General features: G+C 45.1%; 97 protein-coding genes and 1 riboswitch. Of the genes, 36 read left to right on the forward strand and 61 right to left on the reverse strand.

Annotated features, from left to right (window positions below; all coding sequences use genetic code 11):
* Window positions 1-10: 10 nt before the first annotated feature.
* Both A8O14_RS10900 and A8O14_RS10905 read right to left on the reverse strand, forming a co-directional pair.
* Window positions 11-349, reverse strand: a complete 339-nt coding sequence (locus A8O14_RS10900) for a P-II family nitrogen regulator (protein WP_011903792.1) — start codon at window positions 347-349, stop codon at window positions 11-13.
* 24 nt (window positions 350-373) lie between these two features.
* Window positions 374-1,285, reverse strand: a complete 912-nt coding sequence (locus tag A8O14_RS10905; protein ID WP_068949534.1) for a TorF family putative porin — start codon at window positions 1,283-1,285, stop codon at window positions 374-376.
* Window positions 1,286-1,547: 262 nt separating this feature from the next.
* Between A8O14_RS10905 and A8O14_RS10910 the strand changes: the two genes are divergently transcribed.
* Entirely contained in the window at window positions 1,548-1,805 is a 258-nt protein-coding gene (locus A8O14_RS10910; protein WP_068949829.1) for an accessory factor UbiK family protein, read from the forward strand.
* Window positions 1,806-1,834: 29 nt separating this feature from the next.
* On the opposite strand, the gene A8O14_RS10915 is transcribed toward A8O14_RS10910, so the two are convergent.
* From A8O14_RS10915 to A8O14_RS10945, 7 genes are read right to left on the reverse strand one after another with little or no spacing between them, the layout of a single operon-like run.
* Complete coding sequence (locus A8O14_RS10915) at window positions 1,835-2,416, reverse strand: hypothetical protein (RefSeq protein WP_068949535.1); 582 nt, start codon at window positions 2,414-2,416, stop codon at window positions 1,835-1,837.
* Window positions 2,409-3,419 carry a lipoyl synthase gene (gene lipA / locus A8O14_RS10920; RefSeq protein WP_068949536.1) on the reverse strand — a complete coding sequence of 337 codons (1,011 nt, stop codon included), beginning with the start codon at window positions 3,417-3,419 and terminating at the stop codon, window positions 2,409-2,411. Before lipA ends, A8O14_RS10915 begins: the two co-directional genes overlap by 8 nt.
* A complete protein-coding gene (lipB, locus tag A8O14_RS10925) occupies window positions 3,416-4,060 on the reverse strand; it encodes a lipoyl(octanoyl) transferase LipB (protein WP_068949537.1) in 645 nt (214 codons plus the stop codon). Before lipB ends, lipA begins: the two co-directional genes overlap by 4 nt.
* Before the next feature lie 9 nt (window positions 4,061-4,069).
* Window positions 4,070-4,336, reverse strand: a complete 267-nt coding sequence (locus A8O14_RS10930) for a YbeD family protein (protein WP_068949538.1) — start codon at window positions 4,334-4,336, stop codon at window positions 4,070-4,072.
* A 28-nt stretch (window positions 4,337-4,364) separates the two neighbouring features.
* Window positions 4,365-5,081: an alpha/beta hydrolase gene (locus A8O14_RS10935; RefSeq protein WP_068949539.1), complete on the reverse strand. Its 717-nt coding sequence runs from the start codon at window positions 5,079-5,081 to the stop codon at window positions 4,365-4,367.
* A gap of 29 nt (window positions 5,082-5,110) precedes the next feature.
* A complete protein-coding gene (locus tag A8O14_RS10940; protein WP_068949540.1) occupies window positions 5,111-5,419 on the reverse strand; it encodes a (2Fe-2S) ferredoxin domain-containing protein in 309 nt (102 codons plus the stop codon).
* Window positions 5,420-5,435: 16 nt separating this feature from the next.
* Window positions 5,436-6,530 carry a VanZ family protein gene (locus A8O14_RS10945; protein ID WP_068949541.1) on the reverse strand — a complete coding sequence of 365 codons (1,095 nt, stop codon included), beginning with the start codon at window positions 6,528-6,530 and terminating at the stop codon, window positions 5,436-5,438.
* Between the two features lie 37 nt (window positions 6,531-6,567).
* Here A8O14_RS10945 and A8O14_RS10950 point away from each other — a divergent pair, with 37 nt between their 5' ends.
* A complete protein-coding gene (locus A8O14_RS10950; RefSeq protein WP_068949542.1) occupies window positions 6,568-7,365 on the forward strand; it encodes a biotin--[acetyl-CoA-carboxylase] ligase in 798 nt (265 codons plus the stop codon).
* Window positions 7,362-8,174, forward strand: coding sequence for a type III pantothenate kinase (locus A8O14_RS10955; RefSeq protein ID WP_068949543.1), 813 nt, complete (start codon window positions 7,362-7,364; stop codon window positions 8,172-8,174). Before A8O14_RS10950 ends, A8O14_RS10955 begins: the two co-directional genes overlap by 4 nt.
* A 4-nt stretch (window positions 8,175-8,178) precedes the next feature.
* On the opposite strand, the gene rfaE2 is transcribed toward A8O14_RS10955, so the two are convergent.
* Window positions 8,179-8,667: a D-glycero-beta-D-manno-heptose 1-phosphate adenylyltransferase gene (gene rfaE2 / locus A8O14_RS10960; protein ID WP_068949544.1), complete on the reverse strand. Its 489-nt coding sequence runs from the start codon at window positions 8,665-8,667 to the stop codon at window positions 8,179-8,181.
* 94 nt (window positions 8,668-8,761) lie between these two features.
* On the opposite strand from rfaE2, the gene A8O14_RS10965 reads away from it, so the two are divergent.
* The 5 genes from A8O14_RS10965 to A8O14_RS10985 are packed head-to-tail and all read left to right on the forward strand — an operon-like array spanning window position 8,762 to window position 13,576.
* A complete protein-coding gene (locus A8O14_RS10965) occupies window positions 8,762-9,343 on the forward strand; it encodes a glutathione peroxidase (RefSeq protein ID WP_068949545.1) in 582 nt (193 codons plus the stop codon).
* Entirely contained in the window at window positions 9,340-10,728 is a 1,389-nt protein-coding gene (locus A8O14_RS10970) for an NAD(P)/FAD-dependent oxidoreductase (RefSeq protein ID WP_068949546.1), read from the forward strand. Before A8O14_RS10965 ends, A8O14_RS10970 begins: the two co-directional genes overlap by 4 nt.
* Window positions 10,729-11,514: a DUF1365 domain-containing protein gene (locus tag A8O14_RS10975; RefSeq protein ID WP_068949547.1), complete on the forward strand. Its 786-nt coding sequence runs from the start codon at window positions 10,729-10,731 to the stop codon at window positions 11,512-11,514.
* Window positions 11,511-12,803: an SAM-dependent methyltransferase gene (locus A8O14_RS10980; protein WP_068949548.1), complete on the forward strand. Its 1,293-nt coding sequence runs from the start codon at window positions 11,511-11,513 to the stop codon at window positions 12,801-12,803. Before A8O14_RS10975 ends, A8O14_RS10980 begins: the two co-directional genes overlap by 4 nt.
* Window positions 12,800-13,576: an SDR family NAD(P)-dependent oxidoreductase gene (locus A8O14_RS10985; protein ID WP_068949549.1), complete on the forward strand. Its 777-nt coding sequence runs from the start codon at window positions 12,800-12,802 to the stop codon at window positions 13,574-13,576. The genes A8O14_RS10980 and A8O14_RS10985 overlap by 4 nt, the downstream gene beginning before the upstream one ends.
* Before the next feature lie 27 nt (window positions 13,577-13,603).
* On the opposite strand, the gene A8O14_RS10990 is transcribed toward A8O14_RS10985, so the two are convergent.
* Genes A8O14_RS10990 through argS form a run of 3 tightly spaced genes read right to left on the reverse strand, consistent with a single transcriptional unit; the run spans window position 13,604 to window position 16,637 of the window.
* Complete coding sequence (locus tag A8O14_RS10990) at window positions 13,604-14,248, reverse strand: thiol:disulfide interchange protein DsbA/DsbL (RefSeq protein ID WP_068949550.1); 645 nt, start codon at window positions 14,246-14,248, stop codon at window positions 13,604-13,606.
* 11 nt (window positions 14,249-14,259) lie between these two features.
* A complete protein-coding gene (locus A8O14_RS10995; protein WP_099092319.1) occupies window positions 14,260-14,874 on the reverse strand; it encodes an SPOR domain-containing protein in 615 nt (204 codons plus the stop codon).
* Window positions 14,875-14,909: 35 nt separating this feature from the next.
* On the reverse strand, window positions 14,910-16,637 hold the full coding sequence (gene argS / locus A8O14_RS11000) for an arginine--tRNA ligase (protein ID WP_068949551.1): 1,728 nt from the start codon (window positions 16,635-16,637) through the stop codon (window positions 14,910-14,912).
* Between the two features lie 35 nt (window positions 16,638-16,672).
* Between argS and A8O14_RS11005 the strand changes: the two genes are divergently transcribed.
* Entirely contained in the window at window positions 16,673-16,990 is a 318-nt protein-coding gene (locus A8O14_RS11005; protein ID WP_068949552.1) for a DUF1840 domain-containing protein, read from the forward strand.
* On the opposite strand, the gene metH is transcribed toward A8O14_RS11005, so the two are convergent.
* A complete protein-coding gene (metH, locus tag A8O14_RS11010; RefSeq protein WP_068949553.1) occupies window positions 16,987-19,737 on the reverse strand; it encodes a methionine synthase in 2,751 nt (916 codons plus the stop codon). The genes A8O14_RS11005 and metH overlap by 4 nt on opposite strands.
* Window positions 19,734-20,798, reverse strand: coding sequence for a homocysteine S-methyltransferase family protein (locus A8O14_RS11015; protein ID WP_068949554.1), 1,065 nt, complete (start codon window positions 20,796-20,798; stop codon window positions 19,734-19,736). Before A8O14_RS11015 ends, metH begins: the two co-directional genes overlap by 4 nt.
* Window positions 20,799-20,872: 74 nt before the next feature.
* On the opposite strand from A8O14_RS11015, the gene A8O14_RS11020 reads away from it, so the two are divergent.
* A complete protein-coding gene (locus A8O14_RS11020) occupies window positions 20,873-21,328 on the forward strand; it encodes a PhaM family polyhydroxyalkanoate granule multifunctional regulatory protein (protein WP_068949555.1) in 456 nt (151 codons plus the stop codon).
* Here A8O14_RS11020 and A8O14_RS11025 read toward each other — a convergent pair.
* On the reverse strand, window positions 21,240-22,325 hold the full coding sequence (locus A8O14_RS11025) for an MBL fold metallo-hydrolase (RefSeq protein WP_068949556.1): 1,086 nt from the start codon (window positions 22,323-22,325) through the stop codon (window positions 21,240-21,242). The two genes, A8O14_RS11020 and A8O14_RS11025, sit on opposite strands and share 89 nt — an antisense overlap.
* A 50-nt stretch (window positions 22,326-22,375) precedes the next feature.
* On the opposite strand from A8O14_RS11025, the gene A8O14_RS11570 reads away from it, so the two are divergent.
* Window positions 22,376-22,543 carry a DUF1289 domain-containing protein gene (locus A8O14_RS11570; protein ID WP_228385138.1) on the forward strand — a complete coding sequence of 56 codons (168 nt, stop codon included), beginning with the start codon at window positions 22,376-22,378 and terminating at the stop codon, window positions 22,541-22,543.
* 19 nt (window positions 22,544-22,562) lie between these two features.
* Here the strand turns inward: A8O14_RS11570 and acuI are convergent, their stop codons facing one another.
* A complete protein-coding gene (acuI, locus tag A8O14_RS11030) occupies window positions 22,563-23,546 on the reverse strand; it encodes an acrylyl-CoA reductase (NADPH) (RefSeq protein WP_068949557.1) in 984 nt (327 codons plus the stop codon).
* Window positions 23,547-23,633: 87 nt separating this feature from the next.
* On the opposite strand from acuI, the gene A8O14_RS11035 reads away from it, so the two are divergent.
* Genes A8O14_RS11035 through A8O14_RS11045 form a run of 3 tightly spaced genes read left to right on the forward strand, consistent with a single transcriptional unit; the run spans window position 23,634 to window position 25,132 of the window.
* Entirely contained in the window at window positions 23,634-23,930 is a 297-nt protein-coding gene (locus tag A8O14_RS11035) for a hypothetical protein (RefSeq protein ID WP_068949558.1), read from the forward strand.
* A gap of 7 nt (window positions 23,931-23,937) precedes the next feature.
* The gene (locus tag A8O14_RS11040; protein WP_068949559.1) at window positions 23,938-24,438 is read left to right on the forward strand and encodes a flavin reductase family protein; all 501 of its coding nucleotides are present in this window, start codon (window positions 23,938-23,940) and stop codon (window positions 24,436-24,438) included.
* 28 nt (window positions 24,439-24,466) lie between these two features.
* Entirely contained in the window at window positions 24,467-25,132 is a 666-nt protein-coding gene (locus A8O14_RS11045; RefSeq protein ID WP_082913177.1) for a glutathione S-transferase family protein, read from the forward strand.
* A 25-nt stretch (window positions 25,133-25,157) separates the two neighbouring features.
* Here A8O14_RS11045 and A8O14_RS11050 read toward each other — a convergent pair whose 3' ends face one another.
* The 8 genes from A8O14_RS11050 to A8O14_RS11085 form a co-directional block, all read right to left on the reverse strand.
* On the reverse strand, window positions 25,158-28,193 hold the full coding sequence (locus A8O14_RS11050) for an efflux RND transporter permease subunit (RefSeq protein WP_068949560.1): 3,036 nt from the start codon (window positions 28,191-28,193) through the stop codon (window positions 25,158-25,160).
* Between the two features lie 7 nt (window positions 28,194-28,200).
* The gene (locus A8O14_RS11055; protein WP_068949832.1) at window positions 28,201-29,340 is read right to left on the reverse strand and encodes an efflux RND transporter periplasmic adaptor subunit; all 1,140 of its coding nucleotides are present in this window, start codon (window positions 29,338-29,340) and stop codon (window positions 28,201-28,203) included.
* 169 nt (window positions 29,341-29,509) lie between these two features.
* The gene (locus tag A8O14_RS11060; protein WP_068949561.1) at window positions 29,510-31,051 is read right to left on the reverse strand and encodes an efflux transporter outer membrane subunit; all 1,542 of its coding nucleotides are present in this window, start codon (window positions 31,049-31,051) and stop codon (window positions 29,510-29,512) included.
* Window positions 31,052-31,178: 127 nt separating this feature from the next.
* Window positions 31,179-33,011 carry a glutamine--fructose-6-phosphate transaminase (isomerizing) gene (gene glmS / locus A8O14_RS11065; RefSeq protein ID WP_068949562.1) on the reverse strand — a complete coding sequence of 611 codons (1,833 nt, stop codon included), beginning with the start codon at window positions 33,009-33,011 and terminating at the stop codon, window positions 31,179-31,181.
* Window positions 33,011-34,498, reverse strand: a complete 1,488-nt coding sequence (gene glmU / locus A8O14_RS11070) for a bifunctional UDP-N-acetylglucosamine diphosphorylase/glucosamine-1-phosphate N-acetyltransferase GlmU (protein WP_068949563.1) — start codon at window positions 34,496-34,498, stop codon at window positions 33,011-33,013. The genes glmS and glmU overlap by 1 nt, the downstream gene beginning before the upstream one ends.
* A complete protein-coding gene (ttcA, locus tag A8O14_RS11075; protein WP_068949564.1) occupies window positions 34,495-35,403 on the reverse strand; it encodes a tRNA 2-thiocytidine(32) synthetase TtcA in 909 nt (302 codons plus the stop codon). Before ttcA ends, glmU begins: the two co-directional genes overlap by 4 nt.
* Before the next feature lie 24 nt (window positions 35,404-35,427).
* Window positions 35,428-35,823 (reverse strand): dihydroneopterin aldolase, encoded by a 396-nt coding sequence (locus tag A8O14_RS11080; protein ID WP_068949565.1) that lies wholly within the window; start codon window positions 35,821-35,823, stop codon window positions 35,428-35,430.
* A 14-nt stretch (window positions 35,824-35,837) separates the two neighbouring features.
* Window positions 35,838-36,647, reverse strand: coding sequence for an SDR family oxidoreductase (locus A8O14_RS11085; RefSeq protein ID WP_068949566.1), 810 nt, complete (start codon window positions 36,645-36,647; stop codon window positions 35,838-35,840).
* 25 nt (window positions 36,648-36,672) lie between these two features.
* Between A8O14_RS11085 and A8O14_RS11090 the strand changes: the two genes are divergently transcribed.
* Window positions 36,673-37,860, forward strand: coding sequence for a class I SAM-dependent methyltransferase (locus A8O14_RS11090; protein WP_068949567.1), 1,188 nt, complete (start codon window positions 36,673-36,675; stop codon window positions 37,858-37,860).
* A gap of 3 nt (window positions 37,861-37,863) precedes the next feature.
* Here the strand turns inward: A8O14_RS11090 and A8O14_RS11095 are convergent, their stop codons facing one another.
* Genes A8O14_RS11095 through A8O14_RS11105 form a run of 3 tightly spaced genes read right to left on the reverse strand, consistent with a single transcriptional unit; the run spans window position 37,864 to window position 41,881 of the window.
* The gene (locus A8O14_RS11095) at window positions 37,864-38,991 is read right to left on the reverse strand and encodes a polynucleotide adenylyltransferase (protein ID WP_068949568.1); all 1,128 of its coding nucleotides are present in this window, start codon (window positions 38,989-38,991) and stop codon (window positions 37,864-37,866) included.
* Complete coding sequence (locus tag A8O14_RS11100; protein ID WP_068949569.1) at window positions 38,991-39,899, reverse strand: complex I NDUFA9 subunit family protein; 909 nt, start codon at window positions 39,897-39,899, stop codon at window positions 38,991-38,993. The genes A8O14_RS11095 and A8O14_RS11100 overlap by 1 nt, the downstream gene beginning before the upstream one ends.
* Before the next feature lie 23 nt (window positions 39,900-39,922).
* Entirely contained in the window at window positions 39,923-41,881 is a 1,959-nt protein-coding gene (locus A8O14_RS11105) for a lytic transglycosylase domain-containing protein (RefSeq protein ID WP_068949570.1), read from the reverse strand.
* Between the two features lie 78 nt (window positions 41,882-41,959).
* On the opposite strand from A8O14_RS11105, the gene A8O14_RS11110 reads away from it, so the two are divergent.
* Window positions 41,960-42,586 carry a 5-formyltetrahydrofolate cyclo-ligase gene (locus A8O14_RS11110; protein ID WP_068949571.1) on the forward strand — a complete coding sequence of 209 codons (627 nt, stop codon included), beginning with the start codon at window positions 41,960-41,962 and terminating at the stop codon, window positions 42,584-42,586.
* Here A8O14_RS11110 and metF read toward each other — a convergent pair.
* The 3 genes from metF to metK all read right to left on the reverse strand — a co-directional run bounded on the left by metF (window position 42,575) and on the right by metK (window position 46,291).
* Entirely contained in the window at window positions 42,575-43,405 is an 831-nt protein-coding gene (metF, locus tag A8O14_RS11115) for a methylenetetrahydrofolate reductase [NAD(P)H] (protein ID WP_068949572.1), read from the reverse strand. The two genes, A8O14_RS11110 and metF, sit on opposite strands and share 12 nt — an antisense overlap.
* Before the next feature lie 30 nt (window positions 43,406-43,435).
* Entirely contained in the window at window positions 43,436-44,881 is a 1,446-nt protein-coding gene (ahcY, locus tag A8O14_RS11120; RefSeq protein WP_068949573.1) for an adenosylhomocysteinase, read from the reverse strand.
* Window positions 44,882-44,942: 61 nt separating this feature from the next.
* Window positions 44,943-45,048, reverse strand: a riboswitch (S-adenosyl-L-homocysteine riboswitch).
* Window positions 45,049-45,124: 76 nt separating this feature from the next.
* Window positions 45,125-46,291, reverse strand: coding sequence for a methionine adenosyltransferase (gene metK, locus A8O14_RS11125; protein WP_068949574.1), 1,167 nt, complete (start codon window positions 46,289-46,291; stop codon window positions 45,125-45,127).
* A 202-nt stretch (window positions 46,292-46,493) separates the two neighbouring features.
* Between metK and A8O14_RS11130 the strand changes: the two genes are divergently transcribed.
* From A8O14_RS11130 to dapF, 3 genes are read left to right on the forward strand one after another with little or no spacing between them, the layout of a single operon-like run.
* Window positions 46,494-47,357: a lysophospholipid acyltransferase family protein gene (locus A8O14_RS11130; RefSeq protein ID WP_228385077.1), complete on the forward strand. Its 864-nt coding sequence runs from the start codon at window positions 46,494-46,496 to the stop codon at window positions 47,355-47,357.
* A 19-nt stretch (window positions 47,358-47,376) separates the two neighbouring features.
* Complete coding sequence (locus A8O14_RS11135) at window positions 47,377-48,276, forward strand: LpxL/LpxP family acyltransferase (protein ID WP_068949575.1); 900 nt, start codon at window positions 47,377-47,379, stop codon at window positions 48,274-48,276.
* Between the two features lie 9 nt (window positions 48,277-48,285).
* The gene (gene dapF / locus A8O14_RS11140; RefSeq protein ID WP_255531427.1) at window positions 48,286-49,188 is read left to right on the forward strand and encodes a diaminopimelate epimerase; all 903 of its coding nucleotides are present in this window, start codon (window positions 48,286-48,288) and stop codon (window positions 49,186-49,188) included.
* A gap of 18 nt (window positions 49,189-49,206) precedes the next feature.
* Here the strand turns inward: dapF and pyrE are convergent, their stop codons facing one another.
* The gene (pyrE, locus tag A8O14_RS11145; RefSeq protein WP_068949576.1) at window positions 49,207-49,875 is read right to left on the reverse strand and encodes an orotate phosphoribosyltransferase; all 669 of its coding nucleotides are present in this window, start codon (window positions 49,873-49,875) and stop codon (window positions 49,207-49,209) included.
* Between the two features lie 8 nt (window positions 49,876-49,883).
* On the opposite strand from pyrE, the gene A8O14_RS11150 reads away from it, so the two are divergent.
* Complete coding sequence (locus A8O14_RS11150) at window positions 49,884-50,666, forward strand: exodeoxyribonuclease III (RefSeq protein ID WP_068949577.1); 783 nt, start codon at window positions 49,884-49,886, stop codon at window positions 50,664-50,666.
* A gap of 15 nt (window positions 50,667-50,681) precedes the next feature.
* On the opposite strand, the gene A8O14_RS11155 is transcribed toward A8O14_RS11150, so the two are convergent.
* From A8O14_RS11155 to gatC, 12 genes are all read right to left on the reverse strand, one after another.
* Complete coding sequence (locus A8O14_RS11155; protein ID WP_228385078.1) at window positions 50,682-52,001, reverse strand: AmpG family muropeptide MFS transporter; 1,320 nt, start codon at window positions 51,999-52,001, stop codon at window positions 50,682-50,684.
* 15 nt (window positions 52,002-52,016) lie between these two features.
* Window positions 52,017-52,607, reverse strand: coding sequence for a methionine biosynthesis protein MetW (gene metW / locus A8O14_RS11160; protein ID WP_068949579.1), 591 nt, complete (start codon window positions 52,605-52,607; stop codon window positions 52,017-52,019).
* A complete protein-coding gene (gene metX / locus A8O14_RS11165; protein ID WP_068949580.1) occupies window positions 52,604-53,743 on the reverse strand; it encodes a homoserine O-succinyltransferase MetX in 1,140 nt (379 codons plus the stop codon). Before metX ends, metW begins: the two co-directional genes overlap by 4 nt.
* The gene (gene slmA / locus A8O14_RS11170; protein ID WP_068949835.1) at window positions 53,740-54,390 is read right to left on the reverse strand and encodes a nucleoid occlusion factor SlmA; all 651 of its coding nucleotides are present in this window, start codon (window positions 54,388-54,390) and stop codon (window positions 53,740-53,742) included. Before slmA ends, metX begins: the two co-directional genes overlap by 4 nt.
* A 10-nt stretch (window positions 54,391-54,400) precedes the next feature.
* Window positions 54,401-55,303 carry an acetylglutamate kinase gene (gene argB, locus A8O14_RS11175; protein WP_068949581.1) on the reverse strand — a complete coding sequence of 301 codons (903 nt, stop codon included), beginning with the start codon at window positions 55,301-55,303 and terminating at the stop codon, window positions 54,401-54,403.
* A 12-nt stretch (window positions 55,304-55,315) separates the two neighbouring features.
* On the reverse strand, window positions 55,316-55,693 hold the full coding sequence (gene dksA / locus A8O14_RS11180; RefSeq protein WP_071466393.1) for an RNA polymerase-binding protein DksA: 378 nt from the start codon (window positions 55,691-55,693) through the stop codon (window positions 55,316-55,318).
* Between the two features lie 232 nt (window positions 55,694-55,925).
* Complete coding sequence (locus A8O14_RS11185; RefSeq protein ID WP_068949583.1) at window positions 55,926-57,008, reverse strand: CobW family GTP-binding protein; 1,083 nt, start codon at window positions 57,006-57,008, stop codon at window positions 55,926-55,928.
* A gap of 69 nt (window positions 57,009-57,077) precedes the next feature.
* Window positions 57,078-58,079, reverse strand: a complete 1,002-nt coding sequence (locus A8O14_RS11190) for a tyrosine recombinase XerC (RefSeq protein ID WP_068949584.1) — start codon at window positions 58,077-58,079, stop codon at window positions 57,078-57,080.
* Window positions 58,060-58,734, reverse strand: coding sequence for a DUF484 family protein (locus A8O14_RS11195; protein ID WP_068949585.1), 675 nt, complete (start codon window positions 58,732-58,734; stop codon window positions 58,060-58,062). The genes A8O14_RS11190 and A8O14_RS11195 overlap by 20 nt, the downstream gene beginning before the upstream one ends.
* 11 nt (window positions 58,735-58,745) lie before the next feature.
* Complete coding sequence (gene gatB, locus A8O14_RS11200) at window positions 58,746-60,215, reverse strand: Asp-tRNA(Asn)/Glu-tRNA(Gln) amidotransferase subunit GatB (RefSeq protein WP_068949836.1); 1,470 nt, start codon at window positions 60,213-60,215, stop codon at window positions 58,746-58,748.
* Window positions 60,215-61,732, reverse strand: coding sequence for an Asp-tRNA(Asn)/Glu-tRNA(Gln) amidotransferase subunit GatA (gene gatA / locus A8O14_RS11205; RefSeq protein WP_068949586.1), 1,518 nt, complete (start codon window positions 61,730-61,732; stop codon window positions 60,215-60,217). Before gatA ends, gatB begins: the two co-directional genes overlap by 1 nt.
* Entirely contained in the window at window positions 61,729-62,022 is a 294-nt protein-coding gene (gene gatC / locus A8O14_RS11210) for an Asp-tRNA(Asn)/Glu-tRNA(Gln) amidotransferase subunit GatC (RefSeq protein WP_068949587.1), read from the reverse strand. The genes gatA and gatC overlap by 4 nt, the downstream gene beginning before the upstream one ends.
* Before the next feature lie 61 nt (window positions 62,023-62,083).
* Between gatC and A8O14_RS11215 the strand changes: the two genes are divergently transcribed.
* Genes A8O14_RS11215 through rodA form a run of 5 tightly spaced genes read left to right on the forward strand, consistent with a single transcriptional unit; the run spans window position 62,084 to window position 67,660 of the window.
* Window positions 62,084-63,127, forward strand: coding sequence for a rod shape-determining protein (locus A8O14_RS11215; protein WP_068319852.1), 1,044 nt, complete (start codon window positions 62,084-62,086; stop codon window positions 63,125-63,127).
* A gap of 24 nt (window positions 63,128-63,151) precedes the next feature.
* A complete protein-coding gene (mreC, locus tag A8O14_RS11220) occupies window positions 63,152-64,090 on the forward strand; it encodes a rod shape-determining protein MreC (RefSeq protein WP_071608687.1) in 939 nt (312 codons plus the stop codon).
* Window positions 64,087-64,611 carry a rod shape-determining protein MreD gene (gene mreD, locus A8O14_RS11225; protein WP_068949588.1) on the forward strand — a complete coding sequence of 175 codons (525 nt, stop codon included), beginning with the start codon at window positions 64,087-64,089 and terminating at the stop codon, window positions 64,609-64,611. Before mreC ends, mreD begins: the two co-directional genes overlap by 4 nt.
* Before the next feature lie 8 nt (window positions 64,612-64,619).
* Complete coding sequence (mrdA, locus tag A8O14_RS11230; RefSeq protein WP_068949589.1) at window positions 64,620-66,527, forward strand: penicillin-binding protein 2; 1,908 nt, start codon at window positions 64,620-64,622, stop codon at window positions 66,525-66,527.
* Window positions 66,509-67,660, forward strand: coding sequence for a rod shape-determining protein RodA (rodA, locus tag A8O14_RS11235; protein WP_068949590.1), 1,152 nt, complete (start codon window positions 66,509-66,511; stop codon window positions 67,658-67,660). The genes mrdA and rodA overlap by 19 nt, the downstream gene beginning before the upstream one ends.
* Window positions 67,661-67,746: 86 nt before the next feature.
* Here the strand turns inward: rodA and A8O14_RS11240 are convergent, their stop codons facing one another.
* Window positions 67,747-68,067, reverse strand: a complete 321-nt coding sequence (locus tag A8O14_RS11240) for an HU family DNA-binding protein (RefSeq protein ID WP_011903860.1) — start codon at window positions 68,065-68,067, stop codon at window positions 67,747-67,749.
* A 76-nt stretch (window positions 68,068-68,143) separates the two neighbouring features.
* On the reverse strand, window positions 68,144-68,509 hold the full coding sequence (locus tag A8O14_RS11245; protein ID WP_068949591.1) for a hypothetical protein: 366 nt from the start codon (window positions 68,507-68,509) through the stop codon (window positions 68,144-68,146).
* Window positions 68,510-68,660: 151 nt separating this feature from the next.
* Here A8O14_RS11245 and A8O14_RS11250 point away from each other — a divergent pair, with 151 nt between their 5' ends.
* On the forward strand, window positions 68,661-69,563 hold the full coding sequence (locus tag A8O14_RS11250; protein WP_068949592.1) for an aspartyl/asparaginyl beta-hydroxylase domain-containing protein: 903 nt from the start codon (window positions 68,661-68,663) through the stop codon (window positions 69,561-69,563).
* Between the two features lie 13 nt (window positions 69,564-69,576).
* On the opposite strand, the gene A8O14_RS11255 is transcribed toward A8O14_RS11250, so the two are convergent.
* Window positions 69,577-69,873 (reverse strand): DUF167 domain-containing protein, encoded by a 297-nt coding sequence (locus A8O14_RS11255; protein ID WP_068949593.1) that lies wholly within the window; start codon window positions 69,871-69,873, stop codon window positions 69,577-69,579.
* A gap of 22 nt (window positions 69,874-69,895) precedes the next feature.
* Here A8O14_RS11255 and can point away from each other — a divergent pair, with 22 nt between their 5' ends.
* The 4 genes from can to A8O14_RS11275 are packed head-to-tail and all read left to right on the forward strand — an operon-like array spanning window position 69,896 to window position 73,668.
* Window positions 69,896-70,561: a carbonate dehydratase gene (gene can / locus A8O14_RS11260; protein WP_068949594.1), complete on the forward strand. Its 666-nt coding sequence runs from the start codon at window positions 69,896-69,898 to the stop codon at window positions 70,559-70,561.
* A gap of 7 nt (window positions 70,562-70,568) precedes the next feature.
* Entirely contained in the window at window positions 70,569-71,468 is a 900-nt protein-coding gene (locus A8O14_RS11265) for an LpxL/LpxP family acyltransferase (protein WP_068949595.1), read from the forward strand.
* Window positions 71,469-71,493: 25 nt separating this feature from the next.
* Entirely contained in the window at window positions 71,494-72,246 is a 753-nt protein-coding gene (locus tag A8O14_RS11270; RefSeq protein WP_068949596.1) for a metallophosphoesterase family protein, read from the forward strand.
* Window positions 72,247-72,249: 3 nt separating this feature from the next.
* A complete protein-coding gene (locus tag A8O14_RS11275) occupies window positions 72,250-73,668 on the forward strand; it encodes a serine/threonine protein kinase (RefSeq protein WP_068949597.1) in 1,419 nt (472 codons plus the stop codon).
* Between the two features lie 3 nt (window positions 73,669-73,671).
* Here the strand turns inward: A8O14_RS11275 and A8O14_RS11280 are convergent, their stop codons facing one another.
* Both A8O14_RS11280 and A8O14_RS11285 read right to left on the reverse strand, forming a co-directional pair.
* Window positions 73,672-74,295 (reverse strand): carboxymuconolactone decarboxylase family protein, encoded by a 624-nt coding sequence (locus A8O14_RS11280; RefSeq protein ID WP_216217829.1) that lies wholly within the window; start codon window positions 74,293-74,295, stop codon window positions 73,672-73,674.
* A gap of 20 nt (window positions 74,296-74,315) precedes the next feature.
* Window positions 74,316-75,644, reverse strand: a complete 1,329-nt coding sequence (locus tag A8O14_RS11285) for a dicarboxylate/amino acid:cation symporter (protein ID WP_068949598.1) — start codon at window positions 75,642-75,644, stop codon at window positions 74,316-74,318.
* Between the two features lie 100 nt (window positions 75,645-75,744).
* Between A8O14_RS11285 and A8O14_RS11290 the strand changes: the two genes are divergently transcribed.
* Both A8O14_RS11290 and A8O14_RS11295 read left to right on the forward strand, forming a co-directional pair.
* Window positions 75,745-76,482, forward strand: coding sequence for a pseudouridine synthase (locus A8O14_RS11290; RefSeq protein WP_068949839.1), 738 nt, complete (start codon window positions 75,745-75,747; stop codon window positions 76,480-76,482).
* Window positions 76,483-76,598: 116 nt separating this feature from the next.
* The gene (locus A8O14_RS11295) at window positions 76,599-78,167 is read left to right on the forward strand and encodes a peptide chain release factor 3 (RefSeq protein ID WP_267127949.1); all 1,569 of its coding nucleotides are present in this window, start codon (window positions 76,599-76,601) and stop codon (window positions 78,165-78,167) included.
* 7 nt (window positions 78,168-78,174) lie between these two features.
* Here A8O14_RS11295 and A8O14_RS11300 read toward each other — a convergent pair whose 3' ends face one another.
* From A8O14_RS11300 to A8O14_RS11315, 3 genes are all read right to left on the reverse strand, one after another.
* A complete protein-coding gene (locus A8O14_RS11300) occupies window positions 78,175-78,411 on the reverse strand; it encodes a hypothetical protein (protein WP_068949600.1) in 237 nt (78 codons plus the stop codon).
* Entirely contained in the window at window positions 78,408-78,641 is a 234-nt protein-coding gene (locus tag A8O14_RS11305) for a DUF2798 domain-containing protein (RefSeq protein WP_068949601.1), read from the reverse strand. Before A8O14_RS11305 ends, A8O14_RS11300 begins: the two co-directional genes overlap by 4 nt.
* Window positions 78,642-78,990: 349 nt before the next feature.
* Window positions 78,991-79,842 carry a DMT family transporter gene (locus tag A8O14_RS11315; protein WP_082913179.1) on the reverse strand — a complete coding sequence of 284 codons (852 nt, stop codon included), beginning with the start codon at window positions 79,840-79,842 and terminating at the stop codon, window positions 78,991-78,993.
* Window positions 79,843-79,933: 91 nt separating this feature from the next.
* Between A8O14_RS11315 and A8O14_RS11320 the strand changes: the two genes are divergently transcribed.
* Genes A8O14_RS11320 through A8O14_RS11335 form a run of 4 tightly spaced genes read left to right on the forward strand, consistent with a single transcriptional unit; the run spans window position 79,934 to window position 82,325 of the window.
* Complete coding sequence (locus A8O14_RS11320; RefSeq protein WP_228385079.1) at window positions 79,934-80,446, forward strand: MOSC domain-containing protein; 513 nt, start codon at window positions 79,934-79,936, stop codon at window positions 80,444-80,446.
* Entirely contained in the window at window positions 80,439-80,834 is a 396-nt protein-coding gene (locus tag A8O14_RS11325) for a GNAT family N-acetyltransferase (RefSeq protein WP_068949604.1), read from the forward strand. The genes A8O14_RS11320 and A8O14_RS11325 overlap by 8 nt, the downstream gene beginning before the upstream one ends.
* Window positions 80,835-80,864: 30 nt before the next feature.
* On the forward strand, window positions 80,865-81,509 hold the full coding sequence (locus A8O14_RS11330; protein ID WP_068949605.1) for a histidine phosphatase family protein: 645 nt from the start codon (window positions 80,865-80,867) through the stop codon (window positions 81,507-81,509).
* Window positions 81,510-81,542: 33 nt separating this feature from the next.
* Window positions 81,543-82,325: a MipA/OmpV family protein gene (locus A8O14_RS11335; protein WP_068949606.1), complete on the forward strand. Its 783-nt coding sequence runs from the start codon at window positions 81,543-81,545 to the stop codon at window positions 82,323-82,325.
* Window positions 82,326-82,350: 25 nt separating this feature from the next.
* Here the strand turns inward: A8O14_RS11335 and A8O14_RS11340 are convergent, their stop codons facing one another.
* The 9 genes from A8O14_RS11340 to A8O14_RS11380 all read right to left on the reverse strand — a co-directional run bounded on the left by A8O14_RS11340 (window position 82,351) and on the right by A8O14_RS11380 (window position 89,705).
* Complete coding sequence (locus A8O14_RS11340; RefSeq protein ID WP_068949607.1) at window positions 82,351-83,148, reverse strand: substrate-binding domain-containing protein; 798 nt, start codon at window positions 83,146-83,148, stop codon at window positions 82,351-82,353.
* A 31-nt stretch (window positions 83,149-83,179) separates the two neighbouring features.
* On the reverse strand, window positions 83,180-83,863 hold the full coding sequence (locus A8O14_RS11345; RefSeq protein WP_068949608.1) for a haloacid dehalogenase type II: 684 nt from the start codon (window positions 83,861-83,863) through the stop codon (window positions 83,180-83,182).
* A gap of 283 nt (window positions 83,864-84,146) precedes the next feature.
* Window positions 84,147-85,103, reverse strand: coding sequence for a sodium-dependent bicarbonate transport family permease (locus tag A8O14_RS11350; RefSeq protein ID WP_068949609.1), 957 nt, complete (start codon window positions 85,101-85,103; stop codon window positions 84,147-84,149).
* 78 nt (window positions 85,104-85,181) lie between these two features.
* A complete protein-coding gene (locus A8O14_RS11725) occupies window positions 85,182-85,517 on the reverse strand; it encodes a hypothetical protein (RefSeq protein ID WP_145915355.1) in 336 nt (111 codons plus the stop codon).
* Window positions 85,518-85,732: 215 nt separating this feature from the next.
* Window positions 85,733-86,131, reverse strand: a complete 399-nt coding sequence (locus A8O14_RS11360; protein ID WP_068949611.1) for an MAPEG family protein — start codon at window positions 86,129-86,131, stop codon at window positions 85,733-85,735.
* Window positions 86,132-86,162: 31 nt separating this feature from the next.
* Window positions 86,163-86,855 carry a DUF2461 domain-containing protein gene (locus A8O14_RS11365; protein ID WP_068949612.1) on the reverse strand — a complete coding sequence of 231 codons (693 nt, stop codon included), beginning with the start codon at window positions 86,853-86,855 and terminating at the stop codon, window positions 86,163-86,165.
* Window positions 86,839-87,228, reverse strand: a complete 390-nt coding sequence (locus A8O14_RS11370; RefSeq protein WP_068949613.1) for a tautomerase family protein — start codon at window positions 87,226-87,228, stop codon at window positions 86,839-86,841. Before A8O14_RS11370 ends, A8O14_RS11365 begins: the two co-directional genes overlap by 17 nt.
* A gap of 122 nt (window positions 87,229-87,350) precedes the next feature.
* Window positions 87,351-87,905 (reverse strand): peroxiredoxin, encoded by a 555-nt coding sequence (locus A8O14_RS11375; RefSeq protein ID WP_068949614.1) that lies wholly within the window; start codon window positions 87,903-87,905, stop codon window positions 87,351-87,353.
* A gap of 120 nt (window positions 87,906-88,025) precedes the next feature.
* The gene (locus tag A8O14_RS11380; protein ID WP_068949615.1) at window positions 88,026-89,705 is read right to left on the reverse strand and encodes an alkaline phosphatase family protein; all 1,680 of its coding nucleotides are present in this window, start codon (window positions 89,703-89,705) and stop codon (window positions 88,026-88,028) included.
* Between the last annotated feature and the right edge of the window lie 60 nt (window positions 89,706-89,765).

The raw sequence follows: 89,765 nt of genomic DNA on the forward strand, positions 1-89,765 counted from the left end.
GAACCTCTCTTTAAAGTGCTGACGCGCCGGTTTCACCGGTACGAATACGAATGACGTGCTCAACTGGAGAGACAAAAATCTTGCCATCGCCAATCTTGCCAGTACGTGCAGATTTTTCAATTGCTTCAATCGCACGCTCCAAGATGCCATCTTCAACAGCAGCTTCAATTTTTACCTTGGGTAAAAAGTCGACAACATACTCAGCGCCACGATACAGCTCAGTGTGACCCTTTTGACGACCAAAGCCTTTAACTTCAGTGACGGTGATGCCCGAAACTCCCACTTCCGAGAGGGCTTCGCGCACTTCGTCAAGCTTGAAAGGCTTGATGATTGCGGTAATTAATTTCATGTGTTTCTCCGTTCAGGGTGGAAATTAGAAAGTTTTTGTTAGGGAAATTAAACCGGTGGATTTACCTAGGTTCTTACCAGTTGGGCTAGAGTATGAATAACCGCCTTTTGCAGTAGCGGCATTAGTGCCAATATATGCAATAGCAGCCGATAAACCGCCTCCAAAGTCTTTCGTTAACCCTAATTTCCAATCAGTATAAGAATATAGGGAGCTATTTGATGTGCCATTACCATACGCATTTAATGCATATGAAGTGGCATTATTCACTGTATTTCCAGCAACATATTGGTAGCCAACGTGACCATTTAATGCCAAGCCCCAAACGCCTGTGTCATAGTTCATCGTCAAATCTGGATAGTAAGATCCGGTTGAATTTACTGTTCCGAACAAAGTGGATACAGAGTAAGAAACCTTAGCAAAACCTGTTAATGGACCAAATGTGAAGTTTTGGGCAACATAGAGTTCACTAGTATTTGGATTGGCAGTTGCACCATTGGTGTTCGGAATGCCAGTGGTTGGATAGTAGTACTGCAAGAATCCAATATCAGATGCAAAGCCTTCACCAATTAGCTCTTTCTTGAAACCTGCATAAAAGTCCATTTCAATTGGAGCGGATACTGCGGCACCAGCACTACCTTTGCCACCAACTGAACCATTTTGTCCATAGGCATCACTAATCCAGCTAATCGAGCTATTCCAGTTACCAATGTAGAAACCACTTTCATGAGCGTAGTCAAAACCACCTTGAATCGCTGGCTTAAAGTTTGATTGGCTAATACCACGATAGCGATAGTCATTTACAACTGTTACGTTTGCTGTAATTGGGCTAACTTCTACTTCAGCAGCTGGCTCATCAGCCGCAAATGTTGCCGTAGATAGGCCACTCAACAATGCGACTGCTGCTGCAGAGATTGCCTTCTTGTGTAAAGTTTTCATCTAATGCTCCTTACTGGTTGTAATAAAAAATGGGTTGAATGCTTATTGCATGGGGTGATCATGCGGGTTGGCGCAAATTCAGATCTACACTCATTCCCTTTATTAATGCCACTGCACAATTTTGGTGCTTTTTATTGCACCAACTTTGGGAATTAATTGAGTTTTAGGCTATTTTTGACCCTTTTCACCCTTTTGGACGGCTCAACATAAAATATCAATCTGTGTGTTTTATACAACTAACAACCCAACTAAAAAGCCCATCATGCAAAAACCTGGCGAAATCCTTGAACAAATCCAACGCATTGCTAGCGATATGCAAAATAAAGTGGGTGATGCCATCCGTAATTCACCGGCACAAGAAATTGAAAAGAATGTGCGCGCCATGATGAATCAAGGTTTTCAGAAAATGGATCTCGTTACTCGTGAAGAATTCGAGCTGCAAACTAAAGTACTTGCAAAGACTAGAGAAAAACTTGAGGCCCTCGAAGCAAAAGTTACTGCCCTAGAAAAATCTCAGTAATTTTTTAACTAGACTAGAGTTCTTCGACCCTACTCTGGATGAAACTCATTAAAAAAGCTTTCATACTCCTCTTTAAAAAAGAGTGTTTTCAAATCACCTGTTTCTGCATTTGCATGCAAAACAGAAACTTGATAAACCCAACTACTACTGTCACTAGGGCGCACAATCCATCGAACTCGCATGGACTGCTGAGTCTTTCCATTTGAACTAAATGCAATGAAATAGTCTTTGACTGGTATACGGCGAGATTCGCTAGATTGATAAGCACTCTCTTCAACAAGAACCTTACCGCCAGATGCCTTAGCTCGATCAAATAAATTGCTTTGTAATTGCTCAATCATTTTTTGAGTCATATCAGCTTGATTAGCAGGCAACCGAATTGAGCTAATTGAGTAAATATCGTCATCAATCTTTACTGCCTCAAGCGTTTGTTTTAATTCTTGATCCTGATATGGAATCCGTCGGTCAAGCTTATCGGGTTTACCTGGAAAAAGGGCGCTATATTTCTGCTCGGGAGATTGGACTGTGCGCCAATTTAGTTTGGGGCTGCATGCAAGTAGGGAAAAAATGACAGCTAAGGATATACAAACTCTTAAAGCACTTTTAAACAATGCCCGCTCCATGCGCTTGTTGGTCAGCGTGATAACTTGAGCGCACCATCGCCCCTACTGCTGCATGTGAGAAGCCCATTTCATAAGCGCGTTCTTCAAACATTCTGAACACATCGGGATGGACATAACGTTGAACAGGCAAGTGATGTCCAGACGGTGCAAGGTACTGACCAATAGTAAGCATGTCAATATTGTGCTCACGCATGTCTTTCATAACCTCAAGAATCTCTTCATCAGTTTCTCCCAAACCTACCATCAAACCGCTCTTAGTTGGGATATGAGGAAAGCGCTCTTTAAAATCTTTTAATAACTTTAAAGAATGAAGATAGTCTGCGCCTGGTCGCGCTTGTTTATATAAACGAGGTACAGTTTCTAGATTGTGGTTCATTACATCCGGTAACCCATTGGGCGAGTGCTCTGCAAATATATCGAGAGCCTTATCTAAGCGCCCACGAAAGTCTGGCACCAATACCTCGATGCGAGTGCTTGGAGAAAGCTTGCGTGATTGCGAAATACAATCCACATAATGCATGGCACCACCATCGCGCAAATCATCACGATCAACACTAGTAATCACAACATAATTTAATTTGAGAGCGGCAATTGTGCGAGCCAAATTAGCTGGCTCTTTCACATCCAATGGGTCTGGTCTACCGTGACCTACATCGCAAAACGGGCAACGACGGGTGCACTTATCACCCATGATCATGAAAGTCGCAGTGCCTTTGCCAAAACATTCACCAATATTGGGGCAGCTTGCTTCTTCGCAAACAGTAACTAGTTCGTTTTCACGCAGAATCTTTTTGATTTCAGCAAAACGTGAATTACCCGATGCTGCCTTTACCCGAATCCAATCTGGTTTTTTGAGCACCGCTTCAAGGGGCACAATTTTGATCGGAATACGCGCAGTCTTCTCACTCGATTTTTGCTTACGTGATGCGTCGTAATTAAGGTCTTGGCGCGCCTCAATAGCTGGGTTGTTGTCAGGCTTGTTCGTTGTCATGATGGCATCAGTTGCTTTTGTAAGTGCTGCAAAAGCCTTTGGCTAATAGTGTCTATATTGTCCTTGATCCCAAGGGTTTGCATATCAACCGTCTTTAAACCCTCATAACCGCAAGGGTGGATACGCCCAAATGCCTCTAAATCGGTAGCCACATTCAAGGCCAAGCCATGGTATGAACAGCTTTTAGAGACTTTTAGACCAAGAGCAGCCACTTTTGCCCCAAACCACTCAGGGGGGATGCTTGCTTGCTCAGACACATAAATACCCGGAGCACCAGGCTTTCTTTCGGCCTGTATTCCAAAATCTGCCAAGGTATCGATTAAAGCCTGCTCAATGCGTGACACCAATTCCTTTACAAAGATTCCAAGGCGCTTCAAATCCAGCAATAAATAAACAACGATCTGACCCGGTCCGTGATAAGTAATTTCACCGCCGCGATCAACCTGCACCATTGGAATTTGATTGCTCGGAGAATGTAAATTACCAGCATCACCAGCTAAACCTAAAGTAAAAACAGGTGGGTGCTCTAAGACCCATATCTCATCTGGAGTAACACTGTTACGCTCTTTTGTGAACGCACGCATTGCCTCATACGTTAAAGCGTAATCTGCCAAACCCAGATGTTTTACTAAAGCCGCCATGAGCTCTCTTTAGAGAACAATACTAACTAGTGGGTGCGTCGAGAGGGTTCGATAGAGCTCGTCGAGCTGTTCACGACTCGTTGCCGTGATGGGCAAAGTAATTCCAAGATAGTTACCGTCCTTGGATAGTCTTTGCTCTACTTTGCTTTCATCAAATGTTGGATCAAACTGTTTGGCAATATGAATAATTGCGGGCAAATACTCGGGATTATTTTTCCCCATCACCTTAATCGGAAAAAGAGAAGGGTACTCAATTAATGATTTTTCTTCAGCCATAATTTTTTAGAGACTCAATCCTGTTTTATTAATTCTTTCGATGATCTGGCATGCCCAACCAAGCGCCAGTAATAATGGTACGAATGCAATGTAACCTGCGATGAAAGAAATGGTCTGCACCAGGCACTACTTGAACCGTTAATTCTTGGGGACGGGCCCAGTCCAAAACATCAATCAATGGAATGGTTTCATCCAACTCACCATGAATCAAAATAGTATCTGCAGGGACAGAAGCCAACGTCCATTTACCTGCAGCGCTACCCACCATCACTAAACGCTCAGCAGGACGTCCAAGCTCAGCCAATCTTTGCACTAAATGACTGCCCACAAAACTACCGAATGAAAAGCCTGACACAACGAGAGGTAAAGTATTTACTGAGTTGGTCCATGGCTGATATGCAGTAGTCTCGAGCTGAGTCCAACTTAATGGAGTTTGCATCCACTCAGTGACATGCAACAAATCCTCTAACTCACCAACACCATGATCATGAACTCCAGCTGTACCGCCTACGCCACGAAAGTTTGGTCGTACACTAACATAACCTAATTGATTAAATGCCCGCGCCATAGTTTGCGCAACTTTGTTATCCATTGTTCCGCCCATTAATGGATGGGGGTGAGCTACTATAGCTAAGCCACGGACTGCAAAATTAGGATTATTTTTTAATTCATCAGGAAGATCAATGGACATCTCCATTGCGCCAACAATACCTTCTATCTGAATGACTTTTGTACGACTATTCATAAATCAAACTTTCAACAATTACAAAAAAATTATGACAACTGTAAACGCTCTACAGGACAGCCATTAATTAAGTGGGATTGAATAATTTCCTCAACATCATCTTTATCGATGAGGGTGTACCAAACCCCTTCAGGGTAGATCACCATTACAGGGCCATCAGCACAACGATCCAGGCAACCCGCTTTATTGACGCGAATTTTTCCGGGCCCCGCCAAACCGAGCTCTTTTACTCGATTCTTGGCGTATTCAAATAAAGCAAAGGCGTTATGACGGTCGCAACAATCTTCGCCGTTGCTACGCTGATTCAAGCAAAAAAATAAGTGGTGTGAAAAGCTCATAGAAAAATTATATTTATCAATGTTTTGACTGAAAGTCAGTTACGTTACAGATCATCCAAATGAGAGCCAATGGTAACCATATCACCGAAACCCATTGCATGAGTTCATTAAAGTGCAATAACCGCCCTTGATGCCAATGTCTTAGCATCAAGATGAAATAGGGATTATCCGGCATGATATTGATTGCTACAGTTACGCTGACTAAACAAAATAAAGCCAAAAGGCACTTTGTTTTTTGCTGAAAACGCAAAGCCCAATACAGCGCAATACCTGCCGCTAGCATTCCCCAAAATGCGCCTGCTGTAAGCCAAATGAAGCTAAATTCCCATCCGAACTGAAGCGCTGTAAATAAAGTCTTTAGAACTACTGTGAGCCCTAGCAAGCCATTAAGAATCTGCCACTGTGGCGCCTTAGCTCGCATCCCTAATGAAAGCAGAAGAGCAACACCCAGCCAACAAAAACCCGTGATCAGCGTTTCTTGAAAGACCTGATTAACAACCGTGGTCCCCCAATCAATTGATCCAAAAATCACATGGCCCCAAACACCAACCCCAAGCCATGAACTCTGAGGGTAAATTTGCGACCACGGAAACAAAAGAAATAAAGCACATACTGCCCAATTCAATCCAAACCATTGATCAAATCTACGTCGTATCGCAGTTCCTGACAACCATTCAGGCCCAAGAGGAATGGCCAGTAAACCACCAAGCAGACCACCGAATATATTGGCCCACCAATCCATCAAACTAGGTATCCGCGTTAAAACCCAAGATTGCAGTGTTTCAACGCTGAAAGCCAATAAAGCACTCAGGCTAATCGCGAGGCCTAAGGCTACAAAATTTCGCCAACGAGGATATGCTGCAAAAACTAGCAAAAATCCGAATGGAATATAAGCAAGGATGTTGACTGATACATCAAAGAGGGTAATAAAGCGGGGCAAAGGTGCATCAACCCAAGCCCAGGCGGCGATGCCGTTCTGAAAGTCAAAATCGAATGGATTGAGGCTCACATAAAGAATCAGTAATGCATAAGCAAGACTCATCGCCCGAGCAAGTGGCATAGCCTGTAGAGGCCATACATGTTTGCGGGGGCGCTGATCTTTTACGTGCATTCCACAATTCTAGGTCAGACCTTTCTACAATGGCGAAATGACTGTGAATTGCATCCTTGAGCGCGTTACCGAGACCAGATCAACAAATGATGACCTGCTAGAGCGTTGGCGTGCTGGTGAGCTTATAGACCCTGTAGCTCGTATTGCTCACAAACAGACTGCGGGTAAAGGAAGGGCTGGACGGAAATGGCTTGCCAATCCCAAAGACTCCATTTGCTTCTCAATGGCCTTTCCCTTTAATCGAAGCCCAGCAGAGCTCACCGGTCTTAGCTTATTGGTTGGCATCGCCGTCATTGATGGCATCGCCAAAGCTTGCCAACTAGACATGTTCCAACTGCACCAATCAGGTCTGCGTCTCAAATGGCCCAATGATTTATTACTTAATGGTGCAAAGTTAGCGGGTATTTTGATTGAAGGCGGACAAGCAAAACCGGGTGACCCCAGTTGGATGATTGTTGGTGTTGGTATGAATTTATCTAACGCCAATGCGGTAGAACAAAATCTTAGTCAGAGCGGACTAAAGGTAGGTTCCCTAGAGCAGCTACTTCGCCCTGAGGCCTATCTTCCTGATATTGAATATCTTTGGCTGACACTGCTGGAGTCATTTGAAATGCATTTCAAAAAATTTGATCAATTTGGTTTTGCTTCATTTCAGCAAGACTGGATGAAGTGGGATGCTTTTGCAAATCAGAAGGTATGTATTTCTGGCTCTGGGAAAGAGACCGTATACGGCATTGCAAAAGGGGTTGATACAAATGGGGCTCTGCTGCTTGAGCAGGCAGATAAAACGATTGCCATTTATGCTGGCGATGTATCTCTAAGAATTCAATCATGAGTCTATATTTATTATTTGATGTCGGTAATACGCGATTGAAGTGGGCTGCAGTAGAGTCCACTCAATATCCTTCGGATCAGCAGAAAAAATTATGGGCTTATTCAGGATCCATTGGTAGCAAGTCCTTGCAATCTGCAGAACATCGAGCAGAGTTAGCGGACTACATTGCTAGAACCTTACCTAAACCAAACGCCATTGCATTTAGTTGTGTCGCTGGCCAAGAAGCTATCGATAAGCTCCAGTCCCTCTTTCCTCAATGGGAAGATGTGGAGTGGATGCAGTTACTGGGTAATAGCCCTTTCGATGGCATTCGCTCGCTCTATCAAGACCCTAGCAAGCTAGGCTCTGATCGTTGGGCAGCCATCATCGGTGGCCGCACATTATCAAAAACCAACACATTGATCATCAATGCGGGCACCGCTACAACCATTGACCTGATTGGCTCTAACGGCTTGCACTATGGCGGCTGGATTCTACCGGGTCTAAGCCTCATGCAAAAAAGTTTAGAAACAAACACTGCACAACTTCCGCTTGCAGTTCGAGGAGAAACGCATCATGGATTTGGTTTGTCTACTAATGACGCTATTATCGGCGGCTGTGATGCAGCACAAATTGGAGCCATTCAATATGCCCTCAACGTCGCAAAAGAAATGAATCAGCCAGTTGAACGCATTTGGATCGATGGTGGGAACGCCAAAATCCTAGCAAATGAAATGAGACAACTTGGCAAACCCAATTCGATCAGCATTGAAACTAGCGAAGGACTGGTATTGCGCGGGGTTTGGGCGTGGCTCTTAAAGAACTTATAAATAATTAAGAGCGAATTTTTCCTAGCAGACTTGTAGTTGAGCGCTCATATAAGAATGGAATGGCAATCGCTTTGCCGCCCCAGGTTTTGACGAGATGTGTTTCTGCCAAAGCATCAATCTCATAATCTCCACCCTTAACATAAATATCAGGACGAATTTTTTCGATAATATTTACAGGAGTTTGCTCTGTAAATAGCACTACCATATCAACGCTTTCGAGCGCAGCTAATAGAGCTTGACGATCAGACTCAGAATTGATGGGTCGATCATCACCTTTGCCAAGCATCTTTACAGAGGAATCCGAATTCACCCCCACCACTAAGCTAGCCCCTAAAGCGCGTGCTTGAGCCAAATAACTTGCATGGCCTCGATGCAAAATATCGAAGACACCATTGGTAAACACTAATGGTCTTGGTAACCTAGTAATGCGGGCCTCAAGCTCAACTAAAGTACAAACCTTAGACTCAAAAGAAGGTGGTGGCAAAGTGCTCATAACGCAATATTAAAGGCATTGCGTGCCGATCCTGCGATATTACCCAGAATGTCTTAGACTTGACGGCTATAAAGCAGAATAACGAAGAGACAATATGAACCGCATTGCACGCAAAATAGTGACTGGCTGTCTTTTGACCCTTTTTATCTTTTTCCCCGGGGTAAAAGTGGTCAATGCAGCTTCTGGTTGCAGTCCCCTTCTATCTCATACCTTTCTGCGACTCCAAGATGAGGCGCCCCAGAACCTCTGCCAATATCAAGGCAAAGTCATTTTGGCTGTGAATACCGCCAGTTTTTGCGGATTTACAAGTCAATATGAAGGTTTGGAAAAAATCTATGCCAAATACAAAGATCAAGGCTTTGTAGTGCTCGGCTTTCCCTCGAATGACTTTGGCCAACAAGAACCCGGCAGCAATAAAGAAATTGCGGACTTTTGTAAAAATACATATGACGTAAAGTTTCCAATGTTTGCAAAAAGCGTGGTTTCAGGTAGTAATCCCAACCCCTTCTTCAAAATGCTCATTGCCAAAACAGGCACTACTCCAAAATGGAATTTCTATAAATATTTAATAGACCGCAACGGCAATGTTGTTGATTCATTTGGAAGCGTCACGAAACCCACTGGTAGTTCTATTACGAGCGAGATTGAGAAACTTTTAGGAGAGAAGGCGCAGTGAGCAAAAAAAGAATTGCCATTATTGGCGCTGGAATCTCTGGGCTCGGCTGTGCTTACGCTTTAAGACAGCATCCCAATATTGAACTGACCCTATATGAAGGTGGCAATCATATCGGTGGGCATAGCAATACAGTGGACTTCACTTGTGATGTAGATGGAGAGCAGATTACGCATGGCGTTGATACAGGCTTTTTAGTCTTTAACCGCAAAACCTACCCGAGACTCGTAAGACTTTTCGAGGAAATTCAGGCTCCTGTTGCTCCATCTGAGATGTCCTTTTCAGTATCGATTGATGTCTCCGAAAAAAATGAAAAAAGTCCAAAAATTGAATGGGCTGGCAATGATATCAACTCTTTTTTTGGGCAAAGATCAAACTTACTATCGCCGTCTTTCTGGAGAATGGCTTATGACATCCTGCGCTTTAATAGACTCGCAACTAAGCTTGCTCAGCAACAGATAGATGCCGGTCATCACTTTGCAGAACCAGATGAAACCATTGCAAATTTCTTAGATAGAAATCGTTTTAGCCAAAGCTTTCGAGAGAATTATTTCCTACCTATGATTGGCGCAATTTGGTCATGTTCTGTTGAGCAGATGTTGGAATTTCCAATTCAGACGATGATCCGTTTTTGCCACAATCATGGCCTTTTGCAAATCCAGAATCGGCCACAATGGCTAACCATCAAAGGTGGTTCCAGGGAATACGTCAAGCGCATATTGAGCGCATTAGAAAAAAATCATGTCACGATCAAACATGAAGCGGTCTCGCGCATCAACACTAACTCAGATGGAAGCTCACAAGTGGAGGTGGTGAGTCCATCTGGATCTACCTGGTTTGATGAGGTTGTAATGGCTTGTCACAGCGACCAAACTTTAGATCTATTGCACGGCATTGATCAACAGGCCAGAAATATTTTGGCTGCAATTCCGTATCAAAAAAATCGTGCGATCTTACATACCGATATCCGCTTCTTGCCCGAAGAAAAACGCTGCTGGGCCGCATGGAATTACACAGCGAAAGCAGGCACTACCCCATCATCCAAACAACATGTAAGCGTAAATTACCTCATTAATCGCTTGCAGCCTTTGCCTGAAAAACTACAAAACACTCAGATTATTGTGAGTCTTAATCCAGCCTCTGAGCCCAACATGAAATTGGTTCATCAAGAGATTCATTATTCACACCCAGTATTTGATATGAACGCTATCCAAGCCCAAAAAGAATTGCCTCTCATCCAAGGCAGTTCATCGATTTGGTATTGCGGAGCATGGACTGGCTTTGGCTTCCATGAGGATGGCCTTCGCTCTGGGGAGCTAGTAGCAGAAGCTTTAATTGAAAGTATTCGATCACCGCTTAACTCTGCCCCCAAACAAGATGCAAGCTAAATGAATCAGCCAAAGATTAACTTTGGAGTTGTAAAGCATCGTCGTCTGCGACCGGCTCAAAATGCCTTTGGTTATGGTGTATTCAATCTATCGATTCCGATGCGCTCCAGAGAGGAAGATCCCAATCTACTTAGCAATCGTGGAGTGAATGACAATCGCCTTGGTCTTTGCTCCTTTTACGATAAGGATCATGGTCTTGGTGGCCCAGACAGCCTTGCCTGGATTGAAAATATTCTCAAAGAAAATGGCCTGGGTAATATTGATGGTGAAATTTGGCTACAAACTTTTCCCAGAGTCTTGGGCTATGTATTTAACCCGGTTAGTTTTTGGATTTGTACTCGCTCTGATGGCAGGGTACAAGCAGTATTAGCCGAGGTGAATAACACCTTTGGCGAACGTCACTGTTATTTATTACATAAAGATTCTGGTGAAGCGCTTCTATCTGGTGAGACACTCACCAGCAAGAAAGTATTTCATGTATCGCCGTTCTGTGAGGTACGCGGTGAATATCGTTTTCGCTTTCTATTTCCCCAGGACAGTCAGTCCCAACAAAACTCGGTGGCACGCATTGAACTTATTGAGGATGGCTTACCCCTCATCAATACCAGTATTAGTGGCGTAAGCCGCCCCCTCAGTACATCAAATCTATATCTAGCACTCCTACGCTACCCCTTGATGAGTCTTGGGGTCATTTTCCGCATTCACTGGCAAGCATTGAAATTGTGGCTAAAAGGTGTACCCTTTCATTCAAAACCCAAACCACCAGAATTTGAAGTTAGCCGATGAATCGTCCTGGACAATCTCTACTCTCTCGCCTGAATTTCTCAAGGTCACAAAGACGCACCCAAGCAAATACTTCACGGTTGGGTACAGAGACCTTATTAAGTTTGTTATCCCAACTGAGCAGCGGTCACTTAAAAATGGTTTTACCTGATGGCAACATCAGAGAATTCGGTAATAAGTCTGATGATTTACAGGCTGAGATTCAAATTTTAGATTGGTCTGTATTTAAGCAAATGTTGTCTCACGGTGATATTGGTTTTGCTGAAAGCTATATCCGCGGAGAATGGAATACTCCAGATCTCAAAGCCATTTTGGAGCTTGCAATTCGCAATCGAACGATTCTAGAAAAAGCAATTTATGGCAGTTGGTACGGATCCATTCTTTATCGCCTCAGACACTGGTTACGAGATAACAGCAAAACTGGCAGTCGCAAGAATATTCATGCCCACTATGACTTGGGCAATACTTTTTATACATTGTGGCTTGATCCCACCATGAGTTACTCCAGCGCTTGGTTTTCAGAAGGCGAGAAACAATCTCTTGCTGGTGCACAACGAGCCAAAATCAATCGTATTCTGCAATCTCTCGACACCAGACCCGGTGACCACATTCTCGAAATTGGGTGCGGTTGGGGTGGCGTCATGGAAGAGGCTCTTCGTAGCAATATTGCCATTACCGGCCTCACGCTATCGACTGAGCAAAAAGCCTATGCGGAAGAACGCTTGGCAACGATCAGATCACAAATAGACAACCCCCCATCTTTTGAAGTTCGTCTGCAAGACTACCGCGACTGCCAAGAGAAATTTAACGGTATCGCTTCCGTTGAAATGTTTGAAGCAGTTGGCGAAAAACATTGGCCTGAATATTTTCAGGCCATTGCAAAATGCTTAAAGCCTGGTGGCAAAGCATGCATCCAAACGATCGTAATTGCCGAAGAGCTATTCGATCGCTACCGCCACAATACCGACTTCATTCAGCAATATGTATTCCCTGGAGGCATGCTCCCTTCTCGCGCCAGTTTTAAAGAAAGTGCAGCTAAAGCGGGGCTCCAGATTGAAGGGGAATTTGCTTTTGGGGCTGACTATGCAAAAACCCTTTGCCTTTGGCGCGACAGTTTCAATCAAAGACTTGAAGAGGTTCGCGGACTAGGATTTGATGAAGCATTTATTAGACTGTGGAACTTTTATTTAATGTATTGTGCTGCTGGATTCGCAGAGCGCAATATTGATGTAGTGCAATTTACCCTGAGTCATCAGCAAACCTCAACGTCACCAGATGCACTTCAAGTATGAAACAAAAAGGTATCGATAGTTTTACTGATAAGCGTGTTTGGGTTATTGGTGCATCGAGCGGTATAGGCGAAGCCTGTGCAAGAGCACTATTACTAGAAGGCTCCAGAGTCGCACTCTCAAGCCGCAGGAGGGATCGCTTAAATGCAATAGCTAAAAACGCTAGGACTGATCAGGCCCTGGTCATTCCACTAGATGTTACGAATCAAGATCAACTCACTCAAGGCTATGAGACCCTACTAAAAACCTGGGGTGGATTGGATGTGTTGCTATTTGTCTCTGGCATGTATGTACCGTTACGCGCAGATAGTTTTCTGATCGGTACCGCAGAGCAAACCATTGAGGCAAATCTCTTGGGGCCAATGAGATCTGTCGCCCTGGTCTTACCTGAGATGTTGAAGGCGCATGCTGGCCATATTGCCATTGTCGGGAGCGTTGCAGGATATAGTGGATTACCCAAGGCACTTGCTTATGGCCCCAGTAAAGCAGGCATCATTAATTTCTGCGAAACCCTCTACTACGATCTATTGCCGCAAGGCGTTAGTGTTCACATGATCTCACCCGGATTCGTGGCAACTGAGGCAACTGCTCAAAATGATTTTGAGATGCCCGCCTTAATTACCGCGAAGGAAGCGGCTAGCGAGATCTTGGAAGGAATACAAAACGGGGAGTTTGACATCCACTTTCCAAAGAGATTTTCAAGATTCTTAAAGTTTTTAAGAGTTCTTCCTTATCCTCTTTACTTTTGGATTGTGCGCCGCTTCGTCAAAATCTAAGCATCATCCAGTAGCACGATAGCTCTATTACTTGTACTTATCTTTACGAATCTTTTCTTCGAGATAGTCCATTACAGCAATTGCTCTAGCTTTAGTGCCTGCAATAGAAGGTGATGTGACGTACTTGCCCTGCATCACAATAGTCGGAACGCCATCAATGCGATAAGTTTCGGCTAATTGCTTAGCTGCTCTTGCTTTAGCTACCACCGCAAATGAACGATAAGTAGCTAAAAAGGTATTTCGATCAACCCCTTGTGATGCCACCCAATCCGCAATTTCAGGTTCGGTAAGTAATCGCTTGTTTTCCTTATGCATTGCGTACATCACCTTTTCATTTAAGGCATCGCCCTTGCCCATCGCCTCTAGAGCATAGTAAAGCTGGCTATGGGGTAAAAAATCATCACGAAAAGCCACTGGTACCCTGCGGAAAACGACATCTTTTGGTTGACGCTTAACCCAGGCGCTGAGCTCGGGCTCAAAGTCATAGCAATGAGGGCAGCCATACCAAAAAAACTCAATCACCTCGACCTTACCCTTGGTTTCTACTGGCTGAGGAACTGGCAAAACACGATAGTCAAATCCCTCTTCAATTTTTTGTCCTTGTGCGCTTGCAATACCACTCAAGAAAATGAAAGTGAGTACAACAAATGCTCTTTTGCTAATGGAGATCATGATTTTTGAATTTATTTGCTTGCTTTAATTACGGTTGACTTAATGCCCATGCTATTTAACTTATCTCGAGCTGGATTGCTTTCTTCAACGCTACTGTAGGGGCCAGAGCGCACGCGCCATAAAGTATTTCCATCAGCAGTAACTTCACTTAATTGCGTTTGAATGCCTTGAATAGCTAAGGCCGCTTTTTGTGCATCTGCATCGGCACGCTTTGTAAATGCGCCTACTTGTAAAAAGTAAATTGCATCACCTTTGGGGGCGGCAGCAGGACTCTCGGCAGATTTCTTACCATTGACCAAGTCACCAATTGGATCAGCTGAGGTTGGGGCAGGACTTTTACCTTGCAGAGGTTTGTTTAAATCTAATTGTTCTGAGGGGGCTGCAGCCTCACCCTCTACAGGAGCAGCGGCGGGCTTAATAGTCATTGGCAAATTCGGCGCCCGTACCCCAGGCCTTTCTTGCGGTGTATTTTTAGAAAGGTAGAAGGCAATCACAAAAGCAATGCCAAGACCTGCCCCCAAACCCAAGACAAAGCCAAGGATGGTACCGCCATATTGAGCATTGTTAGCAGTATTGTTGCCACTCCGCTTTAAGAAGCCAACTTGCTGATTCGGTTTTTTCATCATTTCCTCATCTTACATATTCACTTCATTCTTTGCTACTACATCTTCGCCGGTGCAGAGACTCCTAAAATCTTTAAACCGTTCTGCAGAACTTGGCGGGTCGCCGATAAAAGGGCAAGACGGGCTACCTTCAACTTTTCATCATCCACCAACACACGATCGGCATTATAGAAAGTATGGAAATCTCCTGCCAAATCACGCAAATAGAAAGCTAGGGCATGCGGGGCTAATTCAGCCGCTGCATCTGTCAAGACTTCGGGGTACTCGGCTAAACGTCTGAGCAAATGATCGGAGGCTTTACTTTGCAATAAAGATAAATCTGCGCCCACCAAGTCTCCCGTATTACCACCCCATTGCTGGAGAATGGAGCTTATGCGCGCGTGGGCATATTGCACATAAAACACTGGATTCTCATCATTTTGCTGTAGTGCTAGATCAATATCGAAAACAAACTCAGTATCCGCTTTACGAGAGATCAAGAAAAAGCGTACCGCATCACGCCCACGTTGCAACGCTAATTCTCGGTCTTCAGAAGTCATCTCTTGGGTAACGCCACCAGACCACTCGACTAAGTCACGAACTGTCACATAGGAACCGGCGCGCTTAGAAATTTTGACCTCTTCGCCATGACGCATCACCGTCACCATTTTGTGCAACACATAATCTGGATATGTCTTTGGAATATCCCAGCCACGCTTTTGTGCCACTCCTTGTAAGCCTGAACGCACGCGAGCAATCGTGCCGTGGTGGTCACTTCCTTGAACATTAATTACTTTTTCAAAGCCACGATTCCATTTGCTTGCGTGATATGCAACATCTGGAACAAAGTACGTATAGCTTCCGTCAGACTTACGCATAACGCGATCTTTATCGTCACCATCATCAGTGGTTCTGAGCCATAAGGCGCCTTCAGCTTCATAGGTTTTACCGATACCCTGCAAATCTTGAACAATCTGCTTCACACTGCCATCTGTATACAAAGAAGACTCTAGGTAATAACAATCAAACTTAACGCCAAATGTTTTGAGATCAATATCTTGCTCATTACGCAAATAGGCAACTGCAAATTGACGAATCGCTTCTAGATCATCTTGATACTCTGGGGATGCTTGAAAGGCAGTCGCAATCTCAGCAATGTATTCACCGTTGTAGGCTTTCTCCGGCCAGTTTGTATCACCAGGCCTCAAACCATTCAAGCGCGCCTGAACCGACAAGGCGAGGTTAGCAATTTGCGCTCCCGCATCGTTGTAATAAAACTCACGATGTACTTTGATGCCTTGAGTGGCTAATAAGTTTGCTAAAGCATCGCCTAGGGCTGCTTGTCTGCCATGCCCAACATGCAATGGGCCAGTTGGATTTGCAGAGACAAACTCAATCATGGCACTTGCAACAGGACCGCTACCTTGGGAAAGCTCACCAAAATGCGTGCCCGCCGAGAGAATCTCTCCCACTACGGCCGTCTTGGCTTGATTACTTAGGCGAAAATTTATAAAACCTGGGCCCGCAATTTCGCAAGAGGCGATTAATTGCTCAAAACCAGGTTGAGCTCGTAAACGTTCTACTAAAGCTTGGGCTAATTCACGAGGATTAAGTTTCCAGGCCTTGGAAAGTTGGAGCGCGATATTGCAAGCAACATCACCATGATCAACAGCCTTAGGGCGCTCTAAACGAAGGACTGGAACCTCACCTAGCCCGCGTTCTTGGGCCAGACCCTGAAGGGCGCTGCTCAGCATTTCAATTAAACGATTTTTATTAGTCAGCAACATAGGTAAGTGAGTTTATCAGGTGGTAAGCTATCGAAATGATCTACCAATTTCGCTCCAAAGCCGGTCCGGACGTCATCATGTTGGCGGATCTGACCAAGCGAATCTTTGATATTTTGGGGCGACCGCTTGAACCCAGGGGCATCCTTACAGAAGAGCAACTTCCTACCCTCATTACCGCATTAGAAACTGCCATCCTCCAAGATCTTGAAGAACGAGCAAAAGCAAAAAATGATGCGGATGAAGCCACTGAAAAACCTAAGTTAGCAGATCGCCTGGGGCAAAGAGCTTATCCTTTTTTAGAGCTGATGAAGCAGGCCAAAGCAAAAAATGAACCCGTTATGTGGGGCATTTAATCTACTAAGCTAGCTAATTGACGGCGAACATCCTCTGCTGACTGTCCACGGCGCTTAGCAAGATCCTCGACCTGATCATTGCTAATTTTCCCCACATTAAAGTACTGGGCATCTGGATGAGCCAAATAAAAACCGCTCACACTAGAAGCTGGGTTCATTGCCATTGATTCAGTCAAGGTCATACCAATATCTTCAGAGCCAATGACGCGCAGCAAATCTTGCTTTACTTCATGCGCAGGGCAGGCAGGGTAACCAGGCGCAGGACGAATACCGCGGTACTCTTCATTAATCATTTGATCGTTTGTCAAAATTTCATCCGTTGCGTAGCCCCATAAGTCGGTACGTACACGATGGTGCATCAACTCTGCAAATGCCTCGGCCAGGCGATCTGCCAATGCTTTCAACATAATTGCACTGTAGTCGTCATGCTTTGCCTGAAATTCAGCAACTTTCTTTTCCACACCATGACCTGTGGTCACAGCAAAACAACCAAGATAATCAGCAACAGTAGAATCTTTTGGCGCAACATAATCAGCCAAACAACGATTGGGTCTTTTGACGCCATCTACTATTGGACGCTCAGACTGTTGACGCAAGTTATGCCAAACAAACAAAGGATGTTGGCGAGCTTCATCGCTATATAAAACAATGTCATCGCCTACTGTATTGGCCGGATAAAAAGCTACCACAGCATCCGCTTGCAACCATTGGCCCTTAACCAACTTATCTAACATTACCTGCGCATCTGCATAGACCTTGCGAGCTTCAATACCAACAATCTCATCATCTAAGATCGCCGGAAATTTTCCTGCTAAATCCCAGGTCTGAAAGAATGGGGTCCAATCTATGTACTTCGCGATATCGCTAAGCGCAAAGTTCTTAAAGACCCGGCGGCCAATAAACTTTGGTTTCTCAGGTACATAGCTTGCCCAATCAATCATCTCGCGGTTCTTGCGAGCAGCCTCCAATGATATCGTTGGCGCAGCTTTTTTATTGGCATGTTGCTCCCGAATACGCACATAGTCATCGCGTAAATCTTGAATAAATTTCTTTGCGCTCTCATCTGATAACAAGCTAGATGCTACCGACACCGAACGGGAGGCATCTGGGACATAGACAACGGGCCCATCGTAATGCGGAGCAATCTTTACAGCCGTATGAACACGTGAAGTAGTGGCGCCACCAATCATTAAAGGGATTTGACGCTCGCGGAAATAATCATCACGCTGCATCTCTTGCGCAACATACGTCATCTCTTCTAATGACGGTGTAATTAAACCTGACAAACCAACGATGTCAGCATTTTCCTCCTTGGCACGCTTGAGGATTTCGGCACAAGGCACCATCACACCCATATTAGCAACTTCAAAGTTATTACATTGCAGCACTACAGTAACAATATTTTTTCCAATATCGTGCACATCACCTTTTACAGTGGCCATCACAATCTTGCCTTTGGCTTTTGCTTCGCCGCCAGCAGCTATATGTTGACGCTTTTCTTCTTCGATATAAGGAATCAGAATCGCAACAGCTTGCTTCATCACGCGCGCACTCTTAACCACCTGTGGCAAGAACATTTTGCCGGCGCCGAACAAATCACCAACAACATTCATGCCATCCATGAGGGGGCCCTCAATCACCTCAATTGGTCGCCCGCCCGCGCCCATAATCTCAGCGCGCAACTCCTCTGTATCTTCTTCAATGAAGGTTGTGATTCCATGTACTAAAGCATGCGTTAAGCGTCCGCGTACTGGCTCTTCACGCCATACCAAGTTTTCTACTTGCTTAGCGCCACCACCCTTGAATTGATCAGCTATGTCGAGCAAACGTTCAGTTGGTGTTTTTCCATCTCTTTCTTTAAAGCGATTAAGCACGACGTCTTCAACGCGCTCACGCAACTCAGAGTCTAAATCGGCGTATACGCCTAACTGACCAGCGTTAACAATGCCCATATCCATACCTGCTTGAATAGCGTGATAAAGGAACACGGTGTGAATCGCTTCGCGAACGCGATCATTGCCGCGGAAAGAGAAGCTCACATTGGAAACACCGCCGCTTACTTTCGCGCCAGGTAGGTTTTCTTTAATCCAACGTGTAGCATTAATAAAGTCTACAGCGTAGTTGTCATGCTCTTCAATGCCTGTCGCAATCGCAAAGATATTGGGATCAAAAATAATATCTTCGGCTGGAAAGCCAATTTCATTGACCAGGATGTCATAACAACGCTGGCAGATCTCTGTCTTGCGCTTAAAGGTATCGGCTTGACCCACTTCATCAAAAGCCATGACTACCGAAGCGGCACCATAGCGACGAATCAGGCGGGCTTGCTTACGGAAAGGCTCTTCACCCTCTTTTAAGGAAATCGAATTAACGATTGGTTTACCTTGTATGCATTTCAAACCAGCCTCAATCACACTCCATTTGGAGGAGTCGATCATGATGGGCACACGGGCAATATCAGGCTCAGAGGCAATCAGATTTAAGAAGCGCGTCATCGCTGCTTCAGAATCCAACATGGCCTCATCCATATTGATATCGATCACTTGGGCACCGTTTTCAACTTGCTGGCGTGCTACCGCAAGCGCCTCATCAAATTGATTATTTAAAATCATGCGAGAAAAAGCTTTGGATCCCGTTACGTTGGTACGCTCACCAATATTGACAAAGCCAACTGCTGAAGTAACGTTGAATGGCTCAAGACCAGAAAGCTTCATCGCAGACATCACTTTCTTATCTGTCTTACTCATACAGATTCCTCTGCATTTTCGCGATAGAAAGCACGGGGCTTACGTTTCGCAACAGCATTAGCAATTGCACGAATATGATCAGGTGTAGTGCCACAGCATCCGCCAACCAAATTGACTAGGCCATCTTTGGCAAACCCATCTACCAAACTAGATGTGATATCAGGAGTCTCATCAAAGCCGGTATCACTCATTGGATTTGGAAGCCCAGCATTCGGATAGCAGGATACTGCCGTGTCACAAATGCGTGAAAGCTCTGCAATATATGGACGCATCAATGCAGCACCAAGCGCACAGTTCAGGCCAAATGTAAGTGGCTTGATATGACGCAAGCTATTCCAGAATGCTTCAACTGTTTGACCAGACAAAATTCGACCCGAAGCATCGGTCACTGTTCCAGAAATCATGACTGGTAAACGCTCGCCTGTTTCTTCAAAAAACTCATCAAGCGCAAACAAAGCCGCCTTTGCATTGAGCGTGTCGAAAATGGTTTCAACCAGAAATAAATCAACACCACCTGCAAATAAGCCTTCGATCTGCTCACGGTAGGAAGTGCGCAAGGCATCAAAAGTCACATTGCGTGCACCCGGATCATTCACGTCAGGAGAAATGCTTGCGGTTTTTGGAGTGGGGCCAATAGCACCAGCAGCAAAACGAGGTTTATCTGGTGTACTGTATTTTTCACAAGCAGCGCGCGCAAGTCTTGCGGAAATTTCATTCATTTCACGAGCTAGACCTGCCATTTTGTAATCTTCTTGAGCTACTGAAGTCGCACCAAAAGTATTTGTTTCAATAATGTCTGCCCCAGCATCCAAATACTGCTCATGGATCTTGCTAATAATTTGGGGTTGAGTCAAAACCAAAAGCTCATTGTTACCCTTGATATCGCCGGGATGATCTGCAAAACGAGTATTACCTGGCAGACCACGGTAATCAGCTTCACTCAGCTTATATTGCTGAATCATGGTTCCCATTGCGCCATCCAATATCAGAATGCGCTGCTTTAGTAGGTCAGGAAGTGCTTGACCGCGGGTATAGGGTTGGGACAAACCATTAAATTGCATTGCTTAACCGTGATTAATCTCTAGAATCCCTTATTCTATTGGAAAAGCCACTTTTCATTTACCCCGGAGCCCTTATGTTTGGAACGATTCCAGAATTTAATCAAAGTCTTGAAATGTTTAAAACCATGTGGGGACAAGGTGCAGCAGGTCAGGCTGGGCAATTTCCCTTTACCACCGATGCCTCTAAGGCTGCCAGCGGCTTCGGTTCCGCCTTTCCTGGCATGGATATCGAAGAGCTTGAGAAACGTATTAAAGACCTCAAAAGCGTCGAAAACTGGCTCAACCTGAACTTGAATATTTTGAAATCAACCATTCAGGGTCTTGAAGTACAACACGCCACGATGATGGCTCTCAAGTCTTTTGGTGATGCGGTATCAGCAGCAGGTGCTGCAGCTACAGCACCCAAAGAAGAATCTAGTAGCCAGACCAGCAGCGTTAAAGCTAAACCGCGAAAAACCGCAAAACGCCGTCCTCGCAAAGCTGGCGATCCAACTTACCTCGACGAAGTAGGTAATTCAGATGAGCAATAGCCTCACCCATAGCAAAAGTAAGTTGGTGAATATCTAGTTCCCGCTTAAATAAAACCGGCACTATCTCACGCGCAGTTACCGGTTTTTTACAGGCGCCAAGCGTCTCAGCTAAGCGCTCATCATGATGTGCATTAAGTTGTGCGATCCGCGGTTTCATTCCGGTAAATGGTTTGCCATGTGAAGGCAACACCAGAGTCTCATCTGGCAAGGGCAAATATTTTTCAAGCGACTGCAAATACAAGCCTAATGGATCTGCGTCTGGATCAGCATCATAAACACTGACATTGGTTGAGATGCGAGGCAACAACATATCTCCAGATATCAGAACGCCGAGTTCTTTACAAAAAAGTGATGCATGCTCTGGAGCGTGACCATAACCCATGATGACTTGCCAAGCATGACCGCCAATCAAAATGGATTCACCGTCAAGGATGCGACGATATTGACGCGGTACGCCAGGAACCATATTGCTGTAGTAATTTGAGCGCGCCCGAATTTTTTCTAAATCTTCTGGGGCAGTTAAACCATGCTTCTGAAAATGATCTGCTGAGCCACCGCCACCAGCGCGCGCACCAATCGCAGCACCACCTTCTTTGCAGCTTAACCACTGCGCCGTTAAATAGTCAGTCATCGAAATCCACATCGGGACGTTCCACTTCTCACACAGCCATTGAGACAAGCCAACATGATCCGGATGCATATGGGTGACAATCACACGCAAGACTGGCAAGCCTTCAAGTTGGCTGGCAAAAATCTGTTCCCATGAGGCCCTGGTTTCATCATTGGCAATGCCACAATCCACAATGGTCCAGCCAGAGATACCGTCGATTTCATCTCGCAAAAGCCACAGGTTAATATGGTCCAAAGCAAATGGTAGACGCATCCTGAGCCAACGAACTCCTGGCGCCACTTCAATTGTCTCGCCCAACTGCGGAAGCTGCTCACCTAAGGGATAATGAATAGCGCTTTCAGCGTTAGCTTGTTTTTGAGTACTCATGTTTTGTTTTTTCGTTCTCTTTTATTACGTCTAGGCTTACTTTGACTACAGTGCCATCGCCTTGTATCAACTGGTGCGACATCAATCCTGAAAATGGTTTTTGTCGGGGTTGCTATCGTACGCTTACTGAAATCGCTAATTGGTCAGAGCTCTCAAATGCAGAGAAACTTAAGGTTTGGTCACAACTTACCATCCGCAAACCTCAAGCACCTCAATAATTCAAACACCTTGTTTAAATTATTTATTAACGTCCACAATCAAACGTCCCCGAACATTACCCGCCATTAACTCTTTCGCATACTTTAGTGATTCTTCTAGAGTGATTTCATGCGACATTTCATCAAGGGTTTTTAGGTCAACCAATTCGCTCAGTTGCTTATAAGCAGCAATCCGTTTTTCTCTAGGCACAGTAACGCTATTTACACCATACAAAGTCACACCGCGCAAAATAAATGGTGCAACACTAGATGGGAAGTCCATCCCCTGGGCAAGGCCACAAGCAGCTACCGCACCATTACTCTTAGTTTGAGCACAGGCATTTGCTAATGTATGGCTGCCAACGCTATCTAATACTGCAGCCCAACGTTCTTTTGCCAAGGGCTTGCCTGGTTCAGACAAAGTAGCGCGATCAATGATTTCGGAAGCGCCTAATTTTTTTAAATATTCTGCCTCAGCCATTCTTCCTGTGCTGGCCACTACCGTGAAGCCTAGCTTGCTCAGCAAGTGAACGGCAAAACTACCCACACCACCTGCAGCACCAGTTACCAAAACTTCGCCATCGCTTGGTTTGAGCCCGTGTTTTTGCAAAGCCATCACGCATAGCATGGCGGTATAGCCTGCAGTACCAATTGCTAGAGCTTGTTTGGCCGAAAAACCTTTAGGCAATGGAATAAGCCAATCAGCCCTTACGCGCGCTTGCTGCGCCAATCCACCCCAATGTCCCTCACCAACCCCCCAGCCGTTCAATAGCACCATGTCACCAGCTTTAAAGTCGGCATTAGAGCTTTCAATTACCTCGCCGGCAAAATCAATGCCTGGAACCATAGGAAAGCTCCGCACCACCGGGCTCTTACCAGTGATGGCCAGTCCATCCTTGTAATTTAGGGTTGAATACAGAACCTTGACCCGAACATCACCCTCAGGGAGACTGGTCTCATCCGCCTGACCTAGCTCGGCGCGATAACCCTGGTCATCCTTATTAATCAATATTGCTTTAAACATGTCTCTTCCTTTTCAAACGAGGTAATTCCCCGCAGCTTTTACGTAATAGGTTTATCCTAACGAGCATTGCTGATTATGGAGGCTTCCATGAAAAAAATTCTACTATTAACCGCGATTTCTGGCTCACTGCTCTCTGGATGCTATTCCACTGAAATAAACATGTCTATGGGCAATATGCGCTTAATTACCTCAAGCGCCAATCCACAAGACGTCATGAACTTTGCAACCAAAGCCTGTAAAAACGATTTCTATGAAGGCGCTAGCTTTTTATCCAAAGCAGGCAAAGAATATCGCTTTAAGTGTGTAAAAGCCGAGGAAAACGAAGTATTAATTCCAATTCCAGGAACTACGATCGAACCCACCGCCAAAGCAGAAACGAAGTAAGTAGCTGATGACTCCGTTTAACTCACAAGATCTTCGCAAAGGATTCGCCTCTTTTGCGACCGGGGTCACAGTAATCACTTGTATTGATGAGGGTCTAAATCCTCACGGCATCACGATTAGCTCCTTTAATACAGTTTCTTTAGAGCCCCCGCTTATCTTGTGGAGCCTCAAGAAACACTCACGCTTGATGCCTTGGGTTGAAGTTGGAAAAAAACATCTCATTCATGTGTTAGAGCGCTCTCAAGAAGATTTAGCGATGCATTTTGCTACGGTCAAGGTAGATCAGTTTGCTAGCATCGATCACAAACTTGCTGCCAGTGGTTTAACCCAAATTGATCATTGTGTCGCTTACTACGAATGTGAAACGGTGTCTGTTCATCTCGGCGGAGATCACAACATCATTGTTGCTAAAGTGATCAATCTGAAAAATCACCCAGAAAAAGAGCCGCTGATATTTGCGCGCAGCAAATTTGTTGGACTCGATTTCTCAGAAATAAAATTCAGCTAACACGAACTAATATTTGTAAGGAAATACCATGTTGCGTTTATGGGGTCGAAAAAGTTCCATCAATGTTCAAAAAGTATTGTGGTGTCTTGCTGAACTGGGATTAAAAGAAGGTGTCGATTTTGAACGTGTTGATGCAGGACTTCAGTTTGGCATTGTTCGCTCTCCCGAATTTTTAAAGCTGAACCCCAACGGCCTTGTGCCAACACTCGAAGATCGCGATCTTGTGCTCTGGGAATCAAACACCATCATGCGTTACTTAGCCTCGCAATACGATAAAAATAAACGCTTTCCAGTTGATATAAAAACCCAGTATGGCTCAGAAAAATGGATGGATTGGCAGGTTGGCACCCTCTGGCCAGTTCTGCGCCCCGCGTTTCTAGGTCTTACTCGTGTTCTAGAAGCAGAGCGCAATTACGGCAGTATTGAAAAAGCGTATCAGGACACAAATCAATTATTTGCCTTGCTTGATCAAACCCTAGAATCCCAAGCCTACTGCTCCGGCAAGCAATTCCATATAGGCGATGTTGTTCTAGCTTTATGTGCACACCGCTGGATTTTACTCAACGAGAGTTTTCCAAAAGAAACTGGTGCGCGGGCAAATCTCAAAAATATTCATCGTTGGCTAAAACAGCTTGAGTCCGAAACGCTCTTTCAAGAGTTTGCAGAGAAAGAACTCAATATCATCAGCAAGTGAGATTGGGCGCTCTCAATTCGAATCTTTACTCTTGGGTAAATTTCTTTTGATGGTGATCTGCGCCTATAAATAGATACATGGCGGGCACTACGAATAAAGTAAACAAGGTGCCAATCGATAATCCGGTGAAGATCACAATGCCCATTGATTGACGGCCTGCAGCTCCAGCACCTGAAGCAATCACTAAAGGCAGAACACCCAAAACCATTGCTGCTGTAGTCATCAAAATAGGTCTCAAACGTTCACTAGCCGCCTCAATAATCGCATCAAGCTTGCTACGACCGCCTTCTTGAAGTGCGTTAGCAAACTCAACGATCAAAATACCGTGCTTACTAATTAACCCCATCAAAGTAACAAGACCAACTTGCGTATACACGTTCAAGGTTGTAAAGCCAAGGTTAATAAAGATGAGTGCGCCAAAGAGCGCTAGTGGAACAGATACCAAAATTACAATTGGATCGCGGAAGCTTTCGAACTGTGCGGCAAGCACTAAGAACACTATCAAAATAGCAAAGAACATGGTGACTAAGAAACCACCCGACTCGGCCATGAACTGACGTGATGGTCCTGCGTAATCTAGGCTATAACCGCTCGGTGCAACCTCTTTCAAGGTCTGGCGCATGTACTCCAATAGATCAGCCTGCGAAATAAATGGTGTGCTCACCCCGGATATCGTCGCAGAATTAAGCTGCTGAAAGTGATTAATTGATTCAGGAACCACTTTTTGTTTAATGCTTGCAACGGTACGAGCCTGAATCATATTCCCGCTTGGAGTCCGAATGTAGTAATCCAAAATCTGCTCGGGATTTAAGCGATCAATTTGTTTAACCTGCGGAATGACTTTGTATGAACGCCCTGCAACTGAGAAGTAATTAACATAACCACCACCTAAAGCAGCAGATAGGGCTGCACCAACTTGTTGTTGGGTCATTCCAAGAGCAGCAACTTTCTCACGATCAATCACCAAAACATCTTGAGGTTTATCGATTTTTAAATCCGAATCCACAAAGAAAAAGTTTCCGCTACGGCGCGCTTTATCTAATACTGCTTGCGATACTTCATTTAACTGTTCGTAAGATTCTGTAGTGTTAATGACAACCTGGACTGGTAAACCTTGCGCACCGGGTAAGGCAGGAAACTGGAAAGCAGCTACCCGAGCGCCAGCAATCGTATTCCACTTTTGCTGCATATCTTCTTGGAACTTAGTTGCATTTCGGCTGCGCTCACTCCAATCCTTTAGCAAAATACCGCCAAAGCTAGATGTTGGACTCGTTATTTGAAATGCCTGCTCGTATTCTGGCTCGGCAGCAGCAATCGCATAAATTTGATCTGCATAGGTTTGCATTTGATTCACCGTACTATTAGGTGGACCAGATGCCTGCATCAGGACAATTCCTTGATCTTCTGTAGGGGCAAGTTCTGCACGAGATGTTGCATATAAATATGCAACTCCTCCCAACAAAATGACGCCCATCATAATAATGACCTGCCAAGTACTCAAAAGGTCACGCAGAGTAGTTTGATAGCTGTAATGCACCTTGTCAAAAATTTGATCAATCTTTTGCACAAAAGGAGACGCCTCTTGCTCTTCTGTGAAAATCCGTGAGCACATCATTGGTGAAAGCGTTAATGCAATTAATCCCGATACTGCGACTGCACTGGCTAAAGTAAATGCAAACTCGGTGAATAGCGCACCAGTCAAACCACCCTGAAAGCCAATCGGAATATATACGGCGATCAAAACAACTGTCATCGCCAAAATCGGACTACCCAATTCGCGAGCAGCAATCAAAGATGCCTCTAAAGGAGACTTTCCCTCTTTCATATGTCTATCAACGTTTTCAACAACGATGATGGCATCGTCTACCACCAATCCAATAGCTAGCACTAGAGCAAGCAGGGTTAGCAAGTTGATAGAGTAGCCTAGTATTTGCATTAAAAAGAAAGTGCCAATCAAGGACAACGGCATTGCAATTACTGGTACAGCCACTGCACGGACACTACCTAAGAAGAGATAGATCACTACCGTCACAATGATCAAAGCCTCAAGTAAGGTTGAAACGACTTCATCAATTGAGCTAGTTATAAATTCTGTTGAGTCGTAAACAATCTTGCCATTCATACCGATTGGCAATTGTTTTTGAATATCCGGTACCGCATCCCTTACACGTTGAGCAACATCAAGTAGATTGGCCTGAGGAGCAACCTTAATGCCGATGAATACGGATTGCTTGCCACTAAAAGCAACGTTAGTGTTGTAGTCTTCAGAACCCAAAGAGACACTGGCAACTTGGTCTAGATAAACAATATTAATGCCATCTTTTTTGACAACCAGTTTGCGAAACTCTTCTAAAGTGTGCAGATCAGTGCCCGCAACCAAATCTACGGAGACCATATCTCCTTTGGTGCTACCTACTGCTGACAAGTAGTTATTAGCAGACATCGCGCTGTATACGTCATCTGCGCCAACACCTAAACCCGCCATCTTTTCGCGATCAAGCCAAGCACGTAAGGCAAACTTTCTGCCTCCGATAATCTCGGCATTCTGGACACCCTCCACTGAGTCGAGCTTTGGCTTCACTACACGCAATAAATAATCAGTGATTGCATTATTGGGTAGTTGATCGCTATAAAACCCCATATACATTGCAGCTGTTGACTGACCAACCTGAACAGTCAACACTGGCTGCTGCGCTTGCGGAGGCAATTGATTTTTAACTGCGCTAATTTGCGTTTGAATCTGCGTTAGTGCCGCATTAGAGTCATAGTTCAACTTTAAAGTTGCGATGATTGTTGAGACACCACTTACGCTTGTTGAGGAAAGATAATCAATTCCTTGTGCTTGAGCAACAGACGCTTCTAGTGGCTGCGTAATAAAGCCCGCAATCGTCTCAGGATCGGCGCCGTAGTAGGCAGTAGTGATTGTGACAATCGCGTTTTGTGTTTGTGGATATTGATTAACTGGCAATGAACCAATTGCCTTTAATCCAAAAACCAAGACAAGCGCACTAACTACCAGCGATAGCACCGGCCTGCGAATAAATATGTCAGTCCAATTCATCTGCTGCTTATTCCTGCGGCTTAGGATCGGGTGAATTTGCTGGTTGCACCTTATTGTTGATGATTAATGGCGTGCCATTCTTCAGCTTCAATTGACCGCTAGTAACAACTGTGTCGCCCTCATTAATTCCTTTGAGAATCGCCACTTGATCACCGCGAGTACTACCAGTTGTAACGAATACTTGCTGTGCTTCGAGGGCTGGTTTACCTTGTTTATCCTTCTTGCCCGTATCTTTCGCAATAAAGATGGTTGAGCCATATGGGTTATAGGTAACTGCTGTTTGGGGCAAAGTTAGCAATTTCACTTGATCGCCTAACTTGATATTCACATTTGCAAACATGCCAGGCAATATCTTCTTATCTGGATTGGCAATTTGTGCCTCAATTTGAATATTACGAGTATTGGTATCGACCTTCGGGCTTACAGCAGTGATCTTGCCCGAAAAGCTAGCGTCTTTAAATGCGTCTGTTGTCACTTCAACATCTTGACCAACCTGAATCTGTTCAGCATTACCTTGTGGCAAATTAAAGTCCACAAAAATAGGATCTAAAGTTTGCAAAGTTAGCAATTTATCACCTGGATTCACAAACTGACCGGGGTTAATTGAGACAATACCAACGCGACCACTAAATGGCGCCTTCAGATTTTTCTTAGCAACTAATGCAGTTTGCGCTTCGACCTGAGCTTGTTTGGACTTTGCGTCAGCCTTACTAGTATCAAATACATTCTTACTGATTGCCTGAATAGCGAGCTGTTGTTTATCACGCTCATTAATAACCTTAGCAAGATCAGCCATCGCCTTGAGAGAATTAAGCTGAGCAACATCGGAAGCATCATTTAATTTAATGAGTAATTCCCCCTCTTTTACATCTTGCCCAGACTTCACGGGAACAGTTTGCACTAAGCCACCGATCTCAGTACTCAGATCTACGCCTCTAAATGCACGAACATTACCTACACTTGTTAATTTAGGCTGCCATTCTGAAGTAGCCACCACCATCGTAGAAACAGTAGCTGGTGGCAATCCCATTCCCGAGATGAAATGCTTGATCATGAAAGTCTTAAATTGATTAAAAGCAAAAATCAACCCGAGCAATAAAAACACGCCGCACAACATGATAGTCATACGTCGCTGAAGCGGTTCCATTGCCATTAGCTTGGCATGCGCTTTAGTTCCGCGCCATTTAGCACTCATGCGCGCATAAAATGCCTTGGTCTTTTCCCAAGCTGCGATGCCCTTTTCGCGCAATTTCCACTGCTCAGCCTTTAACTTCATCCATGCCCACAGGGCAAGAACGGCAGCGATGAGCTGGCTCTTAATTGTTTCCAGAAGTTTCATTTTGATCTTTGTTCGCTATGGCTTTTGGTTTAAAAGCGGGGCCTTCTCGGTTCCACCAGCCGCCGCCTAATGCTGCAAATAATGCAGCTGTATCAGAGAATCTGGTCGCCTGTGCCGCAACAGATTTTACTTTTGCTTGTTGATACTGATTTTGGTAATAAAGAACCGCTAAATAACTGGCTGTGCCTAGTTTGTATTGTTGTTGCACAAGATCTAAAGTTTCATAAGCATAGCGCTCAGCATCTGATGCAGCCTTCAGTGCCTGAGCACCCGTCTCAAGGGCGCGTAAGGCATTAGCCACCTCTTGAAATGCATTTAATACGGTTGCCTGATATTGAAAAGCGGCTAACTCATAGTTAGCAATTGCGCCACGACGCTGCGCCAATAGCTGCCCACCTTGGAATAAGGGTTGCAAAATGCCGCCACCGATGGACCACAATGCAGAATTGGGACCAAATAATGCAGCCGAAGTAAGAGCAGCAGACCCAATAGAGCCAGTGATATTGAACTGCGGCAATAAGTTTGCTGTAGCAACACCCACAAAAGCATTCTGTGCTTTTAACTGTGCCTCTGCAGCACGAACATCAGGGCGCTGACGAACCAAACTTGAGGGAACCGAGAGAGGTAATTTGGCTGGTAGCTGTAACTTACTCAAATCAAACTTAGTAATATCGGCATTGCTCGGTAACTCACCCACTAATACCGCTAGCTGGTTACGCGCAAAAGCTAAATTTCTTTCGTAATTGAATAAATCTACTTGTGAACTAGAAACTAGTGTGCGCTGTGAGGTAACGTCAACTTTTGATACGGTACCAATCACCAACTGCTTTTCGGTAACTTCAGCAAGATTAGTTTGAGCCTTCAAAATTTCTTCTGTTGCTTGCATTTGTGCTCGTAAGGCAGCTTCCCTTACCGCACTAGTGACGACATTGGCGGTCAGGGAAAGATAGGCACTCTCTAATTGAAACTGAGCTACCTCGGCCTGAGCGCGCGCACCCTCAACTGCCCGACGCGCTCCACCAAAAACATCAAGCTTGTAGGTGACATTTACAGACGTATTGTAAAGATTGTATATATCTGAACCGTACGGCAGACCATAAATTGCAGCCGGCTGAAGCTGTCTTGAGGCTGCACCACCGACGCTCACAGCTGGGAAATATTGCCCACCAACTTGCGCGTTTACGTTCTCTTGAGCGGCACGCAAAGCTGCATCAGCAGCGCCTAGATTCGGGTTCTGCTCGAGCGCTTTTTTAATTAATGCATCGAGCTCCGGAGACTTATACAGCTCCCACCACTGCGCCTCAATATCGGCACCCTCAATAAACTCTTGATCAGTGCCACCAGGAACACCAGGAGCGGTAACCAGTTTTTTAGATAATGGTCCCTCGGTATAAGAAGAGGTTTTAGGCGCATCTGGTTGCTTAAAATCTGGGCCCACTGCACATGCAGATAACACGCCCATACAAATGAGCGCAAGCATATGCAAGCTTGAGAAGGGGGGCACTTTGGAGCGAAACATGAATTTCAGCAAATATCCTCTTTTACAAGGGTTATTTGAACACAGAAATAGCATCAGGGCCTTGTAAAGCCCTGATTTATCTACTTAAATTGGTTCACAAGTTTTTGTGACAGTCAAACAAAAGGATTTATTCGACTGTCACACTCTTTGCCAAGTTGCGCGGCTTATCGACATCAGTCCCACGAGCACAGGCAGTGTGATACGCCAGCAGCTGTAAGGGAACGACATGCAAGATGGGTGAGAGATTGCCGTAATGTTCAGGCAGGCGGATCACATTGATTCCATCGCTACTCACAATCTCGGTATCTTGATCAGCGAAAACGTACAACTTGCCCCCACGTGCCTTAACTTCCTGCATATTGGATTTTAATTTCTCCAATAAATCGTCTTTTGGAGCAACTGTTACTACTGGCATCTTGTCCGTCACCAACGCCAAAGGTCCATGCTTTAATTCACCGGCTGGATAAGCCTCTGCGTGAATATAAGAAATTTCTTTTAACTTCAACGCGCCTTCAAGAGCAATTGGGTAATGTAAGCCACGCCCCAAAAACAAAGCATTCTCACACTTTGCAAATGCATCGCTCCAGGCAATAATTTGCGGCTCAAGCGCAAGCACTGCGTGCAAGGCTTTTGGTAAATGACGTAACTCACGAAGAAGTTCTTTTTCTTTTTCAGCGGAAATTCTTCCAGCACGCTTAGCAATCGAAACTGCTAAAAGATATAAGGCCAATAATTGTGTGGTAAATGCCTTTGTCGATGCAACACCAATTTCTGTGCCAGCTTTAGTTAAAAAATGCCAATCAGTTTCCCGAACCATAGCACTACTTGCAACGTTACAAATGGCTAAAGTGTATTGATGCCCAAGGGCCTTAGCATGACGGAGAGCCGCCAAGGTATCTGCTGTCTCACCCGATTGCGAGACCACCACAATCAAAGTCTTTGGATTTGGCACTGTTGTCCGATAGCGATATTCACTAGCAATTTCCACTTGCGTGGGAATACCTGCAATATCTTCTAGCCAATACTTCGCTATACATGCAGAGTAATAGCTGGTACCGCAAGCCAGAATCAAAATTTGATCGAATGCTTTCCAGTCTTCCAGGTTGGCACCAAACAACTCAGGTCCAAATGAAGCAATGTTCGCAAGGGTATCGCCAATTGCTCTGGGTTGCTCAAAAATCTCTTTTTGCATGTAATGCTGATAAGGGCCAAGATCAACAGAGTCAGCTTGTGCCGGCATTGGCTTGCGATCACGCTCTACAGACTTGCCGGATTGATCAATTACTTCAACATCATCCGCCTTCAAGATGGCGACATCACCCTCTTCTAAATACATCATTGCATGAGCACGCCCTGCTAAAGCAAGGGCATCCGAAGCCAAGAAATTTTCTTCATTACCTAGCGCTACAACTAATGGCGAGCCTGCACGAGCACCAACTAATGTTGTTGGGTTATCTTGGGCAATTACGCCAATAGCATAGGCCCCATGCAATTTTGGCAGCACCGCCCTTACTGCTTTAGCAATATCTTTTTGAACAGCACTCACATACTGCTGATGAATTAAATGGGCAATCACTTCCGTATCAGTCTCGGAGGTAAAAATGTAGCCAGCAGCTTTTAATTCTGTTCGGAGCGTTTCGTAGTTTTCAATAATACCGTTATGAACTACAGCGATCAAACCATTAGAGATATGGGGATGGGCATTTTGGGTATCTGGCTTACCATGGGTTGCCCAGCGAGTATGTGCAATCCCCAGAGTGCCACGAAAGTCTTTACTTTGCTCAGCAAGCTCAGAAACCCGTGCCGTGGTACGGGCTCTTTCAATAGGGTGTTTAGTATCATCTCCATTAATGACCGCAAAGCCACAGGAGTCATAGCCTCGATACTCAAGGCGGCGCAAACCCTCAACTAAAACATCAACAATATTTTGATGAGATGCTGCACCAACAATGCCACACATTATTTTTTGCCCTTTACTGCTGTCTTGACTGCTTTTTTGACTACTTTCTTTGTAGTCTTTTTGGGAACAGCTTTTTTCGTAGCTACTTTTTTGATAGGGCGCTGCCATTGCAAAGATATTTGTTTTGCTCTTGATACTGTGAGTTGGTTCGCAGGTGCATCCTTAGTTAGGGTTGTACCAGCACCCAGAGTAGCACCGCGACCAACTCGTACTGGGGCAACTAGTTGTGTATCTGAGCCGATGAAGACATCATCTTCGATAATGGTCTGATGTTTATTGACGCCATCGTAATTACAGGTAATGGTGCCAGCGCCAATATTGACCCTTGAACCCACAATGGAGTCGCCAACATAGGCTAGGTGATTAGCTTTGCTATTTGCAGCAATTTTGCTGTTCTTTACCTCGACAAAATTACCGATGTGAACATCATTCGATAAATCTGAGCCAGGGCGTAAACGAGCATAAGGACCAATCACTGACTGATTACCAACCTTTGCGCCATCTAAATGGCTATACGCATGAATCGATACATCCTTACCGATGGTGGTATTACGAAGTACACAGTAAGGACCAATCTTGGCGCCTGAGGCCAGCGTTACACAACCCTCAAATACGCAACCTACATCAATTGAAACATCAGTACCGCACTCTAACGTGCCGCGCACATCAATACGCGCAGGATCAGCAAGTGATACGCCCGCATCCATTAACTGATTCGCAATATTAAGTTGATAAACTCGCTCTAGTGCGGCTAATTGATCGCGACTATTAACGCCAACAGTTTCAAACTCATCATCCGCCTGGGTTGTCCGAATAGGCACGCCATCTTTAACGGCCATCGCAATGACATCTGTTAAGTAGTACTCGCCCTGAGCATTACCGGCACGCAAAGCCTTGAGCCACTTCTTCAAAGCATTCGTAGGCAACACCATAATGCCGGTATTAATTTCTTGAATAGCTTTTTGTGAAGTTGATGCATCTTTTTCTTCGATAATCGCCTTTACAGAACCATCTGTATCGCGCACGATGCGGCCATAACCAGCTGGGTTAGTTAAATTCTGCGTAAGTAGTGCCAGCGCAGAATCTTTACTTCGCACGCCATCTGCCAGCTTGACCAGCTTGCTTAAGGTTTTTTGAGTCGTAAGTGGTACGTCGCCATACAAAACTAGTGTGGGCTCATTTACACTCAGCCTAGGCAATGCTTGCAAAAGCGCATGGCCAGTACCTTTTTGCTGAGCCTGAAGCGTAGTGCTTACCTTACTAAATCTGAAGTCTTCTTTGGCGATGCTTGTTAAAAATTCCTTAACATCTGCCACACCATGTCCGACAACCACAATGGGTCCATTGTTAGAGGACTTGCCTTGAAGAGATAAAGCAGTGTTGAGCACGTGTTGTAGAAGGGGCTTGCCTGCCAAAGTTTGCAGAACCTTGGGCACTGCGGATTTCATCCGCTTTCCTTGCCCAGCAGCCAATATGACGATATTCATAAAAGGGGATTATAAGCCCCCTGTATGAGGGTTCCACAAGCCAACTCGTCTAAATCCGCTTCGTCAATTGCCTTATCACCAGAAGATCTAGCGGCAATTCCAGTCAACTCAGTAGAAATCTCCAGGTTCTGAAAATCAAAGGCCTCTCCATCCATTAAATGGGATGGCACGATGTGATGCATTGATCGGAATAGATTTTCTACGCGACCAGGGTGCTTCTTCTCCCAATCGCGAAGCATTTCCTTCATTACTTGGCGCTGAAGATTGGGCTGACTACCGCATAAATCACAAGGGATGATTGGAAAATTCATATCTCCCGCGTAACGCTCCAACAGTTTTTCTGGAACATAAGCGAGAGGGCGAATCACAATATGCTTGCCATCATCTGAGCGCAATTTAGGAGGCATGCCTTTTAGCTTACCTGCATAGAACATATTTAGCATCAATGTTTCTAATATGTCATCGCGATGATGCCCCAGAGCAATCTTTGTTGCACCTAATTCATCTGCAACACGATACAAAATACCGCGCCGCAAACGAGAACACAAACCACATGTGGTCTTGCCTTCAGGAATCACACGCTTGACAATGCTGTAGGTATCTTGCTCCTCTATATAAAATGGAATACCCAAACTCTTCAAATAGTTGGGCAATATCTCTGCTGGGAAATTGGGTTGCTTCTGATCTAAGTTCACGGCAACGATTTCAAAATTGATTGGCGCGCGCTCACGTAATTTCATCAAGATATCGAGCATGGCATAGCTATCTTTACCGCCAGAAACACATACCATTACCTTATCACCATCTTCGATCATGCCGAAATCACCAATAGCCTGACCTACCAAGCGACAGAGTTTTTTCTCTAGCTTATTCTCTTCGAAGACAACTTTACGAATATCACCCATGACTATTCAATTCTTTCGAAAACTTCACGACTGTTTAATACGGAATACTTCAACGCCTACTGAATGACAATCTGGGTAGACATCTGGTTTGGCAGTACTAACGCGGGCAGCCAAGACCTTAGGATGCAATAACATTGCAGTCACAATGTCGTCGCAAAAAGTTTCCTGTAGTTGAATATGGCCTTTAGAGGCTATCTCCTTTATGGTTTCACGCATAAAGTCGTAATCTACCACCTCATCCAATTGATCCTGCGTTGGTGTATTCATCGCGAGTGGAATATATAAGTCCACATTCAAAATCACGCGCTGCTCGGCTTTCTTTTCAAAATCATGGACACCAATATTGATATAGATCTCGTAGTCACGCAAAAATAGACGGCGACAATCAATCAAGGCGGGATGGGAAAGAATTGCATGCATGAATAATGACTTCTTTAATTTGTTTTGAACATCACATCACGTGATGAAGGTGATAAATGTTGGCCGCCATCCACATAAAGAGTGGTGCCAGTAATTGCACTTGAATCAGCCAAAAATACGGCGGCCTTTGCAATGTCTATTGGTGTAGATGACTTACCAAGCGGCGTCATTTGATGTGCCTTTGAGAAGCCCTCATAAGTTTGATCTCCAGATGGCAGCGAAATGCCCGGCGCTAAACCGACCACTCTTAAGTGTGGAGCAAAATCCATTGCCAATATTTCAACTGAAGTTGCTAGCGCAGCCTTTGATAAGGTGTATGACAAATAATCGGGGTTAAGGTTGATTAACTTTTGATCGAGCAATTGAATCACGGATGGAAGTTCATCCAACTTCTGAGCTTTGTCTCTTTGCAAGCCAAACATGAGCTGTGACAACAAAAGGGGCGCAGTTAAATTAACCTGCATATGCTCTTGCAAACTTTTAGCGCTCAGCGGCATATTGGAAATGGCTCGGTCATATTCAAAGATCGATGCGCTATTCACTAAGCAGTGCAAATTAACAAATTGCTTACTCACTTGAGAAAAGAGATTCTGAGCTGCTCGCTCGTCAGCCAAATCAGCCTGAAAAGCTTCACCCTTTACACCCAGCGCCTCTATTTGAGAAACGGTTTCCTGGGCCTCCTTCTCGGATCGCCCATAATGAACAGCTACATCCCATCCTTGGCGTGCGAATTGCAAAGCGATTTCTCGACCTAAGCGCTTGGCAGCGCCGGTCACTAAAACGGCTTTTCGTTGCTGGGAAGGGGAGGTTGAACTGGGGTTCAATTAAATTCTCTTAGACTAGCGAGCTATGGATATTACCTTGACCAGCCTCGAAACGGAGCACAGTGAGCTCCTGAAGGCCAAAATAGCCTCTCAGATCGCCTCCCAGAGCGGCTGGATGTCTTTTTCTCGTTATATGGAGATGGTCCTATACGAGCCCGGTATGGGCTATTACAGCGCGGGTGCTCATAAGCTAGGCTCTGGCGGGGACTTCACCACTGCGCCTGAGCTAAGCCCCTTATTTGGCGCAGCTATTTGCACAACACTGATTCCGGTTCTAGAGGGCCTCAAAGCGCAAGGTCTACCAACTCAAATTTTGGAATTTGGTGCCGGCACTGGCAAGCTAGCAACATCCATCCTGGATCGGCTGCACGACTTAGGCTTCAACCTTGATCGCTATGACATAGTAGAAATCTCTCCTGACTTAGCGCAACGTCAGCAAGAACGCATTAATAAAACTATTGCCAAACTCAATGTCTCCACTCAATGTAATTGGCTTAATGCGCTACCTAAAGATTTTAAGGGAGTCATTCTTGCAAATGAAGTCATTGATGCGATTCCATGTGATGCCATCATTTATCAAAATGGATTTTGGTATTGGTATGGCGTTGCTTTTGAAAATGACAAGCTTATCTGGAAGTCAGGATTACCTGTTGGGCAAGATTTACTTCCAGAAACGCTACTGAGCGGAAATTTTTCTGAAGGGTATATCACCGAACTACATGCTCCAGCACAAGCATGGATGAGCCACGTTGCAAAGCACCTACATAGCGGCCTATTCTTAACTTTTGATTACGGCTTTCCAGAAAGTGAGTATTACCACTCTCAAAGGCTTGAAGGCACGCTGATGGCACACCATCGTCATCATGCGATTCAAGATCCATTTCATCTTCCAGGCCTTTGCGATCTCACAACCCATGTAGAGTGGACGCAAATCGCCCGCAGTGCACTTGCGGAAAATGCTGATGATATTTTCCTCACAAACCAAGCCGCTTATTTATTAGATGCTGGCATTGGAGATATTGCCCTAGAGATCGCCGACCCTAATAACTCAGAAATATTCTTACCCATTTCAAACTCTTTACAAAAATTATTGTCTGAAGCCGAAATGGGAGAGCTGTTTAAAGCCTTTGCTTTTTCTAAAAACTTAAATCAGTTATTGCCCGGACAAACACTAGAGGATCTGCCTGGCTTACGTGGTAGAAATAGACTCTAAGAATTACGCATCCAGGGCGGCAGAAATTGCTGCCAATCTTGCCACTTCAAATGCACTGCCGATGCGCTCTCCATTTGAGCGATCCTGCGCAGCAACACCCGCAATAATCTCAGCTGTATTCAGCGCCTGAGCATCACGCATTGCTTTGATCAAGAGAGAAGTATTGATTCCAATTTTTTGAGCAAGATTTAAGAGGGCATGTCCTCGATCAGGCTTGCGCCATACATCAGCACGATTAAACCAAGCCAAAACATTGACTGCCTGAAAAACGTTATTAGATTCATTGATGAAAGCAATTAACTCACTAAAGATTTCGCTAAAGTCGCGAATCTCAATTGGCATACGAATACATTCTGCCCATGAGCGAATTTCATTGCCGGAAACATGCATGAGAACAATTGCACAGCGCTCATCCAAAGCCGTCCCAATTGAATCGAGATTCTGAATTAACTCCTCACGGAATTGTTCATGGGCCAGCTGTTCATTTAACGTTAGTGAAAGAATAGTTTTGGCAGCTCCAGTATTCAGCAGTACTTGGAACATATGCATCGGCTTTTTAGCCACTAAGCCTCTAGCAAGTTCTTGCCAGATACGCTCTGCTGATAACGTATTTAATTCATTTGCTTGAACGATTGCCTTTAACGCAAGCATCGTTTCGTCGGCAACAGTAAATTCTGGAAAGCGTGCTGCAAAACGTGCAATACGCAATAAACGCAATGGATCTTCTGCAAACGCATCCGACACATGACGAAATACTTTTGCAGCCAAATCTTCTTGACCGTTATATGGATCCAAAATGGGGCCAACTAATTCTCCATTTGCACCTACTTCTTGAGCCATTGCATTAATGGTTAAATCACGGCGCTCTAAGTCTTGTTCTAGGGTGACCGAAGGATCAGCATAAAAATGAAAGCCTTTATAGCCTTTGCCGGTTTTACGCTCAGTTCGCGCTAAAGCATATTCAGCCTGCGTTTCGGGATGAAGAAACACCGGAAAATCTTTCCCTACAGGGCGAAAGCCTTTAGCAAGCATCTCTTCCACGCTAGAGCCCACCACCACATAATCAATATCATGGACTGGCAGACCCATTAGGGTGTCTCGAATTGCCCCGCCAACGGCGTAAATCTTCATTACTGCATGCCCTCCAAACGGCGACGACTTATTTTGAATACTTCAGTTAAGGCATCTATTCCATTTGACGGCAAAATATTCGGCAACTGCATAGAGGCAATGTTATCGCGCGACATCAGAGTTGGACCAGGCAAGAATTCAAAGGCTAGGGCCTGCAGGTAGCCAACAAATGCTGGCACAGGAATAATGGCACATGAAGTTTTTGCTTTGTGAGCAGCAAATTCAACAATCTCTTTCATCGTGTAGACCGAAGGACCCACTAAGTCATAAGATTGATGGATTGTTTGCGGCATCGTCAATGCCTTTATAAATGCAGTTGCAACATCATCCACACTCACTGGCTGAAACCTTGCTTGATAGTTGGCTAAAGGCATTGCTGGAAATAATTTGGTGAGCTTAGCAAACAAATTTATGAATTGATCTTGTTCACCAAAAATGACTGAGGGTCTAAAAATAGTCCAGTCTAGATTGCTAGCCTTCACTGCAGCCTCACCATCTCCTTTGCTACGCTGATACATCGAAGGGCCCTTAGAGTCCGCACCTAATGCGCTCATATGTAAGTAGCGCTTTAGGCCATGCACCTGCATTGCAGTAATAATATTTTTTGGCAGATCCACATGTGCGGCCTTGAATACTTTGCCATAGGGCTGAGCAGGCTTATCGTGCAACACACCTACCAAATTAATAACTGCTCCATTGGGTCTTATGCGAGCACACAAAGACTGCAATTCATCAAAGTCATGAACATCAGCATCCTCAATATAAATCTTGGGTAGCATACGTAGCTCACGACCTGAGTTGGGACGGCTAGATGGAATTAATACTGAATAGCCGGCAAACTGCAGCTGTGCAGCCATTACGCGACCTACAAAACCGTTGCCGCCAATTAGCAGAATGTCATATTGCATAGAACCCCTAGGTTTCAGTACGTTTAAGGTAACTCAGACTGTGTAGCCGCTTTTGGTGTGATGACCCCTAAACGCTGTTTCAATGATTGCGTCTGCCCATTCATTACGGATGAATAGTAATTTGCATTAGACAGCACATTTTTTACATAGGTGCGAGTCTCAGTGAATGGAATGGTTTCAGCAAAAATGGCCCCCTCAGTAGGGCTAGTCAATTTTTCGCGCCAAGCCTTAGAGCGTGAGGGCCCCGCGTTATAAGCAGCGGAGGCTAAAACCCAAGAACCATCTAAATCAATTAACACCATATTGAGATAGTTGCTACCCAGAGTCAGGTTGGTATTGGTATCGCTTAACTTATCGTTGGTGTAATTGGTCATGCCAATTTTTTTAGCCACATACTTTGCAGTATTGGGCATCACCTGCATCAGTCCGGAAGCGCCTACTGATGAAGATGCATTCATGATGAATCGTGATTCTTGGCGAATGAGTCCATAGGCCCAAGCGAGATTCAAATCGATCTGCCTTGCAATGGGTGATAACTCATCCCGATATGGCGTTGGGTAACGCAGACTAAAGTCATGCTCCTGTTTTGTACGGTCAGCCGTATTGACCACGCGATCATACAAATTAATGCGCTTGGCATATTCCGCGGCAGCTAATAATTGCTTATCAGTCATATTGCGTAATTCCCAATTCCACTCACGATTACCTTCAAAGCGCAAGTTCATTGCATACAAACGCTCGCCACGAATAAAGCCTTTGCGAGTAGCCATCGCATCAATCTCTTGCTCGGTCACCTTGGTACGTGCTGGCGCATGATTAGACTTGCCTAACTCTTCACGGGCCAGTTGACCATAGAAGTTATACTGCTCGGCAATCAATTCAAAGCTATCTTTGGCCTTTGCGTCCTGGCCTTCGGCTTTCAGTGCGCGCCCATACCAATAAGTCCATGCTGGATCTTTACTGCGCACGACAGGATTCATACCGTCGATCGCATTCTTTACGAGAACCCAATCTTTTGCACGTAAGCCTGCTCTTACCTTCCACTCCTGCGACTCAACAGAGAGTAGTTCGTTATAGCCTAGCTCTTGTTGCAAACGATAGGCATCATCTGCGTTGGGGTCTAATTTCTTCGCCAGAAATTGGCCAATCACACCCCAAGCAACTGCTTGATTTTCTTTGCTATAGCGTGAAGATGTTTGCAAGAAATCACGGTAAGCTTTTGATGGATCAGCCTTAGCCGCTTTCACAATATCTCCAATAGGATCATCGCCACCAAGACGCTTAGCCATGGTGTCAAAACCTCTTTCACTAGCCGCGCGACCAATTGCCTTAGCCTCGCTTGGCGTCATGCCGCCAGCTGCTACTAATGAAGGCACCAGCTCCTGACAGGCTTGGCCAAAATAACTTGGATCTAGTAATACTGCGCGCGAATCAATTGCTAACTTTGTTGGATTTTCGCCTTGCGATAATTTAGATAACAAGGAATAACACTTCACTTGAGTGTCATCATCTAGAACAAACTTGGCATACTCTGCATCAAAACGCACCCAGTCTTTTCTCTTGCCCAAAACCAATAGCCAGTCATTGCGCAAGCGGTCTGCTAGAGCCGTTCCTTGGTATTGATTTAAGAATGCAACTACTTGCGCATCAGCACTGTAATCATTTCGGGCACCACCCGCACTATCAAACAACTGAGGCTTAATGCGAAAGTAAGCAACATAGTCATCAAAAGGGTAATTCGCTAAATTAGATGACAACTGCTGTGTACGAAATACATCATTTTTTCTAGCCGCTTCACGAAGATCAATAAACATCCGATCGGTGTCAGTAATTTCAGCAGGGGTAGCCTTACTCTCGTAGGATTTAGGTAAAACTGGCTTCTTGGACTTCTCAGCAAATGTATAGGGCGCATTAAGGGCTAGGCCCAACACCAGAATCTTTACCCATTGATGGTATTTGCGAGTTTTTAACTGCTTTTTCACGATCCAACCCTATATTGATAAATTAGGCATTCTCGTTGCGCTAACTTGATTACTATATCTTCTAATTTTCGCCTGATAATGCACGATATGCACGGTAATTCACCAAAAACTCTTCGCCAGGAATTATTAAAGCAACGCAAACAATTTGCAGCTAGCGAAAGGTATACCCAAATAAAGGATCTCTTAGCTGCAGACTTAAAGCGGTTTTTAGCAACTGATGGCAGCTCTGTGCAAACTATCGCACTCTATTGGCCCATTCTAGATGAGTTAGATTTGCGCCCCAGCATGATTACATGGTCAAAAAATGTGCCTGGACGTCGACTTACCCTCCCCTATGCGCGCCCCGACAAGCATCTTGATTTTTATGAATGGAAGGATGGGGATAGCCTCATTCCTAGCGCGCACAATGTTCCAGAACCTGACCCTAGTAACCTGAATAGACCAGCGCTACAGCCTGACTGCATTCTGATCCCTTGTGTTGGTTGGTCTAGCTCAACTGTAAACGGTAAAACTCACTACTGGCGCCTAGGCTACGGGGGCGGTTACTTTGACCGAACCCTTGCTGATCTTAGGAAAAAAAATCCCAAACTGATTTGCATTGGGATTGGGTTTGACTGGCAGAAGCTAGATGATGACCAATGGTCGGCTCAAACTCATGATGAGCCTTTAGATCTACTGCTTACTGAATCAGGCTTACTTCGTTAAATCTAAGTTATCTGCGATTGCCAAAACCGCATCAGCCTGATTCAAAGAATAGAAATGCAAGCCTGGTGCACCAGCAGTCAAAAGCTGATCACATAAATCCGTAACCACCTCTTCACCAAACGCACGAATAGAATCAATGTCGTCACCATAAGACTGAAGACGCAAACGAATCCAACGCGGAATCTCGGCGCCACAAGCGTCTGAAAAACGTAGCAACTGAGTGCTATTGGTAATCGGCATAATCCCGGCAATGATTGGCTGAGTAACGCCTAAGTCATAAGCCTCATCTACAAAACGAAAGTAGGCATCACTGTTGTAGAAATACTGAGTCACAGCAGAATTGGCGCCGGCCTTCATTTTTTGCGCAAAGAAATCAATATCGCTTGCAGGCGACTTTGCCTGCGGATGAGTCTCAGGGTAAGCAGCCACGTCAATATGAAACCAGTTACCTGTTTCAGATCGAATAAATGCTACTAACTCATTGGCATGATGAAACTCACCATACTGGCCCATGCCAGAGGGCAGGTCGCCACGCAAAGCAACAATCCGCTTTACGCCTATCGCTTGATACTGCTTCAACATTTCCCTCACGCTGTCACGTGAGCTACCAACACAAGATAAGTGAGGAGCAACTGCAGCACCTGCCGCATGAATATCGCTCACCACTTTTAATGTGCCAGACTGAGTAGAGCCGCCAGCACCAAAAGTCACGGAATAAAACGAGGGCTTGAGGGTTTCGCTAAAACGCTCACGCACGAGATGCAACTTATTCTCACCTTCAGGTGTTTTTGGAGGAAAGAACTCGACGCTTAATTCCATGATCTTGGGCCTAAATATTTATTGAATGAATTAATAGCGATAGTGATCAGCCTTATATGGGCCTTCCTTCGTTACGCCAATATAAGAAGCTTGCTGATCAGTCAATTCCGTCAACTGTGCATTGAGCTTCTTCAACTGCAAGCGTGCAACTTTCTCATCCAAATGCTTAGGTAATGTGTAAACACCAATTGGGTATTTATTTGTGCCTACTGCATTCCATAATTCAATTTGTGCAATCACTTGGTTTGCAAATGAAGAGCTCATCACATATGAAGGATGGCCTGTACCGCAACCCAGATTCACCAAGCGGCCCTTAGCCAAAATGATGATGCGCTTCTCTGGCTGACCATTGCTTGCCGGAAAAATGACATGGTCAACTTGTGGCTTGATCTCTTCCCACTTGTACTTTTCGATGCCCGCAACATCAATCTCATTATCAAAGTGACCGATATTACAAACAATGGCTTGGTCTTTCATCTTGGCCATATGATCATGAGTGATTACATGATAGTTACCAGTTGCTGAAACGAAGATATCGGCTTTATCAGCGGCGTAATCCATCGTTACAACACGGTAGCCTTCCATCGCAGCTTGTAATGCGCAAATTGGATCGACTTCAGTTACCCAAACTTGAGCAGACAAGGCACGTAATGCTTGTGCAGAGCCCTTGCCTACATCGCCGTAACCACAAACTACTGCAACCTTACCAGCGATCATTACATCAGTAGCGCGCTTAATTGCATCAACCAAAGATTCACGGCAACCATAAAGATTGTCGAACTTACTTTTGGTTACAGAATCATTAACGTTAATTGCCGGGAACTTTAACTCATCCTTAGCAAACATCTGATACAAGCGATGCACACCAGTGGTGGTTTCTTCAGTAACGCCTTTTACTTTTTCTAAACGGGTTGAATACCAAGTTGGATCTTGTGCCAATTTTTTCTTAATGGCAGAGAATAAAATCGTCTCTTCTTCGCTAGTTGGATGATTCAAGCAGGCTTGATCCTTTTCAGCGCGAGCGCCAAGGTGTAACAACAAAGTCGCATCGCCGCCATCATCCAAAATCATATTTGTAAATCCACCATCAGCCCATTCAAAAATGCGATGGGTAAAGTCCCAGTATTGCTCAAGGGTTTCACCTTTGATTGCATAGACCGGTGTGCCATTAGCAGCGATTGCTGCAGCAGCATGGTCTTGGGTTGAGAAAATATTGCAAGATGCCCATTGCACTTCAGCACCAAGCGCCTCGAGAGTCTCAATTAGCACTGCAGTTTGAATGGTCATGTGCAATGAACCGGTGATGCGCGCACCACGTAATGGCTGTTGTGCAGCAAACTCATCGCGAATTGCGATCAAGCCAGGCATCTCAGTTTCAGCAATCGCAATTTCTTTGCGGCCAAAGTCAGCCAAAGAAATATCTGCAATTGCGCAACGAGTTGCAACAAAGTTATTTAAGTCAGAAACGGTATTCATTAATGCTCCAGCTAAATACGATCCAATGCTGGAGTGCAAACTCGCTAGCCGTTGAATCATGGGTTAGCGAGCGCGGTTGCAATTAGCAAACTCCGTTTAGGAATCTACTCCCTTCAAGCCTGGGGAAATGCTGGGTCTCAACATTCCTTGCAACGCTCCTTGAAGGTATGGCGTAATTGTAAACAATTACGCCATATTTCGCCTCAATACATCTAGAAACTGCTTTTTAATGCTCTCTAGCGCTTACAGGCCTGCTGCGGCACGTAATGCTGCAGCCTTGTCTGTCTGTTCCCAAGTAAATTCTGGCTCCTCACGACCAAAGTGGCCATAAGCAGCAGTCTTACGATAAATTGGGCGCAAGAGGTTAAGCATCTTCACAATGCCTTTTGGACGCAGATCAAAATGCTCGGAAACCAATTGAGCAATCTTTTCATCAGAAATCTTGCCAGTACCAAACGTGCTCACCATCACTGAAGTTGGTTTTGCTACGCCAATCGCGTAGGAAATCTGAATCAAGCACTTACTTGCCAAACCTGCAGCAACCACATTCTTCGCAACATAACGACCAGCATACGCAGCGGAGCGGTCAACCTTAGATGGATCCTTGCCTGAGAACGCACCACCGCCATGAGGAGCCGCACCACCGTAGGTGTCCACAATAATTTTGCGGCCAGTTAAACCACAATCGCCCTGTGGGCCGCCAATGACAAATCGACCTGTTGGGTTCACCAAGAAATTAATCGCACCTTTGATCAAATGCTTTGGCAATACTGGCTTGATGATTTCTTCGATAACCGCTTCACGCAATTTTTCGAGAGAAATATCTTCATCATGCTGAGTAGACAACACAACAGTATCAATAGAGTCGGGCTTGCCATCCACATAACGCAAGGTCACCTGTGACTTTGCGTCTGGGCGCAACCATGTCAAACGACCATCGCGGCGCAATTGAGATTGACGCTCTACCAAACGGTGCGACAAGTGAATTGGCAATGGCATGAGCTCAGAAGTCTCATCACAAGCATAACCAAACATCAAACCTTGATCACCAGCACCTTGATCTAAGCCGTCGTCATGCGCCTTATCAACACCTTGCGCAATATCTGGACTTTGCTTGTCATAAGCAACCAATACAGCGCAACCTTTGTAGTCAATGCCGTAAGCAGTATTGTCGTAACCAATTTCGCGCAAAGTGTTGCGAGCCACTTGGATGTAATCAACGTTGGCGTTGGTTGTGATTTCGCCAGCCAAAACAACTAAGCCGGTGTTACATAAAGTTTCTGCAGCAACACGAGCTGTTGGATCTTGAGCCAAGATGGCATCAAGAATCGAATCAGAAATTTGGTCTGCTACTTTATCGGGGTGACCTTCAGAGACTGACTCTGAGGTAAAGAAGTAATCATTTGCCATTGCACATTCCTTTAAAAATTAACACGATCTATGGGACAACTCGACGTGCCAGGAACCACAATGGCGACGCTTTAGCAGAATTTTTGAATCGCCCTGCAAGTTGTCTTAACTCAGCGATCCACTAATTCTATCTGAAAAGGGTGCAATTCATCAAGGCACACTTAAATTTGGTCTATACGGCAGCATTGAATATCATTGGGGGGTGCGAAAAACCCTACTAAAGATCGGCTTAAACACTATCGCTGTACTCCCCCTTGCGGCAGTGCAGGCGTTGGGCGCTCTTTTGGGTCTTCTAGCCTATATTGGCTCATCTCAATATCGCTCACTTTTTAGGCCCCAATATGAAGCGGTTGTTAATGCCCACAGTCTGCCTTTTCAACTTTGGAAAGCAGTGCGGGCATCGGGCATGTTGTTTACAGATAGCTTATGGATCTGGCGTAATCCCCAGAAAGCACTTCAGTTAGTCGAAGTACAAAACTGGGACGTGGTTGAGGAAGCGATACAAGAAGGTCATGGCCTAGTCATGTTGACACCACACCTTGGTGGCTTTGAAATTATTCCGCGAGTATTAGCGCAACATTTTCCTGCAACGATTCTGTATCGTCCTTCACGACAAGAATGGCTTAATGAAGTTGTTGAAGATGGCCGTGCTTACCCCAATATGCATTTCGTTCCAACCAATCTCAATGGCGTTCGTCAAATGACGAGGGCGCTCACTCGTGGTGAAGCAATTGGTATTCTTCCAGACCAGGTACCGAGTGGTGGCGAAGGGGTATGGGTTCCCTTCTTCGGTCGTCCTGCTTACACAACTCCATTGCCTGCGCGACTAGCTAATCGCAATAGCACACCTTTAGTGATGTTTACGGCAAAACGTAAAGCGCTTGGGCAAGGCTGGGTAATGCAAGCAACTCGTCTAGCACCACTGTCAGATGATCCCACTCTTGCTGCCGCACAACTCAACGTCACCATTGAAAATGCAGTGCTGGTCGCCCCAGAACAATTTATCTGGTCATATAACCGCTATAAGCATCCAGCTGGTGCAGAATTGCCGCCAAGCATTCAATAGAATCAACATCATTTTTGAAATGGCCTGGTTATCCAACCTCTTCAATTTCTTAGCGCTCAGTTTGTTGCGCTTATTTGCCTTTCTACCCTATTCAATTAACGTATATGTAGGCTATGGCCTAGGTTGGCTAGGAGCCCATATTCCCAATAGTCGAGCTAAGGTAGTCAAAACAAATTTACGTTTGTGCTTTCCCAATCTCAGCGAAAAAGAAGTTAATGCACTAGCACTCGAGCACTGGAAATTATTTGGACGCAGCGTCTTAGAAAGAAGTCGTATCTGGCTCGGTAGTGGAAAACAAATCACCGATATCGTGACCATTGATTCTGCGATTACCTTAGGGGATCGCAAACCACGCCTCCTCATTAACCCTCACTTTGTTGGTCTTGAGGGTGGCTTCATGGCCCTCTCCGTGCTGGCAAGCCAGCATGATTGGCCAAGGGGGGCAGGTCTTTATCAAAATATGAAGAATCCCTTTTTCAATCAAAAGATGATTGAATGGCGCAATCGTTTTGGCGGCAAATCAATTGAAAGACAAAGCCGACTAAGAGATCTCATCAGAGAAATACAAACTGGCAATTTTATTTTTATTGCGCCCGACATTGATTTAGGCCCACGTGATTCTGTCTTCGTGCCTTTCTTTGGAATTCAGACTAATACCATTACCTCCGTATCGCGCTTAGCTAGACTGAGTGGGGCTGAGGTGTGCCTGATGACTACAACACTCAATAAAGATCGCAAAAGCTATACGTGCCATATCAGCGAACCGTTGCCAAACTTTCCTAGTGATGATGTTGAAAAAGATACTGCTCGTCTCAATCAATACATTGAAGAGCTTGTTCGGGAAAGGCCGGCAGAGTACTATTGGGTACATAAACGCTTTAAACATCGCCCCCCTGGCGGGGCCAGCCTTTACGATTAAAGAGATATTTTGAGTACTTATCCAACTAGCGCTAGACGCAAAATTCGCTTCACCAAAATGCATGGTGCTGGCAATGATTTCATTGTGCTCAACGGGATTGATCAAGACCTCAGCAGGATTACACGTGAACAGTGGCAGTCATTGGCGCATCGCCAATTTGGCATTGGAGCAGATCAAATCCTCCTAGTAGAAAAGTCAACTAGATCGGATGCCGATTTTAAATATCGGATCTTTAACTCAGATGGCGGCGAAGTAGAGCAATGTGGTAATGGCTCACGTTGCTTTGTACGTTTTGTATTAGATCAGGGCTTGTCTACCAAGAACCCCTTACGCGTAGAAGTTGCACATACGGTGCTCACGCTGAAATCTCATCCGGATGGCCAGGTTGAAGTAGATATGGGCGCACCTATTTTTGAGCATAGCCAAGTTCCGTTTAATGCAAGCGGCTTGGCGAGCATGCAAGAGTTTCATGAAACCCTTTATGCCCTTCCTCTAGATCACCCTGCAACCCATGATAGTTTTGTGGGCGTTCTTTCCATGGGCAATCCTCATGCTGTTCAGGTTGTGGGCGATCTGGAAAGCGCGCCCGTCCTGACAGAAGGGTCTGAAATTGAAAAATATTCTGCATTTCCAAAAAGGGTAAATGCAGGCTACATGCAAATTGTGAATCGCAATGAAATTAAATTGCGCGTGTATGAACGAGGTGCAGGAGAAACGCTTGCTTGTGGCACAGGAGCTTGTGCAGCCGTGGTATCAGGCATTCGTAGGGGTCTACTAGACTCACCTGTAAAAGTCCGTACACGTGGCGGCGATCTTCAAATTGCCTGGGGTGGAGTAGTCAACGATGTTGCTCAGCCCGTCATCATGACCGGTCCGGCAGTCAGTGTTTTTGAGGGCGAAACAGAAATTTAAGAAAGATTTCTGCTTTTCCTAAACGCCGTATTTATCACGATAGGCTTTGACTGCTGGTAAATAATTACTTAACTGGCTATCGCTTGATGCCGTTAAGAAAGACATCAAACCAGTCAAGTTTGCAATTGAAATTACCGGCAAACCGAACTCTTGCTCAACTGCCTGCACCGCAGACTTATCGCCAATCTCGGTCGCAGTCCCAGATCTTTCCATACGATCCAAAGCAATCAATACTGCTGCAGGCTTTGCTCCCGCCTTACGTATAAGGTCTACAGACTCTCTCACTGATGTTCCCGCAGAGATAACGTCGTCCACGATGATGACCTTTCCTTTTACAGGCGCCCCAACTAAGAGGCCACCCTCACCGTGATCTTTGGCTTCTTTTCGGTTATAGGCGTAGGGAACATTAATGCCGTTGTCTGCTAAAGCAATTGCGGTAGCAGCCGCCAAAGTTATGCCCTTATAAGCAGGGCCATAGAGCATGTCAAACTGAAGCTTAGATTCTTGTAAGGCTTTGGCGTAATAACGACCTAAGGCGCCTAAGCGAGCCCCATCATCAAATCCGCCGGCGTTAAAGAAATAAGGTGAGAGTCTGCCTGCTTTGGTTTTAAACTCCCCGAAGGACAAAACCTTTGCTTCTAAAGCAAACTGAATAAAGTTATCTTGATTTGAATTATTTGAGCTCATAGGACTACATGTTACGCATCATTTCCGCGAACCTCAACGGCATCCGTTCTGCAGTCAAAAAAGGCTTTCTGCCATGGGCTGTGAAGCAAAAAGCCGATTTTATTTGCATGCAAGAACTCAAGGCGCAAAGAGACGATCTTGAGGATGCCATTCTCAATCCCGATGGCATGCATGGCTTCTTTCATCACGCCGAGAAAAAGGGCTATAGCGGCTGCGGTATTTATACCCCCCACAAGCCTGATGAAGTTCTGTACGGCTATGGCAATGAGGAGTTTGATGCTGAGGGTCGCTATGTAGAGGCACGCTTCCAAGGGCTTTCAGTGATCTCGGTATACATGCCTTCCGGCTCAAGCTCTCCCGAGCGTCAAGAAGCTAAATATCGCTATCTGGATAGTTTCTTGCCGCATCTCATCAAACTGAAAAAATCTGGCCGAGAAATCGTACTCTGTGGCGACGTCAATATTGCGCATCACGAGATTGATTTGAAAAACTGGAAAGGTAATGTCAAAAACTCTGGTTTCTTGCCTGAAGAGCGGGCATGGCTTACCAATCTCTTTGACAAAGTAGGTTACGTTGACGTGTATCGCATGCTAGAGCCTGAAGCTGGAGAGACTTGCTACACCTGGTGGAGTAATCGCGGCCAAGCTTATGCCAAGAACGTTGGCTGGCGAATTGATTATCAGATCAGCACACCAGGGATCGCTGCTACTGCGAAGACAACAGCAGTATACAAAGATGAGCGATTCTCAGATCATGCACCGCTGACTGTGGACTATAACTGGAAGCTTTAAGCAATAAAAGCAGGCTTACTTGCCGTCTTTGTTAACTTGCACAATATTGAAGTGAATCGTTGCCCAGATCAAAATGAGAACAGGCGCACCAATAATTGCAGTGCCGTAGAAGAAAGCCTGATAACCAAAGCTATCAACGAACACACCCGAAAAGCCTGCCAGCCACTTCGGCAGCAAAAGCATCATCGAACTAAATAAAGCGTACTGAGTCGCAGAATATCGAATATTAGTTAGGGATGATAAGAAAGCAATAAAAGCAGCGCTCGCAATGCCTGAGCTGAGGTTGTCAGCTGAGATTACCCAGATCAAGCCATGTAAATCATGGCCTTGAGTCGCCAACCAAGCAAACAACAAATTACTCACTGCGGATAACACGGCACCCACAAATAAAATTCGTAAGACCCCAAAACGCAAAGTAAGAACGCCTCCCACAAATGCGCCAACTAAAGTCATAATCACGCCAAATACTTTACTAACTGCCGCGACTTCATCTTTTGTGTAGCCCATATCAACATAAAACGGATTGGCCATAATTCCCATTACGACATCGCTAATACGATAAATGGCTATTAGAGACAAAATCAGAATGGCATGCCAACGATAACGTGTGATGAACTCTGCAAAGGGCTCAACAAGGGTTTGATAAAGCCACGCTTTTGCATCGCGCGCTTTGGCCAACTCATAACGTGCTGGCTCTTTGCTAAATAAGGTAGTTAAGACACCAACCCCAATAGATCCAGCCATACAAAGGTATGCAAATTGCCAGGCACCTGCGTCGTAGCCGCCACCTGTTTCAACTCTGGCTGCAAGCCATAGAACACCAGCGCCAGCCCAAATCAAAGCCAGTCGATAGCCAGTCTGATAAGTTGCTGCAAGCGCAGCCTGGTGATCGCTATTGGCCGATTCAATGCGAAAAGCATCCAAGGCAATATCTTGGGTCGCAGATCCAAACGCCACTAACAACGCACACCAAACTACTAAATTGAGCGTAATCTTGGGATCAAGAGTCGACATTCCAACTAGACCAAGAATGATGAGTGCTTGTGCAAAAATCAGCCAGCTTCTTCTACGGCCCAACAATTTAGTTAAGAACGGAATTTGTACGCGATCAACTAAAGGTGCCCAAACCCACTTGAATGCATATATCAAGCCAACCCAAGTGAGATAACCAATAGTGCTGCGATCAATACCAGCCTCACGCAACCAGAAGCTTAGAGTTCCCAGAATGAGCAAAAGCGGCAGGCCGGCAGAGAAACCCAAAAAGAGCATACGCAAGCAAGGCCATTCGAGATATACCCGAAAGTCTTTTAGCCAAGATTGAACTGCGGTGAACACCTTTGTATTTATTTTCTAGGCACGACGAATGTGGAATAAAGCAAGGCTACCAAATAGATTTGGCATCAGAGTGACTTGTCGACCATCATGCAAAATGCACTGATCAATCACTTGTAGGCCAAGACTTGAGGCTAACTTCTCAAAGTCAGCAACCGTCAGAACGCGTACATTCGGAGTGTTGTACCACTGATAGGGTAAGCTCTTCGACACCGGCATGCGTCCTAAACCAACTGCCAAGCGATGTGACCAGTGGCCGAAATTCGGAAATGACACAATCGACTCTTTACCAACGCGCACCACTTCACGCAAAATCTTTTCAGTCTGATGAATCGTCTGAACTGTCTGAGACAAAACAACAGTATCAAAACTATTGTCTTCAAACAGTGCTAAACCTCCCTCTAAGTCTTGCTGAATGACATTCAAACCTTTTTGCACGCAGGCTAGTACACGCGCATCATCAATCTCTACTCCATAAGCGTGAACCGGTTTTTGCTTTTGCAAAAACTCCAGAAAGCTGCCGTCACCACAGCCCAAGTCAAGCACTTGACTATTAGGAGCAATCCAATTGGCTATCGCGGCAAAGTCAGCGCGCTTGTGCATAGTCATGATTGCACCTCAAGCATCTGCTTGAAATACGCTCTCACTAAATTGTGATAACGCTCATCATCTAACAAGAACGCATCGTGGCCATGGGGTGCATCAATCTCCGCATAAGTCACTTCACTCTTATTGCTTAAGAGTGATTGAACAATCTCGCGACTGCGATTCGGCGGGAAACGCCAGTCTGTAGAAAAGCTCACCACCAAGAATTTCGCGTGCACCTCAGCTAAGGCGCGGTTCAAACTACCATCGTAACGGCGCGAAGGATCAAAGTAATCCAAGGCACGCGTGATCAACAAATACGTATTGGCATCAAAGTAAGTAGAGAACTTATCGCCTTGATGACGCAAATAACTTTCCACTTCAAACTCAACATCAAAGCTAAATCGATAGTCGTTGGACTCGCCATTAGGGCGCTGTAACTCGCGCCCAAACTTTTCAGCCATATCGTCATCAGACAAATAGGTGATGTGGCCTACCATGCGAGCTAAACGTAAGCCTCGCTTAGGCACTACGCCATGCTCATAGTAATTGCCGCCATGAAAATCGGGATCGGACAAAATGGCATTACGTGCCACTTCATTAAACGCAATATTCTGTGCACTTAATTTTGGAGTTGAAGCAATCACAACACAATGATCTAAGCGCTTAGGAAATTGGATCGCCCAAGCCATTGCCTGCATGCCGCCTAAGCTTCCACCCATCACTGCAGCAAATTTCCGAATGCCTAACTTATCAGCCAAACGCGCTTGCGTGTTAACCCAATCCTCTACAGTTACCACCGGAAAATCTGCACCATAAGGCTTACCAGTCCCAGGATTAATGCTCATCGGACCAGTAGAGCCAAAGCAAGAACCCAAATTGTTTACACCGATAACAAAAAAGTGATTGGTATCAACTGGCTTACCAGGACCAATCATGTTATCCCACCAGCCAATATCTTCAGGGTCTTCTGGGCTCGGTCCCGCTACATGATGCGATGCGTTGAGTGCGTGACAAACCAACACAGCATTACTTTTATCGGCGTTGAGTTTGCCATAAGTTTCAATGACTAAATCGTAGCCAGACAACATGGCGCCACTCTGCAAAGGCAGGGGCTCGGCAAAATGAATGGTGTTTCTAGAGAGATGAAGCTCGCTCATTCTGACAAGAGCAGACGCAAACTGACATCAGAGGCATCAGTTGGCAATTTCTTAAAGCCACTACGGGCAAATCGATGCCAACGGCCCAAAACGAAACTCATCAACATCGCGGCGCGAATGCTGACTTCATCTGAGCCCAATTGAGCCCATGTCCCACCTTGAGTTTGAGCGATACGCAAAGCCTGCTTAAGTGACGCTTCTACGCGATCTAAGACTTGGGTGATGCGCTCTTGTAAACGATCATCTTCTTGCAGCAATGCATCGCCCAATAAAACCCTAGTCATGCCAGGATTCTTTTCAGCAAAAAACAAAAGCATTTGTAGGATTCCACGCGCTTGTGCAAGACCTGATTCTTCTTTTTGATTAATTTGATTAATCAGGCCAAATACGGTTTGCTCAATAAATGAAATCAAACCTTCAAACATCTGCGCCTTACTCGCAAAGTGCCGATACAAGGCCGCTTCAGAGACATCAATCTTGGCAGCTAATGCGGCAGTCGTTACGCGCTCACCTTTTGGGTTTTGCAACATCTCAGCAAGCACTTGCAAGATTTGAAGGCGACGCTCGCCAGGTCGTGGGCGCTTGCGTGTTTTACCAGCGTCAGCATTGCTGCTGTCGATGTCTGCTGGTTGCAAAGATTCACGCATAGTCATCTACTTATCTAGAACGAATCATCGTGCCAAACGCTTGCTCGGTCAGAATTTCTAATAATAAAGAATGTTCAATACGGCCATCAATGATGTGCACCGAATTCACCCCACTCTTAGCCGCATCTAATGCAGAAGAGATCTTTGGCAACATGCCACCAGAGATCGTGCCATCTGCAAACAAGGCATCAATTTCTCTGGCAGTGAGATCTGTCAGCAACTTGCCGTCTTTATCCATCACACCTGGGATATTGGTCATCATGACCAACTTCTCTGCGTGGAGAATCTCAGCCATCTTGCCCGCTACTAAGTCAGCATTAATGTTGTAAGCCTGACCCTCTTCGCTAAATCCAATCGGAGAGATCACTGGAATAAAAGCGTCATCCTGTAATGCTTTCACGACGGCAGGATTAATGGCTTCAATTTCACCAACAAAACCAATATCGAGCATTTTGCCTAGTTCTGTATCGCTGGGAATCATCATCTTCTTGGCATGGATAAGTCCGCCGTCTTTGCCAGTCAAACCAACTGCCTGACCTCCAAAGTGATTAATCAACATCACAATATCTTGTTGTACCTCGCCACCTAGAACCCACTCCACTACTTCCATGGTTTCTTCATCGGTAACGCGCATACCCTGAATAAAGGTACCAGTCTTGCCAATTTTTTTTAAGGCCTCATCAATCTGCGGTCCGCCACCGTGAACAACCACGGGATTCATGCCAACCAATTTAAGCAAGATCACGTCACGCGCGAAACTTTCTTTGAGGCGTTCCTCAACCATCGCGTTTCCGCCGTACTTAATCACAATAGTCTTACCGTGATATGCGCGGATATAAGGCAAAGCTTCAGCAAGAATCTCCGCCTTTAATAAAGGCGAGATATCGCTAAGGGCAGGTAAATGCTTAGTCATTACAAATAAAATTTATTCGCCAAATAATTTTTGACGGAGTTCGCGACGCTCTTGGGCTTCAAGAGATAAATTGGCTGTAGGCCTTGCAATTAAACGATTCAAGCCGATTGGCTCACCAGTTTCTTCACACCAGCCATAGTCGCCAGACTCAATACGACCGAGCGCTTGCTCAACTTTTTTCAAGAGCTTTCGTTCGCGATCACGTGTGCGCAATTCCAATGCGTGCTCTTCTTCAATCGTTGCACGATCAGCTGGATCAGGAACCAAAATATTTTCACGCAAGTGCTCTGTCGTCTCGGATGCATTTTTTAAAATGTCTTCTTTCAGAGTCAGCAATTTTTGACGGAAAAAATCTAACTGCGCAGCATTCATGTAGTCCTTATCGGACATCTTGAGCAATTCAGCCTCAGTTAAAGGTGTGCCTTTAACTGCTTTAGTGCTAGTTGCTTTGCTGCTCGCTTTTGCAGTGCTTGGAGGTTTTGTTGCTGTTTTTACCGTCATCTCATTCTTTCCTGGGTTTGAAGCATTATTGCCTCATTCTGCCAAACTTTTACAGCCCACCAATCAATATTCTTCAGTATTCAACAATCTTGACTGTGGCGAGGGATTGTACCCGCATCTTTTAGGCCAAACATCCCTCAAGCCCAGCCAGTAGGGTGTCCTTAGGTAGATCGATACCAATGAAGACCATCCGGGTTTGCTTGGGCTCGGTACCCCATGGACCAGCCAAATCGCTACCCATCATCTGATGAACCCCCTGGAACACCACTTTACGGTTACTTCCCTTCACATAGAGCACGCCTTTATAGCGCAGCATCTTTTCTCCAAAGACCTCCAAAATGCCCCCTAGAAAGTCTTCCAACTTTTTATGATCAAAGGGTTTATCACTACGAAAAACAAAGGACTGAATGCGATCTGTGTGTCCTGCGTGCCCATGATGGTGATGATCATGCGAATGGTCATGCCCGCAAGTGCTGTGATCATGGTCGTGGTCATGGGAATGGTCATGGGAATGGTCGTGACCACAATTAGCATGGTCGTGATCATCTTGCTCCAAGAAATGTGGGTCAATATCTAGCTTGGCATTGAGATTGAAGCCTTTGAGATCCAACACGGCATTTAAAGGCACGACACCTTTTGAAATCGCGCTAATCGGAGCTCTCGGGTTCATATGCATCAAGCGACCACGAAGTGCCTCAACTTCAGTAGGCGAAACCAAATCTGTCTTGGTGATGAAGATTTGATCGGCAAAGCCTACTTGGCGCTGGGCCTCTTCATGCTCGGTCAATTGTTGTTGGCCGTGCTTAGCGTCTACCAAAGTAACCACTGCATCCAATACATAGTGATCAGCAACATCGTCATCCATGAAGAAGGTTTGCGCCACAGGGCCGGGATTGGCAACGCCCGTGGTTTCAATAACGACACGGTCAAAGCTAATCTTCTTATCTTTACGCTGTTCCCATAACTCGTTCAGAGCTTCAACGAGATCACCACGGATCGTGCAACAAATACAACCATTGCTCATTTGCACAATATTCTCTTCGTGGTCTTGAACCAAGATGTCATTGTCAATGTTCTCTTCACCAAACTCGTTTTCAATCACGGCAATTTTTTTGCCATGGTCTTCAGTGAGGATGTGTTTTAGCAAAGTGGTTTTGCCGCTTCCCAAAAAGCCCGTCAATATGGTTACCGGAATTAATGCCATGAATGATCCAATCAAAATCTAGAGGTATTGCATTCCCAACTTGGGAAACTCACTATCTTACCGAGTTCCTCAGCCTTTGCCAGCCTTTGCGCGCGGATGCGCTTTATCGTATGCCTGAGCAAGATGCTGGAAGTCCAAAGAGGTATAGATCTGGGTACTGGCGATGCTCGCGTGCCCCAGCATCTCTTGGACCGCCCGCAAATCCTGAGAGGATTGCAAAACATGGCTAGCAAAACTGTGTCGCATCATGTGCGGATGCACATGGGTAGGCAATCCGGCACGAATCGCTAGAGAACGCAGGCGTGCCTGCACGGTACGAGGGGATAGACGTTTGCCAGTGGCAGATAAAAATAGAGCGATGGATTCTTCAGCATAAGAGCTTGCATCCCGAAGCTCTCGCCATGCAAGCAAGGACTTCATTGCTGGGCCGCCGACTGGTACAGAGCGCCTCTTTCCTCCTTTACCCAGTACCGTGACTTCAGCCGCATCCCAATCTAGCCAGCCAGCAGATTCTTGGTGACGATCTTTGCTTTGCATCACATCAATGCCAAGCAATTCAGATAAGCGCAATCCAGAGGAATACAGTAAATCAATAATCGCTGCATCACGAACCGTTTCTAGATCCTTTTGCTCCTCCGCCTCTTTGACTGCTTGATTCACCAAAGTCAGCGCCTGCTCAACGGACAAGGCTTTGGGCAAAGACTTCAAACGCTTGGGAGCCTTGACATCATCCACTGGATTGGCCACTAAGTTGCTGGTTACTTTGCCAGCGCGTGCATCACGACGCGCATCCTTTTCAGTCAGCCAGTCATACCAACCACGCCATGCCGATAAAGCCCTAGCAATGCTTTTAGAAGATTTTTCCTTAGAGTGTAGTCGGCCCGCCCAGCGTCGAACATGTGCATTACTGACCTTTAATAAATCAACCGAATCCTCAAGAGCAAAATTTTGGAGGTCACTTAGATCCAGGCCATACGCTTTAAGCGTATGGCCTGAGAGTTGCCGCAACACATGCAGCTCATGCAAATACTCTTGCATGAGTGGATGAAGTTCAGTCGACTTTAGCTTCATAAGCTTGGATACGATCCAAGGCTGCTGCTGTAAGCTCCGCGATTTGACGCAAGTAGAACGCACCCATATCTGCAGTAAAACGGGTTTCGTCTTTGCTAGCTAACAGCAAGACCGCAGGAGATTGTTTAACACCAACGCTCTTGCCAAGCGGTAAGCCAATCGCTACCATGCTTTGCCACTCCGGATCAATCTTGGCTTGACTTGCCAGCAAATCTACACTCGCTGCGGCCAGCTCTTTTGCTGAGCCACACAAAGGGGTATCAATCCAAGGACCAAATGCAGAATTTGGTGACAGTAGTTGCGCCGCTTCGACTTCAAATACCTCAGCCAAACCAGAAGTAATAGCAGCCTCAACATCAGCCTGGTTGTTTGCTTTCATCAATCGCAACAACCAGGCAACTAAGCTTTGTTGGGTTTTGTCATTGCGACTGCCAAAGTGCAACATCTCACTGAGGCGGCGATTGAGTTCTTGATTTTGAGTGCGCAATACTGTCATTTGACGTTCTTGCAATGAGATCGCACGATCTTCATGAGGATGCTTAATCCGAATCTCATTAAAGAGATTGGCATAGCGCTCAAAGAAACCTGGTGTTGCACGCAACCACTCAGCAACCAACTCTTCTTGCTCTGCCTGTTTTGGATCAATAGCACTCATCTAATTCTTTCTTAACTTAATTTCTTGCGCAACAGTTCGTTCACTTGACCAGGATTGGCTTTGCCCTGAGAGGCTTTCATGATTTGGCCCACCAAGGCATTGAACGCTTTCTCTTTGCCTGAGCGGAACTCTTCAACCGATTTCTGGTTAGCCGCGAGGACCTGATCAATGATGGCCTCTAATGCTCCGCTATCACTAATCTGTTTTAAACCTTTAGCCTCAATCACTTGATCAACAGTGCTAATCGTTTTACCCGCAATAGCGTCTTCCCAAAGGGTTGCAAAAATATCTTTGGCAATCTTATTGGAGATCGTACCGTCAGCAACGCGAGTGAGTAATGGCGCTAAATGTTCTGCCTTAAGTGGCGCATCTGCTGTAGCAATACCTGCGCGATTTAAGGAGGATGCGAATTCACCGGCAATTAAATTGGCTGCTGCTTTTGCCAAAGGCTTACCAACAATGGCCAGCAAATCTTCGAATACTTTTGCGGTATCACGGTCCTGAGTTAGCAACTGGGCATCATAGGCGCTCAAGCCATATTCACTTTGCCATTGCTCACGCAACTGGGCAGGCAAAGCCGGCATGCCGCTTCGCACTTGCGCAATCCAAGCATCATCAATAACTACTGGTAAAAGATCAGGATCTGGGAAGTAGCGATAGTCGTTTGCATCTTCTTTGCTACGCATACTGCGTGTTTCTCCGCGATCGGGATCGTAGAGACGCGTTTCTTGAATAACGGCACCGCCATCTTCAATTAACTCAATTTGGCGACGCACCTCATATTGAATTGCCTCTTCCAAAAAGCGGAAAGAGTTCAAGTTCTTAATTTCGCAACGGGTACCAAACTCAGCCTGACCTTTAGGACGAACAGATACGTTGGCATCACAGCGGAAGGACCCTTCTTGCATATTGCCGTCACAAACCCCCAACCAGACTACGAGGGTATGCAGAGCTTTGGCATAAGCCACTGCTTCAGCAGCGCTACGCATCACAGGCTCAGTAACAATCTCCAAGAGTGGAGTGCCAGCCCGATTCAAATCAATGCCGCTAGACGACTCGCCATGAGGGCCAATAAAGTCTTCTTCATGAACGGATTTACCTGCATCTTCTTCCATGTGTGCGCGAGTCAATTCAACCGTCTTAAGCTCATCGCCAACAAGAATTTCTAACTTGCCACCAACCACCACTGGAATTTCCATTTGGCTAATTTGATAGCCCTTTGGTAAATCCGGATAGAAGTAGTTCTTCCGAGCAAAAATACTAGCTGGTGAAATCTTTGCACCAACTGCCAATCCAAAACGAATTGCATGCTCAACCACTTGGCGATTTAATACTGGCAACACACCGGGTAATGCCAAGTCCACGGCACAAGCTTGTGTATTAGGCTCTGCGCCAAAGCGTGTACTTGCACCACTAAAAATCTTGGATTGCGTTTGTAACTGCGCGTGGGTCTCTAGACCAATAATGACTTCCCATTGCATCATGCCACCTCGCCTGCTTGACGCAAATGCCAATCGCTGGCTTGCTGATATTGATGGGCAACTTGTAATAGGCGCGCTTCGGAAAAATAGTTACCGATTAATTGCATACCAATTGGTAAGTTGTTTGTATTAAACCCACAAGGAACACTCATCGCCGGTAATCCAGCCAAGTTTGTTGAAAGCGTATAAATATCTTCCAAATACATTTGCACTGGATCTTTTGATTTCTCGCCCAAGCGCCAGGCCACATCAGGGGCTACAGGCCCAAGGATGACATCGCATTGATTGAATGCCGCCTGAAAATCTGCTGCAATAATGCGACGAATCTTTTGCGCTTGAAGATAGTACGCATCGTAGTAACCGTGACAAAGAACGTAAGTTCCAATCATGATGCGGCGTTTTACTTCTGCACCAAAACCTTCGGTGCGTGACTTCTGATACATATCACCGAGGTCCTTATATTCGCCCGCGCGATGGCCATAACGTACCCCATCAAATCGACTCAAGTTACTCGATGCTTCTGCTGGCGCTAATACATAGTAAACCGGTATCGAGAGCTTCGTTTTAGGAAGACTCACTTCTGCCAACTTAGCGCCTAAACTTTCTAAAACTTTTGCTGCTTCATTCACAGACTTCGCAACATCAGCAGCTAAACCTTCTGCGAAGAATTCCTTGGGCAAACCCACACGTAAACCTTCTAGTGGTTTAGCAGAGTTAGCACTGCCTTCTTGCCAAGATTGATTCAAATAACGACCATAGTCCTCGCCAGAATCTGCGAGAGATGTGGAATCGCGTGGATCATGAGATGACATTGCAGAAAGTAACAATGCACAATCTTCAGCTGTTTTGCCCATAGGGCCTGCTTGGTCTAAAGAGGAGGCGTAAGCGATCATGCCGTAGCGGGAAACGCGCCCATAGGTTGGCTTAATTCCGGTCAGACCGCAAAATGCGGCAGGCTGACGTATCGAACCACCGGTATCAGTACCTGTAGCAATTGGGGCTAAACCTGCTGCTACTGCAGCAGCCGATCCACCAGATGATCCACCAGCAACATGAGCGATATTCCAGGGGTTCAGAACGGGGCCATAGGCTGAGTTCTCATTCGAGGAGCCCATTGCAAACTCATCCATATTGGTCTTGCCAAGACAAACCATTCCAGCGCCATTGGGGTTGCTTTCGTCCGGAATTCCCAAATTGGCAACTACAGTCGCATCAAATGGGCTTTGATATCCAGCCAAGATTTTGGAAGCCGCTGTCGACCTCCAGCCCCGAGTGACAAACACATCTTTGTGCGCAACTGGGATACCAGTCAACTTACCTGCTTTTCCAGAGGAAATCAGAGAGTCTGCTTTATTTGCTTGCTCTAATGTTAAGTGAGCATTCACATCAATAAATGCATTCCACTGCTTTCCAGCCTCAATACGATCTAAAAAGTACTGGGTTAGTTCCTTGCTAGAGACCTCTTTTGCAGCAAGTGCTTTTGCCATTAAAGCGATAGGGGTGTTGTACCAACTCATTCGATCACCCTTGGGACTAGGAAGTAGCCTTCCTGCTGAGCAGGGGCTGATTCCATGTTTTCAGAACGGTGGTTGGACTCGGTGACTTGGTCAGCACGCATAGGCTGAGCCAAATCCCGCAAAAAGAGGATTGGGTGAGCTAAAGGCTCAAGACCCGTTGTATCAACTGCCTGCATTTCCTCCACCAAGGAAAAAATGGCCTGCAATTGAGGCAACACTGCCTCGGCTTCTGCCTGATTTAACTCAAGTCTAGAAAGGTGCGCAATGCGCTGGACATCATCAAGTTTCATGGGGCGCTAGAGTATCATTCCTATATATTTTTATTAACACTTTCTATTTTCCCACTACATCATGTTTGGTTTTTTCCGTAGCTACTTTTCCAATGACCTAGCCATCGACCTAGGAACCGCCAACACCTTAATATATATGCGTGAGCGGGGCATTGTCCTCGACGAACCCTCGGTTGTGGCGATTCGCCAAGAAGGTGGCCCAAATGGCAAAAAGACCATTTTGGCCGTCGGAAAAGAGGCAAAAGCGATGTTGGGTCGTGTTCCAGGCAATATCGAAGCAATTCGCCCTATGAAAGACGGTGTTATTGCTGACTTCACCATCACCGAACAAATGCTCAAGCAATTTATCAAGCTTGTGCATGAAAGCAAATTATTAAAGCCAAGTCCACGCATCATTATTTGCGTTCCTTGTGGATCTACTCAAGTTGAGCGTCGTGCGATTCGTGAATCTGCACTTGGTGCTGGTGCATCACAAGTATTTTTGATTGAAGAACCCATGGCTGCTGCAATTGGTTCAGGCTTACCCGTTTCTGAAGCTGCTGGTTCGATGGTTGTGGATATCGGTGGTGGTACAACTGAAGTTGGCGTGATGTCCTTAGGCGGGATGGTTTACAAAGGTTCTGTTCGTGTTGGTGGCGACAAGTTTGACGAAGCGATTACAAACTACATTCGTCGCAACTACGGCATGTTGATTGGCGAGCAAACTGCTGAGTTGATTAAGAAAACGATTGGCTCTGCATTCCCCGGCGCAGAAGTGCGCGAAATGGAAGTGAAGGGCCGCAATCTCTCTGAAGGTATTCCACGTAGCTTTACCGTTACCAGCAATGAGATCCTTGAAGCATTGACTGATCCATTAAATCAAATCGTGACTGCCGTTAAAGCTGCTCTCGAGCAAATTCCCCCTGAATTGGCATCTGATATTGCTGAGCGCGGCATGATGCTCACAGGCGGCGGCGCCTTATTGCGCGACCTTGATCGCCTCTTGTTAGAAGAGACTGGCTTGCCAATTCATGTTGCAGAAGATCCATTAACTTGCGTGGCTCGGGGCTGCGGAATCGCACTTGAGCGCATGGATAAGTTAGGCGGAGTGTTTTCGCACGAGTAAGCGACCTACACGTCGATCAGGGAATTGCAACATAGCGCTCCACCACTTTTCAGACAGGGCATTCCAGCCTTACTCAAACTGATTGTCTGTCTGTCGATCAGCATCGCTCTGATGCTGATCGATTTTCGCTTTAAAGCACTCGACCCCATCCGCAATAACGTCAATTGGATTTTGCGGCCACTTGAATATGTGATGATGGCTCCGCGCAATGCGTTCGAGGCAATATCAGAATATTTAACAACTCGCTCAACTCTTGATCAAGAGAATCAGGCAATGAAGGTTCGCCAGGTAGAACTCTCTTTGCTAGCAAATCAATCAGAATTCTTGATGGTCGAGAATCAAAACTTGCGTGAGTTAATGGCATTACAAAAACAAGTCCCATTCAAAACTTTGCCAGTTGAAATTCTGTTTAACCCACCTAACCCGATATCGCAGCGGATTGTGATTAACCGTGGAAGCAATTATGGCTTGAAGCTCGGCAATCCTATTGCTAATGACGCAGGCATTCTTGGCCAAGTGGTTCGTCTCTATGAGCGTTCTGCAGAGGCATCCTTGCTAGAGGATCGTGACTTTGCGGTTCCAGTTCAAGTAGCTCGAAATGGCCTAAGGGCAGCCGTTTTTGGGGCTGGGCGCGGAAACCCCCTCGAATTACGCTACCTGCCCGTAGCCAGCGATCTTGAAGTCGGCGATATTTTGCTGACCTCTGGGATTGATGGCGTCTATCCCCCCGGTTTTGCTGTGGCGGTTATTAGCAAAATTGAGCGCAATGCTGACAAAAACTCTTCGAATGTATTTTGTGTGCCTGTGGCGGCAGTAAACCGCTACCGCCAAGCACTCGTATTTTTATACGACCCTCAGTTTGATGCTAAAGCGCCTTCTTCTATTAGCAATAAATCTGCGTCAGGCGCACCTTTGACCAATACACCAGGTCGCCGCCAAACACGTGCGCGAGGAATGCAATGATCGATTTCCAAAGCGGCTACATTCTGCGCCCAGTCAACCCAGTCTTTATTTATTTCAGTTTGTTTTGTGCGCTCCTATTAAATCTCTTGCCAATCGGTAACTATGGATGGGTACCCGACTGGCTGATTCTATGTATTGTGTTTTGGAATATTCATCAGCATCGCTATGTCAACGTAATCACCGCCTTCATTCTTGGTTTGATGATGGATGTGCACAACTCAGATCTATTGGGATTGCACGCGTTTAGTTACTCCTTTGTTGCTTACATCGCGATCTCTTGGCATCGACGTATTGTTGCGCTTACCGTTCTTTCGCAAGCGCTGCATCTGATGCCAATCTTTTTACTAGTCTCTTTATTCCCCGTACTAGTTCACTGGGCATTAAGCGGAGAGCTTTACTGGTGGGCCTTAACGGGTGCCATACAGGCTCTGGTTGAGGCGCTGCTTTGGCCAATTGCAACGCGCATTTTGCTGGCACCTCAACGTCGTCCGATTGACGTTGATCACAATCGTCCACTTTAACCAGTCACATGGTTTCTTTCAAAAAGCCTGACCTCGATTCATTTCAAGAGCGCATTTATATTGCGACTTTATTTGTTACGTTTTGCTTTTTACTTTTGGTTACTCGCTTAGTATGGTTGCAGTTGATCAGCCACGGTAAATATGCATTGCTTGCCGAAAGCAATCGCATCGCATTAGTTCCGGCACCCGCAAATCGTGGATTAATTATCGATCGCAATGGCATCGTGATTGGACGAAATTACTCTGCGCTCACATTGGATGTAAATGCAGAAGAGGTTAAGGGCAACGTAGACCAGCTGATTAATGAACTCTCTGAAATCATCGATATTTCCCCCAGGGATCGCCGCAATTTCAAGCGCTCATTAGAAGACTCCCGCAATATGGGCACTTTTCCCCTGCGGTCGATGCTCAATGAGGCTGAAACTGCCCGTTTTATGGCCAATCGTTATCGATTTCCCGGGGTTGAAATCCGAGCCAGAAGCTTCCGCGAGTACCCCTATAACGAGCTGGCCTCCCACTTAATTGGCTATATCGGGCGAGTTTCTCAACGCGACAAAGAGCGGATGCAGTCTGAAATTGAGAACTCAAAATCTGATGATCCCGATGCATTGCAAGCCTCTTTCTTGCCTGGCATTCAATACGTCGGAAAGATTGGCTTGGAGCAAAGCTATGAAACAGTTTTGCGCGGAGTGCCTGGATACGACCAAGTAGAAATTACTGCCGGCGGTAAACCAGTGCGCACTCTTTCTAGCTCACCATCAGTACCAGGCAAAAATGTGGTGCTCTCGGTTGATATCAAATTGCAATACTTGGTTGAACAGCTCTATGGAAATTTCCGTGGTGCATTTGTTGCAATCGAACCAGAAACTGGCGATGTTCTCGCATTTGTCTCTAAGCCCAATTTCAATCCGAATGATTTTGTGGAAGGCATTGATTCGGCAACGTGGAAAGAGCTGAATGACTCGCCACAAAAGCCTCTATATAACCGCCCACTTAAGGGAATCTATCCTCCAGGCTCTACTTACAAGCCATTCATGGCACTCGCAGCGCTAGAAAACAAAAAACGTACACCTTCGCAAACGATTTCCGATCCTGGCTACTTTGATTTTGGCAATCACACCTTCCGAGATGACAAAAAGGGTGGTCACGGCATTGTTGACATGCAAAAATCAATTGTTGAATCTTGCGATACCTATTACTACATGCTAGCCCGTGACATGGGTGTAAACATGATGCATGACTTTATGAAGCCATTTGGTTTTGGTCAAATTACCGGCATCGATTTACAGGGTGAAGCAAGGGGCGTGCTGCCATCAACCGACTGGAAGAAAAATACTTTCAAAAAACCAGAGCAACAGAAGTGGTACGAAGGAGAAACGATTTCATTAGGGATTGGTCAAGGCTACAACTCCTTCACCATCTTGCAACTCTCACACGCTATGGCTAACCTTGCTAACAATGGCATTGTCATGAAGCCGCATTTAGTAAAGGCAATTGAAGACCCGTTTACTCGCAATAGAGTGCTTACCACCCCAAAAGAGAGCTATCGGATTGATCTTAGCCAAGAAAATATTGAAGTCATCAAAAAGGCCATGGTCGAAGTGAATGTATCTGGTACGTCTGCTACTGCATTTAAAGGTGCAGGATATGTTGCAGGTGGCAAAACCGGAACAGCTCAAGTCTTTAGCTTGAATTCCAAAGATTACAAACATGGAGCAACCGCAGAGTTTTTACGGGACCATGCTTTATATATTGCTTTTGCTCCCGCAGATAAGCCAACCATTGTGATTGCGATGGTTGTAGAAAATGCAGGCTTTGGTGCACAGTATGCTGCACCAATTGCACGCAAAGCATTGGATTACTACATTGAGGGCAAGTGGCCTTCGGAGGTTCCTGAATGGAAAAGAGCCCCATAAAAAAAATCCAGGCCGTCTTCTTTGGTTTTTTTTCTGGCCTAGACCGCCAGCTTGGCCTTATTTTGCTTGGCTTAGTAGCTGTTGGATTTTTTACATTTTTATCTGCAAGTCAAAACACACCCGTACAAATCGCAGATGAGTTACGCAATCTTGCATTGTCATTTGCAGTGATGTGGATTGTGTCTCGCATTCCTCCCAAATGGTTGGAGATGGGTGCTGTTTGGATTTATGGACTGGGCGTTATACTTTTAGTCGCAGTGGCAGTATTTGGATTAATTAAAAAGGGTGCGCGTCGTTGGCTCAACATTGGCGTTGTGATTCAGCCATCAGAGATTATGAAGATCGCCATGCCGCTGATGCTTGCTTGGTACTTTCAAAAACGCGAAGGCATTCAGAAAACTTGGGACTATGCAGTAGCTGGAGTTATTTTGGCTATTCCAGTCTTCTTAATTGCACGTCAACCAGACCTTGGAACGGCGCTCCTTGTTTTTGCTGCGGGCCTCTATGTCATTATCCTGGCGGGCCTGCCTTGGAAATGGATTCTCCCATTTGCAGGGATTGGCGTTATTGGGATTTTGCTCATTATTATTTTTGGCAGCACGATTTGTGCGCATGATATTGCATGGCCTTTTGTTCACGATTATCAAAAACATCGCATCTGTACTTTGCTTGATCCCAGCAGTGATCCTCTAGGCAAAGGCTTTCATACGATTCAATCCATGATCGCCATTGGTTCTGGCGGATTCTTTGGCAAAGGCTGGTTTCAAGGAACCCAAGCGCACCTGGAATTCATCCCAGAAAAACATACCGACTTTGTCTTTGCCGTCTTCTCTGAAGAATTTGGTCTGCTTGGGAACTTAGTATTGCTTGCGCTATTCTTTGCGTTAATTAAACGAGGTCTCGCAATTTCTTCGAGTGCCCCCAATTTGTTTACTCGATTGCTAGGCGCTGCAGTGACGCTCATCTTCTTTACTTATGCTTTTGTAAACATTGGGATGGTAAGCGGCCTACTTCCCGTTGTTGGAGTTCCATTACCATTTATTAGCTATGGTGGCACTGCATTAGTAACCCTTGGGTTTGGTGCTGGAATCCTGATGAGCATTCATCGCCACCGACGCTTGGTGCAAAGCTAAACGATTGCTTTCTGCAATTTAGTTTTAAATTCTGCAGGAAATAAAAAAGCCCGGCATGCCGGGCTTTTTTATCAACAGAGGAAGAATTACTTCTTACGCTTGTTAACTGAATCTTTAAATGCTTTACCAGCAGAAAACTTAACAGTTTTAGCAGCAGCAATTTTGAGTGGCTCGCCAGTTTTTGGATTGCGGCCCATACGTGCAGCACGCTTACCAGATGCGAAAGTACCGAAGCCGATCAGCTGTACTGAATCACCTTTAGTAACAGCTTTGATAATTGTGTCGATAGCAGAATTCAATGCGAATTCAGCTTTAGCTTTGGAAATCTCCGCGTCGTCAGCAATCGCTGCGATTAGTTCGGCTTTGTTCAAGTGAAGCTCCTTATAGATATTGATGTCGGCGCACATTGCGCTTACGTGATTTTAACCACAAAAAATTACAAAAATAAAGCTAGGTCACAACAATTTTTGAAACTATTACAAATTATTCATCTAAAACTTCAATGCCGGAAACAAAATACTCAGTATCCCCAAAACAAGTTGTTGGCAAGCCAATATGCTGATCGTATTTTAGGGCCACTTTTTTTCCTAAGTTAGCATTTATTTTTTGCGCCACAGCATCATCTCGCACCGTAAAGAGGAATTTTTCTGACATAGTTCCAGGCATCGAAACCATCGCTAGTTCGCCCTCCCAAGTTTTGCAAATGTATCCGCGCTTGGAGAATTTTTGTACATAACCAGCTCGTTCACCACTTCCATAGCTCCAAGTAAGCATCAGCCAGGTATAGGCTGAAATGCCTACAAACCCAATTAAAACAAGGCTTAAGAGCCACTTTGTAAACCTATTCATATGATCTTCTCCAGGCTATATCCACATTAACCCTAAGCGGGTGAAAAAATTGATTTGCGTCAAGTATATGAGCATATATAGATAAGAAATAGTCAAATGCGTGCTCACTTCCAAATTAAAATCAGTTCATAACTTTAGATCGGCACGTTGAATGCAAGTTCGTCACATCATCTTTTTTATCTTTGTAATATCCGCAATTTATGTCTATTTCAGGGGTAAGGTGCGTTTTGGTGTAGTGAGATCGCTTACAGACTATCAAGTGCTATTAGCCCCAGTAAATGCACTGCTTTATTTATTCTCTAAAGTAAAAGCAAGCGCATTTATCCCAGTAAGCCAGTTTCCTGACATGCAACCCTTACAAGAAAACTGGGAAATTATTCGTCAAGAAGCGCTCTCCTTAAACGCCGATGGTGCGATTGCTGCCGCTACGGGCTATAACGATATTGGCTTTAATTCCTTCTTTAGAACCGGCTGGAAGCGTTTTCATCTCTATTGGTATGGGAAAGATCTGCCATCAGCTCAAGCAAGCTGCCCCAAAACTGTTGCTATCCTGAAGTCTATTCCATCGATTAAGGCCGCTATGTTTGCCTCCTTGCCCCCTGGAGCAACGCTTGTGCGGCATCGTGACCCCTACGCAGGCTCTCTTCGCTATCACATTGGCCTAGTGACTCCAAACGACCCTAGATGCTTTATTGAGGTTGATGGCGAGCGATATTTTTGGAAAGATGGCGAAGCTGTAATGTTTGATGAAACATATATTCATTTTGCTGCAAATGAAACCGACCATCAGCGCATTGTTTTATTTTGTGATGTTGAGCGTCCCGTTTACACCAGAGCTGTTCAACTCTTTAATCGCTGGTTCGGGCGTTATGTCATGAGTGCCGCCGCATCTCAAAACGTGGCGGGCGAAAAAGTGGGTTTTGTGAATGTCTTATTTACTTACTTTTATCACCTACGCGCTCAGGCAAAAAAGCTTAAAGCCAAGCATCGCTCCATCTATTACATTGGTAAATGGGTCCTTATCTTGGGTATTTTGTGGGCTATCTTTTGGTAAGTGAAAAACGCATTTAGGGCTTAAGCTGTTGAACAATTTGCTCAGGACTAATTGGGCTCCAGATTTCGAGTCGCTTTATTCGACTGTTTTGACCAGAAATAAACTGAATTTGTTTTTGCGGAATTTTTAACTGCTTAGATAACCAGGCAAGCAAAAACTCATTCGCCCTATTTTCTATGGCCGGCGCTTGCAAGGAAATCTTTAGGCAGCCGTCATGTAATCCAACCACCTTGGTTTGCTTGGCGCCAGGCTGGCAATGGAGATTGAGGACAATTCCAGTGGGGGTTTGTTTTAACCAAATAGGTGTCATTAAAGTACTTTAAACTTAAACAATGCCATACAAAAATTCCCAAGCCTTAGATCAGCTATTTGCCAATAATCGAGAGTGGGCAGAAGGCATGGTGGCCAAGGATCCTGATTTCTTTAAACGTTTAGTTAACCAGCAGGCGCCTCAATACCTTTGGATTGGTTGCGCAGACAGTCGCGTACCAGCAAATGATATTGTGAATTTATTGCCAGGCGAACTCTTTGTTCATCGTAATGTTGCAAACGTGGTGGTTCACACCGATCTCAATTGTTTATCAGTGATTCAGTTTGCAATTGACTTGCTAAAAGTGAAACATATTTTGGTAGTCGGTCACTATGGCTGTGCCGGTGTTCATGCTGCACTGAGCGATAGACGCGTTGGTCTTGCGGATAACTGGCTACGTCACGTAAAAGATGTTCATCAAAAGCACGAACGTTATTTGGGGGATGCAATTCCTACAGCAAAACGTCAAGATCGCTTGTGCGATCTTAATGTCATTGAACAAGTTGTGAACGTTTGCGAAACAACAATTGTTCAAGATGCATGGGCAAGAGGACAAGATCTGACAGTTCATGGCTGGGCATATCGCCTAGATACTGGTCTAGTAAATGATTTGGGCATGTCCAGCAGCTCAACAGAAGAGATGCTCGAACGCTACGCAAAAACCATCAAACGCTACGACTCAAAGTAAATTTCGTGTGCTGAAATCTATTGCTAATTATGCAGGGGTAGTTTTTCTTAAACTTCTGTCACTCTTACCCTACAAGCTTTTGGTGTCGATTGGATATGGCCTAGGGTTTATCGCTGCCAGATTATCGGGTGACCGAAATCGCGTTGTCAAAACGAATCTCCAATTGTGCTTTCCCAATCTCAATGAAAATGAAATTAATAGACTTAGCAAGAAACACTGGCGCTTGCTGGGTCGTAGTCTAGTTGAAAAAAGTATCATTTGGCTTGGAAGCGAAAAACAATTAAGCCAAATGATTGAAGTGAAATCTGCTGTTGATCTTACTAATCGCAAGCCACGCATTTTGGTCAATATGCATTTCACAGGAATTGAGGGCAGCATTATTCTGAGTGCCCTTGCAAAAAAAATGGGCTGGCCTCGTACTTCAGGATTTTTCCAAAGAATGAAAAATCCATTTTTTAATCGCAAGATTATTGAATGGCGCAACCGCTTTGGGGGCAACTCTATTGATCGCCAAGGTAATGCCAAAGCAATTATTCGTGAAATTAAAAATGGTGATTTCATCATCATTGCGCCCGATATTGATTTGGGATTAAAAGACTCTGAATTCGTTCCCTTCTTCGGAATTGAAACAAATACGATTACCACCATCTCTCGCTTAGCAAGTATTACTGGCGCTGATGTTTGCATGATGCTCACCACACTCAAAGATGATGGGTCCGGGTATGTCTGTGAAATTAGCAAGCCCTTAGATAATTTTCCAGGAAACAATGCAAAGTCAGATACCGCTCGACTCAATGCGCTTTTTGAAAAAGAAATTCGCCTTCGTCCGGCCGAATATTATTGGGTGCATAAACGCTTCAAAAATCGCCCCAATCACGAGGCAAATCCCTATAACCCTTCTATCTAAAGGACTTTTGTCCTATCATTAGAGGATGTCAGAGCGTATTGGGCTATTTGCCGATCTCCACAGTAATTTAGAGGCTTTTGAAGCCTGCATTAGTAAAGCAGAAGAGCTGGGGGTCACTCGCATGGCCTTTTTGGGAGATCTTGTTGGATACAACGCGGATCCTGCGGCTCTCATTGAGCGCATTGCGTATTTAGTTGAATCCAAGAAAGCAATTGCCGTCCTCGGCAATCATGATGAGGCTGTCTTTAAAGACTGTTGCAATCAAATGAATGCCAGCGCTAATGCTGCGATCGAATGGACCAAGACTCAGCTAAATAATGGCCATGTGGAGTTTCTGAAAAATCTACCGTTGATGGTTAATGAAGAAAAAATATGTTTTGTCCATGCCTCTGCACATAATCCCAGCGACTGGAACTATGTCACTGATAGTATGAGCGCATGGCGTTGTGCACAAAGCTCAGGCAAAAGCTATACCTTTGTTGGTCACGCTCATGAGCAAGCGCTGTTTTATCAAAGCGCTGTTGGTAAATTAATTCGCTTTGCGCCACATCCTGGCGATGAAATTCCTGTACTACAACATCGCCAATGGGTCAGTGTCGTTGGCTCTCTAGGGCAGCCACGAGATGGCAATCCTGAAGCCTGTTTTGCCATCTTTGAACCTGAAAGTGAAGTGCTTACTTTCCACCGCGTAGCCTACGACCATTTTTCTGCTGCTGAGAAAGTGCGTCGCGCCGGCTTACCAGAAGACCTAGCGAATCGCCTGCTTACCGGTAAATAATGAATGCCCATTAATACTGATATTCAAGCAGTAGACGACATCTTCCAAGAGGGGAAAGTTGTTGATGGCTTTGTATTGGGCAAAGAAGTGCATCGCGGCGGTATGGCGAGCCTTTTCTCAGCAACTAAAGAAGGAATTGATGTCCCGATTCTTTTAAAGATTCCTCGCGTTGGCAGAGATCAGCCAGTTGAAAGTCTGATTGGGTTTGAAACAGAACTCACCATTTTGCGCGCCCTCAAAAGCCCTTATGTTCCAAAATTTTTAGGTGCAGGCAATATGGCCACACGCCCCTATATTGCAATGGAACGTGTAGAAGGACGACCACTCGAAGACCTCATCAAGGAAGGTAAAGTCTTCACGATTGATGAGGTAGTTCGGATTGGTGCTGACCTTGCCCAGGCGGTCCAATCACTGCACTCACAAGATGCCATTCACCTAGATATCAAACCAGAGAATATTCTGATTGATGACAAAGGTAAGTTAACACTAATTGATTTTGGTTTATCGCATCATGCTCGGTACCCTGACTTGCTTGCTGAAGAAATGCGCAAGGGTGTTGGATCTGCCCCATACATTTCTCCAGAGCAAGTCGCTGGCATTCGATCGGATTCGCGTAGCGACATTTATTCCATCGGCGTCATCATGTATGAATTGCTAACTGGCGAGCTGCCTTTTGGCAACCCTCAAACCATGAGTGGTCTCAGAAGGCGTATGTGGGCAGAACCATTTCCTCCGCGCGCAATTCGCCGAGAAATTCCTCGGTGGTTGCAAGAAGTGATTCTCAGATGTCTAGAGCCGCGCGCTGCCGATCGCTATCAAAGCGCTGCACGTTTGCGCCAAGTATTACGAGATCCTGAGGGTGTAACACTAACTGAGCGTGCCGATAGAGTAGAGCCACCAAGCTTTTGGGAGAATCTCAAAGGTCTATTTAAGGCGGTGGGCTATGAGCCATCACCAAGCCCAAGACCAAGCATGGGCAATTACGATGCACCGCTCATGATGGCCGCGATTGATACCCGCCAATCAGATGAAGGCTTGCGCGAACGCATGCAACTAACTGCAAAGAATTTATTGTTAGCCTATCCAGAGAGTCGCTTGGTTTGCATCAGCACCATTGCGAGCACGCCAACTTATGAAGGTAAGCACGAGAGTGAAACTGCCAGCGGTATTGTGCGTGGCCACTTAGTACAACTTATGGATTGGGCGAAGCCGCTTAAGCTTCCGCCAGAAAGAATTTCGTATCACGTGCTCGAAGCGATGGATCCGGCATCACGGATTGTCGAGTTTGCCAAAGACAATGATGCATCGCTTATTTTGATTGGGGCTTCACACAAGCTCCCCAATAAAGTTACGCCCTGGCGAACCTCAATGACAAAAATTGTCGAAGAGGCGCCTTGTAGCGTTCATATTGTGCGAACTTAACTGTTACTCATGAAAACGCGGTAGACGCTCTGCGCCTGCTGGTATTTGATACTTAGCCATATTCATCTCCATGGCTAAAAAGGTGTAATAGCCCGCAATACCCGCCAAATCAATTGCTCCTTTTTTACCAAAACGCTTTTCTGTTTTAGCAAACGTCACATCCGAGACACGCTTATAGCGTTGTAACTCAATAGTGAAGTCATAAACAATCGATTCATCTTCACTCATGTCCTCAGGCCTTCTGCCTTCTTTTAAAGCCTCTGCAATTGCAGGCCTTAATCCTGCCTTAATGGCAATCGGATAGTGCACATACCACTCATAATCCTGAGTCCACTCACGTGCAGTAATCAAAATAGCAAACTCACTCAGCAGACTATTAAATGCGGAGTTGTAGCGAAGATAGTCGCCCATAGCACGAGCATTGTTCATGAGTTGTGGACTATGCATTAGCATTGCAAAAGGGCCCCATGGGGCTTTCTTGCGCGCCGCTTCAAATTCTTGTACAGCCTGCTTTTGCTCTGCGGTGTATTGATCTATTGGAATTTCTGGAAGGCGTGTTTGAGCAAAAACCAATTTACTTAATGTCAGTGTTGCAATTAGCAACAAGCAAATTTGCTTTATTTTCACTGCGCCCCCAGATAAATGACTTACTTCATCTTCTCTTGTTTCTCATCCAGAATCAGCTCTGGATCTTGAGCCTCAATCCAATTATCTTTATTGAGAACTTCGGTTAACTGTTTTTTATCCAATTCACCGGTAAATCGAGCAACCACAATCGTGGCCACGCCATTACCAACTAAATTCGTTAATGCGCGCGCTTCTGACATAAAGCGGTCAATACCCAAGATAATTGCTAGACCCGCAACAGGAACGTTACCAACTGCAGATAATGTGGCAGCCAAAACAATAAAGCCGCTTCCAGTAATACCTGCAGCCCCCTTGGAAGTTAACAACAAGACTAGCAATAACGTGATTTGCTGCATGATTGTCATCGGAGTATCCGTTGCTTGCGCAATAAACACTGCGGCCATTGTTAGGTAGATTGATGTGCCATCTAAATTAAATGAGTAGCCAGTTGGTATCACTAAACCTACACAGCTTTTCTTGACGCCTAACAGCTCCATTTTTTCCATCATGCGTGGCAAAACAGATTCTGAAGAAGAGGTGCCTAAAACAATTAAGAGCTCTTCTTTGATGTAGCGCACAAATTTAAAGATGCTAAAGCCGTTGATTCGCGCAATGATGCCCAGCACTACGAAGACGAAAAGCAAGCAAGTGATGTAAAAGGTCCCCATCAATTTGCCCAGGGAAAATAAGGAGCCCACGCCGTACTTACCAATCGTAAATGCCATCGCGCCAAAAGCACCAATCGGTGCGAATTTCATGATGATGCCAATAATGTCGAACAAGACGTGTGATAATTTTTCGATTAAATCAAATACCAAAGTACCGCGCCCACCAAAGCGATGCAATGCAAATCCAAATAAGACCGCAATGAACAGCACTTGTAAAATTTCACCTTTGGCAAATGCATCCACTGCTGTACTTGGAATAATGTTTAGCAAAAACTCGGTTGTAGTACCCATTTTTCCTGGGCCGGTATAAGCAGCAATGCCTTTGGTATCCAAGCTGGCCGGATCAATGTTCATGCCTGCACCAGGCTGTAACACGTTCACGACAATCAGACCAACGATTAGAGCAATCGTACTGACGATTTCAAAATAGAGAAGTGCAATACCGCCAGTTTTGCCAACCTTCTTCATATCTTCCATACCAGCAATGCCGACCACTACCGTACAAAAGATGATTGGTGCGATCAGCATCTTGATGCCTTTGATGAAGGCATCTCCAAAGGGTTTCATTTCCGTTCCTAGGGATGGGTACAAATGACCCAGCAAAACACCTAGGACAACGGCAACAAGCACCTGAAAGTAAAGGATTTTATAGATTGGTGGCTTTTTTAAAGTAACTGTCATTGCATCTTCCTTTATTAGGCTTTCAGTAATACTGTAGTGTAGTCAATCTGAAATGGTGCTCCGCACCATGTGCACTCGGGCTTTATCGGATAATGCAGTGATGGAAGAAAAAGTTCGTGTTTCTAAATTGCTATCTGAGTTGGGTCTATGTTCAAGACGTGAGGCCGACTCTTATATTGAGCAGGGCTTAGTCACCGTTGATGGTGAAGTAGTTAATGAGCTTGGGGTTAGAGCCTATCGCCATCAAAAGATTGAATTGCAATCAGGCGCTAAAGCACAACAAGCATCACGCATTACCGTCATCCTCAATAAACCAGTAGGCTATATATCGCATTACGATGACGAACAAGAATATCAACCAGCTGCATCATTAATTACCCCTGACAATTACTTTGCTAGCCACCTCGATAAGGGCAGAAACCCCCGCTTTAACACCAAGGGACTGGCGCCCGCAGGTCGATTGGACATTGACTCTACTGGCTTGCTTGTCTTAACCCAAGACGGGCGCATCGCTAAACTTCTCATCGGTGAAAACAGTCCGATTGAAAAGGAATATTTAGTCCGCGTTGAAGGCGCGCTCTCTTTTGAAGATTTAGATCGCCTCAAACATGGCCTCTCCTTAGATGGAGTTGTACTTAAACAAGCACAGGTAAGTTGGCAGAATGAGGATCAATTACGGTTCGTGCTGCGCGAAGGTCGCAAGCGTCAAATACGTCGCATGTGCGAAATGGTAGGACTAAAAGTTTTGGGCTTAAAACGCGTCAGAATGGGTCGCATCTCTTTGGGACCACTACCGCCTGGCCAATGGCGATTTCTAAGGCCAGAAGAGCAGTTCTAAAAGGCTCGGACGCTTATAATTGCGTCCGTACTTAGATTAACCAGCGCAGACTTACCATCGATACCACCGCCTCCAGCACTCCAGCCGCAGAAGTACTTAGACGTCGCAGCTTTGCCATCATCTCTCACCCAGATGCGGGTAAAACGACCCTGACTGAAAAACTGTTGCTGTACGCTGGTGCAATTCAGATTGCGGGTAGCGTTAAAGCACGCAAAGCCAGTAGACATGCAACCTCTGACTGGATGGAAATTGAAAAGCAGCGCGGCATCTCGGTAGCCAGTTCTGTAATGCAGATGGAATATCGCGACTGCATTATTAACTTGCTTGATACCCCAGGACACCAAGACTTCTCTGAAGATACTTATCGTGTATTAACTGCAGTTGACTCCGCCTTGATGGTGATCGATGCGGCGAACGGCGTTGAATCACAAACCTTAAGGCTCTTAGAAGTTTGTCGTGCGCGCAATACACCTATCGTCACATTCATTAATAAGATGGATCGTGAGGTAAAGCCGCCTATGGAGTTAATGGATGAAATTGAATCTGCACTTGGAATTGAAGTTGTGCCATTTACATGGCCCGTGGGCATGGGCAAATCTTTTGCTGGCGTGATCGATATTGCCAACATGCGAATGCGGATGTTTAAGGCTGGTGAGGATCGTGTAACCGAAGATTCACATGTGGTGGTGGACGTTAATGATCCCACCTTAAAAGAGCGCCTCGGTATAGACTTAGAAAATGCATTAGCAGAAGTTGAGCTCATCAAAGAGGCAATGCCAGTATTTGATCGTGAGGCATTTTTAGCGGGGCGCCAGTCGCCAGTTTTCTTTGGCTCAGCGATTAATAATTTTGGTGTGCGAGAAATTCTGAATACCTTGGTTGAACTGGCACCATCTCCTGGTTCGCGTAAAGCATTACAACGCGAAGTCAGTCCTGCTGAAAATAAATTCTCAGCAGTGGTTTTCAAAATTCAGGCAAATATGGATCCGGCACATCGTGACCGCGTGGCATTTTTACGCATCTGCTCAGGGCACTTTCAGCGCGGTATGAAACTAAAGATATGTCGTAATGGCAAAGAGGTCCGCACTAACAACGCTCTGTCATTCCTGTCGCAGCGCCGTGACATTCTGGATGAGGCCTTTCCAGGTGACATTATTGGCCTACCAAATCATGGCCTGCTGCGCTTGGGCGACACGCTGACTGAGGGTGAGCAGTTGCAATTTACTGGCTTGCCATTTTTCGCCCCTGAAATTTTCCGCATGGTTGAATCCGCAGATCCTCTGCGCTCTAAGCAATTAAGAACAGGTCTCATGCAACTTGGAGAAGAAGGTGCTATTCAAGTATTTAGGCCTATGGCTGGCGGTACGATGCTGCTAGGCGCCTTCGGACAATTGCAATTTGAAGTTGTAAGCCACCGTCTTCAGACTGAATATGGCGCTGAAGTCCGCCTACTTCCAGCCCGCTATAGCCTAGCCCGCTGGGTCAGCTCAGATGATCCTGTGGCATTGAAAAAATTTACACAAGAAAATATTCACCGAATGGCCGAAGACGTTGTTGGCGCTTCAGTATTTTTGGGCTCTCATAAATCAGAATTAGATGTTGCTCAGCAGCGCTGGGAATCCATACAATTCCATGCACTCAGGGAGCATGCTGGTCTGATTTATCAATCAGATCTCGCTGGCTAATAACAATTTATTGGCGGGCGAAGTTACAGTTAAATACTGCTACCAAAGAGGAGTCGGTGCTTTTAAAAGAAGCTGTCTTGCCATATTGCGCGCAATAAGCATTTGCTTTTTGAGTTAGCTGCTCGATCGACTCGCCGCTACTATTTAAAAACGTGACATGATTGGCATCAGATGCATCCGTATAGACTGCGGTACAGGCTATTAATATAAGGCCGCAGGCTGCAAATAATAAGAGTGTTTTCACTTTGATCCTTTTAATTTCTCAATGATCGCTGCAGTGACCTTGGTCGCAAATGGTCTGTAGATCAGGATGCAAATAATAGCCACAGGGTAAGCAACGGACCAAATCTCAAACCAGACTGCAAAAAAATTATCTGCGGGTCCAATTCGCACAAAAGTGGTCGCCAGGGTAATGCTCGATGACATTAAAAAGCCCATCACTAGGGAAAAGATAAAACTAGGAAGATTCATCATCCCTCAATCATAGCGCCTGAGCTTTTTAACTGTTATGCTGAATCGTGGTCACTATCTCGCGCCCTACATAGGGGAATCTTCCGGACAACACTCCTAGATTCATCACTCCTTCACCCTAGGAATCAGAATGGCTGTAGGCCAAAATCAAAAGAACAGAAAAAACGACCCTATGCTCACAAAAACAGGCAAAACACGCCTTGGGCCCCTTAACCCAGCTCAGCTCACCAAGCTCATGGAAAGCAGTACGAAACCAAAAGAGAAAAGCAAAATTTTGCGAGCGCTCAACAAAATACAAGTGGTTCCAGCATAAATACTCAGCCCCGTTTATCGGGGCTTTTTTATCTACAACTTAATTACGCTTCACCAACATTTTTTTACTCAAGATTACAGTCGATACGACTAAGAAAGCAAACACCATATTCATTACAGTAAGGTGATCGCCTAAGAAAATGCTGGCGGCCAATAAAGTACAAAATGGTTGAATTAGCTGTACCTGGCTAACCCGTGCAATTCCCCCAATCGCTAGACCTTCGTACCAAAAGAAAAATCCCAAAAACATCGGAAATATACTTAAGTAAACAAAACTGGTCCATGCAACAAGATCCGCATTCCAATATTCGGCATTAAATGTGAGATAGGACATCACGATATTGATCGGCAATGAAATGACTAAAGCCCAAGAAATCACTGCGCGGGGATTCATCTTGCGAGACAGTTCACCACCCTCAACATAACCAATGCAAGCACAAATACCACCAAGTACTAAGAGTCCATCAATATGAGTAAAGCTACCAGCATTTTTGAGGAGCGCATAAAGAACCACTAAGGCAGCGCCCAATAAAGAAACCAGCCAAAAACCCAGTGAAGGCCGCTCTTTAAAGCGAAGCACACCAATGACCGTCGTGGCTAATGGCATCATTCCCAAAATAACAGCGCCATGAGATGAAGAACCCTCCTTCATAGCAACCGTTGTAAAAATTGGAAAGCCAAAAACAACGCCCAGTGCAATCACAGCAAATTTTGCAAGGTCTGTTTTGCTGGGCAAAGGTGATTGGGTGAAAAGCAAATAGGCTAAGGCAACCATACCTGCCAAAAGAGCTCTACCAAATGCAATAAAGTAAGGATCAAAGCTTAAAACAGCGACCTTACTGACAGGTAAAGTTAAGCTAAATATGAGAATGCCGATAAATCCAATCAACATTCCCTTGCTCTCTCTATTCACTTTTACCTTTTGTAAATTATTCAAACCATTGTATTAATAAAGCTGGGTTGATGGGCTGTAATATACAAAGATGATCAAACCCTGTGCCCATATTCAAGCTATTTATATCGCTCCTAAGGCTGGAGCAGCAATGGCCTCTGTTAGGCATGTAGAGTTGATTAAGGAAGGCATTCAAGGCGATCGCTATGCTATTGGCACTGGAGCTTACTCAAAAGTCATTCCCGCCAAGATCCGTCATATTAGTCTCATTACACAAGCCGGCATTAATACTTCCAACGAATCACTGATGGCAAGCGGCGAGCCAACCTTTACAGCCGCTCAAACCCGTAGGAATATTGTGATTGCCAATATGAGTGCCAATGAACTCAATGCTCTGGTGGATCGCACGTTTAAATTAGGCAATCTAAACTTTAAAGGCGTGGAGTTATGTGCCCCATGCCAAAGACCTGCTCAACTACTAAAAAAGCAAAACTTTTTGGATGCGTTTGAAGGTCGTGGTGGCTTGCGTGCAGAAATATTACAAATTGGCAACATCTCCGTTGGAGATGAATTACATTTTGATTCTGGGGAAACCGATGATTAGCTACCACGATGATGCAATCATTAGTGCTGAACAAGCAATTGATCTTTATACACGCTCTACTCTTGGGGAGCGTCGCCCCATTCATAACACAGAAACTTTTGAGGCCATGCTTAAAAACGCTAACCTCACTATAACGGCATGGGATGGAGATAAGCTTATAGGCATTTCACGAACGTTAACTGACTTTGCCTATGTTGCCTATCTTGCTGACTTGGCTGTAGATCAAGTCTATCAACGTTCGGGTATTGGGAAAAAGCTGATTTCTGAAACACAATCTCGACTTGGCTCGGATTGCATGATTGTTCTTTTGGCTGCGCCCAAGGCAAATGATTACTACAAACACATTGGCTTTGAACACAATCCTCGAGCTTGGACGCTCAAAAAATAACAGCGACACATTGAGCCTTATCATTACTGCATGACAACAACCCGCTTTTGCTTAGTGCGCCATGGTGAAACTGACTGGAATGTCGAACGCCGACTTCAGGGTCATACCGATATTGATCTGAATGCTCATGGCAAGCGACAGGCAACACAAATGGCTATGGCCCTCAAAGTCATTGCTTTAGAGTTTGATGTCTTATATACAAGTGATCTAATGCGTGCGGCCAAAACTGCCAAAGCGATTGAGGAAATATTTGGAGTAGCCTCGATTGTTGATCCAGCGCTTAGAGAGCGCCATCTAGGTGGATTACAAGGTCTCACTACAAGCGATGCGCTACAGATTGAGGCCGAGCTATGGGAGATTCACTTGAGTAGAGATCTTGACCATACTCTTAGAGGTGGCGAGAGCATCACGCAATTTGCAGATCGTATTCATGGGGCTCTGGAAAAAATTCGCTTGCAACATCTTGGCAAAACTATTTTGTTGGTCAGTCATGGCGGGGCCCTCGACATGATGTATCGACTGGCCAGCAATCAAGCCCTCGCAGCAGAAAAAGTTGTTAATGTCCCCAATGCTTCCCTGAATTGGATTAGCCACGATGGCAAGGCCTGGAAGGTGGATAGTTGGGCAGATACCAGCCATTTAGATGGCTTAGCGCTCGACAATTTAGATCTATAACGAGATCGAAATTAAATACCCTATTATTACGACATGAAACGATTCGTGAAGCTACCGCTCTATTTATTGCTGGCCATCCTTTCTATGCCGATTTACGCGATCAATCTTGAACCAAGTGATGTTCCCGATGGATTACCAGATCACATTGTTGGTGATATTGGTGTGGCAGTCTATTCGTCGAATATGCATATTGGGACCGAAGGAACGCAGTCGCTAGTGCTGCCTTATGCATTTTTTGACTACAAACGTTTTTTTGCTCGCATTGATGAGGTGGGAATTAAAACATTCAAAATGGGGTACGGCTATTTTGAAGTCATCGGCAAAATAGATCTAAATACTTACAAAGTGAAATCGCCAATCAATGGGGCATCCATTAATAAAAGTGATCCGATTCCATTGGGCTTGGGAACCTACCAAGAAACTCCGATCGGTGGATTTTTTGCGAACGCTTATCACGACTTTGGCAAATCTAAGGGTGCGCTGTATGAGCTTTTGTATTTTGCTGAACTCGAGACTTACAAAAATGTTGTTGTCTATCCAGAGGTAGGTATTGAAAGGCAATCTAGCCAATACGCTAATTACTACTATGGAATCAGCCCTGGAGAGTCGAATCAAACAGGCTATAGCGCCTATACTGCTCCTGCGACAAGTAATTTAATTGCTGGCTTTATGGTTGAAATTCCAGTTGTTGATAATTGGTATATCAATCTTTATGGGCGTCGTAAATGGCTTGGCAACGGAATCAATAACAGCCCCGTCATGAATCGCTCCTTCCAAGACAATATCTTTGCGGCCTTAGCTTACCGATTTAAGTAAGCAAATATTAGCCGCTCTGAGTAATTTATCTCCAAGGCAAGGCGGGAAGTAGTGGCTTAAGGCCAGCCTTCTGAATTGAAGGTGCGGCTTTTGGGGAGGCTAAAAATGCGATGAGGTCTCTTGATGCGTCAAGGCTGTTCACATTGCTGGTAATGCCTGCCGAAAACAAAACTGTCTGCTGTACTTCTGGAGGAATCTCGCCAATGAAATCTATCCCCGGAATGGGAATCAATTCGCTCACCTGTTGAAAGCCCAACTCTGCATCCCCCCTAGCAACTACTGTACCAACGCGTTCACTGTAAATCCTTTTAGCAGTCTTACTCATCTGCTCAGCAATACCGAGTTTTGGAAAGAGCTCAGTAGATAAATAGGTGCCACTAGCACTCGCAGAATAGGCCACAGACTTTGCATTCAGCAGAGCCTGCTTGAGTGCTGGAACTGTGCTGATATCCGGCTTGGGTGAACCAGCCTTTACAGCAGCGCCAATGACAGAAGCAACCAAATCCACTCTGCTTCCTGACTGAATAGTGCCGCTCTTAATAAAACCTTCTAGCGCAGGCCCGGCAAGTATTAACACATCAAACTTTTCATCTCTGGCAAGTCTTGATGGAATTGAGTCAGGGGCAGCCCCCATAGAAGAGCCATAAGAAATAATGACTTTATTTGATGATTGTTTTTCATACTCTGGCACCAGAGCTTTAAGCGCCTCTGCAAATGCGCCTGAGGTAATCACCTGGATATCGGCAGCAAAGGTCGGGGTTGCAAATAGGAAGGTGGCAAGAAAAACTAATGTAGTGTTTCTGAGAAAGGAAGTTATTTTCATTATTTTTAAAATAGCGGTCGTGAAAGAATGATTAAATAATCTCTAATACTTTGCTCAAAGAATTGCCGACATAGTTTGGTTGCTCGCCGATTTCCTCAAATGGATGGCCCAGCCGATTTACCCAAAAGACATCATATCCATACCACTTGGCAGCCAAGGCATCCCAAGCATTACTTGATACAAATAGAACTTCCTCTTTTTTTACGGGGAAGGCCTCAAGCAGCAACTCATAGGCCTGTGGGGCAGTCTTAAACAGACGTACGTCCTCAACCGTAACTACTTGATCTAAATACGCTGCTAGACCATTGCTTTGTACAACTGTAGTGAGCATTTCTCTGCTGCCATTAGACAAAATGGCAGTGGCCATTCCGCGCTTTTTAATTTCTTGAAGAACTGCCAGGCTATCTTCAAAGCTGGTGAGTTTGGCATATTGGTCCATAAGCAGCTGTTCACTGCCTTCAGAAAGGTCAAGACTCATGCGTTTGCAGACATAGCGTAGTGACCGAATAGTCAGCTCCCAAAATGGCAAGTAATACTTGCTACCGCAAGGACTGGGGTCACTCATCGTAACTAGACGCGTGTATTCAATTTGGCGATCACGCCACATTAATGACAATGCTTGGCCGTGCCCTGGAAATAGCTCTTCTGCTAACTGTCCCATTGAGTAGACATCAAAAAGGGTCCCATAAGCATCAAATGTGATTAACTTATACATATTGCCCTTAGGTGAATTATCGACCCTGACAAGCTAGGGGCATTTCCCATAAAGGCTTTTCCTGGCTGAAGTCACAATTAACCCCAATCTGCGAAGTAGTGCTAGCAAGGCAGCCAGTTAAAGCAAAAATAGGCAGAGTGGCAAAAATGAATATCAATATTTTCATAGCTTGTCTTCAAAGAATTTTCTAACTCATTCTCCCATGTCATCAAATAGTGTGCAAATGAAGTTGTACAGGGCTTTTAATCTTGCAAAGGTTTAGTAAAGGGGTGCCTGTAGCTACTTAATAAGTTAGCTTAGCAATATACGCGTAGAGCGGTATTCCCAAAATGATATTAAAGGGGAAGGTGATGCCCAATGACATCCCCATATATAGGGCGGGATTTACTTCGGGCAGCGCATGCCTTAAGACTGCTGGCACAGCAATATAAGAAGCGCTTGCCGCAAGGACCATTAATAAAATCGTATCGCCCAGCGGCAAGCCTAGAAGCTTACAGAAGCCTAGCGCAATGGAGGCATGAACTAAGGGGGCTCCAATGGCATAGAACAAAGTGATTGAGGGCTTGCCTTTTAATCCCTCAAAGTTCTTGGCCGCCATCAACCCCATATCCAGCAAGAAGAAAGCCAGCATTCCTTTAAATAAATCAATAGAAAATGGAGCCATTATTTTTTGTCCCGCATCGCCGCTGACTAAGCCAACTAGCATAGAACCCAATAAAAGAAGTTGTGCGCCATCTGTAAAGGACTCATGAAGAATCTTTGACATACTCGTCGGTTGCTTTGAGTTTTTAGCAGAAGCTCTGGCTCTATTTGCTAGCAAGATTGCCAAAATAATTGCGGGCGACTCCATTAATGCCATTGCAGCAGCCATATGCCCACCAAATGCAATGCCATATTGATCTAACGCTTGTGTCGCAGTGATAAATGTAACGGCACTAACCGAACCATATGTGGCGGCGATAGCTGCGGCGTCGTAATTGTTCAGCTTTGTTCTTAAAATCAAATAGCCCATGAGCGGGATGATGATTGCCAGAGACATTGCCAGCCCAAGCGCCAAAACAATCTCGAGAGTAAATCCAGATTTATGAAGCGCAAATCCGCCCTTCAAGCCTAAAGCCATCAAGAGATACAAAGACAAAAATCTGGCGATTGGCTGAGGAATTTCTAAATTTGATTTCACTGCTCCAGCAAAAGCACCAAATACAAAGAAGAGAATTGCTGGATCCAAGAAATTGCTCATATCAATATCTTAAATAATTTTGAAAATTCTTATATTGGCCCCACATAGCTTGAGGACTAAATACATTATTAGATAAGCCTAAGATAGGTAAGCCCTCCCCCTCAGCATACGAGAAATCCATCTTGCTATTGAAACTATCAGCAAAATCCCTGTTACATCACCTAAAAACATGACCTCTATACCGCCCCATAAATTAGAAGACTCGCCCGCAAGATAAATGATTGATTGCGTTACTACGCTATTCAAGCCTGCATAACTTAATGCAAGGGTCAGTAAAGATCGAAGGGTTAAATTTGAGAGTTCACCGTTAAGCATGAACTTATCAGAACAAACCTTAGTAACAAGTAGAGGGACGCCAGCGCTTCCAATCGACAAGATCAATACCAAACCTATTTGTCCGTGGAATGGAAACATTACCCCCCATATATTAGAAATAATGAATATGGCCAAAGCTCCAATAGGGCCCGCAACCAAAGTCATTAATATTTTTACCCCACTAGGTAGGTGTACTAAATGCGCCCCGGGAGTTAAATATAAAAAGTCTGTGCAAAGATTGTTTGCAAAATAAAACAATCCATAACCTAGGGTTAGGATCACTAGTAGCTTGGCATTTTGAAGAAGGCCTCTCATTAACCAAGCAACTTTTGCATAGTCCAGCCTAGATTCAGAATGGCCAATGTAATGAGTGTGCCAAAAGTAATCTTCATTCCTAAAACTCTCTTGCTGAAATCTGGTGGAGGAATATGAATTCCTTTGGCGTGAATCAAGCGTCCAATAATTAAAGTCACGCCGGACATGGCAACCAACCACCAAGGCCCGCCATTTAACTCTAAACAAGCGATCAAGATAACTCCAAATGGAACATACTCTGCAAAGTTGCCTTGAGCGCGAATCGCTCTCTCAAGATCTTCGTGGCCACCACTGCCTAAGCCAACCTTATTCTTTCTTCTAAGCGCAATGACGGCAAAGGAGAGCCTAACAAAGATAATGGTTAACACAGCAGCAATCACTGATGTGACTAATAGCATTTAAATCTCCCAATAATAAAATCGTAACAATCTAATCAGTAAATTTTGCCAGTGCATGCCAGCCAAAACTCAATAATGGAAGCATATCTTTAGCAAAGCTTGTGACTTCGTTAATTAAATTTTTTGAGCAAACAACCGATCGGGGCAACTGTTTTCTGATAACCCAACCTTTTAGCTTGATAGCGCGCTCGATTTCTACTGGCACATCATCAAAGCCCCTGGGTATTCGGGCTAATGTATGGGAATAATCAAGCTCATAGCCTTTTCGCTTTAGAGATCTTTCTAGGGAAAGCCAGGCCTTAGGGTTCTCTAGAATTCCCTGTCTTAGCTTTTTCAGAATATGGGTTTCGGGCTGAAAATAACCAGCAGCACATCGACTTCCTAAAGGATCTAGACGAAAGTACAGCACGCCTGGAGAATGTTTATCGCCAGTTCGAGTAAACAGCCCACTGGCATGCATGTTATAGGGATGTTTTGCCTTTGAAAAACGAGCGTCTCGATTTATTCTAAATAAAGATCTTTTAGGATCTCCCCACAGCGGCACCTGCTTCTCAGCAAGATTTTCCGACAGGCTCTCTGTAAAGGACTTCATGGGCTCCCGCACAAACTCCTCATACTCAGAACGATGTTCGTTAAACCAGACTCTATTTTGATTATTGGTGAGCTCTTCAAAAAATGTGAATGCCTTTGGATTAAACACTGGATACTTAATCCTTGTCTGCATATTGCATCTCGCCATTCCCAAACGACCAATTTTCTTTATTCACCTCAATCAAGTTGATAAAGACATCTTGAGGTCTGACTTTAAGGCTTTGTACTAAGGCCCCACAAATTGTTTTATATAGATTCTTTTTAAGATCTGTAGATCTACCAAAGCTGATAGTTGCTTGAATAAAAATAATGCTATCTGAATATTCAATTCCCAAATAACTTTTCGGAATATTGAACTCCGTTGACTCGTGCCTAGTAATAATTTGGAATTTATCATCCTCGGGAACGTTAATTTGCTCTCGCATGACCTGGTAGACAATGTTCCCAACCTGATGCGCGAAGCTCTCAGAGTGTTTTTTACTTAAATCAATTCTCACTAATGGCATTGCTTTTCTCCTAAGATCAATCCATCTTATACAGATCTAATTAATTACTACCCAGTTTTACAAGTTAGAAAAAAGCACCCGAAGGTAGCTTTAGTGATCGCTAGTGGTCGAGAACGCTAATCCTAATGGCTCTTCAAATAATCAATGACCCAAGCTGGATCACTGTCGCTTGGGAAGATAGGGTAGTGAACAGCCTCAATCACGCCATTATTCGCAATTAATGTAACTCGCTTTAATAATGTCATTCCAGCGGCTACAAATGTTGGCATATTCAATGCCTGTTGAAATTGATAGTTGACGTCACTAACAACCGGAAATGGGAGATGAAGCCTTTCTGCCATTTCTTTTTGATATTCGCTAGTCTGTACACTCAAGCCCACAACTTCTGCGCCCAATGCTTGAAGCTCTTGATAGTGGTCCCTAAAGGAACAACTCTGTGGCGTACAACCCCTTGCTCCAGGAATTTGGTCCCAACCATCCGGCAAAGCAACATTAGGCTGCCCCGTCATTGGATAACAGTAGATAACCAATTTACCTTTGATGTCGCCAAAATTAATTGCCTTACCATTTGTGGCACTTAAAGAAACATTGGGCAGCTTCATTCCCTTCAAATGATTTGTTGAGCCATCATCTTGAGGAATGGGCAGGTCTACAGGAAGCTGGTTTAGATTGGTCATGGATAAATTCTATACAAAAAGCTGAGGACCAAATAAAAACCGCCCGAAGGTGGTTTTGGTGTTTCTTGGCAACCCAAGGCGGAATCGACCAGGGCCGAGGATGCAAATCCTTATACGAGATTAATACTGACTCTTAATATCTCCTTTTTGTGCCAACCGCGGGAACATATCAGCCGCCAACTCTAAAGCAATCTTAATGCCTTGTTTTGGAGTAATGGCACCATTAGGATCTTTTGGCATCGATGGTGTTGGATAGCCTTCTGCGTGAGAAAACTTCACTACGCCTGGAATCATTGCCTTTGCCAACCCTGAGTATGCTGGCGGTAGATTGTTTAGATCTGGTGCTTTGTACTCAGGTACTGGTCGAGCCACTGGTGTAGGCCATGTGCTTGGGTCACGAGGTGATGTTAGCGTGAAACATGACTCAAGTGTTCTCGCATTCGCATCACGAGCAGTAAATGGTTTTCCGAGGTTCCACGCTTTTCGCAAACTCGCAATCATGGAAGTGTGGCGGAACTCTTTAGTGAAAACAGTCTTTTCTGGAATCCATGGCGAGATCATCACAGCAGGTACACGATAGCCTGATCTACGGAAATCAAATCCTTCCTGACCTTTTGGTACCGCTGGATCTGGTGCTGGAACTAATGGTGGAGCAACGTGATCATAGGTGCCGCCTGGCTCATCCCAACCAATAAACAAAGTTGTATTCAGAACATTCGATCCTGCTTGAGTTGTTCCCATGCCTTTGTAAGCGTTATAGATACGAGTCAAGAATGCCTCGCCACCCAAAATAGAAGATGGTGGATCAATTGGAAGATCCATTCCTTGAATGAGTGCTCTACCAAATGCGGGATGGTAATCATTGTGTGCGGCAAGTAAATTTGGTTCGATTAAACAGAAATCAGGCAATGTGCCGTTGGCGCAATCTTTTTCATATTCAGAGAAAGGTACGATATGCGTTTTGAAATACTTCTTCAAAACCGGCATGTTAATAAGGCCAGTAAATGAAATTGGATCAGGCTCACATACATAGATCTTCCATGTTTTGCCATGCGCTTCTAGACGATTGAAGATTGTCTCAGCAGTATTTTTGAACAAGAAGTTTGTAGATGGGTCATTGACCACGAAGCCCGATGAAGTGCCTGCTGTCCAGAATGAACGATTAGTAAAAGTTTGGGATGGCACTTCTGAATACCAATGATCAAAACAAGAGAAGCCTTTTGCCAAACTGCTAATGACTGGGATCTGCTCAGGTGTGTAGCCAGTCATGATTTGTGAATACTCTTGATAAGTCGGCTGGCGACCCATCTCAGCTGTAAAGGTACTGATGTAATCGGTCACAAAGCCTTCCATATTTGGCCGTACTAATGAAGACTCTGGCGCATTGTATGGCGCAGTCATTTGGCTGGCCATCTTAAAGCGATTACGCTCATCCAAGATGTTATAGATCTGTGTATTGGTGTGTGGATGCTCTTCGCCTGAATCTGGATTTGGACCATCCATATAAGTAGCAGGCCCAAAAGGTACTCTGCCGTTAGGCGCTGGATACTGAGCCCATGATGGAACTGGGTTACTGAAATTCTTACCAATCACGCCCTCAAATTTTGGCACTTCGCCAGGCTGATAAAGCTGTCCGAGGATATTGTCAAAAGAACGATTTTCAAAGATCACCAAAATGACATGATCCATTGCGTTCTTTTTAGTAACTTGTGGCGCGGCTAAAGCAGATTCACCAAGCGCCGCTGATGCGCCGCCAATAGAAGAAGTTTTTAGAAAATTACGGCGTGATTGTTGGGTCATGTCTGCTCCATTGATAGATAGCCAATTTATAGCAGAGCACAAATGAAAAAACCACCCGAA

It is taken from the genome of Polynucleobacter wuianus, from assembly GCF_001659725.1.
Lineage (GTDB): Bacteria > Pseudomonadota > Gammaproteobacteria > Burkholderiales > Burkholderiaceae > Polynucleobacter > Polynucleobacter wuianus.

What these genes read in the sequence shown, in the direction of transcription:
- A8O14_RS10900 (WP_011903792.1), bottom strand. Translation starts at nt 349, where the DNA reads ATGAAATTAATTACCGCAATCATCAAGCCTTTCAAGCTTGACGAAGTG.
- A8O14_RS11340 (WP_068949607.1), bottom strand. Translation starts at nt 83,148, where the DNA reads ATGAAAATAACTTCCTTTCTCAGAAACACTACATTAGTTTTTCTTGCC.
- mreD (WP_068949588.1), top strand. Translation starts at nt 64,087, where the DNA reads ATGATCGATTTCCAAAGCGGCTACATTCTGCGCCCAGTCAACCCAGTC.
- A8O14_RS11345 (WP_068949608.1), bottom strand. Translation starts at nt 83,863, where the DNA reads ATGTATAAGTTAATCACATTTGATGCTTATGGGACCCTTTTTGATGTC.
- A8O14_RS11150 (WP_068949577.1), top strand. Translation starts at nt 49,884, where the DNA reads ATGTTACGCATCATTTCCGCGAACCTCAACGGCATCCGTTCTGCAGTC.
- A8O14_RS11370 (WP_068949613.1), bottom strand. Translation starts at nt 87,228, where the DNA reads ATGCCATTAGTGAGAATTGATTTAAGTAAAAAACACTCTGAGAGCTTC.
- A8O14_RS11250 (WP_068949592.1), top strand. Translation starts at nt 68,661, where the DNA reads ATGCAAGTTCGTCACATCATCTTTTTTATCTTTGTAATATCCGCAATT.
- A8O14_RS11725 (WP_145915355.1), bottom strand. Translation starts at nt 85,517, where the DNA reads ATGTTTCCATTCCACGGACAAATAGGTTTGGTATTGATCTTGTCGATT.
- A8O14_RS11275 (WP_068949597.1), top strand. Translation starts at nt 72,250, where the DNA reads ATGCCCATTAATACTGATATTCAAGCAGTAGACGACATCTTCCAAGAG.
- A8O14_RS11090 (WP_068949567.1), top strand. Translation starts at nt 36,673, where the DNA reads ATGGATATTACCTTGACCAGCCTCGAAACGGAGCACAGTGAGCTCCTG.
- A8O14_RS10910 (WP_068949829.1), top strand. Translation starts at nt 1,548, where the DNA reads ATGCAAAAACCTGGCGAAATCCTTGAACAAATCCAACGCATTGCTAGC.
- ahcY (WP_068949573.1), bottom strand. Translation starts at nt 44,881, where the DNA reads ATGAATACCGTTTCTGACTTAAATAACTTTGTTGCAACTCGTTGCGCA.
- A8O14_RS11330 (WP_068949605.1), top strand. Translation starts at nt 80,865, where the DNA reads ATGACAACAACCCGCTTTTGCTTAGTGCGCCATGGTGAAACTGACTGG.
- A8O14_RS11285 (WP_068949598.1), bottom strand. Translation starts at nt 75,644, where the DNA reads ATGACAGTTACTTTAAAAAAGCCACCAATCTATAAAATCCTTTACTTT.
- A8O14_RS10905 (WP_068949534.1), bottom strand. Translation starts at nt 1,285, where the DNA reads ATGAAAACTTTACACAAGAAGGCAATCTCTGCAGCAGCAGTCGCATTG.
- A8O14_RS10935 (WP_068949539.1), bottom strand. Translation starts at nt 5,081, where the DNA reads ATGAATAGTCGTACAAAAGTCATTCAGATAGAAGGTATTGTTGGCGCA.
- A8O14_RS11380 (WP_068949615.1), bottom strand. Translation starts at nt 89,705, where the DNA reads ATGACCCAACAATCACGCCGTAATTTTCTAAAAACTTCTTCTATTGGC.
- metK (WP_068949574.1), bottom strand. Translation starts at nt 46,291, where the DNA reads ATGGCAAATGATTACTTCTTTACCTCAGAGTCAGTCTCTGAAGGTCAC.
- A8O14_RS10980 (WP_068949548.1), top strand. Translation starts at nt 11,511, where the DNA reads ATGAATCGTCCTGGACAATCTCTACTCTCTCGCCTGAATTTCTCAAGG.
- A8O14_RS11335 (WP_068949606.1), top strand. Translation starts at nt 81,543, where the DNA reads ATGAAACGATTCGTGAAGCTACCGCTCTATTTATTGCTGGCCATCCTT.
- A8O14_RS10955 (WP_068949543.1), top strand. Translation starts at nt 7,362, where the DNA reads ATGAGTCTATATTTATTATTTGATGTCGGTAATACGCGATTGAAGTGG.
- A8O14_RS11100 (WP_068949569.1), bottom strand. Translation starts at nt 39,899, where the DNA reads ATGCAATATGACATTCTGCTAATTGGCGGCAACGGTTTTGTAGGTCGC.
- A8O14_RS11045 (WP_082913177.1), top strand. Translation starts at nt 24,467, where the DNA reads ATGTTGCGTTTATGGGGTCGAAAAAGTTCCATCAATGTTCAAAAAGTA.
- rodA (WP_068949590.1), top strand. Translation starts at nt 66,509, where the DNA reads ATGGAAAAGAGCCCCATAAAAAAAATCCAGGCCGTCTTCTTTGGTTTT.
- glmU (WP_068949563.1), bottom strand. Translation starts at nt 34,498, where the DNA reads ATGAATATCGTCATATTGGCTGCTGGGCAAGGAAAGCGGATGAAATCC.
- A8O14_RS11060 (WP_068949561.1), bottom strand. Translation starts at nt 31,051, where the DNA reads ATGTTTCGCTCCAAAGTGCCCCCCTTCTCAAGCTTGCATATGCTTGCG.
- A8O14_RS10985 (WP_068949549.1), top strand. Translation starts at nt 12,800, where the DNA reads ATGAAACAAAAAGGTATCGATAGTTTTACTGATAAGCGTGTTTGGGTT.
- metW (WP_068949579.1), bottom strand. Translation starts at nt 52,607, where the DNA reads ATGACTATGCACAAGCGCGCTGACTTTGCCGCGATAGCCAATTGGATT.
- A8O14_RS11190 (WP_068949584.1), bottom strand. Translation starts at nt 58,079, where the DNA reads ATGAAGCTAAAGTCGACTGAACTTCATCCACTCATGCAAGAGTATTTG.
- ttcA (WP_068949564.1), bottom strand. Translation starts at nt 35,403, where the DNA reads ATGGGTGATATTCGTAAAGTTGTCTTCGAAGAGAATAAGCTAGAGAAA.
- A8O14_RS10995 (WP_099092319.1), bottom strand. Translation starts at nt 14,874, where the DNA reads ATGATGAAAAAACCGAATCAGCAAGTTGGCTTCTTAAAGCGGAGTGGC.
- A8O14_RS11005 (WP_068949552.1), top strand. Translation starts at nt 16,673, where the DNA reads ATGATCTACCAATTTCGCTCCAAAGCCGGTCCGGACGTCATCATGTTG.
- A8O14_RS11040 (WP_068949559.1), top strand. Translation starts at nt 23,938, where the DNA reads ATGACTCCGTTTAACTCACAAGATCTTCGCAAAGGATTCGCCTCTTTT.
- lipA (WP_068949536.1), bottom strand. Translation starts at nt 3,419, where the DNA reads ATGACAACGAACAAGCCTGACAACAACCCAGCTATTGAGGCGCGCCAA.
- A8O14_RS10945 (WP_068949541.1), bottom strand. Translation starts at nt 6,530, where the DNA reads ATGCACGTAAAAGATCAGCGCCCCCGCAAACATGTATGGCCTCTACAG.
- metX (WP_068949580.1), bottom strand. Translation starts at nt 53,743, where the DNA reads ATGAGCGAGCTTCATCTCTCTAGAAACACCATTCATTTTGCCGAGCCC.
- mrdA (WP_068949589.1), top strand. Translation starts at nt 64,620, where the DNA reads ATGGTTTCTTTCAAAAAGCCTGACCTCGATTCATTTCAAGAGCGCATT.
- A8O14_RS11055 (WP_068949832.1), bottom strand. Translation starts at nt 29,340, where the DNA reads ATGGAACCGCTTCAGCGACGTATGACTATCATGTTGTGCGGCGTGTTT.
- A8O14_RS10930 (WP_068949538.1), bottom strand. Translation starts at nt 4,336, where the DNA reads ATGGCTGAAGAAAAATCATTAATTGAGTACCCTTCTCTTTTTCCGATT.
- A8O14_RS11015 (WP_068949554.1), bottom strand. Translation starts at nt 20,798, where the DNA reads ATGCAATTTAATGGTTTGTCCCAACCCTATACCCGCGGTCAAGCACTT.
- A8O14_RS11195 (WP_068949585.1), bottom strand. Translation starts at nt 58,734, where the DNA reads ATGAGTGCTATTGATCCAAAACAGGCAGAGCAAGAAGAGTTGGTTGCT.
- A8O14_RS11135 (WP_068949575.1), top strand. Translation starts at nt 47,377, where the DNA reads ATGGCCTGGTTATCCAACCTCTTCAATTTCTTAGCGCTCAGTTTGTTG.
- A8O14_RS11025 (WP_068949556.1), bottom strand. Translation starts at nt 22,325, where the DNA reads ATGAGTACTCAAAAACAAGCTAACGCTGAAAGCGCTATTCATTATCCC.
- A8O14_RS10975 (WP_068949547.1), top strand. Translation starts at nt 10,729, where the DNA reads ATGAATCAGCCAAAGATTAACTTTGGAGTTGTAAAGCATCGTCGTCTG.
- A8O14_RS11270 (WP_068949596.1), top strand. Translation starts at nt 71,494, where the DNA reads ATGTCAGAGCGTATTGGGCTATTTGCCGATCTCCACAGTAATTTAGAG.
- A8O14_RS11185 (WP_068949583.1), bottom strand. Translation starts at nt 57,008, where the DNA reads ATGGCATTAATTCCGGTAACCATATTGACGGGCTTTTTGGGAAGCGGC.
- A8O14_RS11240 (WP_011903860.1), bottom strand. Translation starts at nt 68,067, where the DNA reads ATGTGCGCCGACATCAATATCTATAAGGAGCTTCACTTGAACAAAGCC.
- A8O14_RS11095 (WP_068949568.1), bottom strand. Translation starts at nt 38,991, where the DNA reads ATGAAGATTTACGCCGTTGGCGGGGCAATTCGAGACACCCTAATGGGT.
- A8O14_RS11050 (WP_068949560.1), bottom strand. Translation starts at nt 28,193, where the DNA reads ATGAATTGGACTGACATATTTATTCGCAGGCCGGTGCTATCGCTGGTA.
- A8O14_RS10940 (WP_068949540.1), bottom strand. Translation starts at nt 5,419, where the DNA reads ATGAGCTTTTCACACCACTTATTTTTTTGCTTGAATCAGCGTAGCAAC.
- A8O14_RS11215 (WP_068319852.1), top strand. Translation starts at nt 62,084, where the DNA reads ATGTTTGGTTTTTTCCGTAGCTACTTTTCCAATGACCTAGCCATCGAC.
- A8O14_RS11245 (WP_068949591.1), bottom strand. Translation starts at nt 68,509, where the DNA reads ATGAATAGGTTTACAAAGTGGCTCTTAAGCCTTGTTTTAATTGGGTTT.
- A8O14_RS11110 (WP_068949571.1), top strand. Translation starts at nt 41,960, where the DNA reads ATGCACGATATGCACGGTAATTCACCAAAAACTCTTCGCCAGGAATTA.
- metF (WP_068949572.1), bottom strand. Translation starts at nt 43,405, where the DNA reads ATGGAATTAAGCGTCGAGTTCTTTCCTCCAAAAACACCTGAAGGTGAG.
- A8O14_RS11290 (WP_068949839.1), top strand. Translation starts at nt 75,745, where the DNA reads ATGGAAGAAAAAGTTCGTGTTTCTAAATTGCTATCTGAGTTGGGTCTA.
- gatB (WP_068949836.1), bottom strand. Translation starts at nt 60,215, where the DNA reads ATGCAATGGGAAGTCATTATTGGTCTAGAGACCCACGCGCAGTTACAA.
- A8O14_RS11020 (WP_068949555.1), top strand. Translation starts at nt 20,873, where the DNA reads ATGTTTGGAACGATTCCAGAATTTAATCAAAGTCTTGAAATGTTTAAA.
- metH (WP_068949553.1), bottom strand. Translation starts at nt 19,737, where the DNA reads ATGAGTAAGACAGATAAGAAAGTGATGTCTGCGATGAAGCTTTCTGGT.
- acuI (WP_068949557.1), bottom strand. Translation starts at nt 23,546, where the DNA reads ATGTTTAAAGCAATATTGATTAATAAGGATGACCAGGGTTATCGCGCC.
- A8O14_RS11350 (WP_068949609.1), bottom strand. Translation starts at nt 85,103, where the DNA reads ATGAGCAATTTCTTGGATCCAGCAATTCTCTTCTTTGTATTTGGTGCT.
- A8O14_RS10950 (WP_068949542.1), top strand. Translation starts at nt 6,568, where the DNA reads ATGACTGTGAATTGCATCCTTGAGCGCGTTACCGAGACCAGATCAACA.
- gatA (WP_068949586.1), bottom strand. Translation starts at nt 61,732, where the DNA reads ATGAGTTGGTACAACACCCCTATCGCTTTAATGGCAAAAGCACTTGCT.
- pyrE (WP_068949576.1), bottom strand. Translation starts at nt 49,875, where the DNA reads ATGAGCTCAAATAATTCAAATCAAGATAACTTTATTCAGTTTGCTTTA.
- slmA (WP_068949835.1), bottom strand. Translation starts at nt 54,390, where the DNA reads ATGCGTGAATCTTTGCAACCAGCAGACATCGACAGCAGCAATGCTGAC.
- argB (WP_068949581.1), bottom strand. Translation starts at nt 55,303, where the DNA reads ATGACTAAGCATTTACCTGCCCTTAGCGATATCTCGCCTTTATTAAAG.
- A8O14_RS11080 (WP_068949565.1), bottom strand. Translation starts at nt 35,823, where the DNA reads ATGCATGCAATTCTTTCCCATCCCGCCTTGATTGATTGTCGCCGTCTA.
- A8O14_RS11315 (WP_082913179.1), bottom strand. Translation starts at nt 79,842, where the DNA reads ATGTTGATTGGATTTATCGGCATTCTCATATTTAGCTTAACTTTACCT.
- A8O14_RS11320 (WP_228385079.1), top strand. Translation starts at nt 79,934, where the DNA reads ATGATCAAACCCTGTGCCCATATTCAAGCTATTTATATCGCTCCTAAG.
- A8O14_RS11325 (WP_068949604.1), top strand. Translation starts at nt 80,439, where the DNA reads ATGATTAGCTACCACGATGATGCAATCATTAGTGCTGAACAAGCAATT.
- A8O14_RS11255 (WP_068949593.1), bottom strand. Translation starts at nt 69,873, where the DNA reads ATGACACCTATTTGGTTAAAACAAACCCCCACTGGAATTGTCCTCAAT.
- A8O14_RS11305 (WP_068949601.1), bottom strand. Translation starts at nt 78,641, where the DNA reads ATGATGAATCTTCCTAGTTTTATCTTTTCCCTAGTGATGGGCTTTTTA.
- A8O14_RS11365 (WP_068949612.1), bottom strand. Translation starts at nt 86,855, where the DNA reads ATGCAGACAAGGATTAAGTATCCAGTGTTTAATCCAAAGGCATTCACA.
- rfaE2 (WP_068949544.1), bottom strand. Translation starts at nt 8,667, where the DNA reads ATGAGCACTTTGCCACCACCTTCTTTTGAGTCTAAGGTTTGTACTTTA.
- lipB (WP_068949537.1), bottom strand. Translation starts at nt 4,060, where the DNA reads ATGGCGGCTTTAGTAAAACATCTGGGTTTGGCAGATTACGCTTTAACG.
- A8O14_RS11375 (WP_068949614.1), bottom strand. Translation starts at nt 87,905, where the DNA reads ATGACCAATCTAAACCAGCTTCCTGTAGACCTGCCCATTCCTCAAGAT.
- A8O14_RS11035 (WP_068949558.1), top strand. Translation starts at nt 23,634, where the DNA reads ATGAAAAAAATTCTACTATTAACCGCGATTTCTGGCTCACTGCTCTCT.
- argS (WP_068949551.1), bottom strand. Translation starts at nt 16,637, where the DNA reads ATGTTGCTGACTAATAAAAATCGTTTAATTGAAATGCTGAGCAGCGCC.
- A8O14_RS11360 (WP_068949611.1), bottom strand. Translation starts at nt 86,131, where the DNA reads ATGCTATTAGTCACATCAGTGATTGCTGCTGTGTTAACCATTATCTTT.
- gatC (WP_068949587.1), bottom strand. Translation starts at nt 62,022, where the DNA reads ATGAAACTTGATGATGTCCAGCGCATTGCGCACCTTTCTAGACTTGAG.
- can (WP_068949594.1), top strand. Translation starts at nt 69,896, where the DNA reads ATGCCATACAAAAATTCCCAAGCCTTAGATCAGCTATTTGCCAATAAT.
- dksA (WP_071466393.1), bottom strand. Translation starts at nt 55,693, where the DNA reads ATGTCCGATAAGGACTACATGAATGCTGCGCAGTTAGATTTTTTCCGT.
- A8O14_RS10965 (WP_068949545.1), top strand. Translation starts at nt 8,762, where the DNA reads ATGAACCGCATTGCACGCAAAATAGTGACTGGCTGTCTTTTGACCCTT.
- glmS (WP_068949562.1), bottom strand. Translation starts at nt 33,011, where the DNA reads ATGTGTGGCATTGTTGGTGCAGCATCTCATCAAAATATTGTTGATGTT.
- A8O14_RS10990 (WP_068949550.1), bottom strand. Translation starts at nt 14,248, where the DNA reads ATGATCTCCATTAGCAAAAGAGCATTTGTTGTACTCACTTTCATTTTC.